Source organism: Arthrobacter sp. AB6 (assembly GCF_031844545.1).
Lineage (GTDB): Bacteria > Actinomycetota > Actinomycetes > Actinomycetales > Micrococcaceae > Arthrobacter.
On record NZ_JAUZVL010000018.1, the window covers coordinates 1 to 83,793 of the forward strand.

73 protein-coding genes are annotated in these 83,793 nt (G+C 60.2%); 20 read left to right on the forward strand and 53 right to left on the reverse strand.

Annotation, left to right across the window (positions count from 1 at the left end; genetic code table 11):
- Window positions 1-605: 605 nt before the first annotated feature.
- The 3 genes from Q9R30_RS13900 to Q9R30_RS13910 form a co-directional block, all read right to left on the reverse strand.
- Window positions 606-2,150: an aldehyde dehydrogenase (NADP(+)) gene (locus tag Q9R30_RS13900; RefSeq protein ID WP_311217901.1), complete on the reverse strand. Its 1,545-nt coding sequence runs from the start codon at window positions 2,148-2,150 to the stop codon at window positions 606-608.
- A gap of 324 nt (window positions 2,151-2,474) precedes the next feature.
- Window positions 2,475-3,911 (reverse strand): amidase, encoded by a 1,437-nt coding sequence (locus Q9R30_RS13905; protein ID WP_311217902.1) that lies wholly within the window; start codon window positions 3,909-3,911, stop codon window positions 2,475-2,477.
- Entirely contained in the window at window positions 3,908-5,254 is a 1,347-nt protein-coding gene (locus Q9R30_RS13910; protein WP_311217903.1) for a cytosine permease, read from the reverse strand. Before Q9R30_RS13910 ends, Q9R30_RS13905 begins: the two co-directional genes overlap by 4 nt.
- A 370-nt stretch (window positions 5,255-5,624) precedes the next feature.
- On the opposite strand from Q9R30_RS13910, the gene Q9R30_RS13915 reads away from it, so the two are divergent.
- Window positions 5,625-6,515, forward strand: coding sequence for an NAD(P)-dependent oxidoreductase (locus Q9R30_RS13915; protein ID WP_311217904.1), 891 nt, complete (start codon window positions 5,625-5,627; stop codon window positions 6,513-6,515).
- Between the two features lie 466 nt (window positions 6,516-6,981).
- On the opposite strand, the gene Q9R30_RS13920 is transcribed toward Q9R30_RS13915, so the two are convergent.
- Genes Q9R30_RS13920 through Q9R30_RS13930 form a run of 3 tightly spaced genes read right to left on the reverse strand, consistent with a single transcriptional unit; the run spans window position 6,982 to window position 10,792 of the window.
- On the reverse strand, window positions 6,982-8,034 hold the full coding sequence (locus Q9R30_RS13920) for an ABC transporter permease (protein ID WP_311217905.1): 1,053 nt from the start codon (window positions 8,032-8,034) through the stop codon (window positions 6,982-6,984).
- On the reverse strand, window positions 8,031-9,638 hold the full coding sequence (locus Q9R30_RS13925) for a sugar ABC transporter ATP-binding protein (protein ID WP_311217906.1): 1,608 nt from the start codon (window positions 9,636-9,638) through the stop codon (window positions 8,031-8,033). Before Q9R30_RS13925 ends, Q9R30_RS13920 begins: the two co-directional genes overlap by 4 nt.
- Window positions 9,638-10,792, reverse strand: coding sequence for a substrate-binding domain-containing protein (locus Q9R30_RS13930; RefSeq protein ID WP_311217907.1), 1,155 nt, complete (start codon window positions 10,790-10,792; stop codon window positions 9,638-9,640). Before Q9R30_RS13930 ends, Q9R30_RS13925 begins: the two co-directional genes overlap by 1 nt.
- A 351-nt stretch (window positions 10,793-11,143) precedes the next feature.
- Between Q9R30_RS13930 and Q9R30_RS13935 the strand changes: the two genes are divergently transcribed.
- From Q9R30_RS13935 to Q9R30_RS13950, 4 genes are all read left to right on the forward strand, one after another.
- Window positions 11,144-12,085, forward strand: coding sequence for a U32 family peptidase (locus tag Q9R30_RS13935; RefSeq protein WP_311217908.1), 942 nt, complete (start codon window positions 11,144-11,146; stop codon window positions 12,083-12,085).
- A gap of 71 nt (window positions 12,086-12,156) precedes the next feature.
- Entirely contained in the window at window positions 12,157-13,278 is a 1,122-nt protein-coding gene (locus Q9R30_RS13940) for a glycoside hydrolase family 88 protein (protein WP_311217909.1), read from the forward strand.
- Window positions 13,275-13,709: a MaoC/PaaZ C-terminal domain-containing protein gene (locus tag Q9R30_RS13945; RefSeq protein WP_311217910.1), complete on the forward strand. Its 435-nt coding sequence runs from the start codon at window positions 13,275-13,277 to the stop codon at window positions 13,707-13,709. Before Q9R30_RS13940 ends, Q9R30_RS13945 begins: the two co-directional genes overlap by 4 nt.
- Window positions 13,702-14,901, forward strand: coding sequence for a CaiB/BaiF CoA-transferase family protein (locus tag Q9R30_RS13950; protein WP_311217911.1), 1,200 nt, complete (start codon window positions 13,702-13,704; stop codon window positions 14,899-14,901). Before Q9R30_RS13945 ends, Q9R30_RS13950 begins: the two co-directional genes overlap by 8 nt.
- A gap of 180 nt (window positions 14,902-15,081) precedes the next feature.
- Here Q9R30_RS13950 and Q9R30_RS13955 read toward each other — a convergent pair whose 3' ends face one another.
- The gene (locus tag Q9R30_RS13955) at window positions 15,082-16,674 is read right to left on the reverse strand and encodes a class I adenylate-forming enzyme family protein (RefSeq protein WP_311217912.1); all 1,593 of its coding nucleotides are present in this window, start codon (window positions 16,672-16,674) and stop codon (window positions 15,082-15,084) included.
- 139 nt (window positions 16,675-16,813) lie between these two features.
- Between Q9R30_RS13955 and Q9R30_RS13960 the strand changes: the two genes are divergently transcribed.
- On the forward strand, window positions 16,814-17,614 hold the full coding sequence (locus Q9R30_RS13960) for an IclR family transcriptional regulator (protein ID WP_311217913.1): 801 nt from the start codon (window positions 16,814-16,816) through the stop codon (window positions 17,612-17,614).
- Window positions 17,615-18,800: 1,186 nt separating this feature from the next.
- On the opposite strand, the gene Q9R30_RS13965 is transcribed toward Q9R30_RS13960, so the two are convergent.
- The 4 genes from Q9R30_RS13965 to Q9R30_RS13980 all read right to left on the reverse strand — a co-directional run bounded on the left by Q9R30_RS13965 (window position 18,801) and on the right by Q9R30_RS13980 (window position 24,131).
- A complete protein-coding gene (locus Q9R30_RS13965) occupies window positions 18,801-20,198 on the reverse strand; it encodes an amidase (protein WP_311217914.1) in 1,398 nt (465 codons plus the stop codon).
- A gap of 21 nt (window positions 20,199-20,219) precedes the next feature.
- Entirely contained in the window at window positions 20,220-21,089 is an 870-nt protein-coding gene (locus tag Q9R30_RS13970) for an ABC transporter permease (RefSeq protein WP_311217915.1), read from the reverse strand.
- Between the two features lie 178 nt (window positions 21,090-21,267).
- Window positions 21,268-22,839, reverse strand: coding sequence for a sugar ABC transporter ATP-binding protein (locus Q9R30_RS13975; RefSeq protein ID WP_311217916.1), 1,572 nt, complete (start codon window positions 22,837-22,839; stop codon window positions 21,268-21,270).
- The gene (locus tag Q9R30_RS13980) at window positions 22,836-24,131 is read right to left on the reverse strand and encodes a sugar ABC transporter substrate-binding protein (RefSeq protein ID WP_311217917.1); all 1,296 of its coding nucleotides are present in this window, start codon (window positions 24,129-24,131) and stop codon (window positions 22,836-22,838) included. The genes Q9R30_RS13975 and Q9R30_RS13980 overlap by 4 nt, the downstream gene beginning before the upstream one ends.
- 1,007 nt (window positions 24,132-25,138) lie before the next feature.
- On the opposite strand from Q9R30_RS13980, the gene Q9R30_RS13985 reads away from it, so the two are divergent.
- Both Q9R30_RS13985 and Q9R30_RS13990 read left to right on the forward strand, forming a co-directional pair.
- The gene (locus tag Q9R30_RS13985) at window positions 25,139-26,485 is read left to right on the forward strand and encodes an MFS transporter (protein WP_311217918.1); all 1,347 of its coding nucleotides are present in this window, start codon (window positions 25,139-25,141) and stop codon (window positions 26,483-26,485) included.
- Between the two features lie 127 nt (window positions 26,486-26,612).
- Entirely contained in the window at window positions 26,613-26,912 is a 300-nt protein-coding gene (locus Q9R30_RS13990; protein WP_311217919.1) for a hypothetical protein, read from the forward strand.
- A gap of 942 nt (window positions 26,913-27,854) precedes the next feature.
- On the opposite strand, the gene Q9R30_RS13995 is transcribed toward Q9R30_RS13990, so the two are convergent.
- The 9 genes from Q9R30_RS13995 to Q9R30_RS14035 form a co-directional block, all read right to left on the reverse strand.
- Window positions 27,855-28,727 carry an arginase family protein gene (locus tag Q9R30_RS13995; protein ID WP_311217920.1) on the reverse strand — a complete coding sequence of 291 codons (873 nt, stop codon included), beginning with the start codon at window positions 28,725-28,727 and terminating at the stop codon, window positions 27,855-27,857.
- A complete protein-coding gene (locus Q9R30_RS14000; RefSeq protein ID WP_311217921.1) occupies window positions 28,724-29,023 on the reverse strand; it encodes a hypothetical protein in 300 nt (99 codons plus the stop codon). The genes Q9R30_RS13995 and Q9R30_RS14000 overlap by 4 nt, the downstream gene beginning before the upstream one ends.
- 138 nt (window positions 29,024-29,161) lie before the next feature.
- On the reverse strand, window positions 29,162-30,643 hold the full coding sequence (locus Q9R30_RS14005) for a cytosine permease (protein WP_311217922.1): 1,482 nt from the start codon (window positions 30,641-30,643) through the stop codon (window positions 29,162-29,164).
- 73 nt (window positions 30,644-30,716) lie between these two features.
- Window positions 30,717-31,979: an amidohydrolase family protein gene (locus tag Q9R30_RS14010; protein ID WP_311217923.1), complete on the reverse strand. Its 1,263-nt coding sequence runs from the start codon at window positions 31,977-31,979 to the stop codon at window positions 30,717-30,719.
- 16 nt (window positions 31,980-31,995) lie between these two features.
- Window positions 31,996-33,375 carry a hypothetical protein gene (locus Q9R30_RS14015; RefSeq protein ID WP_311217924.1) on the reverse strand — a complete coding sequence of 460 codons (1,380 nt, stop codon included), beginning with the start codon at window positions 33,373-33,375 and terminating at the stop codon, window positions 31,996-31,998.
- A gap of 609 nt (window positions 33,376-33,984) precedes the next feature.
- Window positions 33,985-35,148 carry an ABC transporter substrate-binding protein gene (locus tag Q9R30_RS14020; RefSeq protein ID WP_311217925.1) on the reverse strand — a complete coding sequence of 388 codons (1,164 nt, stop codon included), beginning with the start codon at window positions 35,146-35,148 and terminating at the stop codon, window positions 33,985-33,987.
- Entirely contained in the window at window positions 35,148-35,990 is an 843-nt protein-coding gene (locus tag Q9R30_RS14025; RefSeq protein WP_311217926.1) for an ABC transporter permease, read from the reverse strand. The genes Q9R30_RS14020 and Q9R30_RS14025 overlap by 1 nt, the downstream gene beginning before the upstream one ends.
- On the reverse strand, window positions 35,987-36,817 hold the full coding sequence (locus tag Q9R30_RS14030) for an ABC transporter ATP-binding protein (RefSeq protein WP_311217927.1): 831 nt from the start codon (window positions 36,815-36,817) through the stop codon (window positions 35,987-35,989). Before Q9R30_RS14030 ends, Q9R30_RS14025 begins: the two co-directional genes overlap by 4 nt.
- 499 nt (window positions 36,818-37,316) lie before the next feature.
- A complete protein-coding gene (locus Q9R30_RS14035; protein ID WP_311217928.1) occupies window positions 37,317-38,363 on the reverse strand; it encodes a LacI family DNA-binding transcriptional regulator in 1,047 nt (348 codons plus the stop codon).
- 503 nt (window positions 38,364-38,866) lie between these two features.
- Here Q9R30_RS14035 and Q9R30_RS14040 point away from each other — a divergent pair.
- A complete protein-coding gene (locus tag Q9R30_RS14040; RefSeq protein ID WP_311217929.1) occupies window positions 38,867-39,958 on the forward strand; it encodes an IS630 family transposase in 1,092 nt (363 codons plus the stop codon).
- Between the two features lie 760 nt (window positions 39,959-40,718).
- Here the strand turns inward: Q9R30_RS14040 and Q9R30_RS14050 are convergent.
- The 3 genes from Q9R30_RS14050 to Q9R30_RS14060 form a co-directional block, all read right to left on the reverse strand.
- Window positions 40,719-41,150, reverse strand: coding sequence for a universal stress protein (locus Q9R30_RS14050; protein WP_311217931.1), 432 nt, complete (start codon window positions 41,148-41,150; stop codon window positions 40,719-40,721).
- A 62-nt stretch (window positions 41,151-41,212) separates the two neighbouring features.
- Window positions 41,213-42,091 carry a GTP cyclohydrolase II RibA gene (ribA, locus tag Q9R30_RS14055; RefSeq protein WP_311217932.1) on the reverse strand — a complete coding sequence of 293 codons (879 nt, stop codon included), beginning with the start codon at window positions 42,089-42,091 and terminating at the stop codon, window positions 41,213-41,215.
- A complete protein-coding gene (locus Q9R30_RS14060; RefSeq protein ID WP_311217933.1) occupies window positions 42,091-42,405 on the reverse strand; it encodes an SMR family transporter in 315 nt (104 codons plus the stop codon). Before Q9R30_RS14060 ends, ribA begins: the two co-directional genes overlap by 1 nt.
- 91 nt (window positions 42,406-42,496) lie before the next feature.
- Between Q9R30_RS14060 and Q9R30_RS14065 the strand changes: the two genes are divergently transcribed.
- Complete coding sequence (locus Q9R30_RS14065; RefSeq protein WP_311217934.1) at window positions 42,497-43,078, forward strand: TetR family transcriptional regulator C-terminal domain-containing protein; 582 nt, start codon at window positions 42,497-42,499, stop codon at window positions 43,076-43,078.
- 16 nt (window positions 43,079-43,094) lie between these two features.
- Here the strand turns inward: Q9R30_RS14065 and Q9R30_RS14070 are convergent, their stop codons facing one another.
- Window positions 43,095-44,492: a PLP-dependent aminotransferase family protein gene (locus Q9R30_RS14070; RefSeq protein ID WP_311217935.1), complete on the reverse strand. Its 1,398-nt coding sequence runs from the start codon at window positions 44,490-44,492 to the stop codon at window positions 43,095-43,097.
- A 125-nt stretch (window positions 44,493-44,617) separates the two neighbouring features.
- Here Q9R30_RS14070 and Q9R30_RS14075 point away from each other — a divergent pair, with 125 nt between their 5' ends.
- Window positions 44,618-45,517 (forward strand): dihydrodipicolinate synthase family protein, encoded by a 900-nt coding sequence (locus Q9R30_RS14075; RefSeq protein WP_311217936.1) that lies wholly within the window; start codon window positions 44,618-44,620, stop codon window positions 45,515-45,517.
- Window positions 45,518-45,987: 470 nt separating this feature from the next.
- Entirely contained in the window at window positions 45,988-46,932 is a 945-nt protein-coding gene (locus Q9R30_RS14080) for an MFS transporter (RefSeq protein WP_311217937.1), read from the forward strand.
- A gap of 109 nt (window positions 46,933-47,041) precedes the next feature.
- Here Q9R30_RS14080 and Q9R30_RS14085 read toward each other — a convergent pair whose 3' ends face one another.
- The 6 genes from Q9R30_RS14085 to Q9R30_RS14110 form a co-directional block, all read right to left on the reverse strand.
- On the reverse strand, window positions 47,042-47,674 hold the full coding sequence (locus Q9R30_RS14085) for a flavin reductase family protein (RefSeq protein ID WP_311217938.1): 633 nt from the start codon (window positions 47,672-47,674) through the stop codon (window positions 47,042-47,044).
- A gap of 139 nt (window positions 47,675-47,813) precedes the next feature.
- Entirely contained in the window at window positions 47,814-49,031 is a 1,218-nt protein-coding gene (locus Q9R30_RS14090; RefSeq protein WP_311217939.1) for an aminotransferase class I/II-fold pyridoxal phosphate-dependent enzyme, read from the reverse strand.
- A 31-nt stretch (window positions 49,032-49,062) separates the two neighbouring features.
- Window positions 49,063-49,533: an Lrp/AsnC family transcriptional regulator gene (locus Q9R30_RS14095; protein WP_311217940.1), complete on the reverse strand. Its 471-nt coding sequence runs from the start codon at window positions 49,531-49,533 to the stop codon at window positions 49,063-49,065.
- Window positions 49,534-49,561: 28 nt separating this feature from the next.
- Window positions 49,562-50,293 (reverse strand): phenylalanine--tRNA ligase beta subunit-related protein, encoded by a 732-nt coding sequence (locus tag Q9R30_RS14100; RefSeq protein WP_311217941.1) that lies wholly within the window; start codon window positions 50,291-50,293, stop codon window positions 49,562-49,564.
- The gene (locus tag Q9R30_RS14105; protein WP_311217942.1) at window positions 50,286-50,888 is read right to left on the reverse strand and encodes an XRE family transcriptional regulator; all 603 of its coding nucleotides are present in this window, start codon (window positions 50,886-50,888) and stop codon (window positions 50,286-50,288) included. Before Q9R30_RS14105 ends, Q9R30_RS14100 begins: the two co-directional genes overlap by 8 nt.
- Window positions 50,889-51,088: 200 nt before the next feature.
- Window positions 51,089-52,639 (reverse strand): amino acid permease, encoded by a 1,551-nt coding sequence (locus tag Q9R30_RS14110; protein WP_311217943.1) that lies wholly within the window; start codon window positions 52,637-52,639, stop codon window positions 51,089-51,091.
- A gap of 176 nt (window positions 52,640-52,815) precedes the next feature.
- Here Q9R30_RS14110 and Q9R30_RS14115 point away from each other — a divergent pair, with 176 nt between their 5' ends.
- Together Q9R30_RS14115 and Q9R30_RS14120 are read left to right on the forward strand one after the other, a co-directional pair.
- A complete protein-coding gene (locus Q9R30_RS14115) occupies window positions 52,816-53,760 on the forward strand; it encodes a LysR family transcriptional regulator (protein ID WP_311217944.1) in 945 nt (314 codons plus the stop codon).
- Window positions 53,741-54,196, forward strand: coding sequence for an Lrp/AsnC family transcriptional regulator (locus Q9R30_RS14120; protein WP_311217945.1), 456 nt, complete (start codon window positions 53,741-53,743; stop codon window positions 54,194-54,196). Before Q9R30_RS14115 ends, Q9R30_RS14120 begins: the two co-directional genes overlap by 20 nt.
- A gap of 115 nt (window positions 54,197-54,311) precedes the next feature.
- On the opposite strand, the gene Q9R30_RS14125 is transcribed toward Q9R30_RS14120, so the two are convergent.
- The 11 genes from Q9R30_RS14125 to Q9R30_RS14175 form a co-directional block, all read right to left on the reverse strand.
- A complete protein-coding gene (locus Q9R30_RS14125; RefSeq protein WP_311217946.1) occupies window positions 54,312-55,688 on the reverse strand; it encodes an aspartate ammonia-lyase in 1,377 nt (458 codons plus the stop codon).
- Window positions 55,685-57,100: an aldehyde dehydrogenase family protein gene (locus tag Q9R30_RS14130; protein WP_311217947.1), complete on the reverse strand. Its 1,416-nt coding sequence runs from the start codon at window positions 57,098-57,100 to the stop codon at window positions 55,685-55,687. The genes Q9R30_RS14125 and Q9R30_RS14130 overlap by 4 nt, the downstream gene beginning before the upstream one ends.
- Entirely contained in the window at window positions 57,093-58,139 is a 1,047-nt protein-coding gene (locus Q9R30_RS14135; RefSeq protein ID WP_311217948.1) for a homoserine dehydrogenase, read from the reverse strand. The genes Q9R30_RS14130 and Q9R30_RS14135 overlap by 8 nt, the downstream gene beginning before the upstream one ends.
- Before the next feature lie 241 nt (window positions 58,140-58,380).
- Window positions 58,381-59,298: a pyridoxal 5'-phosphate synthase lyase subunit PdxS gene (gene pdxS / locus Q9R30_RS14140; RefSeq protein WP_311217949.1), complete on the reverse strand. Its 918-nt coding sequence runs from the start codon at window positions 59,296-59,298 to the stop codon at window positions 58,381-58,383.
- Complete coding sequence (locus tag Q9R30_RS14145; RefSeq protein WP_311217950.1) at window positions 59,295-59,594, reverse strand: hypothetical protein; 300 nt, start codon at window positions 59,592-59,594, stop codon at window positions 59,295-59,297. Before Q9R30_RS14145 ends, pdxS (Q9R30_RS14140) begins: the two co-directional genes overlap by 4 nt.
- A 43-nt stretch (window positions 59,595-59,637) precedes the next feature.
- The gene (locus Q9R30_RS14150; RefSeq protein ID WP_311217951.1) at window positions 59,638-60,519 is read right to left on the reverse strand and encodes an EamA family transporter; all 882 of its coding nucleotides are present in this window, start codon (window positions 60,517-60,519) and stop codon (window positions 59,638-59,640) included.
- Between the two features lie 51 nt (window positions 60,520-60,570).
- Window positions 60,571-61,302 carry a phenylalanine--tRNA ligase beta subunit-related protein gene (locus Q9R30_RS14155; protein ID WP_311217952.1) on the reverse strand — a complete coding sequence of 244 codons (732 nt, stop codon included), beginning with the start codon at window positions 61,300-61,302 and terminating at the stop codon, window positions 60,571-60,573.
- A 103-nt stretch (window positions 61,303-61,405) separates the two neighbouring features.
- Window positions 61,406-62,278, reverse strand: a complete 873-nt coding sequence (locus tag Q9R30_RS14160) for a LysR family transcriptional regulator ArgP (protein ID WP_311217953.1) — start codon at window positions 62,276-62,278, stop codon at window positions 61,406-61,408.
- A gap of 98 nt (window positions 62,279-62,376) precedes the next feature.
- On the reverse strand, window positions 62,377-63,189 hold the full coding sequence (locus tag Q9R30_RS14165; RefSeq protein WP_311217954.1) for an amino acid ABC transporter ATP-binding protein: 813 nt from the start codon (window positions 63,187-63,189) through the stop codon (window positions 62,377-62,379).
- Entirely contained in the window at window positions 63,186-64,175 is a 990-nt protein-coding gene (locus tag Q9R30_RS14170) for an amino acid ABC transporter permease (RefSeq protein ID WP_311217955.1), read from the reverse strand. The genes Q9R30_RS14165 and Q9R30_RS14170 overlap by 4 nt, the downstream gene beginning before the upstream one ends.
- A complete protein-coding gene (locus Q9R30_RS14175) occupies window positions 64,172-65,365 on the reverse strand; it encodes an ABC transporter substrate-binding protein (protein ID WP_311217956.1) in 1,194 nt (397 codons plus the stop codon). Before Q9R30_RS14175 ends, Q9R30_RS14170 begins: the two co-directional genes overlap by 4 nt.
- A gap of 282 nt (window positions 65,366-65,647) precedes the next feature.
- Here Q9R30_RS14175 and Q9R30_RS14180 point away from each other — a divergent pair, with 282 nt between their 5' ends.
- Together Q9R30_RS14180 and Q9R30_RS14185 are read left to right on the forward strand one after the other, a co-directional pair.
- Complete coding sequence (locus Q9R30_RS14180; protein WP_311217957.1) at window positions 65,648-66,286, forward strand: HD domain-containing protein; 639 nt, start codon at window positions 65,648-65,650, stop codon at window positions 66,284-66,286.
- Between the two features lie 159 nt (window positions 66,287-66,445).
- The gene (locus Q9R30_RS14185; protein ID WP_311217958.1) at window positions 66,446-67,423 is read left to right on the forward strand and encodes a GlxA family transcriptional regulator; all 978 of its coding nucleotides are present in this window, start codon (window positions 66,446-66,448) and stop codon (window positions 67,421-67,423) included.
- A 103-nt stretch (window positions 67,424-67,526) separates the two neighbouring features.
- On the opposite strand, the gene Q9R30_RS14190 is transcribed toward Q9R30_RS14185, so the two are convergent.
- Entirely contained in the window at window positions 67,527-68,432 is a 906-nt protein-coding gene (locus Q9R30_RS14190; protein WP_311217959.1) for an IS982 family transposase, read from the reverse strand.
- 621 nt (window positions 68,433-69,053) lie between these two features.
- Here Q9R30_RS14190 and Q9R30_RS14195 point away from each other — a divergent pair.
- Together Q9R30_RS14195 and Q9R30_RS19365 are read left to right on the forward strand one after the other, a co-directional pair.
- Window positions 69,054-69,269, forward strand: a complete 216-nt coding sequence (locus tag Q9R30_RS14195; RefSeq protein ID WP_311217960.1) for a hypothetical protein — start codon at window positions 69,054-69,056, stop codon at window positions 69,267-69,269.
- Between the two features lie 218 nt (window positions 69,270-69,487).
- A complete protein-coding gene (locus tag Q9R30_RS19365) occupies window positions 69,488-69,823 on the forward strand; it encodes a hypothetical protein (protein ID WP_396136728.1) in 336 nt (111 codons plus the stop codon).
- Window positions 69,824-70,323: 500 nt separating this feature from the next.
- Here Q9R30_RS19365 and Q9R30_RS14200 read toward each other — a convergent pair whose 3' ends face one another.
- From Q9R30_RS14200 to Q9R30_RS14225, 6 genes are all read right to left on the reverse strand, one after another.
- The gene (locus tag Q9R30_RS14200) at window positions 70,324-70,611 is read right to left on the reverse strand and encodes a hypothetical protein (protein ID WP_311217961.1); all 288 of its coding nucleotides are present in this window, start codon (window positions 70,609-70,611) and stop codon (window positions 70,324-70,326) included.
- 4 nt (window positions 70,612-70,615) lie between these two features.
- Window positions 70,616-71,527, reverse strand: a complete 912-nt coding sequence (pdxS, locus tag Q9R30_RS14205; RefSeq protein WP_311217962.1) for a pyridoxal 5'-phosphate synthase lyase subunit PdxS — start codon at window positions 71,525-71,527, stop codon at window positions 70,616-70,618.
- Between the two features lie 334 nt (window positions 71,528-71,861).
- Window positions 71,862-73,079 (reverse strand): aminotransferase class I/II-fold pyridoxal phosphate-dependent enzyme, encoded by a 1,218-nt coding sequence (locus tag Q9R30_RS14210; protein ID WP_311217963.1) that lies wholly within the window; start codon window positions 73,077-73,079, stop codon window positions 71,862-71,864.
- A gap of 30 nt (window positions 73,080-73,109) precedes the next feature.
- The gene (locus Q9R30_RS14215) at window positions 73,110-73,577 is read right to left on the reverse strand and encodes an Lrp/AsnC family transcriptional regulator (protein WP_311217964.1); all 468 of its coding nucleotides are present in this window, start codon (window positions 73,575-73,577) and stop codon (window positions 73,110-73,112) included.
- A gap of 163 nt (window positions 73,578-73,740) precedes the next feature.
- Window positions 73,741-75,126 carry an MFS transporter gene (locus tag Q9R30_RS14220; protein WP_311217965.1) on the reverse strand — a complete coding sequence of 462 codons (1,386 nt, stop codon included), beginning with the start codon at window positions 75,124-75,126 and terminating at the stop codon, window positions 73,741-73,743.
- Window positions 75,127-75,153: 27 nt separating this feature from the next.
- The gene (locus Q9R30_RS14225; protein WP_311217966.1) at window positions 75,154-76,038 is read right to left on the reverse strand and encodes an arginase family protein; all 885 of its coding nucleotides are present in this window, start codon (window positions 76,036-76,038) and stop codon (window positions 75,154-75,156) included.
- Between the two features lie 150 nt (window positions 76,039-76,188).
- On the opposite strand from Q9R30_RS14225, the gene Q9R30_RS14230 reads away from it, so the two are divergent.
- Entirely contained in the window at window positions 76,189-77,667 is a 1,479-nt protein-coding gene (locus Q9R30_RS14230; protein WP_311217967.1) for a PucR family transcriptional regulator, read from the forward strand.
- A 217-nt stretch (window positions 77,668-77,884) separates the two neighbouring features.
- Here Q9R30_RS14230 and Q9R30_RS14235 read toward each other — a convergent pair whose 3' ends face one another.
- From Q9R30_RS14235 to Q9R30_RS14255, 5 genes are all read right to left on the reverse strand, one after another.
- A complete protein-coding gene (locus Q9R30_RS14235; RefSeq protein ID WP_311217968.1) occupies window positions 77,885-78,523 on the reverse strand; it encodes an AmiS/UreI family transporter in 639 nt (212 codons plus the stop codon).
- Window positions 78,524-79,134: 611 nt separating this feature from the next.
- Complete coding sequence (locus Q9R30_RS14240; RefSeq protein WP_311217969.1) at window positions 79,135-80,094, reverse strand: arginase family protein; 960 nt, start codon at window positions 80,092-80,094, stop codon at window positions 79,135-79,137.
- Window positions 80,095-80,129: 35 nt separating this feature from the next.
- Window positions 80,130-80,906 carry an amino acid ABC transporter ATP-binding protein gene (locus Q9R30_RS14245; RefSeq protein ID WP_311217973.1) on the reverse strand — a complete coding sequence of 259 codons (777 nt, stop codon included), beginning with the start codon at window positions 80,904-80,906 and terminating at the stop codon, window positions 80,130-80,132.
- A gap of 11 nt (window positions 80,907-80,917) precedes the next feature.
- On the reverse strand, window positions 80,918-81,799 hold the full coding sequence (locus Q9R30_RS14250) for an amino acid ABC transporter permease (protein ID WP_311217970.1): 882 nt from the start codon (window positions 81,797-81,799) through the stop codon (window positions 80,918-80,920).
- Window positions 81,800-81,805: 6 nt separating this feature from the next.
- Complete coding sequence (locus Q9R30_RS14255; RefSeq protein WP_311217971.1) at window positions 81,806-82,690, reverse strand: ABC transporter substrate-binding protein; 885 nt, start codon at window positions 82,688-82,690, stop codon at window positions 81,806-81,808.
- Between the two features lie 185 nt (window positions 82,691-82,875).
- Between Q9R30_RS14255 and Q9R30_RS14260 the strand changes: the two genes are divergently transcribed.
- Window positions 82,876-83,643 (forward strand): FCD domain-containing protein, encoded by a 768-nt coding sequence (locus Q9R30_RS14260; protein WP_311217972.1) that lies wholly within the window; start codon window positions 82,876-82,878, stop codon window positions 83,641-83,643.
- The last annotated feature ends 150 nt before the right edge of the window (window positions 83,644-83,793 follow it).

The following is an 83,793-nucleotide window of genomic DNA, read 5'->3' on the forward strand; positions in this document are numbered from 1 at the left end:
TTGGCTGCAGTTCGAAAGGTCCGGAGACGGAGAAGAGGCCAGGAGACGATGGGAGCAAAGCCCCTTCTTCAGGCACACCCCACCAGTTTAAAGAGCCGATAGTGGATACTACTGTCAACCTGCCCCGCCCGGGCAAACCCATGCTTGCCGGTCACGCGGCCGGAACTTGGGCGACTCTGTTCCGTCCATGGCTGGGGCCAACTCAGGTTAACCCACGGCTGGGATTGGGAGCCGTTGGGGTAGCTCCCTGGCAGCAGTAGCGGTGGATAATCTAAGAGCATTTTCCCCCGGCTGCGGGCGGCGGATGTCCCTTACATAGGACGCGCAATTCCCACGCCACTTCTGGCGGGAGACGTGTGCTCTCATTCTCACTGACCCTGGGGCCTATTGCCGTGGACCGTCCCCACGTTTGACGCCGCTTGCGGCTTCCCGATGTAAGCGGGTATTGGCTGGCCAGCCCCGCACCGCGGGAAGTCCGGGGCTGGCCTGTCTGTCGCCGTATTGGCACTAATCCGTTTCCGGGCAGGTGCAGAACGGGCAGTCTTGTGGGCAATCCATGGGGACCGTGCCCCGGAGTGCCTTTTGCGGAACCACAGCTTCCTTCGTCATGCACATGGAACAGTGAAGTCTCCGCTGCGCGGCGGCACGATCAGCGTTCCGTTGATGCGCCGTGGAAGGGGCGGCGTTCCATCCCGAAGCTCGATTGGAAGCACGGCCTCAGGAGCATCCTGGAACGTCACTGGACGAAGGAAACGCCGGATGGCGGTCGCTCCGACCGAGGTGTGCAGGGAGTTGGTGGACGGCCAAGGACCTCCGTGGGTCTGGGCCCAGCTGACAGCGACACCGGTTGGATAGCCGTTGTAGATAATCCGTCCGGCCCGACCTCGCCCGATCTCTGTCAGCCGGGCCGTGAGGTCGCCCTCATTCACTCCGGTGTGAAGCGTTAGGGTCAAAGAGTCCTCTACCATGGCCAGCGCCGAGACCAGTTCCGTCTCCGACTTGTAACGAACGATTATGGCGGAGGGGCCGAAGCACTCTTCGATCAGTTCAGGGGTGAGCCGTGCGGCATCGATGCTGTACAGGGTCGGCCTTACGCGGAAACCTCCTCCGACTGGTTCCGCACCCACCGCTACTTGTTCAACGTTCTCGTTCTTCTCGAGGGCACCGGTGATGGCTGCGTAGGATTCGAAGATCCGTTTGTTCAGCAGTGGCGACACGGTGCTGCCGGACAGGTCACTCGTGAGGGCGGCAACGAGCTTGTCCCCGTTGTCCCCGGCCGGGACGAAAACGACGCCGGGCTTGGTGCACAGCTGCCCTGCGGAGGTAGTGATCGAAGCTGCCAGGCCTTGTCCGATCTCGGGGCCTCGTTCGGCGGCCGCCCCTGCTGTGACGATAAGCGGGTTCAGGCTGCTGAGCTCGCCATAGAAGGGGACGGGCTGGTCCCGGCGGCTGATGGCTTCCATAAGTGCGCCTCCGCCTCCAAGAGAGCCGGTAAATCCGACTGCCTGGATCAGCGGATGGCTGACAAGCTCTGTACCGGCTTTCTGGCCGTACACGATTCCCACGATTCCGTCCGGCCCTCCACTGGCATGCGCGGCCGCGGCCATGGTGGCGAAGGAGATCTTGGAGGTGTTCGGATGGGAGCTGTGAGCCTTGAGGATTACAGGGCAACCGCTGGCCAGCGCGGAGGCCGTATCGCCACCCAGAACGGAGAAAGCGAAAGGGAAATTGCTTGAGCCGAAGACAGCGACGGGACCGATAGGCTGGAGAATCCGTCGCAGGTCCGGCCTGGGACCCATCGGAGTATCACCTGCGGTATCGATGGCGGCTTCCAGGTAGCTGCCTTCCCGCAACACCTCGGCGAAGAACCGCATTTGGTAGGACGCTCGTTTGAGTTCGCCCGTGAGGCGGGCGGTGCCGATACCTGTTTCCTCATCGGCGGCGCGGATTAGTTCGTCGGCGTTCAGGTCGATGTTGTCTGCGATGGCTTCTAGAAGTCGGGCCCGACCTTCACGGCCGATGCCCTGCAGGTAGGAGAAAGCCTCGCCGGCGATTTCCACGGTTTTTGCGACGTCGGCAGCCGAGCTTTCTTCGGCCACCGGCTCAAGTGCCTGTCCTGTGTAGGGGCTGCTGCCTGCAATGGTTGTCATAGAAATCCTTGGCTTTGTGGTGGTCGTCAAATGTCTGCAGGAGATCCTGATGCCGAGGGGTGCAGCTAGGGCATTCAGGTTTGTTCGAAATTTCGACCAGTGGTCGGCTCTGTGAACAGTAAAACATGAGGGGCGGAGTGTGTCAACGCTTAGCTCTTGGCGCCGCCCGGCGGCTGCGTTCTGTGCACGGGCGACAAAGAACGGGCGGTGTGGTCGCGTGAACGCAACCACACCGCCCTCTTTTCAACGGCTAGCTGCCGCTGAAAACTCTTCTGTCCCGACTCATTCCTGTATGGATCGCTTCGTTCCGTCGAATGGCGGACTCTAGGAGACTGGAACGGCCGGGGGCCAGTCGTCCTTCCAGGGGCGGGCCGATTCGAATGCTGCCGATGCTGCGAGGACAGAGGCGTCGGCAAGGTGCCTTCCAATGATCTGGAGGCCTACAGGAAGACCGTCTTTCGTGTATCCGGCGGGGCAGCTTGCTGCCGGTTGCCCTGTCAGGTTTACCGGGAAGGCGAACCCTGTCCAGGCGTTGTTGGGGACCATGCGGCCGTCGACAAGCTCAGGCCCTTGCATCCCAACCGGGAAGGGGGGCGTGGTCAGTGTCGGCGTGACCAGCAGGTCGTAGTCTTCCATGAGGCGCCACATCTTGTTGGCAAAGGCCTTTCGGTCCCGCCTGGCGTTGGTGAGTTGCTCTGCTGTCCACGGCTTCTCCAGCAAATCCAGCAGGTGAGGGGACATTTCCTTGCCGTATGTTTCGGCCATCGCCCGCATCCCCGTGAGGTCGCTGTCAGCGGCAACCAACCCCCAAAAGGTTGATTGAGGGTTAGTCCAGTCAGGAGTCACAGTTTCCACTTTGCAGCCGAGATCACGCAGCACTCCGACGGCGTCCTCTGCAATACGCCGCACTTCAGGATCCACGGCAAGGTAACCGAAGTCAGGGCTGTAAGCCACGCGCAGCCCCCGAACGTCCCCTTCGATCGCGGTGAGCCAGTCGACATCGCCGGATGGGATAGACAGCCGGTCTCTCGGGTCTGGCCCTGCGAGAACGGACATTAGCAGTGCCGCGTCCGCGACAGTCCGGGTCATCGGCCCGATGCACTCCAGCGATTCCCAGCTCGACAGCCCGGGGTACCGCTCGTCCCGGCATCCTGGGTAGAGCGGTACGCGGCCCATTGATGCCTTGAAGCCGTATATGCCGCAGAGTGATGCGGGGATGCGGATGGACCCGCCACCGTCGCTTCCCAAGGCAACGGGACTCATCCCTGTCGCGACAGCCACACCCGACCCGGCGCTGGAACCCCCTGGCGTGAGCGCAGGATTCCACGGATTGCGGGCTGCTGGAGAGATGGGGTTGTGGCCCGCGCCTGAGTACCCGAATTCAGGAACGGTGGTCTTTCCCAGGACAACGGCACCGGCGGCGACGACCCGTTCGACGGCGACATCGTCTTCGTCGGGAACAAAATCCCGGTAAGCAGGTGAGCCGGACCGTGTCGGGATTCCCGCTGTTGCGATCAGGTCCTTGACCGCGATCGGCACTCCGGCCAACGGGCCTGGGTCTTCTCCGCGGGCAATCTTGGAGGCAAGCTCTGCTGCTTGGGCCAATGCCCGCTCCGCGGTCAGCTCAACAAAGGCGTGAAGTTTCGGATCAAGCTGGTTGACCCGCTCCAACGCGGCCTCAACGACTTCTACGGGAGATACCTCTTTCGCCCGGACCCGAGCGGAAATTTCAGTTGCAGGCAGCTGGGTTAGGTCGGTCATCGTGCTCCTCCAGCAAATTCGGCAGTCTTGGAATCGTCGTTCTGAGCCTGTAGCGGCTCTACGGAGGACCTGGACCCGATCATTGCGTAGGCAACGCCGCCGACAATAATTCCCACCAGCGCCTGAGAGAACTGCGGTGCGTAGAAATGAACCAGGAAGGCGGCCAGAGAGCCAATGCCCCACGCCACGAACGGCTGGACGCGCCATGCCTGGGCGGAGCGACTGAGAGCCCGGCGCTGAATGACCTGGTCGACGATCAGTACGGCGCCGATTGGTGGTACGAGTACACCCAGGATGTTCAGCCACTCGGCGAAGTAGCTCCATACCCCTGCCAGCGCGGCTGCCACGCCGACCACACCAAGGCCAACAGTGAGGACCCGCATGCGTCCCCCGCTCAGCTGGCTCCAGCCCACGGCGCCGTTGTAGAGGCAGTGGGCGGCGACAGAGCCGAGGTTGATGAAGACGAATACCACCGCAATTGCGGTCAGAATGGGACCATTGTTCGTAAGGGCGGGAAGGAAATCACCGCCATTTGCTGCGGGGTCGATGGCCATGCCGGCCGCAACGATAAAGCCGCCGACCATGAGGGCGATCGTATTGGCAAAGGGGAAGGCTGTAAGGGTCGCGAGCACGGCCTCCCGTCCGGAGCGGGACCAGCGGGTGAAGTCAGCGGTCATGGTTCCGGAATCGGCGAACGACGCGATGACGATCGAGACAGCCGCGCCGAAACTCAGGATTGATCCGCCTGGACCGCCGGCGTAGGCGGCAACTTCTCCTATTCCGCCGGCATTGGCAGCAAAAGCGATGGCTACCACCGTCATGATGGCAAAAAACGGCGCGGCGATGACCCCGATGATCGTGAGGGCGCGAACGCCGACGAAGGTGATGAAAATGAAGAATGCCCCGCCAATGAGGATCATCCAGCTGGGGTTCCAGCCCAGCGCGGATTCAAGCGTGGATCCGGTGAGACCGACCTGGAAGGCGAACCACCCCACTACCACCGTGGCAAGAAGGCCTGCCGGAATTTTGGCGCCAAATCTTCCGAATGTGTCGGCAGCGATGAGCGCGAAATTTTTGCCGGTCTTTCCAGCCATATAGCTCAATGTGCCAACGTAAAGCAGCAGCACAATATTGCCGACCAGGATGGCGCCGAGGCCCTGCCAGAAACCAAGGCTGTAGATGATTGTGCCGCCGAACACCGCTGAGGTCAGGACCATGGGAAAGCCCAGCCAGACGGCGGAAATGGAACGAAGGGAACGCCGGTGTTCCTGCGGCACCGGCTCATGCTCAAACTCTGATTCAAGGACCACATGGTCGTGAGAGTGTTCTGCATTGAGGCTCATGTGTTGATCTTTCTGCCTTAGGCGAGGCACATCTTGCGCAGTGGCGGAGCTGCCGGAAAACGGCGGCTTATGCCTGCTGCGGTCACAGTGTCATCCCTCATCTTGTTCGTAATGGCGAACAATGAACGTTATGTCGATCACAGCCTAGACTCGTCCGGCCTGCACGTCAATGCAGTCGCCGGGGTTGGCCCTGTGGGGTCTTAGCCCGAATCCGAAGTGGACCCCCCGGTGAGAGCCAATTACAGCGGGAAGGGCCAAGCAGCGTTGACCACACCCGCACCCGGACGTACTCTGATCGACATATCGCATAGCGTTCGATGTATCGAACGACTGCCGTTTTACGTGAGAGTCCCAACGATTGGTGTGGAGTATGGGCAGCAGGATTGGTTTTGTCGGTCTTGGAACAATGGGTAGCCCCATGGTGAGGCGTTTGATGGCGTCAGGCTACGACGTAGTGGTGTGGAATCGGTCGCCAGAGGCCGTAGAGGACCTGGTTCGCGCGGGAGCCATTGCTGCGCGCGACCTCGCGGATGCTTTTGACCAGCCTGTGGTCATGAGTGTTCTGGCTGACGATGCGAGTGTCCGCGAACGCATCCTTGAAAGTGGCGTCCTTGCCACAAGTGCTTGTCAGGTACACATCAATCTGGCCACAGTTTCTGTGGGTTTGGCGTTGGAGGCAGCTGGGGTCCACGCAGGCAATGACGTTGGTTATGTTGCGGCCCCTGTGCTGGGGCGAGCGGATGCGGCAGCCGAGGGGGTCTTGCACGTTCTGGCTGCCGGAGAGGCGTCTGCGATGGAACGGGTCCGGCCGATCCTGAACTGCTTGGCAACACGTCTCTGGGACTTGGGGGAGAAGCCGGAGAACGCGAACCTGGTCAAAATTGCGGTGAACTTCATGATCGCAAGTGCAATCGAAACGTGTGCAGAAGCCGTGTCCCTCGTTGAGGCGTACTCGATCGATGCTCGTGCGTTCTTGGAGCTCATCAGTAACTCTCTGTTCACAGGGCCCGTGTACAGCCACTACGGCGGCATGATGGTTTCGGGGATGTATGAGCCGGCAGGGTTCACGGCAAGGTTGGGTCTTAAGGATGTACGACTGGCGCTATCGGCATCTCATGCTCAGCACCTCTCACTTCCCGCTGCCAGTCTTATCCAGGACGCCTTGCTCCAAGCGATGGCGGCCGGATGGGGCGAGCGTGACTGGTCGACCCTGGGCGAGGTAGCGCGGGCGAGAAGCGGCCCGTCGCGCCCTGCGGGCTGACTTTTTCTCTTTGTCTTTGCTGAGCCCGCTGGGCTCAGCCATGGACCTCGCGGGGCCGACCCCCTTCAGCTGTCTACCGTTCTTGAATGCTCCTGCGTTAGCGGTAGCTGGGGGAGGGTGCCAGCGTCTTTCCATGTGGCCCGTCAATCTTCAATGCTGGCAAGGCCATGTCATCGTAGGTGCCGTCATGGCTACGCGCCCGTAGCTGCACTCCTGTCCACGCACCTGCAGAGTGACGGTGCGTTTGGCTGAGACCTTGCTCGTCCGGCGTGAAATTCCTCTGTTTGCCGACGGCGGCTGGGGTCTAAGCAGTGGATGGAAAGCGTCACACTTCCCAGCATTGCGGTTCGGGTGGGGAACCAGCAAGAGCCGAATCCTGGGCGGTTCAGGATTCGGCTCTTGCTTTTCGCCTAGTTATGCAGTTCCACGACCAAATCTGGGCGACGGATGGATCCCGACTCTGACCCTACGACTTGGTACCCAGCCGGACCTGCAAAATGTTCTTCAGTTCGGCAAAACGTCCCTTGGCACTGAGGATGACAGCGATGATGATGATGCCACCCTGGAAGGCGAGCTGCTGGGGAATGCTCAGGCCGAGCAGCACTAGTCCGTTGTTAACAACGCCCAGCAGCAAGACACCAAGAACAGCACCGACAATGCTTCCCCGTCCGCCTGCCAGCACGGTTCCGCCGATGATGACCGCAGCGAGGACCGTTAGAAGGTCGTCAGCTCCCACATCGAATCGCACCGATTGCAAACGGCCAGCGTACAGAAGCCCTGCCAAGCCCCCAGCCAACGAGCTCAGAACTAGAGCGGTGATTTTGATCCTGCCGGTGCGGATGCCCGAGAACCTGGCCGCAGTGGTGTTGCCACCGGTGGCGTGCAAAGCGCGGCCGAAGGCAGTGTGCTTGTAGAGAACATGGGCCAGGACGGAGAGCACCGCGGCCCAGATAACGAGGGAGGAGAGGGGACCTATGCTCCCTCCCCCGAAGATGGCAATGTATGTGGGATCTTTGACCACTTTGGTGACTGTATTGGTTATCCATCGTGCAGCACCGTCAAGTATGCCCATGGTGCCAAGAGTGACAATGAACGACGGAACACCAAGGCCAACTGTAAGCAGCCCATTCACGAGGCCGACCGCAGCGCTGACGGCCAGGGCAACGGCCGCACCGGCTGCCCACCCGTACTCGGGCATGGTGAGCGCGGCAACATATCCGGCGACAGGAACAACTGCTGCGAAGGAAAGATCAATCTCGCCGCAGGTAATGACGAAGACTGTTGCCAGGGCCATGACCAGAATCGGGGCGCTTTGGCTGACGATATTCAGCAGATTGGATGAGGACAGGAAGGCTGTGTCGCTGAGGATCAGCCCCAGAATCACCGTAATCGCCACGAGCGCGAAAAGCAGCGGAATTGGCCCGTTGCCGATGAGGGCCCAGAGGCTTTTCTTGGGCCGGCCTGAGGCCGCGTTTGCACGAGGGTCTGCGGGACGGGACGGGGTTTCTACGGCGGTCATACTACTTCTCCATGATGTGCACGGGCGGTCTTCTCGCTCGTGGCGTGTTGGTTGATTGCATGCATCGCTTGCAGTAGGTCCGATTCGGACGTCTCTTTGGAGTTCGCGAACTCCTGAGTGATTTCGCCATCCACGAATACGACGATGCGGTCGGTCGCCTCGCGTAACTCCCGCAGGTCGTTGGTGAGCCAAAGGCAGGTTGCGCCGTGGTTGACCAGTGCACGTATCTGATTGGCGATTTCTGCAGAGGCATGAATATCGACGCCGAAGGTTGGTTCCTCGAGCAGTAGGACCTTCGCGTTCGTTGCGATCGCCTTGGCCAAAACTACTTTCTGTTGGTTTCCTCCTGACAGTTCGTCAACGAGTTGAGATGCCGAGGTGGCTTTGATGCTGAGGTCTTTCATGAAGTGATCTGCAAGATCGGCTCCCTTCCGGGAGCTCATGAAGGGACCGCGTCTCAACTCCGGCAGCACGGACAGCGCAATGTTGTCTTGTACTGACGCGCCCAGAATGAGCCCTTCGGCCTTCCGATTGCCGGGAATCAGGTAGATGCCCTGCTTCGCAGCTTCCAGCGGGGATTGAGGGACCCGGCGCTGCTTGCCGTCCAGAGTCATGTGTCCGGTGGCGCCGGCGGCAACGCCGGCAAGGGCTCGCAGAAAGTCATTCGAGCCGCTCCCGGAGAGCCCGGCAATTCCCACAATTTCGCCGGGACGGGCTTCGAAGTCGACCTGGCGGACTTGCTGCTTGAAGCTGACTTTGCTCACAGCAAGTGCCGGCTTGGTTCCCTCATGTGACTTACGGCCGGAGGACTCAGCGGCGGAGGGCACGTCGGTGGCGACAATCCCGGAGACGATGTCCGCCATCGTCGTCTCTCGCACCGCGCTGCTGAGTACCGGCTTTCCATCCCTGAGGACAGTTACGTCATCACAAATGTCGAAGACTTCCTGAAGGTGATGCGTGATGAAAACAATGCCCATCCCGGTCTGTTTCAATTGGTAGACAACTTGGAAGAGGCGCTCAACCTCGTGGGCTGACAGTGCGGTCGTTGGCTCATCCAGAATCAGACATGCGGTGGCTGACGTGAGGGCCTTTGCAATCTCGATAACTTGGCGGTCTGCCAGGCCAAGGCTCGCCACTTCGGCTCGCGGGTCAATTGAGATTCCCAGTCTTTCGAACAGGGCGGCTGCTTCGTCAACTTCCGAACCCCGCTTTAGGATCCCAGTCCGGGAGAGCGTATGTGGTCTTCCGAGGAACACGTTGTCAGCCGCCGACAGGGACGGAACGAGGCTCAGATCCTGATAGACCATGCCCAGGCCCGCGGAAGTCGAATCCTGAACAGAACCGGGCTTGACACTCTTTCCGCCGATGGCCAGGTGGCCGGAGTGGGGAAGGACATGTCCCGTTGCGACTTTCATCAGCGTTGATTTGCCCGCGCCGTTGGCCCCAAGAAGGGAATGGACGCTGCCGGCGCGCACCAGCAGATCAGCCTGGTAAAGGATCTGGTTGGTTCCGAAGATCACGTCGATCCCGCGCATTTCCAACGAAGGCGCCGTCATCTCTTGCTCAGGCAAGAGAGGAGCACCGTTCGCTACGACGCTGCTCATCACTCGCTCGGGAACTCGAGATGCGGACCGTATGCGATTTCCCACGCTTCCTGCACGTTGTCTTTCGTGACGGCGAAGGTCGGAACGGTGAGCAGTGGCGGGACTTCGCCCCCGAGCGCGGCAACCACTCCTGCAAGTGCCGAGGTACGCCCCCATTCGTAGACGAGGGACGATGTGACCCCGAATACGGGTCCATCAGTTTGCATGTCCGTCACAGCTTGCGGGTCAAGGTCATAGTGGATGACCTTGACGTCTGTCTTGCCCGCAGCGGCCAGGGCGGCCTTCACGCCTTGGGCGGGGAGGTCCCATGGGGCAAAGATGACGTCGACGTCGGGGTTTCGTGCCAAAAGTCCGGAGGCGACCGGCTCCACAGCGCCCGGATCTGAGATGGGTTCCTGCGCTATGACGTCAAAGTTGCCTACGCTGCGGATCGTGTCAATGAACGCCTTTTCACGCTGGTTAATGCTGGGAGTGTCCTGATCCCAGTAGATGTAGCCCAGTTTGGCGCCGTCCGGGAACTGCTTTGCGACTGCGTTTGCCGTGATCTTTCCGGCCTGCTTCGTGTCGTAGTCAATTTCCGTGACGTACTGATTGCCGGCTGTCCAGCCTTTGGTCGCCTGGATCAGGGTGACCACTTTTACGCCTGCGTCGACGAGCGGCTGGAGCGCCGCCTGTGTGGCGTCCGGGTCGATGACACCGATAACGGCAATGTCCGGCTTCAACGGAAGAACATTGTTGACGTCCGTTGAGAGTTTTGTCAGGTCGAAGTTGCTGACGGTGCGCGACACCACTTCGCCGCCCAGGCAGCCCATGGTGTCTTTGAGTCCGTCGGCGATGGCGTTGTTATAGGGCGCTTCGGCCCAATCGAGAAAGACTGCGCGGAACTTCTTGTCTTTGGCCTGCTGAACTTGCTCATCTGAGATCTGCAGGTCCGAATACCAGGCAGGATCGTTGTCATTTGCTCCGCGGAATCCGGATGTGACCGGATCAGGCTTCTCAATCCAAGCGGGAAGATCGTCAACTGACCGGTTCAGGACGTTTTCGCAGTCCGTTGCCGCAGCCGGGGCCTGCTCTTCTGAGGAGCTGCAAGCTGTGAGAGATGCAACGACCCCTGCAATCGAGAGGCCTATGGCCCATGCGCGGGTTTTGCTCATTTCAACCACCTTTGTTCGAAATATCGGATGCTGTTCGGATTGAACATAGCGCTTGAATGGCGGACTCGTCAATGGTCCAAAAATTCCAAAACCTCAGTACCGACGCCGAAGCTGGCATGGAAGGCTCCATAGACCCCGCTTCATATGTAGCAGCGCCGGGCGAAGTGGTGGTCGGGAGCCCCCCGAATGGCTTGAGCTCGTACGCCGCACCCCTAAGGCAGCTTCCATTGACACGGCCGAGCCGCGATCGCTAGGCTTTCGGTAAGTCGATCAGTGTTCGACATTTCGAATGGAGCGAGTGTGAAGAATACAAGAGATTTTCTAGCGGAACAGCATCTCCCCAGCGGTGACTTGTCTGATCTGCCCACCAGCCACAAGCGTTTTCCGGACGGCGGTCAGTACCGGGTGGAGATCCCCTCCATTGAGCATCCGGAAACACTTGCAGCGGTTCTGCAGGAAGCTGCCCTGCGCAATGTCCCTATACATCGCGTTTCCCAGGGAAGCGGCGGCATGTTGTGCACCGATGCAGAACTTGCCGATTTTGCAGCCCAAGGGCGCGCCGCGGGCGTGGAGGTCAGCCTTTTCGCCCGGCCGACAGCGGCGTGGGACACGGGCGCCGGTAGCGCAGCACCAACGAGTGGTGGCCTGGCCACCCAGGCGCGCGGTGCCGAGCAGCTCGTTTACGGTCTTGAAGACATCCAGCGCATCGCCGCGTCCGGACTGCGCAGTGTTCTGGTTACTGATGCCGGTGTGCTGAGCCTGGCATCGGCAATGCGCGAATCGGGCCTGTTGCCCGCTGATCTTGTTATCAAGGTAAGCGTGCAGATGGGCTTCTCCAACCCTGCCTCCATCCGGATTGCTGAATCGCTCGGGGCAGACACCTACAACGTACCGACGGACCTCTCCCTGGCCCAGCTGGCAGCCATCAGGGCCGCCGTGGACATTCCAATCGACATCTATATCGAGTCCCCGGATGACTTGGGCGGGTTCCTCCGCTACTACGAGATCGCCGAGATTGTCCGTGTTGCTGCTCCGGTCTATGTCAAGTTCGGGCTTCGCAACTCGCCTTTCCTGTACCCCAGCGGCTCCCACCTGAGCGAGTTGGCAATCCGCCTCGGCAAGGAACGCGTCCGCCGTGCCGAAATGGGACTGAACTTCCTGGAGCGCTACTACCCCGAAGCAAAGATGTCCCCGCTGAAGGCGGCGGATCTCGGCATTCCCCAGGAGATCGCCCGGCCTGACTCTTCCGAAAGCACTCTCGCAGGTGTCCTGGCGGAAGGACGGTCGGCATGACGCCCACTCCAGCTCTCAGCACTCTAATGGACCCCGCGATTGGCAATATCCTCAGCCGAATCAGGATGACCATGGCGAGCGTTGGTGACAAGTTTCCACACTGGGCAGACACGACCACGGGCGAGTGGACCCTGACGGACGACGGCGACTGGACCGGCGGCGCCTGGGTCGGTGAACTTTGGCTGGCCGCGCGTGTAACCGGTGACCAGACTTTCGCAACCGCAGCCCATCGCTGGCTGGAACGGATGGAACCGCGCGTACTCCTCGAAACCGCCTTCAAGGGCTTCGGTTTCTACCACGCAGGAGCCTTGGGCTACATGCTGTCCGGGGATACGGACGCCCGCGAGACAGCCATCCGTTGCGCCAAGCATCTTTCGGGGATGTTTGACGAACGGCTGGGTCTCATCCCTCTCGGTCCGAGCGCCGAAGAAGGCCAGAATGTGGGGACAACCGATTCGAGCATTGACAGCCTCCAGGCCAGCCCCCTGCTCATTTGGGCGGCCGGCGAGACGCAGGACGCCGAAATGTTCAAGGTTGCAGTGGCACACACCAGCCGGGTTCTCGACATCCACATCCGGGACGACGGCTCCGTTATTCAGTCCTCAACCCTCAATCCGACCGACGGCACTGTTATCCGGTACCACACGCACAAGGGTTACAGCGATTCAAGTACTTGGACCCGCGCCCAGGCATGGGCGATCCTTTATGCCTCCACCATGGCACTGGCCATCCCCGGCAGCGACGTCTGGATCCGCCAGGCACGCACGACCGCTGACTGGTGGATTGCCAACGTCCCTGAAGACGGTGTCTCCTACTGGGACTTTGACGACCCAGACATCCCTGCTGCACCCAGAGATACCGCAGGAGCGGCCATCGTCGCAGCCGGCCTTCTCCGGCTTGCCCACCTGCTGGGCCCCGGCGAGGGCGACCGGTACCGGGAGGCAGCAGAGCGGTCTCTGGCAACAATGCTGTCAGAGTACCTAACCCCCACGGACGCCGACGATAACAGGCCCGCCGGAATACTGACCGCAGGCTGCTTCACCAAGCGCCCCGACACTCGCCCGCATGACAAGGCCACGAACGTCGAACTGATCTTCGGCGACTACTTCTTGTTTGAAAGCCTGTGCACTCTTGCCGGGCACGTCCATGTGCAAGAGTTGACTCCACGGATCGCTACATCAGGAGTCGCATGATTTCCACGGAATCCATCGGAACGACCGTCACGTTCAGCAAGACCGTCGGTGAGTACGACGTCTACGCCTTCGCCGGTGTCACGGGCGACTTCAGCCCCAACCACGTCAACCATGAGTACATGGCAGACTCGCCCTACGGGCAGCGGATCGTCCACGGCGCGCTGTTGGTCGGCTATATGTCTACCGCTTCAGTGGCGATGATCAACAAGCTGGGCATCGATGCTGTCAGCTACGGCTATGACCGCGTACGGTTTCCCAAGGCAGCCCTGTTCGGCGACACCTTGACCGTTACCTACGAACTTGTCGAAGTAGAAGCCGGCGGAAACAAATCCAAGGGAAGAGTCACAGTGACCCGGCAAAACGGCGACGTCGTCGCTGCCGCCACCCACCTTTTGTACTGCTTCGAAAAAGGAGGAAAAGCAGATGCCTGACAGTCCTACACGTCTACCCCTCGACGGAGTAACCGTTCTCGACTTCACCCAGGTCGAATTCGGTCCTATCGCCACTCAGACTCTGGCGGATTTTGGCGCCAAGGTGATCAAGATCGAAAGGCCAGGTGTTGGAGACATCATCCGGCACATCGATCAGCACGCCACAGACATCGATACAAGTGCGTATTACCTGAGCCTGAATCGGAACAAATCATCCGTGTGCGTCAATCTCAAATCGGAGCAGGGAATCGCGGTTCTCCGGGAGCTGGTGAGCGAAGCTGACGTACTGGTCGAAAATTTCCGACCGGGTGTACTTGAAAAGGCCGGACTGGGATTCGAGGAACTGCATGCCGAGTTCCCCCACCTGATCTACGCATCAGGAACCGGTTTTGGGCCCACTGGGCCGCTGTCGGGCAAGGGGGGACAGGATATGCTCGCCCAGTCGCTGTCGGGTGCAGCCAATCATGCGCGCGATGCTGCCGGACGGCCGCAGCTGCATCCTGTGTCCTTTGCCGATTTCGGGGCCGGGCAGGCGTTGGTGCAGGGGATCCTGCTGGCCCTGATTGAGCGTCAGCAAAGTGGGCTTGGGCAGCACGTTGAGGTTAACCTCTTCGACACGATGCTTTTCGCCCAGCTTCAAGAGCTGACCCAGTGGAAATTGCGGGGCAAGGAAACCAACTTCGTCAAAGACAACTTGGCCGGCGTCTTCAAGACGGAGGATGGGTGGATCACCATCGTCGGTCTTTTCCGTGAGAACCCGCTCCGGGACATCTGCAACGCCTTTGACATGGACGACCTCAGCAAAGAGGAACGGTTCAAGGACCTGAAATCGCAATTGACCAACAGGGGAGAGCTGTGGCCTCTTCTCGACGCAGCGTTGGCCAGCTTCTCCACGGAGGAGTGTTTGAAACGTCTGGACGCCGCGGACATCCTCTGCGCCCCGGTGCTGACACATGATGCGGTGCTTTCCCATGAGCAGGCAACCGCTAACGGCGCTTTCATGACCACCGAACATCCTGTCGCCGGTGAGGTAACGGTGGTCAAATCACCCGTTCGCCTCAGCCGCAACTCAGGAACCCCGATCGTTTCGCCGCCAAAACTCGGGGCAGACACGAACAAAGTGCTGGCCAATGTTTTGGGATACTCCCCGGCGAAGCTTCAGGAACTTCGCGACGCCGGAGCCATCGCATAACCCTGCGCCAGCTACGGTAGCTGCCAGGTACCCGTTACCTTTACATCATGGATTCCGGCCGCCGGGCTCAAATTTTGAGTCCGGCGGCCGCCGTTCGTTGCGGACCGGCCGGTGGCCATTGCAATCCGCCGCACCTTTCTACCCTTGCAGCAGATTTGCCGTCCGGCCCGGGCGGGATCTTCATACATCGCTCGTTCCCCGAGCGGCCTCACTCGCATCTCCGGACGTGCGCAGCTCTGCCAGCAGGGTCTGCGAGAAGCTCTGACGTTGCGCTTTACCCGACCGGGTCCTGGGGATGGACGGTACAAGGGTGATCAGGGACGGACGTTTTGCTTTTTCCAGGACGGTTTCCGCGAACTGGCGCACTTCGGTCTCACTGATGCCCGCATGGGAAACGATGGCCACGCCAATCTCCTCGCCCAGCGCTTCATGGGGAACTCCAAAAACCAAGACCTCATCGATGCGGGGGTGTCCCAGCAGTGCGTCTTCGACCTCGACGGGTGAAATGTTGAGGCCACCACGGATGACAATGTCCTTTAGCCGACCCGTGATGTAAAACCAGGGCAACCCATCAGGCCCGGCAACCCAACAGCCCTGGTCTCCGGTCCGAAACCAGGGCTGGCTCTCCAACCGGCTCGGATCCTGGCCGTGGTACGAATGCATGATCACAGAACCCCGCACCGCGACTTCCCCCGAAATTCCCGGCCCAACCGGTGCGCCTGAGCGGTCGAGAACTGCAACATCCGCATGAGGTACCGCCGGTCCCACGGACACCAGATGGCTAAGTGCGGGATCGGGCTGGAAGTCCAAGGCAGCAGGGAGCGCAGGGGTCATAGTGACGATGCACGTAGTTTCGCTGAGTCCATATATCTGCCGGATAGCCGGGCCTCTGGCAGATACCCTGCCAGCCAGGGAGCGTGAAAGCGGGCCGCTGCCCGAAACGAACTCGCGGAAATCCGGCGCCCAAACCGCATCCTTGTCAGAGTCCAGGTAGGCGAGGACGGTTGGCACCACACTGGAGACCGTAGCGCCCTCTTTTGCCGCAACTTCCCAGAACGCCTGCCGGCTGAAGCGTTCAGAAAGCACCACGGAAGCGCCGCAATACCAAGGGAACAGAGAGCCGATAATGAGGCCATTTCCATGGCTAATCGGCAGGACTGTCATGACGCGGTCGGAGGGAGTCCAGCCGAAAGCGGTCTGCATGGAGTCGAGGTTTACGAGAAGATTCCGATATTGAAGGTTGATTCCCTTCGGAGCTCCTGTCGTGCCACTGCTGTACAGGCAAAGACCGATCACTTCACCACAAGCAGCCGGAACGGGGGGTGGAGAAAGTTCGCTCTCATCGGTGGCGGAAGGCAGAGCGAGGACAACCGAGGGGCACGACGCGGCGGACGCCGGCAGGTCACTTCCGTCATAAAGGCTTTCGCCGAAATGCACCTGGAAGCGGCAATCGGTGGAGTCCAGAGCCCGGTTCCAGCCATCGGGGGAAAGGCCCTCTGTTTCAAGCGGCACGCAGCACGCATGCGCGGTCCAGCAGGCGAACATGGAAAGAAGAGACAAGGCGGAGTTCCGGGCCGGAACTCCTACCCGGTCGCCTGGACGGACGCCGGCCTCGACGAGCTGTCGGCCGCCGCTGATCGCGGCGTTGCGCCACTGCTGCACTGTCCACTCTGTGCGTGTGCCATCTGCGCCGCTTTCGATCAGGAAGACTGCATCATCGTCAGTGCGTGAGAGCAGAAGATCGACGAATGAGCCGTGGGCGAGGGCTTCCATATCAACTGGTGCCCGGCAAGAGTCCGGTTCCGAACTGCGGGTATGATGCAAGGCAGCCCCTCCAAAACAGTCGACGAAATAGCGAACGACGTGCGATACTTCGAATAGTAGTTTTTGCAAGTCTACATTGGAGGGTTCAGTGGCACGACCAGTTCCGGCAGTTGCCCGGGCTTTGGACACACTTGAATTGTTTCTCGAGCATGACACTTTGGCAGCTCCCGACATCACAGCTCGTCTGGGGCTTCCTCGAACGACAGTCCACGAGCTCGTGCACACGCTGGTCCAGCGACAGTATCTGCTGGAGGTGGGCACCGATACCAAGCGCTTCGAGCTGGGTCCCGCCACAGTTGCCTTGGGGCAGCGGTATCAAGACCGGGTGGATTTGAGCCGGCAGGGGCAGCTCGTGAGCCAGTCCGTCTCCGAGCAGTGCAATGAGACAGTTCATGTGGGGATCCTGGACGAGGATTCCGTCATTTACATCGCCAAGGCAGACAGCTCGCATTCAGTCCGCATGGTGTCTGCCGTAGGGCGTCGGCTTCCTGCCCACTGCACCGCAGTGGGTAAAGCTCTGCTTTCCGGTCTCACCCCGGAGGAATTTGATTCGATCTACAGCCAGCACCGGGACCTGCCAAAAATGACCGTGCGGAGCATCGCCACCGTGGATGAGTTGCGCTCGGCAGTCGCCGCCGTCCGCGAGACGGGTTACGCCACGGAGTTTTGCGAATCCAACGAGGATGTTGCGTGCATTGCCGCGCCGGTTCGTGATGTCACAGGCACCGTTGTTGCCGGAATCAGCATTTCCGTGCCGACGAACCGTTGGAATGAGGACATTAGGCATCGACTGGGAAAGATAGTTCTGGACGGCGCCGCTGATCTGACTCGCCGCCTGGGCGGGACTCCTGCTGCACGCACTGCTGCTTCCAAGCGGGAAGCGGTATAACGCCGCAGATAGTCCCCTTCCTGGGGCATGAGCGGCGCCAGGACAATCCTGATCGCCGCCCAAGGCTCGCCAACTTTCCAAACCCGGTAGGCCAAGGAGGACAAGGCAATGCTGTCGTCATGGCTGGTTGCTCATAGGAGACCGGCTACGGTGGCACGATGTCCGGCTTGTGGTCATCGTGCTCCTTCCCGCAGTTTGTTCGAATGGTCATGGCTCGGGTCCATGGTCGGTGCAAGCCCTGGCGCATGGCAGTGCGGAGAACCGTTGAAGGGTGATTCCTCATGTCAATGCATTGACCGCTCCCACCTGGCAGCCGCGCAGCTCTCGACATAGCCCCTGCCGCATCTCCGCCGCCCCCGAGGCGCCTCGCTTCCGGTCGGTCTGTCAGGCGATCGCGGTTCGCGCGGGCGCTTGATGCCCAAGCCGCCCGTGTCGGACGAGAGATGCGGTCACGTCGCCTTGTCTCCGGCGTTGCCGTTCCGGCCTCTGCCTTGCGGTTGGAGCAAGCCGAAGCGTTGCTGGCCGCTGGGCATAGTGATTCCAGGGCGGCCACGGCTTCGGTTTTGGCAGTTCGGAATCTGTGCGCCGAATTTCAATCAGCGCCTGCACATTTCTCCCAGCGACTTCCGTGTTCGTTTCGCGCGACACAGAGAGTGTTTTCCCGCGCGTACGGTGGTCGCCCAGCCCTGTGTTGTTGTACCTGGTGCGCCCCTGGAGCTCTTTCCAGTGAGGACGACTCATCCCGGAACGCGCACGCACGGGTTTGTGCCTGGTGCGTGGGCAGCTTCGAGGCTTGAGGGGTCGGCCGGGGGCGGTAGCCATTCGGGTCAGGGGTGGCCCGCCGGTACGGACGGCAAGGGGTCCAACCAGCGCCGTCGCTGATAGGTAGAAACTGCGGAAATACGGGTGCCCGTACCGCGGATGATGGTCTCGATGATGAGCGGTGCGGTGCCGCCCAGAACCGCTGCTGGGATGTTGTAGGACATGCCCAGGCCCGAGCTGGGTGCTCTATGGGGAACAGCGCGGGAAGAGTTGCTGCCAGGGATCCATGTAGAAGGCCACGGAGATCTTTGTCGTCGTTCACCAGCACGAAGGCCCGGGACGCGGGCAAGTCGTCCCGGGGATCACTGGCATCAGTGACCTCAAAAGCCTATTCGTGTCTGCCGGAACGCTGCATTGAGCAGCCTCAGTCGACCGGCGGGTGAAGAAGGTGCCATCGGGTCGTTTCCTGCAGTGCAATGCCGATTGAGAGGAGCATACGGTCGCCGTTGGGATGACCCAGAAGTTGAACCGCCGGGGGAACAGGTTCCTCGTCCCCTGATGGAAGGGTCAGCGCCGGAAGGGCTGCGAAGGGCGCAATCCCCACGAACTTGTGAAGACGATTGATCGCAGCGGGACCTATCGTTTCAAGGCTCGCGGCCGTTGGGACCCCGTCTGGGAGAACAGGAGTCAGTACGCAATCAACCCCCTCGAACGTCTCTAACACTGCTTGCCTATAACGTTCGCGCCGCTCTTGGGCTTCGAAATACGCAGCGTCTTGGATACGGTAGCCAGCTTCGAGGAACTGGCGTAGGTCACCCTTCGGTGCCATGTCTTCTAAAAGGCCCATCCGGTCGTAGGCCAGTCTGGCCTCGTACGCGGCGATCGTCCACCAATCGTCAGCGATGCTGTGCGCATCCGGCATCACGGTCTCTCTCACGGCGATACCGGTGTTTTCCAGAGCGAGGATGGCATTTTGCATGCCGCTGCGCGCGAACGCCCCTACGTCTTCGAGTGTCCACGCTGTGTCCACTCCCACGACGATCGCTCCGGCAGCCAGTTGTGAACTGCGCGAGTTAGTTCCAATAGTTGTTACATCCAGTGGGTCCCAGCCCGCCACGGTATCAAAGACTGTCTGGACGTCTTGGGCGCTCCGGGCAATGATTCCCGGCTGGTCGAAGGACGGGGCGAGCGGAAATACGCCGTATCTGCTGATCCCGCCATAGCTCGGCCGCAAAGATGTCACTCCATTGCACGCCGCGGGGAAACGGAGAGATCCGCCCGTGTCGGTGCCTATCGCTGCATGAACAAGGCCAGAAGCAACGGCGACTCCCGCCCCGCTTGAGGACGTGCCTGGCCACAGCGCGGGGTCCCAAGGGTTCCGTGGGACAGAACGCTCTGGAAGATGCTCCGTGAAGGCGCCCTCCGGCATGCCCAGCTTCCCCAGAACGGACGCATCAGCGGCCCGCAGTCTTCGGTCGATGGTCGAAACACCTGGCTGGACGGTGGGCGCCCGGCGGAATCCGTTCGAGGTCGAACCTTCACTGCTCGTGATGTTGTCCTTGAGCCCGAGATACACGCCGCGCAACACTCCCGGGGGCTGGTTTTCGTCCCCAAGGCGCGAGGCGGCGAGTACCGACTCATAAAACTCGTCCTCGAAGCAGTTCAGCGTCTCCCTCAACCGGCGGCAGCGGGTGACGAATGCCTCCGCCAGATCGGCGTACGCGACTTTCCCACTGTCGAGAAGGAGTTGTGTTTGTGCTATCGAAAGCAACGGCAAATCACCAGAAGGAATCGGGACCATGCCTTGGTTTTTGAGTGTCATCCGAGGTTCGGCACGGTGGCCTCACTTGACCACTGATAGTCGCGACCGGTCAATCGTCAGTGCTACGGCGCCGACGACCACAGCGCCGGTGATGACTGTCTGCAGGTACGGGTGCACCATGGCAACACTCATTCCGTTAGCCAGCCCTCCCATGATGACAACTCCCAGAAGGGTGCGGTGCGGCCCACCCAAGCCGCCCGTAAGCGGGGTTCCTCCAACCACAATTGCTCCGACCGCGGCGAGAAGGAAGGGGTCGCCGATGCCGGGAGATCCGGACTGCACTCGAAGCATCAGAAGGATTCCGCCGACCGACGCCAACGCGCCCGAGACAACGAACACGAGGAACTTAACTCGACGAACGGGAACACCCGAGAGCGTGGAGACTGATTCTCCGCCACCTATGGCGTAGACGAAACGTCCGAATCGTGTCCATTTCGCGACGGCAGCCACGGCGAGCATGACCATAAGGGCGAACACTGCGATGTTTGGGAAACCAAAGAGGAAGCTGCCGGCAAAGAAGTCGCCAAACCCGCCGAGGTCACCCACCGGGATGGGTGTCCCTTCGGAGACGTATAGGACGACTCCCTGGAACACGAACATCGACCCCAATGTCACCATAAAGCTGGGTAATTTTCCGTAGGCGATGAGTAGCCCGTTTATTGCTCCGGCGCAGGCGCCAAGCAGGGGGACCAGGAGCAGCATCATCGGCGAGTCATAGTCCCGGAGCAGCACGGCTCCCGACACCGCGGCCAGGGACGCGATGGCACCGACTGACAAGTCAATACTTCCCATGATGATTGGGAAGGTTCCTGCCAATGCGATCAGCAGCAGCACCGAGGATTGACGCGTCAGATTCATAAAGTTCGCTGGTGTCCCGAACTGTGTGCTCATGATGCTGAATCCTACGAACAGGATCACAAGTACTAAGAGGGGACCCCCGGTCCGGCGTGTCATCAAATTTCCGATTAGCCTGCTTTTCCGACTCCCGGTCTCAATCTGGATGGGCTCGGTTATGGTTTTGCTCATAGCTATGCTCGCTTTGTTGTTGAACTGGTGCTCGGTGGACGAATCAGATCATGTGAGAGATGAGATCCGACTCCTCAGGCTTGGCAGAAGGGGGGGTCTGCTGCTCGTGGACAACAACCCCGTCTTTCATGAGCAGGATGCGGTCAGAGAGCCCGATGAGCTCCAGGAGGTCATCGCTCACGAGGAGGATGGAGACGCCCTCAAGGGTGAGGTCACGCAAGAGGCGGTAGATTTCGGCCTTGGCCCCTGCATCGACGCCGCGAGTGGGATTATCCAGGAAGAGAATCGAGGATCGTCTGGCCACCCAGCGAGCAATCATGATCTTCTGCTGGTTGCCGCCGCTGAGCTCGACAACCGCCTGCTCCGGTCCTTGGGTCTTGATGCCGAATTTCCCAATCATCGTTACAGCGGACTTTGTTTCCGAGCGGGTTTTGATTGGCCCCCTGTCGAGATCCCCTGGACCCAGGCGGGGGAGTGACAAATTCCAGCTCACGGAATGGTCCAAGAGCATTCCGACATCCCCACGCTCGGGGGGTACGTAGCCCAGTCCGCGGCGCATCATCCCAGCGACAGTAACCTTATCCACTTTTTTACCGTTGACTTCGACGGCGCCTGACGCGAGCGGGGACCCGTAACCGTAGATAGATGCGGCAAGCGCGCTCTTTCCCGACCCGACGACCCCGCCGATCCCGAGGATCTCGCCTTTGTGGAGGTCAAATGAGATCCCGGAGAACTCGCCCTGCGAATCGACAAGGTCACGGCATCGCAGGACGGCCTCGGTCCCGGCCTCCTCGGTTTGCTTATGCTCCTGGTAGAACCCTTCATCTCGCTCTCGGCCGACCATCAACGCGTGGATGGCATGAGGGGTCATGGCGAAATCGGGAGTGCGGGCAACAACCTCACCGTCTTTCATGATGAGGAGTCTGTCGCTCAAATCGATCAGTTCCTCAAGGCGATGCGACACAAAAATGATTCCCGCGTCGTCCCGGATACGGCGAACGAAGTCGGCGAAGAACACCGTTTCATCCAAGGAGAGCGCGGTGGTTGGCTCGTCGAGGAGAATGACCGGGTGTTCGACTCCGTATAGTTCAGAGAGTCCGATGCACTTGATCACTTCGAGGATCTGACGGGTGGGAAAGTCGAGCTCGCCCACGCTGCGGGTAACGTCGACGTGGCTGTGATCGTATTTCTGTAGCAGTGCTTTTGCCCGGGTCTTCATCGCGGCCATCCGTGGAGGCCCGAATCCAGGGAAGCGTTGCTCGTGCGCGAGAAACAGATTCTCATACACGGACATGGTGCTGACGAGTGCAAGCTCTTGAAAGACCCGATAGACCCCGACTTGGCTGGCGTCTCGGTAATTCCGGGGGGAGTACTTCTGACCCCGAAGTCGCATGGTCCCCGACGTCGGATCGGTTGTGCCGGTGATGAGGTTTAGCAGCGTTGATTTGCCGGCACCGTTCTCGCCGATCAAACCGAGCACCTCACCCCGACGAACCTCGAGTGAGACTCCGTTGAGGGCTGTGTACTCTCCGTACTTCTTAGTGAGCCCTTCGGTTTCCAATAGGACGTTGCCGGCCTGTGTCACGGAATCGTCCGTCAGAGTAGCCTCGCTCATTGGCCGGCGCCCACAAAGGCTCCGCCGTAGTTGGTGGCCGCCTTCACCTCGGCGAGCGGATCAATCTTGAATCCGGCGTACTCGCGGGTGACGGCATCCCATTCCCCGGAGTCTTTAGACTTCTGGAACTCTGCAGGAAGCACATACCCGGCAGGCTTCTCGCCCGTTCGCCGCTCCCAGAATGCGTTGGGATCGATCGGAGACATGAGGTTTTGCATGTCCCAGTCATTGGGGTGCAGGGTCCTCGACATCCTCGCCCAGTCGTAAGGAGAACCCTTTTCAAGGATTTTTTTGTACAGTTCGGCGGACTTGGGACTGTCGATGATGAACGTGCCGGGCATCATCATGCGTTCCGGAGTGCGTGGTGTCCAGCCGTTCAACGCATCGAACAGGAGTACTGCCTGGAGGCCTGCTTGGTAGCTGGGATCCTGCACCCAGGTTGCCAGTGCTTCTCCGCTTTGGATCTTGCTCAGCATCTCGGGCATGCCGTCCATGCCTGTTACCAATGCCTTATGACCAACACTTTGAAGCGCTGACATCACCCCCAGCGCGCCGTCATCGTTCTGCACGAATACGCCGGCAACATCGGGGTGTGCGTTCAAGATGTTCTCCATGACACCTTGGGCATCTGCTCGGTTGTAGTTGCCAGGCTGACGTGCCACGAGTTGGACGCCCGGATACTCCTTGAGCATGGAGTCGAGTCCCAGGGTGCGTTCAGTGTCATGCGACAGCCCCCGCACGCCCTCGATATGAACGAGCTTGCCAGAACCGCCCATGGCGTCGAAGAGCACCTTTGCCACCTGACGGGCAGCGAGGTAGTTATCCGGGGCGTGGTAGGCGATGTGGTGGCTGCCGTTATCAAAAGGCGTGTTCCACGGGGCGTTAGTGCCATTGTTCGCCACAAATATGTTGTTTTTGGCAAGCGACTGAATAAGTGAGGGAGTTGCACCCTCGTCCGGGGAGGTCATACCAACCGCCTGAATCCCTTGAACGACCGCATCTTCAAATGCGGAACGCTGTACCGACACGTCGTAGTTCGAGACGGACTTGGCATACGTCAGCCCTAGCGCCTCAGCAGCGGCACGGCCGCCTTTTTCCCAGTTCACATAGAAGTCGATATCCAAAGCGTCGAAGGAGAGAAGGAACTTCCCTCCTTTCTTGCCTTCCACGCCGGTTGACGACTTCTGGTCCAAGATGCCACAACCAGTCGCAAAGGCGGCCGAGAAGGCCAACGCCGCGCTGGCTTGGAGGAAACTGCGTCGCCGCGGTTCAACTTTCCAATCGTTCATCATGCCTTCTCCTTGTTCGAAATGGGGAACACTAGTCGGTGTTTCGAACAGCGTACGCGCGCGCAACTCAACTGGTCAATGGGTAGGCCAAAGTTGGTATGAAGCGAAGAAGGTGCCGCTGGCGTCTGAGTCCTAGAAAGTCCAGCCTGGGGGACTGGTCCTAGAACGTGCAGCGTGGGGGACTGGGGGCTGGAGACGGATGCAGCCGCTGCCCGGCATGGAAGGTTCAGGGACTGAGGGTGGATCGTTTGGCCCTTCGCAAACGGCCTGGCACATCGCTAGCGAACCTTCGTCACTTACCACGCAGAAAAACCTTCGAAAGCCTAGTTCTGAACACGACACTATCCACGACGGCAGTGGTACCGACGTTCGGATCTCCCAGATACTGCCACCACAGTTATTGATGCCTTCAATGTTGCGCCCCCCGCGGCAGGCATCGCATCATTTCCATTTCACTATCCCGTTCCCGCATTCGCAATTTCGAACAATGTACCGAATGTTGCACATGTCAACAAAGTCGCCTTATGCTTGTTCAGCAATTCGACAATCATTCGAAATATCGAACATCAATGGCGATGGAAATGGGAGGCTACCTGCATGCACTCGAATGATTTGGCTCCTGAGGTGGTTCGGCAGCTGCGAAGGCAGATGTCAGAAGTGACCCGGCGCTTCCATGACGGTGGAGCGTACCGAATTGAAATGCCTTCTGTAGAGGGAGTTGAGGCTGGGGCCGCGCTGATCGAAAAGGATGCGGATACTGTTCGTTACGCAGCACCCGTCTATTTCAAGTTCGACACTATGAACGCTCCTGGCACTTACCCTGCTGCAGAGCACCGGCGGCCAGCTGTCCTTGCTACCGCCCATAAACAGGCCCGCCCAGCCCGCCTCTGCCTCGATCTGCACGAAAGAGCGGGCCTGGACGACCGCAGTACTTCCTCGAGCAACCGGGGCCTCGGCCCCTTTACTCGATTTACTCGCCTTGCCGCCCCGATCACTGTTCTGGAGGAATCATGAGAGGAGCGTCAACGGTCGCAGTCGAAACTAAATCCAGCGTACGCCGGACGCTGGTATCGGCCACGGTAGGAACAACCATCGAATGGTATGACTTTTATATTTACGCTACTTGCGCGGCACTGGTATTCCCCACGGTTTTTTTCAAGGATTCAGATCCCCAGCTCGCCGTTCTGGCTTCCTTTGGCACATACACCGTCGGATTTCTCGCCCGTCCACTTGGCGGAGTTATCTTCGGGCATATGGGAGACCGTATCGGCCGAAAGGCCGCTCTGATCAGCACACTCCTAATCATGGGATTTGGCACTCTGGCCATTGGCATGCTGCCGACATACGAACAGATTGGTATCTGGGCCCCTATTCTTCTCGTGGTCCTGCGCATTGTGCAAGGCATCGGGGTTGGTGGGGAATGGGGCGGAGCCGTCCTAATCGCCATGGAAGCCGCGCCTAAGGAAAAGCGGGGATTTTACGCTGCGTGGCCTGGATTCGGTGTGCCGGTGGCCCTGCTAATTTCCACTGGTGTCATTTCGTTCGTTTCTGCTGTTACGGGTGACGATTTCGTCGGCTCCGGCCCCTTCGCTGGATGGCGCTGGCCCTTTTATGTCTCTGTCCTGCTTATTCTGGTGGGTTTCTACATGCGCGCGAAGGTGGATGAATCAGCAGCCTTCAAGAAGACCAAGGCTATGGGCGCTGTTGCTAAGCAACCAGTTATTGAGGTGATCCGCAAAAACTGGCGCGAAATCCTTACCATCATTTTCCTTCGAGCCGGAGAAAATGCGCCCTACTACGTCTTCGCATCATTCGTGCTCGTATACGGCACGACCGTCTTGGGCTTCAGTAGGGAATTCATTCTGAACTGTGTCCTTGGAGCTTCAGCAATCGCAATGTTCACCGTGCCGTTTTTCGGCTGGTTGTCGGACCGGATCGGCCGGCGACGCACCTACGTGATTGGCACGATGCTTCAGCTGCTATTCATCTTCCCGTACTTCGGGCTCCTGAACACCGGCCATCCCGTTGTTGTGGCCGTGACCGTTGTTCTTTCACTCGTTCCCTGGACCATGCAGTACGGCCCCCAGCCGGCGCTCATTGCAGAGTCATTTCCGGCTGGACTGCGGTACAGCGGGGCAAGCCTCGGGTACCAGTTCAGCTCGCCCCTTTGGGGAGGGCTCGCTCCGCTCATCGCCGTAGCGTTGCTGCCGGTCAGTATCTGGTGGATCGCCGCCTATATGGCAGCGTTGTGCATTGTCACTCTCGTTGCATCCCGTACCATCCGCGATAACACCGGGGATGTCGACGAGGTCGTGCTCGCAGACGATATCAAGATGGCTACTCCCACCAGCCGGTGAGTTTTCGGAGGGTCGCCGCAGCGTACAACTGCGGCGACCCTCCCCCGTTCTGCCGAACGAAAAAATTTAAGCAGGCGATCGAACAGACGAACCGGCCCGACAGTATTTGCAGTCGGGCTCAGGATGGATGTGTATCAACGCCACCTATATTCTTCTCACCCAGAGTAGCGCGGATCGTTTCCCCGGAATCGGCGTGCTCTCGCTCACCGTGCCTATCACCGCCACGACGGCAGCAGTTATTGGTGTGCCGCAGGCGGCTGGCCAACTGACCCCCAGGGATTCTAGCCGCTGCGGCCGGCTTGCCACCCTGGTGCCTGTGCTGCCGATTGCGCTCGAACCCGTCCTTGCCATCGTCCACGGACGGCTCATCCTGTACCAGCTGCCCTTCCGTCAACCTGCCTCGGCCGTTCGAAGCCGTGCTTGCTGATCACGCGGCCGGAACTGTTGACGACTCTGATCCCGTCCATGGCTGGGGTCAATTCAGGTTATCCACGGCTGGAAGTGGGAGCCCTTGGGATAGCTCGCTGGCAGCAGTAGCGGATAAATTATGAGAATTGTCCCCGGCTGTGGGCGGGGGACCTAACTCCTTGTTCAAACGCAGACAAGCTCCGGCTGTTCCTAGGACCCAGACAAGGAGCCATGCGTCAGCTTTGGGTGTCGTTCAACATGGCTTAAGACGATCAAAAAACTTGCTTTATCAGGCACCGGCGCCCCAGTCAGAATCTCAACGGCTCGGTCGACTGAGACATTTGATCACGTGGAAGCGGTCCCCGTTGCGGGAGAGGGCCACGTTGTGCCTCGACTGTCCGGGTTCATACGCTGTTGCCGGACCAGTCCGTAGGGGACCGTTGGATGTGCGCGCACGATGTACGTGTCTTGACTGATACGGGTCACTAGGATTCCTGTTTCGTAATGCTCTGCGGATTCGGTAACAACTGCAATTGCCTCTTCGATGGCACTTTCTGCGTCTGCCCCGCTTTGGACATTGACTTCCCGCATTCCTGGTTTCCACCATTGATGGTTGGCTTCGGTTGTGACCGGATGTGGTCCCGGCTCTCTTTGGTTGTTCTTCATCCGAGTGTTTTCTTTTGGAGCCTTTTGCCTGGGAGGTACCTGTTAGGATGCATCAACGAAAGATGCTGGTTGGACGCATCGACTGCCTCCGAGCCCTGGAGAATCCGAGCTGCTGGCGGCCGTGCAGTTATAGGAGGCCGAGTTCTTTTGTGGTGCCGGAAGGTACTTGATAGGTGAGCTCGATGCTGTCGTCACCAGTTTCAGTTCCATCGGTTAGGAGGGACACAGGTTCAGGAGCTTGCTGCGCCTGTCCCTATATCTCTTTTGCCTTGTCTGAAACCTCAGCGGGGCGATGTCAGCAAAGGAGGGGCAAAGACTGCAGAATGCTGCGCAGCTTCATTGCCTCCCGGGGCACGAACTCGGCCACCGTGAGGCCGACCAGGTCGAAGTGTTCCGCGATCGCTGTGATCGTGCCCAGGGCCGTGGCCGCGGTTACGGCATCGGGCTCGTGGGCCATTCCCAGTGCCGCATCGGTGCTGGCAATGACGTCAACATCAAAGTGAACTGCGACGTGGCGGCATCCTGATCTGTGCAGCCACTCCAGTACCGATGAAACGAAGACGCTTTGTTCGGCGGGCTGGATCACGGTCAGGTCCCACTCTTTGACGTTGGTCGCGTCCTGGTCATCCCAGCCGTGAGCTCCTGCCAGGAGTACTTGGGGAGGGGAAACCGTTCCGGGCAGATCGGCGAGCACTGCCTGGTCGCCTTTACCAAGGAGGTGGGTGACGACCATGGTGTTGAGCCCGGCGTTGGGTCCGTGGGGAAGGTTGGAGTCGGCGTGGCTGTCCAGCCATACGACGGCGAAGTCGTCTCCGTATTTGGCGGCAAGGTAGGAAAAGGGGACTAGGCTGACAGCACAGTCACCGCCGATGGTCACGATGCGATCAGGGTTTGCCGCAGCAATTAGCTCCAGTGCGGCGCTGTTCTGTCGGAGAACCTCAGTCTTTGCCTCGATGCCGTCTTCCTTGGGAAGTGCCGGGTCGTAGTCGCTGACGGGAACGGTGGCCGTAGGGCAGGCGGCAGGTGGGGCAAGCAAGGCAGCGATGTTGCCGCCGATCCCGTATGCCAGGCGTCCCTCTTTCTGATTGAGTTCTGGAGTGAGGGCGTCTACAGCGCCGGGTTCGGCACCCTGCCATTGGGGCCAGAGCAGTCTCAATGTTCCTGTCACCGCGCGATCTCCTCTTGTGCGGCGCTGCTGCTTGTCGCCACCGCTTGACGCCGGGTTGCGCGTTGGAGTGAATAATCTGCCGCAGGCCCATCTTTGTGATGCTCCCGAAGAGCATCGACGTCATTCCAGGACAGTCCCCGTCGGGAAAACGGGGTCAGAGTTCCTGTCGCCGCCCTAGAGAACGGCGCGTTGACCATGAAGCAGAGTTGGGTTTGAGATTGATAATTGCCTGTGCGTTCCGACGGTGGAACCCAGTCGAAGGAGCGGTCTTCGACGAAGGCGTCATTGTTTTTCACAATAATCCTTAAGGGGGGAATGAGGCGGAACACCGTGGTCGTCCTGTTGCAGGGCATCTGCGCCCTGCAACAGGAGCGACTTGGGGGCAAATCCGGTGCCTCGAAAAAACTGCTAATCCGGCTGTCTAATCGAGCCGATCAGTTGGCAGGGTTTAACTCTGATGACGGAGCCGTGGATGGCGCATCTATTTTGCGGATCGAGCCGGTGTGCAGGGGCCTGGACTCCACAATGGACAGTTCTGCACGGAGATCGAGTTTGCGGGTGAGCAGGGCATAGGCGACCGAGGCGCCGATAAATCCAGCGACGAAGCTGATGTCGGTGCCGCCGATCAGGGCAGCAAAGGGGCTGGTGTAGAACGGCAGGCTGATGAAGGGGATCATCACGGCCATGCCGATGACGTAGCTGGTCAGTCCACTGGAGTTCCAGCGGCCGTAGAGCCCACCGTCGCGGCTGAGGATGTCGGTGATGGAGTACCGGCCGCGCCGGATCAGGTAGTAGTCGGTGAGGTTGATGGCCGTCCACGGAATGAGAAGGTATCCGAGGATGGTGAGGAAGACCCCGAACTGGCTCAGGATGTCCTCCGGCACGAGCAGGCTTGCCAGGATTACCACCAGCCCGGCAACGCCCAGGGCGATTGAGCGCAGTCTGGCGGTGGGTTTCAGCGGTTTGAACGCCTCAAGCCCGCTGAGTACTGCGATCGAGCCGCTGTACATGCCTTGGGTGAAGGTGGCAAGGGTGACGACGATTGCGATGGTGAGAGTGATGGTCCCCAAGCCGAATCCGAAGGAGTTTCCGATGTGGGCGAGGGCTGCTACTGCGTCTTCGTCCGGGTATGCGGTCACTGCCACGGCGCCGAGCGCCTCGATCCAGGTTGCTGAGACCAGGGTGCCGCAGAAGACGGATGTGACCACCGCCCGGTTACCGATCTTGGCCGGCAGGTATCGGGTCATGTCCGAGATCATGGGCGCAAGCGCGATCTGGTAGGTCGCCGCCGCGGCGATCTGTGCAATGAAGGCGGCGGGGACGAATCCACCGACTGCCATCAGGTCGCCCATGGGCAGTGTGGCGAAGACTGCGATGGTCAGGAACAGCAGGTTTGCCACCATGAAGTAGGACGCGAGCTTTTCGATCGCCATGATGAGCCGGAATCCCACGATGGCGGTGAGAATTGCTGCTGCCCCAAGGACGACCGGGTAGAGGACCGGCTGCGGGGCTGTGATGTTGCCCAGCGACTGGCTTGCGGTCTGCAGGTTGAAGATACCGAAGCCGATCTGGATGATCGCGGCCGCCGCGATGGGAATCAGCGCCCCGCGTGCGCCGAACTGGACGCGGGACTGGATCATCTGCGGCAGTCCCATGTGCGGACCCTGGGTTCCATGGAAGGCCTGGAATGAGACGCCGATAAGGTTGCCGATAACCAAGGCGATGAGAGTCCACTGAAGGGAAAGGCCCGCAAGGGGGCCGACCGTCCCGGCCAGGGCCGTGATGATCGTTGCGTTGATCATGAACCAGAACTGGGTCTGGCCGGTGACGGAGCCGTGCCGGTCGGACTTGGGGACGTAATTGAACGAGTGGGACTCTATGAAAGTCCGGCTGTCGCTGGTTTCGTTGGGGGACATGCGGTTGCCTCTTCTTTGAAGTTCGCAGGGGAAAGTTGGGTGTGCAAGTGAAAAATCATTCCGTCGTAAGTGATCAAATGTAGATGTGGTCCTGGTGGCGGATTTTCCGGCCATGCTGCATCACGAACGTGGGGCGCTGCAGTTCGGTGATGTCCTGAAGCGGGCTGTTGGCTGTTGCGATCAGGTCCGCACGTTTTCCGACTTCGATGGTACCGATCTGGTCGGATTTTCCAAGGGCCTCGGCGCCGCGCATGGTGCCGGCGACGATTGCTTCGGCCGGGTCCATGCCCCATTCCACGGCGTACTGGAACTCGCGTGCTGCGGTGTCCTGGGGGTGGGTCGGATAACCGATGAGGTCGGAGCCGAGCACGAACCGGACGCCTGCGTCCAGGCCCTTTTTGAAATCTGTACGCATCTGAATCGTGTGTCGGTCGAACACGTCCCGCTCCCACTGGGGATAGTGGAATTCATCGTACGCCGCCTGGTGGCTGTAGAGCTGGGAAATCGTTGAGCCAACGAGGATCTGGCGCTCGACAAGCCGGTTGCGGGTCTTGTCGCTGATTCCGTAACCGTGCTCGACGATATCAACACCGCCGTCAAGGGCCAGGTTTACGGCGGTTTCACCGATGCAGTGCGCACTGACCATGACATTGTGAGCGTGTGCCTCGTCGGTTGCTGCCTGCACTTCTTCGAGGGTCATACCTGCCAGCTGCCGAAGCGGGTCATCACCCCAAGCGTGGTACTTGTCGTCAACGAAGCCTTTGGACAGGCCCAGCTTGATGAAGTTGGCCCCGGCGCGGATGCGCCGGCGAACGATTTCGCGCATGGCTACCGGGCCATCGGCGATGATGTCGCGTTGCCGCGCCCATTCCAGGGGCAGGTCTGTGTACTCCCATGTGCCGTTGGTGGTGGTGATGAATTCGCCTGCCGCGGAGAGCCACGGTCCTGCGATGTGGCCTTCGTCGATCGCCCGACGGATGTCGGGTCCGACGGAGGATCCCAGGTCCTTCGATGACGTGATACCCGCCAGCAGCATCTTCCGGGCCTCGCCGGCTCCCCGGAGTGCCCGGTAGGACTCGGTCTCCTTTGGAAGGCGGTGCAGCTGGTGGCTTGGCACACCGAAGAAGTGCATGTGGGCGTCGATGATTCCCGGCAGGAGGGTCTCGCCGGTGAGGTCGATGACGGCAGCGCCGGCGATGTCCACGGTCTCCCGTGTGCCGATCTCGGCGATGATCCCGTCAACGACCTTGACGGCAACATCCCGTACGGGCTTTGCGCCCGTGCCGTCGATGAGTTCCCCGGCGAAGATGACGGTAGTGCCTTGTGTCAGTTCCATCTGATTGTCCTTATGACTACTTGGTCAGCGCGCGTGAGGTGTCGAGGGAGAACGGCGCGTGCCAAAGCGGAGTGTTGCTGAAGAGCAGGACGCTTTCGTCGAGCTCGACACCGATGTTTTTGGTGACGTATTCGCGGCGGGCTGTGATGCGTTCCCACATCTCGGGGTAGAGGTTCTGGATCTGGGTGCGGAGCTCCTGGTCGGCCAGTGCGAGTCCGTCCTCGACGTTTACCCCGACATGCGGTCCCTTGCCGGCGGGGATGATGTCGCCTTGGAGCACCATGCCGGAGCGGAGGCGGGTGCGGTCCCCGGCGGTGAACGGGGAGACACTCCACTCCTCGAAGTCGAGCAGGTGCCCGGGGTTGAGGGCAAAGTCGAACAGGTCGTCGTTCCGGGACTTGTCGGCTGCGGAGAAGACGTCACCGGTCGTGACGCCCAAAGCCAGGGCCTCGTACCAGGTGACGAGGGTGTCAAAGTAGGCCCCGCTCAGCGCCGGGTAGAACTCGCGCACATCCTCGGCAAGGTCATCAACGGTGTTGGCGATGGCGCCGCTGCGGCAAGTCAGGGCACCGCGGATGCCCTGCGCCACCTGGTACGCATCACCAAGCTTTGCCACCTGGTGCATCGGGCTCTTCAACCCCTGTGCAGTCCTGCTGCCGAGGTTGACCATGTCGTGCACGCTGCGCTCAAGACCAAAGCTGAACATGGTGTCGGCTACCTGCCATGAGACGGCTCCAGGGCGCAGGGCGCGGACCGCGCGATGGACGCTGACAGAGCACACAGCACCCGCGTATTCGTACTCAGCCATCTGGTGCACGTCCGCGACCGTGCGAAGTCCGCGGGAGGGGTTGAGGAAGATCTCAACAGCGTTCTGGACATTGGCGTGCCCCGCAAGCTCCCTAACGGTGTCCACCAGGTAGGACGGCACGGTGAAGGAGTTCTGCGGGTCCTTTACAAAACCGGCAGTAAGGTACTTACCGCCCGCGATTCCGACCTTGGTTCCGGCGCTGATTCCGAACCCGGCCAAGACTTCGGCAAGCTGTACCGGATTGTGGCGGAACTGCCCAAGCGGGCTCAGTTCCTGGTACAGCACCTGCTCAACTCCCAAGGACGAGCCAGGGCCGACTGACTGATTTTCGTTACCAAGGAGGATGGACCGCTTGCCGTTGCTGTCCAGCAGGAGGATTGCTTCCTCAAAGCGAGGGTCAACGCCGGTCAGGAAATGCAGATCACCCGACTGCTCGCGGTCTCCGAAAACAACCAGTACATCCAGTCCCTCTTCGCGAATGGCGGAGATAGTCTCCTCGATCCGCCGAGCGTACTCGCTGACCGGGACGCCCGGACGAACAGTGGGGAGAGCGATCTCGGGCATCGGGATGGCTTTAAGAGTTGCCATGATGTTCCTTCCGTTGGGTGTTAGGAGCGCGGTGTTGCAGCTGGCCTCACCGGCCCAGCGTTGCGCAATATTGCGCGAACTGTTGCGAATACTTTACGCTATATCGGCGAGGCATTGCGTAACAAATGTGTAACAGTGGCGTCTACTGGCGTAGGAAAACGCCGCCCGTGCGGAAGGATGAACGGCCTTCGTGTAACTGGCGTCGCTCCTGTGAATTTCCGAATCGGCAGGACGGCGGGGGATCCCCCTGGCCCCGCAGTTTGGGGTCCGGGCTGCTCCTGGGAAACCACTTCGGCCGGTGTCGGACGGACGACGCAACGCGTACCTAATGGCCCCCTGCCGTTGTTTGAAGAATTCGTCGGCCTGATGAGCTACGCGGGTGATGGAGCTGCCGGGATCCCGGCCGATGGAAGAGCGGGGCCCACCGTCGTGCCTTTAGCCGTGTTGATTCCGGGCGCAGCACAACTTAACGAGGGGAAGCCCGCCATTGGGGGCAATGGCGGGCTTTCCGGTTTCATGCTTGGGCAGGATCGTCGCCCAGGGCCTACAGGTGCCCGGCAGGTTCCCCGCCCCCTCTGCTAGGGACGGTCCTGAGGCGCGAGGGCGGCACTACTTCAGGGGCGCCTTGATCCAGTCGACAAGTTCTTGATTTTCGCGAAGCTTTTTGTAGTAGTCCTCCGCGACGTAGTGTGCGTTGACGTCTATGTCTGCTGGCAGGACGCCGTCCTTCACGTTCTGGGCAGCGTAGAAATTAAGTGACTTACGCCAGTAGAGCTCGGAACTCGGATTGAAGGTATCGGCTTCCCATCGTTCCAGGCTCGCGAAACCAATGAAATCGTTGAGAATCTGCTCGATTTCACCATCCTCGAATGAGGATCCGGATCGTTCGTTGACAGACTTCATGATGGTGGGCACGACGGCGTCGGGTTTCTCATTTACGTAGCGGGCAACGCGCGCCCACAGGGCAGTCAGCTTGACCACCGTGTCCTCGTTGTTGCTCAGCCAGCGTTGGTCCACCGCCATTGTGTCGTACCAAAGGCCGCCGGGACCGATGATTTCGGCGCCGCCGACGTTGACAACGCGGTTTGGATATTCTCGTAGCAGTTTGGACTCCTGCGCCAACGAACCGATGTAGAAATCGGCCTCGCCCTGAAGGAATGCCTGGGCTGCGCGAGCATCGTCAGCGACATCGACGACCTTAATGTCGTCTCGAGTCAGTCCGGCGAATTCCAGCATTCCGTTCAGGAGCGCACCGAAAGCGGACTCCCGTAGCACGAACGTTTTCCCCGCGAGATAGGAGTGCACCTCCTTGCGGGCCGCTTCGGGTTCGGCGCCGCCGGCGACGAGGGCTTGATAGCTGGGTGCATCGGAGTGGCCTATGAGAATGAACCCTTTGAACTGGCTGATGATCATGGCATCACGAAGGTTGGGGGATTGCTTCAGATAGGGGAAATTGCATGCTGTGCATGTGCTGACAACGTTGAGGTCTTGGCGGGCCAGTGACTGGACAGCGGTATCGACTTGCGGCAGCCAGGTGAATTCCAGGTTGAGTCCGAGTTCCTCCGCCATGCCAGACTGTTCGGCGAATTCCCATGCGGCGTACTGATGCAGGGGTTGAAGGGCCATTTTGACTGTAGTGACTTCCTCAGCGCCCCCGGCGCTTGGGGAGGCTGAGCACCCGCTGAGGCCAATTACGCCAGCGGTCGCTATTGCCACTGCTGCAGCCATTCGCCGCCGCAGCTTTGACGGCGCGCTATCGCGAATGAATTTCATTATTTTACTCCTAGTACTGAACCGACATGGCTTGACATTTGATCCCGTTCTGTCCACCGCAGGATTCGGCGTTGGACAGAACGGATGAGGAAATCAAAGAGCAGCGCAATGAGGCTGTAGATGACCACGAGATTGAGGATTCCTGCGGTATCGAGGAAGGTTTGGCGGTTCAGCATCAGGTATCCAAGGCCGTCCTGTGCGCCGATAAATTCTGCAGCTACCCCGAGCCCCCATGAGGCTGCGGCGGAGACTCGTACCGCCCCGGCCAGGTGCGGGGTAATCGAGGGGACGACAACGGTGCGGTACAGGAAGCTTCGCGAGGCTCCGAGATTCAACCCGGCCTTAATGTAGATCGGAGAGACGTTGCGGATAGCTTCCAGCGTTGAGACCACCAGGACGACGAAGGTACCGAATGCCACCAGGATGACCTGGGCCGTTGTACCGAGGCCGAACCACAGGATGAAGAGCGGGATGAGGGAGAAGACCGGAACAGGGCGGAGCGCCTCAAACACGCCCCCGAACAAGTTCCTGATCCTCACGCTGTAGGCGAGGAGGAGGCCCACAAGGATCCCTAATCCGGTTCCAATGAGGAACCCGGTTAGTGTCATGCCCACTGTCATAATGATGGCGCTCGGAAGGCGCGGCATGAGGTCAAGGAAGCTGTCAACGAACTGCTCGGGACTGGGGAGATACAACGTATCGATGAAGCCAAATCCGGTGACGATGAACCAGGCTGCTATCAGCACTGCCGGGATGATAAGGCCCTCGCCGATGCGTGAGGTGTTGCCCAGCCAGACGGCGCGCGCAGCCTTGGGCCGGACTTTGTGGCTGGTGGTGGTCATGCTGCCTCCTTGGTATTTGCTGGGTCATCCTCGATGTAAGAGGAAAGTTCCCGACGCAGCGCCTGGAACTCAGGTGATGTTTTGATCGCTGGATCGCGATCAGGGCCAAACGGCACATCTACTAGGGCGAGGAATGGTCCTGGCCCCTTCCGAAGGACTGCGACTTTCGAGCCGACGAACAGCGCTTCCTCAAGATCATGGGTGACAAAAAGGGAGGTAACATCCCGGCCGCGGCAAATTTCTCGGAACTGAATCTGAAGCCGCTCTTTGGTCATCACATCAAGTGCGGCAAATGGCTCATCCATGAGCAGCGCTTCGGGCTCGACGACGATGGCCCTGGCCATATCGCAGCGCTTTCGCATACCCCCCGAGAGCTGACGGGGATAGGCATCGGCATAAGCCGTCAGGCCGACGAGCTCGATCGCTCTGGCCGCCTTGGCCCGGCGCTCCGACGCCGACTCGCCACGTACCCGAAGACCGTACTCAACGTTCTGCCGAACTGTGTACCAAGGGAAAATGGCTTCTTCCTGAAAGACCATTACACGGTCGGCACCGGGGCCAGCTATCGGGGCGCCACCAACGGTGACCTTCCCCTTGCTTGGAACCAGAAAACCGGCTGCGATGTTCAGCAGTGTCGATTTGCCGCAGCCGCTGGCGCCGAGGAGGCACACCACTTCACCGCGGCGGACATCAAGATCAATCCCGCCGAGAATTTCCGGCCCCTGACCGGAGTATCGCAGGCCTACATCGCTAAATTTCATATACAGATCAGCACCTCGGCCCTGATCTCCCTGGAGGGTTGCACCTAAACCCTGTTGTGCTGTCATTTCACGGACCTTTCCAAATACATATGCATCAGTTCGGGGACTTTCTCATCCGGGGGGGAACCGTTCCCTCATTAGCGAGCGACGGAGCCGACCCCCTTACGCGGTGTTCCTCAGCGCGCGTCTCCTCGGGAGCGGCACCCGGAATCAGATCAACCAAGGGGATGTACGCGAAGGGCGCCACGGGTTCGTGAATCTCCTAGATGATCCAAGATTGTGCTGTGACATGAACCATACCTGAGCATGCGAAAAATTGCGCCTATTTTTAAAAATTGTTCTTTTTTTCGTAGCGCGCAGCGCATGTTGTGCTGGTATGAGCAGCCAGCTAGAGCGCATGCCTGATGAACCTGCCGCTCCTTGGCGTGCATGTCATCGCAAGGCGCTACTTCAAGAGCTGTGTCCGCAACAAGAAGGAATCAAGAAAAGTACGAGCGCCAAGGGCCAAGCGTCCCGGTACAGATGCCGGGAACCCGGCGGGTGTGCACCTAGAGAAAGCCTGATATCAGGCTAGGGATACAACGGAGTCCCGCACTACAAGCGTCACGGGAAGTCGAACGTCCGACGCCGGGATGTCAGTACCACCTAGGCGCGAGATTAAGATGTCTACAGCCATGGCGGCCATACGATCCCGGGGAAGCCGAACTGACGTGAGAGCGGGAGTCAAATGCCGGGCAAAGAAAATATCGTCGGATCCTACGATGGAAAGATCCTCGGGAATGCGCACGCCTAGGTCCTTGGCTGCACTGTATATCCCCAAGGCGATCTCGTCTGCGGTGACGAAGACGGCCGAAGGCCGCTTGGGTGACAAGAGGATTTCTGAAAGAGCCGCGGTGCCAAACTCTTTGCTGATCTCGCCAAACAGTTGCAATTGATCCTCGGGATCAACGCCTGACTGGCGAAGTGCTTCGCTGAACCCTTTGCTGCTCTCTTTGTTTGATTCAAGCCATTCCGGTCCCCCGATAAGGGCAATCTTTCGATGGCCCATGCGCGTTAGGTACGCGACAGCCTGATTCGCGCCGGAATAATGATCAACGCGAACGGTGGCTACAGCAACTCCGGGAATTGGCTCGGCGAGGGCCACAACCGGTTTGCCTGCCTCCAGGACTTGTTGGATGCCACTATGAGTACGCTGAAGCCCGGCGTAAATAACACCGCAAACTCCGTCAGAGGCAAGCATTTCAACGATGGCGTCATTGTCCAGAGTGCGGTCCCTCGTCGAGTATACGAAGGACGCGAACCCGTTCCGCTCGGCGGCGTCTCCCACATACTCAGCCAAGTCGGCGAAGTAGCCGTCTCGGATACGAGGCACCACTATTGCTATCACATTCGCTGGAGCGACTCTCTCAGATGTGGCTGAAACAGCAGAAGGTCGATCACGCACTCGCCGATACCCGGTCTCTTGAACAGCCTTCAAAATCCGCTCCTCCGTATCGGAGGCAATCGCTAATTTTCCGTTCAAAAAACGCGACACGGTGGATGGAGCGACGCCGGCGATTGAGGCCACCTGCTGCAAGCTCGGACGCAGTGGTCGAACCATCGCATTCTCCACGTGCTCGCTCCTCCTTCGTGCTGCGAAACGATGATATTCATGTCGCTCCCGTCAGGAAACTTACGATATCAGGATTCCCAACTTTTGCGTAAGTTTTCGTGCCTACGACGGGTGTTACTGGTGGAGGGCCATATTGTTGGCGACGTAGTGAAGTCGGCAGTCGCCTATCAGTTTTGCCCGGCGGGTACATGGTCCTGCCGCTGTTAGTCTTCCTAGCGGTGCCGCCGTTCGTCGCTGCCCGAATGGTGTGACTCTCGCCTTCCCGGAACCGCGCCCTGCTGCCGTCACCAGGCACAAAACCTATTACTGAATTGCGGAAGGCTGCCAACTTGTTGCCGACGGCTACGCAGCAAACGAGCTTATAGCCCTCCCATGCGATCCTCCACCGGAAGGACTGTTCTAGTCTTGACGGAGGTGACGACGCGGGAAATTACTCAGGCATTAGGCCAAGGGATGGCCAGTGTCTTGCGCCTGAAATTCGCTTCCTAATTGTAGAATGGGGTATGGCGAATGTTGGGCGGCCTAAGGCCTTGCTGGAACTGACGGATGAGGAACGGGCGGCCCTGGTGCGGTGGTCCCGCAGGGCGAAGTCGTCCCAGTCGCTGGCGACGCGGTCGAAGATCGTTTTGGCCAGCGCCGAAGGGCTGACGAACGTGGCGGCCGCTGCCCGGTGCGGTGTCGAACCGCACACGGTTGCGAAATGGCGGCGCCGGTTCCTGGAACAGCGTCTGGACGGGTTGGTCGACGAGCCCAGGCCGGGTCGGCCGGCCACTGTCACTGCCGAGGAGGTCGAGGACGTCGTGGTCGCGACCCTGGAATCGACGCCGACGAACGCGACGCACTGGTCCCGGGCCAAGATGGCCGAACGGACCGGCCTTTCGAAGTCCACGATCGGCAGGATCTGGAAGGCGTTTGAACTCAAGCCGCACCGCGCCGACGGGTTCAAGCTCTCCACCGATCCGCAGTTCGTGGACAAGGTCTACGACGTGGTCGGGCTCTACCTGAACCCGCCGGAATCGGCAGTGGTGCTGAGCGTGGATGAGAAATCCCAGGCCCAGGCCCTCGCACGTTCCCAGCCGGCGTTTCCGATGATGCCCGGCATGCCCGAGAAACGGACCCACGACTACGTCCGGCACGGAACCACGACCCTGTTCGCGGCCCTGAACACTGCGGACGGGTCTGTGATCTCCTCCCTGCACCGGAAACACCGCGCGGTGGAGTTCAAGAAATTCCTGACCAAGATCGACGCCCAAGTCCCCGCGGATTTGGACGTGCACCTGATCTGTGATAACTACCAAACCCACAAAACCCCGGCCGTCAAGGCCTGGCTTGAAAACCACCCCCGCTTCCACATGCACTTCACCCCGACCTACTCATCGTGGATTAACCAGGTCGAGCGGTTCTTCGGCTTCGTCACCGACGACCTGCTCCGCCGCAGCGACCACCGCTCAGTCCAGGCACTCGAGGCCGACATCCGGGCCTGGGTGAAGACCTGGAACGAGCACCCCACACCCTTCACCTGGACAAAAACCGCCGAACAAATCCTCGAATCCCTCGGACGACTTCTGAACCGAATTTCAGGCGCAGGACACTAGGTCGGCTCTTCCTATCGACCCCGGACTACGCTTTTTCGCTCGTTGCCTGCGTCTGCATTCTACAAGGCAGAGGACGAGGTCGAGCAAGATTCTCGCCAGGAGCCAATTCATTCGAATGGCACCCGGGGAGAGCAGTTATAACGCCCAAGTCGGCAAAGAGCAGGGCGCTACTCACGAAAGGACACATGGAACTTCTTTGGAAAATCACCGGCTGGGCAGGGGCGGCTGCGATACTCGGCGCTTATTTGGCCGTCTCCATGGGTTGGCTAAAGCCCGGCAGAGCATTTCAGACGGCAAATCTCTTCGGTGCCTGCGGCTTCATCATCAATAGCGGGTTCCACGGAGCGTGGCCCTCCGTAGCCCTCAATGTTGCCTGGTTCATCATTTCTGCCGTCGCGCTTCTTCGCATGCGTTCAGTAAGCCGGCCGGCGGCGCCAGCCGCCGATGTGTCCGAGCTTCAAGCAGCCACCCGCGGCCCTGGCGACGCCTCACGCTGACTCGCCATCGTCAAGGTTCCCATCGGTTGCATTCGAGGCGAAGAAATCGCTACACCTTGTTCAGCCAGGTGTTGAAGTTTAGCAGGCAGGGCGTTACCGGTGGAAGGCGCCGAACACGGATTCACGATGGGCATGTTGTGCCCTGTAACGACTCCATCCGCGCTCCTTTGGGGTACGGCCCAGTAGGAGTTGTTTATCGCGCCGGAGGATGGGCAAATCTAGGCATGCTCTATTGCGAGGCGGTCAATCAACTGGTTAGGGCCTCAGATGTGAAGATTGTCGGTCTTGACGATCAGCACATCGCAGGGGGCATTGTGCGCCACGCTGTTGGCGACGCTTCCCAGGACCCTTCCAAGTCCGCGCATGCGGATGTTGCCCACGACGATCATTTGGGCATGGTGACGCTCCGCCTCTTCAATCAGCACTTCAGCCGGTTTGCCGCGGGCTGCTGAGAATGTGACGGTCAGTTCCGGAGTCTGCAGTTCACTGGCAACACTTTGGGCAATTTGCTGGGCGCTGTAGGCATCGGGGGCGACCCAAGTGTCGCTGTCGCTTCCATAGAACTCGGCGCTCCCGCTATCGAATGCGGTCACGACGTGGAGACGGGCATTGAGCGCGAGGGCTTTCTGCCGTGCAGATTTGGCGGCTTTCATGGCGGTGGGGCTGCCATCTACTCCAACGATTATCACTGGCATGGACATGTTCCTTCTTCTTCGGGGTGGCTCGGGTGGTGGGTTGAAGCTTTTTGAGATGGTGCTTAAACCTCGATGCCCAAGTTGTGCAACTGTTTGGCCTTGTCCGGATTGTTGGTCAGAAGCCGGACCTTGTGGACCCCGACTGCACGAAGGATGTCCACGGCTGTGGAGTATTCTCGTTCGTCTTCTTTGTGGCCTAGTGCGATGTTGGCCTCGAACGTGTCAAGGCCTTTGTCCTGGAGGGCGTAGGCCTCAATTTTGGAATAGAGTCCGATGCCGCGTCCTTCTTGGCGGAGATACAGCAGGAAGCCACCTTCGAGGGCGATCTTTTCGACGGCTTCACGGAGCTGCGGGCCGCAGTCACAGCGTTGGCTGCCGAAGACATCCCCTGTCATGCATTCGCTGTGGAGCCGGACCAGAGGTGGCTTTTCTGACGAGTTGGCGTTGCCAACTGCCTGCTCCCGTCCGCCGAATGACAACAGAAGGTGTTCCTTGCCGTCCTTGAGACCGTCGAAGGTGAAGACGGTCGCAGTGGCTGTGAAGCCATCGGCGAATCGAAGTGGCACATTGATCTTGTCTCGTATCTCGGCGGGTGTTGGCGAGTTGACTGTCGCGCTGTGTGGACTTGCAGGAACGAGCTTTAGGCCTATTACGCAGGCTACGATTCCGGCGAGGAACAGCACGCGCAGGACGGTGGGTGACTCGTCTCCTGTCAGCATCGACCATGTCACAGTCAGGGCTGCTCCAGTGCCGGTCCAGACGGCATATGCGGTGCTCATGGGGATGCGCTTGGCCGCATACCCAAGACCGAGCATGCTGAGGATCATTCCAACTGCGAAAATCGCCGTCGGAACTGGGGCAGTGAAGCCCTGGCTTTGGCCCAGGGCGGTGGCCCACACGGCCTCGAGGACTGCGCTGGCGAGAAGGACGATCCAGTGCATCAGCTGACTACCTTCAATCCGACAACACAGCCGACAAGAGCGGTCAGCAAGGCAGCACGCCCCAGGGACAGGAGTTCCTGTTTGCGGACCACAGCCACTGCCGCGGTCAGCACCGCCCCAATGCCCACCCATACAGCGTATGAGGTGCCGGTAGGGAGTTCAGTCATCGCAAAGGCCAGGCCGGCCATGCTGAGCGCCATCGAGGCCACAAAAATGAACGTGGGTACTTTGCGCTTGAACCCGTCCGAGGCGCCGAGCGCTGTTGCCCAGACTGCTTCCAGCACGCCGGAAAGTACTAGCACTAGCCACGCCATTCCATCTGTCCTTGCCGTTGGTTAATCCGATTCGCACGACTGTACGGATTCATTTTTAGCACAGTTCGTACGACTGTGCGAGAATTTTGTGATGGGCCGGAGTGTGGATGTAGAAGAACGGGACCGCCTTGTCGCCGAGGCGGCCTGGCGCGTGCTGGTGAGGGACGGCCTGGTCGGCCTATCAGTCCGGAACGTTGCCGCGGAGGCCGGCTTACCGCCGAGCTCGCTCCGCTACACCCTTCCCTCCCAGGCCAAGGTTCGTGAACGGGCTGTCGCCCTTGTCATTGAACGCCTCAAAGGCCGGCTTGCGCTCCTACCGGAGGGGCCTGCCAGCCGGGACCGGGCCAGGGCTATGCTTTTGGAGCTCCTGCCCTTGGACCTGGAACGGCGCACTGAGATGGAGGCGTTCCTAGCCCTGGGCACTGCGGCTACGACAGATGTCGTTTTGCGCCCAGGTTATCGGGCGGCGCACAGCTTCCTGCGCAGTGTTTGTACTAAATCTGTGACCATGATGATCAATGATGAACGTGATCGGCAGGGGGTGGAAGCGGCCCGGGTTCATGCCCTTATTGACGGGCTGGCACTGCATATCATTCGCCAGGACGCCGATGACGACTGCGCATGGGCGGTAGAAGTCCTGGACCTGCATCTTGAGCAGATGGCAAACAACTAGGGCTCGCGTTGGGTTTTCAGTGAGCCTCGTCCAGCAGGTCTGCGATGACCTTCAGGGCCTGGGCCAGCTGAAGGTCGGAGACCGCCCCGTACCCTATGACCAAGCCGTTCCCGGGAGGACGGTCAGCGTAGTACCCGGCAAGGGTCACGACGCGGACTCCTTGCTGAAGTGCCTGCGCGGCCACGGTCGCGGCTTCGGGTTGCTGAAAGCGGATGACGGCGTGGAGTCCTCCGTCGAGTGCGCCCAGTTCGAGATCCTCGCGGGACCCTAACCGCTCAATGAGCAGGGCACGCCGGTGCGCGTATTCCCGACGCGCCCGCGCGGTGTGCCGTGAGAGCCCGCCTCCTTGGATGTAGTGGGCGAGTGCTTGCTGCAGGACCCCGGCTACGGGAGTGTCCAGGGCTTCACGTGATGCTTTGAGCCTTTGGCCAGCGTCTCCGCGGACGACGAGGTATCCGCATCGCAGCCAGGGGCTCAAGTTTTTTGAAAACGTCCCCAAAATCACCACCTCGGCGTTTGTAGGAAGGGATGCTACAGCGGGAAGGGGCATTCTGCTGTGGCGGAATTCGCTGTCGTAGTCGTCTTCCAAAACGAGAACACCACGCTGGTCGGCCCATTTGAGAAGACCCAGCCGTTCCTGAACGGCCATTCGTCCGCCCAGCGGGTACTGGTGGCTGGGTGTTATGAGAATCGCGTCAGGAGTGTCCTCGAGCGCGGCCAGCTGGGTACTTCTGACGCCGTTCTCGTCGACCGGAACAGTCTGGAGCAGCGCCCCGGCGGCGGACATGACGCGCCACGCTGTCGGGTATCCCGGGTCTTCAACAAGAATGCGAGGACTTCCCCGACGGCTGCGGAGCATGGCAACTACGAGATGCAGCGCATCACTGGTGCCACCAGTGATAATGACGTCCTCCGGGTCCACGGCGAGCCCCCGGGATAGGGCCAGGTGTTCGGCGACGGCCTCCCTCAGCAGGGCTGTTCCGAGGGCCGGGGGCAGATGGGTTGTTCCTTCCTCCGACAGTGCCTTCTTCCAGGCGTTGCGCCATTCCCGGCCCTTGAACGGGGCCCCCGACGGCCGGCCCGGGGTCAGGTCAATCAGCTCCGGGGCGGTCTTAGCCTTGCCGGTGCGCCTCTTTGCAGAAGACGAGTTTTGAATGTCGGGGCGGACCGCGACCTTCGTCCCACCTGCTCCATTGCTTTCGAGAAACCCCTCGCCGGAGAGCTGTTCAAACGCTCGTACCACAACGCCCCTTGAGATGCCGAGCTCTGAAGCCAGCCGCCGGGTAGCAGGGAGAGTGTGTTCTGGCTTCAAAATTCCGCGGAGGATGGCACTACGCAGTTGATTTGCCAGCTGCGCAGCCAATGACACGGAGCTTTCCCGATCAAGTCCAAGTGGAATTTCAGCTTCGCCCATTGGACCTCCCGGATTGTCAATTCTTGGACCTAGTGTAGGACCAAAGTTCTTGACACCATAAAACCAGTACCGGCCTCAGCGTCGCTCGGCCACTCCGCAGGCACTGCTATGAAAGAAGGACTTTTTTGTTTACCGGACTTAGTGCATTTCCCCTGACGCCCATGAATGGCGAAATGGTCGACCTCAAGGCACTTGCCGCGCTGGTGTCCCGCGCAGCGCAGGCCGGGGTGGACTCCTTGGGAGTCCTCGGCTCTACAGGAAATTATGCTTACCTTTCCCGTGAGGAACGCCGGGCCGTGCTGGAAGCGTCGGTGGACGCCGCTGATGGGGTCCCGGTCCTTGCAGGCGTGGGGGCCGTCCGCACCCGCGACGTGCTGGCCCTGACTGAGGACGCCCACGTTGCGGGCGCTTCTGCCGTACTTCTGGCTCCCGTGTCCTACCAGCGGCTTACTGAAGTGGAGGTGCTTGGGCTGTACGAGGACGTGGCAGCGGCGTCGGCGCTGCCCATTGTTGTGTACGACAACCCGGGCACCACGGGTTTCACCTTCTCCGATGACCTTCATGCCCGTATCGCGCAGATCCATGGAGTCGCTTCGGTGAAGATTCCGCCGCCCGCTGTCGGCGAAGCGTCCACCCGGGTTGGGCAGCTCCGCTCATTACTGCCGGAGCAAACTTCGGTGGGCATCAGCGGGGACTGGGTGGCAGCCGAAGCGCTGCTGGCTGGCGCCGATGTCTGGTATTCCGTGATTGCGGGGGTCCTCCCGCGGCAGGCCAGAACCATTGTTGATCATGCAGTGGCCGGCCGCAGTGACTTGGCTCTGGAAGCCTCTGCAGCGCTGGAGCCGATATGGTCGCTGTTCCGGGCCTACGGAAGCTTGCGGGTCACCGCGGCTCTGGCCGAAGACCTCAGGCTGGTGCCGTCTTCGGCCCTGCCGTTGCCTTTGCGCGGCCTGGACAGCGTTGGCCGCGAAAGGGTCGCAGAGGCTATTCGAGTCTGTGGCTTGGAGGCTTTGGCTGATGGGTGAGGGTGAAGCATGCCTGCCGTCCCGACGCCTGCTGAGAGCGGCAACACGGACTGTGTGCCGATGATGCTTGGTCCGTGTTGTTCCGTTGCAGAGCCCCGAGCGCTGGCGGAGCCGCGGGGGCGGGTTGCTGACAGGCGGACCCCTATAGCGTTCGCTTCCGGACGCATGGCTGGAGCCCGGGGGAGGGCCGCATGAGTCTCCTCGGGGGCAGAAACCATATCCAACCCCATGCTGAAAAGCCGGCTGTCAGGGGAGGTCTGGCCCGTTATGTCCTTGCAGCCACGTTAGCCCGCAGCGCGGATGGTGGCGCCGTCGTCGCGATTGTTCTGCTGGTGACGGGCAGTGGCGCCCCGGGGTGGCTGGCGGGGATTCTGGCTGCATGCATCACTGCACCGCATCTGTTTGGTCCGCTCATTGCCAGGTGTCTTGACACTGCTCGGGATGGGCGAACGGTGATTGCCTTGGCCTGCATGGCCCACGGTGTGACCTTGGCGGGAGCGGTCCTGCTCTATCCGGTGGCGTGGCCCGTTGTCCCTGCCTTGCTGCTCGTGGCGTCGGGCCTGGTGGGTCCGCTCCTGACCGGCGGAATCAGCAGCCGCCTGGCAGGCATTGCCGGCACGGACAAAACCAGCCAGCGACGGGCGCAGGGATGGGATGTGGCCACCTACGGCATCGGCGGGACCATCGGGCCCTCCCTGGTGGCAGCTGTCTCGGCGTGGGCGGACCCTGAGGTCGCGGCGTTGATCCTAGCCGGGTCGACCTTTGTAGCGGCCGCTGTCATCAGGCTTCTGCCGTATGCGCCGCCCGCCGCGGTCCCCGCGGATATACCCCGGCCGGGACGAACCCTGCTGCTGATGATTTCCAGCGGCCCCTTGCGTCGCACCCTTTACATGACGGTTGTCATTGCCCTGTCCGTCGCAGCGCTGCCTATCACTGCGGTGGCGTCGACGGGGGAACTTGGTGTCAGTGCTGCTGCCGCAGGGGTCCTCACAGCAGCGTACGGGCTTGGCGGCCTGGCCGGTTCTGCAGGGGTAATGATCCGGCCGATGCGAGCAGACGCGGACCCGCTGATGTCGTGGCTGGCCGCTGCTGTGGGGGTCGGCCTGTGTGGTGCCGCCTTCGCCGGGATTTTTCCCGTGGCCGTCGCGGCCTACTCTGCCGTTGGCCTGCTCAACTCCTATTTTTTTGCTGCAACCTTGGCAGCCCGGAGCGAGTATGCACCGGCTGAAGCGCGGGGGCAGGTGTTTGTCTGGGTTGGTGCCTTGAAAATCACCGCAGGATCTGCCGGCACAGCGTTCGCTGGCGCGATCGTCGCCGTAACCACCCAGCTGCCCCTGTTCATCGCGGCCGGGCTCATCGTGGTGGCTGTGACCGCGTCAATCATTGATCGCCGCCGTGACCTGAACCGAAGCTGAACCCGCTGCAGGCCACGAATCTACGGCCGATGCCGTAACCGCCCTGCCAAGTTGCCACCGTAAACATCTGCGGGGCAACTTGGCACGGCTTGCTGGCCTAATGCACGGATTAGGCTGACTGCGGCTGCCGTAAGCGGGACGCGGTGTCACTGGTCGGCCGAAACCCATGTTCTGCCCCGAGCCCGAAGTAGTGGCGGAAGCTGTAGATGGTCGGTTCCCAAGATCGAGGATCAATATGGTTTGTCCCGGCAACAACGATGTCGGCGCTGGCATGGATCCGTACCACTTCAGCTTCTATAAGGTAGTAGTCGCCCAGCCCGGGCGTGGCACGGCGAACCTCTGCTTCGAACTGCAGCGCACATTCCTGGATGCGCGGCGGAACCACAATTTCCGATGCCTGAGGGGTCAGCCCCGCCCGGCCGAACTTGTCGTTCTCATGCACGTACCTTGAGGATTTCGCCTCAGGGACAGGATCTGCGCCGGTGGTATCAGCAATGTCTTCAACGTGCCGCCAGAGCTCCGGGCCCGGGAAGTTGACGGTGAGCCCTCGGCGCTCGTGGAGGTTGGCCATGGTTTGGCCGTCGGCGAAGAGCCCAAGGACCAGCATGTGCTCCAACGCCCAGTACGACGATGCCGGCGCGACATTGAATGACCCGTCGGCATTTTCGGTGCATAGAAGCATGACAGGAGTTCCGACGTAGAGGACGTTGGGCTTTATGACGACGTGCTGGGAAGCGGCCATTGAATTCCTTGAGTGCAGTTACCCCGCGAGGGAACCACTGAAGCCTGGCAGCTTGACGGGGGAGTGGGAAACGGGTCTAACGGGATGCGAGGAGCCTGGGACGGACAATGCCCGCCCCAGGCTCCTGGTCAGCTGTTGGTTACTGACCCGGGAACGTCTTGTCCAGGGCGTTGAGGATGTCGTCGATGAGGTCTTCAGGATCCTCCAGGCCGATTGAGAGACGCAGGTGTCCGTACTTGTGGAATAAGGCCGGGTAATTTTCCGATCCGCCTCGGGCGTCCGGGCCGACGTGGACAACCAGGGTTTCATCGTGACCGAGCGAGACTGCGGAGGTGATGACCTGCAGGTTTTTGACGAAGCGGTTCTGGGTGTCTGAGTCTCCATCAACAGCGAACGCGAGCACCCCACCGTATCCGCGACCCCCGAATTGCTTGCCTGCGAGTTCGTGCTGGGGATGGGATGGCAGTCCCGGGTACAGCACGTAGGCGATACGGGGCTCGGCTTCGAGGACTGCTGCTACTTTCTCGGCACTGGCGAACTGCTGCTTGAGGCGCAGCGGCAGGGTGACTGAACCGCGCATGATCATCCAGGCGTTGAAGGGGGAGATGACGCCTCCTGCGTCGACGATGGCGTCGTGTCGGATGTGTTGGACGAGTTCGCGCCGTCCGATGACGACCCCGCCCATGGCGTCGCCGTGGCCGTTGATGTATTTGGTCAGCGAGTGGATGACCAGGTCGGCGCCGTCGTCAAGGGCGCGGTAGAAGGGGGCCGGGGTGAAGGTGGCGTCGATGGTCAGCAGGACGCCGGCCTCCTTTGCGATGCCGGCAAGGGCTGCAACATTGGCGACCTTGGTGGTCGGGTTGGCGATCGTTTCGGCGTGGATCAGCTTGGTGTTGGGGCGCACTGCGCCGCGCACTGCATCGAGATCATCGGCGTCGACGAAGGTGGCCTCGATGCCGTACTTCTCCGGCAGCAGTTCGCCGAACAGGCGGTAGACCGCTTCATAGGTGACGTTGGAAACGACGACGTGGTCCCCGGACTTCAGGAGACTGAAGAAGACCCCGTGCAGTGCTGCGACACCGGTTGCGAAGGCGGCGGCGGCTTCGGCGCCTTCCATCGCAGCAAGTTTGGTTTCCAGCGCCACCTGGTTGGCGCCTGCGTTCCTGGTGTAGACGAGACCATCGTCCACGCTTGACCAGTCCATGTCCGACGGGTCCTCGGGCAGCAGGTAGGAGTTGGCCATGATCAAAGGGGTGCGGAGCGCGCCGGTGCCTTTGTCGATGCTGTTGCCGCCATGGACTGCCCACGTGGCGTCGTGAACAGAGTCCCTGTTGTGCTTGCTTGGGGTCCGCTTCATTGCTGTTGTTCCTTCCGAACGGTGTGACGCGTCAGTGCCCGATGGTTTGAGACGCTGGACGGTGGCTGATCAGTGGTTGGGATGTTGATACCTCAAGGGACAGAACTGCTGACTGCGCCCTGAAAAAGCTGATGATTTTGTTCAGGCGGTCAAGGTCGGGGACCTGGACCCGGAGCAGGATGCTGTGGTCGGCATTCAAGTGCTCGGCTGTGGTGATTTCCGGGAGGGATTCCATGCTGCGCTGCAGGTCGTGCCCACTGCGCCCCGGCTCCTGGGCAATCCTGATCACCGCAGGAATGGGCCTGGTGGCCGGATCCGGGAAGTTGCGGATGATCGTGTACCCGCCGATGTGCCCCTCGAGCTCCAGCCGGTAGATCCGCCCTTCGCACTGGGCTGCGCTGATCCCGGTTCGCTCAGCGATGGTTTTCAAGGGAAGCCTTGCTTCGTCCTGGAGGACGTTCAGGATCTTCAGGTCGGTTGAATCCAGTGCCGGTAGCTTCACAACGATGTCCTAGATCTTGTCGATGTCCTTACCCGAGGCCAGTGCCGGCGCCGACAAGGTGCTGGGCGGCGACGACGTCCGGGCCCAGCAAGAGAAGGTGGCTTGTGAGGTCCTCGCCGGCAGTAAGGAGGGCTTCGGTGGTTATGGGCCCAAGGGCGTCCAGGATGAACAAGGCTGTGGTGGTGCCCTCGTGCAGTTGTGTGCGTCGGCCTTGACGCCAGTTCCAGCGCCTACAGGTCACGCCCTCGTCATCACACCACACCACTTCGCCGGTCTCGGGGTATTCGACCAGCGGTGTTCCACTGGCGACCGTGTCGAAGGGTTCCTGGCCGGTGGCCCGGAGCAGCCTGGGTGGCCCGCTGTAGCGGTCGAGGTCTTCGCCGCCGAGCGGAATCTGGTGCAGAACGGACACGGCGTTGTAAAGGTCGGTGAGCCTGTTGACCCTGGGAAGCCCTGCATCGGCACGACGTACCAGCGCCTCCAGGCTGTTGCGTGTGCGGTTCGGCTTGGCTCCGAAGCTCTGGTACGCCTCTCGCCACGCAGCAACGTGCGGAAGGTGTTCAACCTTCCGCTCCCGCAGTGCAGCCTGGGCTGCAGCCTCTGCCTTTTCCAGAAGGGTGTTGCTGGCTTCGTCGCTGGGCCCGGGCACGAGCCCGTCTACGGCGATCAAAAGGGCCCGGTAGTCTGGCCGCAGCTCGAAAACCGCAGGTTCGACATGGGTTTCGTCGAGGAGCTTCTGAAGGGATGCGGCACTACTCATTGCCGGCCTCCCGATGCCCTGAGCCGACACCACGCTCGAAAACTGCGAGGGAAAACCTCGCCGCCTCCGCGCCGTTGTTTGCATAGGAGTGCGCTATGTCGCCAGGGAAGGTCACCGAGTCGCCGACCTCGAGGATAACCGTTTGGTCTCCGGCGCTAACTGCAACCGTGCCGTGCTGGACCTGCAACAGCTCTTTCGTTCCGGGGCTGTGTGCCTCACTGGCGTGATGGTCACCGGGCCCAAGGGTCCAGTCCCAAAGTTCCACCACTTCCGGGGGCTCCGTGCCGGCCACGAGCACTCCGCGGCCGCCCGATTCGCTGCTCCACAGCACAGCACCCTCACCGCTGCGGGTGACCTTCACGGTTTTCTGCTCCGGCGACTGAACCAGATCGGGAAGCCCCACGCCGAGGGCGTCGCTGAGTCGGAGCAGCGTGCCGACGCTTGGGTTCGTGGTCGCCTGCTCCACGTTAACGAGCATGCGTCGGCTCACCCCGGCGGCTTCGGCAAGCTGATCCAGCGTCCAGCGGCGGGCCTGGCGTTCCTGCTTAACCCGGACACCGATGGCCGATGCCAGCGATGCGATGTTTTCATCCATAAATGCATGATACTGCACTGCAAGTGCACTTTGCAATGCTTCGAGCGTACAAACAAGCTATGCCGTGGGGAAATAAGCAGAACCAGAGGAAAGGAAAGGAGTGCCCCGCTTCAGCGTTGCACTCCTTTGCCTCGCACTCTTTGTACCGGGCGGTCCGAGACGCGGCCTGGGACCCCATCCCTCGATCAGGTGTCCACCCGTTATGAAACGAGCGCCGGTTCTTCGACCCGCTTTTGTAGCTTCGAGTGGCGGATGGAATAGGTGAAATAGAACCCGGCGGCCAGCAGCATCCACAGGACGAAGGCGATCAGGGTGGCAGGACGCAGGTCCTTGATGAGCCAAACGCAGCCCAGGATGGAAAGCACCGGCACGACAGGATAGAGCGGGACCTTGAACGGCGCGGGCTGCTCTGGTGACTGGGTGCGCCTGATGATGACCGCCAAGGACACGACGATGAAGGCGACGAGCGTTCCGATGCTGGTCATCTCGGCAAGAAAGTTGATCGGCAGCAGCCCGGCCAATACGGCCACGGCCGTACCGGTAATCAGTGTTCCAGCGATGGGAGTGCGGGTCCGCGGATTGATTCGGGAGAATACCGGGGGCACCAGTCCGTCGGCACTCATAGCAAAAAAGATGCGGGTTTGGCCGTACAGGATGACCAGGGTCACGCTGAAGATGGACACGATGGCGGCCAGCGCGAGTACCGTTCCGGGCCAGCTTGCGCCCGTCACGCTCTGCAGGATGGCAGCCAGTCCGGCTTCTTGTCCTTCGAATGACTGTGTGTCCTGCGCGCCGATAGCCACGACCGCGACAGCCATGTACAGGACTGTGACCACGCTGAGCGTGATGAGGATTGCCATGGGCATCGTGCGGGCCGGGTTTTTCGCCTCGTTACCCGCCGTGGAAACGGCATCAATGCCGATATAGGAGAAGAAAATGATGCCAGCGGCGCCCGTGATGCCGGCGATGCCCATGGGGGCAAAGTTGGAAAAATGATCCTGGTTCCAGCCGGTCACGCCGACGACGATAAACATCACCAGCACAGCCAGCTTGATTAGGACCATTGCTGCGTTGGCTTTTGCTGATTCACTGACCCCGCGGATCAGAAGAAGCGTGCACATACCCACAAGGATGATGGCAGGAAGATTCACGGCGCCACCGGCCTCAGGTGCGCTGGACAGGGCATCAGGGATGCGGATCCCGAAGAGATTGTCCAGAGCCTGATTCAGGTACTCGGACCATCCCACGGCCACAGCTGCTGCCGAGACTCCGTATTCCAGCAGAAGGCAGGCCCCCACGCCGAGGGCCGGCAATTCGCCCAGCGTTGCGTACGCATACGAGTATGAGGAGCCGGAGGCGGGGATGGCACTTGCCATTTCGGCGTAGCAGAGGGCGGTAAGACCGGCCACTACGGCTGCGATGACAAATGACCAGATCACCGCTGGTCCGGCCACCGGGACGGCCTGTGAAAGAACGATGAAAATCCCTGTTCCGACGGTGGCCCCGATGCCCAGCATGGAAAGTTGGAAGGTTCCCATACTGCGGGTGAGAGCGGGTTGCTCCGGGGAGGGCTGCATTCCCGGGGTTGTCCTGCGAAAAAGGACGTGGCGAACTGTAGACATCTGAGAAACTTCCTTGCTGTTGCCTGGCCTGATGCCAGGTGGCACTGCCTCCACGGCATCCGCGGCGTAAGGCAGTGAGGGCCAGGGCACGGGAACATCCCATGCTCGCCCAAAAGATCCGTTGGACATGCTTTCGATATGAATCGGTATTGGCGCGATCCGGGACTTGTCGATCCGTGGATCCCTGCCAAAGAACCTCCGGCCTCACGATTTTGGGAGCGGCGGCTGTGATTCGTGTCAATGGTAGGTAGGAAAAACCGGCATGCCAATGGGCTATATTAGAAGCGACGATTAAGGTGTGACTTATGGATCCATATCAGCTGAGTGTTTTGCGCGAACTCGGGGATCACGGCAGTGTTGCCGCTACTGCTCAGGCCCTTGGGGTAAGTCCATCAGCAGTTTCGCAGTCTCTGGCTGTTCTCCAGCGAAAGTTCAAAGCCCCGTTGACGCAGAAGCGTGGGCGGTCGGTGGAGCTGACGGATGCGGGCAAGGCCTTGGCGGTGGCTGCCATTGCAGTGTCGGAAGCGATATCCCGGGCAGAGGCTACTGTTGATGACTTCGTTGGAGGTATCGATAGGACTGTTCACGTAAGTGCTTTTCACAGTGCAGCTGTGACGTTTTTCCCTGGCCTTGCGGCTTTGGAGCACTCTGAAGGGTTCCCGGAGGTTGAATGCTTCGATGAAGACGTGGACCGGGTTTCGTTTCCGGCGCTGACAGCGAGGTACGACATTGTCATCGGCCACAGGATGAGCCATACACCGCCTTGGCCCAGAGACCGGTTGGCCGTGTTGTCGCTTTTGCGTGAACCTATGGACATTGCCATGCACGCATCCCATGATCTTGCCCTAAAGCGTGTACTAACGCCCTCGGATCTCGTCGGAAACACGTGGATCTCAACCCAGGCAGGTTTCTCGCCGGCTGACATGCTTGATGCGGTGGCTGCTGCTGCCGGTCATCCCATGCGGGTTATGCACCGGATCAATGACTTCAGCACAGCCGCGGCGATGGTGTCTGAGGGCGGGCATCTGGCATTGCTGCCAAGGCACACAGTCCACATCCCGGATTCCTGGAATGTTGTCCTGCGTCCGTTGGAAGGGTTGCAGACCGTTCGGCACGTGGACATGCTGATCAGGCCTGAGCGTGTCGTGCACAGGGCTGTTGCTGTTGTTGTTGACGCATTGCGCTCAATCGCTCAATCGCATATTAAAGCCTCTGAAGACAGGAATAACCGTGCCCAAGAGTCCCCGTGACGAGATTGACGCGCAGATTTTGGCTGAACTGCGGCGTAATGCCCGGATCAGCCTTGCCCAGCTGGGGGAGCGGGTCCTGCTTTCCCGTAACGCCGTCCGGCAACGGGTTGAGCGGCTGGAACGCGACGGCTACATCCATGGCTACACCATCAAGGAGTCCGCCGGGGAAGGGACCCCTACCGTTAACGCTGTCCTCCTCGTTCAGCGTCATGACCGTATGCGGGGCAGTGACGTTATTGCAGGTCTCCGGGCCATCCCGGAGGTGACAACGTGTGATGTGGTCAGCGGTGAGCTGGATCTCGTCGTCAGGATAGAGGCTCCTGACGCGGCAAGGATCCAGCAGATCTGGCATCAGGTTTCTGAATTTCCCGGCGTCAGGGACATCACCACCGCCTTGTCGTTGTCTACCGTCATAGACAGGCAACTGCCCCGCTGATTACACCGGCTTTTCCTGCCGCCCCGTTCGGGATGAGGCAGGGTTAAAAGGGTCCGGCGTTGCGGGCCCTTGTGGCTTCGCAACGCCGGATTGTCGCAGGCTGGTCGGGCCTGGGCTATGCGCTTATGAGCGCATCGACTTGTTCTTGTCCGATCAGTCCCTCACTGAGGGCGATGTCCAGGACAGTCTGCCCGGAGACGAGGGCCCGGTGGGCAATGTCCGCTGCCACGGCGTAGCCCAGCACGGGCAGCAACGCGGTGGCCTGCGCCGTTGACGCCCGTGCACGGGAACGCAGCAATTCTTCGTTTGCCTCGATTCCGTCAACACACAGTTCGCGCAGCACATCGCACCCATTAGTCAGCCAGGATAGCGACTGGAGCAGTGCGTGTGCGATGGCAGGTTCGAAGGCGTTCAACTGCAGCTGCCCGTTCTCGGCGGCCATTGTGACCGTCACGTCTGCGCCGGCAACGAAGAACGCTATCTGATTGACAACCTCTGGCATGACCGGATTGACCTTGCCGGGCATGATTGAGGAGCCCGCCTGCCGCGGGGGCAGTCGGATCTCTCCCAGCCCGGTTTGCGGGCCGCTGGAAAGCAGGCGCAGGTCGCTGCAGATTTTTGATAGTTTCACTGCTGTGCGCTTCAGTGCTCCGGAGAACGTCATGAATGCGCCGGTGTCCCAGGTGGCTTCTACGAAGTCATGCGCGCGGGACAATTTGACCCCGCTCACGGTGGAGAGCTTGTCGATAACCCGGTCCAGATACAGGGGATCAGCCGTGATCCCCGTGCCGATCGCCGTGGCACCAAGACTGCATTCGAGCAGTAAGTCAGCGGCCTCACGCAGCCGCCGCTGGTCCTCATCCAGCGTGACCGAAAACGCGGTGAACTCCTGTCCGAGGGTCATCGGGACAGCGTCCTGCAACTGGGTGCGGCCGATCTTGGGAATGGATGCAAAGACCTGTCCACGGCCGGCAAAGGAGGCCGAAAGGAGCGCCAGACGCTCCAGGAGATCCTCCAGGGCGAAGACAAGTGCCAGCCGTACAGCGGTTGGGTAAACGTCATTGGTGGACTGGCACTTATTGACGTGGCCGATGGGATCCACGACGTCATAGGAACCCGGCTGCTGGCCCAATACCCGGAGGGCAAGGTTGGCGATCACTTCGTTGGCGTTCATGTTCGTCGAAGTCCCCGCCCCGCCTTGGATAACGTCGACCCGGAAAGCGTCGTCGACGTCACCTGCCGCGACCTTGTCGCAGGCTTCGGCAATGGCGTGGCCGACCTCGGCAGGGATCAGTCCCAGCTCGGTGTTGGTCAAAGCAGCAGCTTTCTTCACGTAGGCAAGGGCGCGCACGAGGTGCCGGTGGGTGCCCAGTTGAATGCCGCTGATGGGAAAGTTCAGGATCGCCCGTTCGGTGTGGATGCCCCACAGGGCTGACTTAGGGACCGCCAGTGCCCCTAGGCTGTCCCGCTCGATTCTCACGCCAGTGCTCATGAGGCGATCGCGATGACTTTGGGCTGGGTCATCTCCTCGTACGCGAACCGGACACCTTCCCGGCCCATGCTGCCGTATTTGGACCCTCCGAACGGCATGGCATCGAGACGGTAGTCGGATGAATCATTGATCATCACTCCGCCGGCGTCGATCGCTTTGGCAGTGTCCAGGGCGCGGGTCAGGTCCTTGGTGAATACCCCTGCCTGCAGGGCGTACTCGCTGTCGTTAGCCAGCTCTATGGCTTCCTGGGGCGAGTCAAAGGGCTCGAGGAGTACTACGGGGGCAAACAGTTCCTCACTCCAGGCTTCACAGCTGCGGGGGACCCCGGTAAGAACAGCCGGAGTCAGGACTGATCCTTCCAAGGCGCCACCTGTCAGCAGCTGCGCTCCGGCGGTGATCGCGTCATCGATTTTTCGCTTGGCCTCGGCTGCCGATGCGTCGCTGATCATCGGCCCCACGTCAGTTTGTTCGTTGCGGGGATCACCCGTTTTCAAGGCTGCTGTTTGGCTTACGAACGCATCGAGGAACACATCGAAAACAGGCCGCTGGACCAAAATCCGCTGGGCGCCGATGCAGTTTTGTCCCGCTGCCCAGAAAGAACCGGACACGCTGGCCTCGACGGCGGCCGGAATGTCGGCGTCGTCAAAGACGATGACGGGTGCGTTGCCGCCGAGCTCCATGGACAGGCGCTTGATACCAGCGTTGGCGGCAATGGCCCGGCCGGTGGAGAAACCGCCCGTGAATGACACCATGCGGACAAGGCGGGACGAAATGATGGTCTGGGCGACCGTGCGGTCGCCCAGTACGACGGTGAGGAAATCGGCGGGGAGTCCGGCTTCCCGCAGGAGGTCCACGAGGAAGATAGCCGTCAGCGGTGTCAGCTGGGACGGCTTGAGGATGACGGTGTTGCCACCGGCAATCGCCGGCCCGATTTTGTGGGTTACGAGGTTCAGGGCGTCGTTGTAGGGGGTTATCGCCGCAATGAGCCCCAGCGGCTCCCGGGTAAACCAGCCTTGGCGGTTTTCGGATCCCGCGAAGGAGTCAAATGGCACAACTTCCCCAACGTTGCGGCGTGTCTCTGCCGCTGAAAGCTTGAGAGTATTGACCGCCCTGGAGACCTCTTTGCGTGCCTGCCTGATGGTTTTGCCGGCCTCGGACACGATCAGGCCTGCGGCCTGCTCCGCGCGCTGCTGAAGCAGCTCAGCGGCGGTGTCCAGGATCCTGCCGCGTTCGTGGCGCGGCGTTGCTGCCGCCGCCGGTGCGGCCGAAGCGGCACGAATGAGCTCCACCTGGACGTCGGATTCTGTGCACTGGGGCAGGGTCGCCAGGACCGTGCCATCGTACTTGTTGCGCACCACTAGATAAGTAGTAGTCGTAGTGGCCGCTTTCGTGGCGGTTGCTGTTTCAGGCACGGACGGCTCCCTTGGTGAACTCGTGGACGGCGGTGATATCGGAAATAAGGGCGTAAGCGGTTTCGACGCGGCCGGCGCCGGGACCCGACACGGTGACAGCTCCCAGGAGGTCCGTGCTGAAGGAAACGGCGTTGGTCGCGCCGGAGATGCCTGCCAGCGGGTGGTCAGCGGGAAGGGCGATGGGTTGGACTGTTGCCACAACTCGGCCGTCCTCGCCGCGGCGGGCCTCACCGATAAGCTTCCAGCGTGATCCGTTCGCCAAGGCCTGGGCCACGTCGTCGCTGGTGATGTCCTGAATTCCGGTGGTCTCCACCTCGTTGGGGTGCAGGTTCGCACCCAGCAGTTCATTGGCCAGGATGGCAACTTTCAGGCGTACGTCGGAGCCGCCGATGTCGGCAGTGGGATCCGCTTCGGCGTACCCGCGGTCCTGGGCTTCGGCAATAGCCTCGTCCAGGCGAAGCCCGGCTTCCATCCTGCCAAGGACGTAGTTGCTTGTTCCGTTGAGGATTCCTTGGACGCTGTTCAGTTCCAGGCCTCCGAGCATTTTGTGTGCCAGGCGGATAACGGGGGTGCCGCTCATGACGGACCCTTCATACTCGAAGCGCACACCGTTGCTGGCGGCCAGTTGGGTCAAGGTCTGGCCATAGAGCGCCACTGGCCCCTTATTGGTGGTGACGACGTGCTTGCCCGATTCGATGGCCCACTTCACATGTGAAACGGCAGGTTCCCCGTCGACCGGGCTGGTAAAGGTTGCTTCGACGACGATGTCGGCCGGGCTGTTCTTGATGATTTCCTCGTTGCGGGGATCGCTGCTGCCGCCCGGCAATCCCTCGAAGGACAACCCGCGAGGCATCGCCAGGACGGCAGCAAGGTCAATGCCGTCGCCCTGCACGAGCGAGCCAAACGCAAGGTCAGTGATGGCCACGACACGAAGCTCGAAACCGAGAGCAGCAAAGCGCTGCGGTTCATCTCGAACCAGTTCGGCCAGTGCGCGGTTGACGCCTCCGAAGCCGATCAGGGCCAAGTTGTACGTAGTCATTGAATCTCCTTGGTTGGGGCTAAATTTCCTGTCCCTTAAGCCTTGAGCCGCGGAGTGTCAGTTATGTAGAAGCAAAGCGCTTGCTTGGGCTGACAAATCGACCAAAAGTGCGGTGAGGAGGCCCCGATCGTCATTCCTGGCGCAACCAGGGGCGAATGACTGCCGAACTTACAAAAAACGACGGCGTCTGCCACCTACGGAAGGTGGCAGACGCCGTCGTTGGGTTCTGCTCCTGGGCTGGTTACCAGCCGCGTTGGGCGAGGCGGTGGGGCTGGGGGATTTCGTCGACGTTGATGCCGACCATGGCTTCGCCCAGGCCGCGGGAGGCCTTGGCGATGACGTCCGGGTCGTCAAAGAAGGTGGTGGCCTTAACGACGGCGGCCGCGCGCTGGGCCGGGTTGCCGGACTTGAAGATGCCGGAGCCGACGAACACGCCGTCAGCGCCGAGCTGCATCATCATGGCGGCATCCGCCGGGGTGGCGATGCCGCCGGCGGTGAACAGCACCACCGGGAGCTTGCCGGCAGCGGCAACTTCCTTGACCAGTTCGTACGGGGCCTGCAGTTCCTTGGCCGCGACGTACAGCTCGTCCTCGGGCAGGGCTGCAAGCTTGGCGATCTCCGAGCGGATCTGGCGCATGTGCCCGGTGGCGTTGGACACGTCACCGGTGCCGGCCTCGCCCTTGGAACGGATCATCGCAGCACCCTCGTTGATACGGCGCAGCGCCTCACCGACGTTGGTGGCACCGCAGACGAACGGAACGGTGAAGTTCCACTTGTCAATGTGGTTGACGTAGTCAGCCGGGGTCAGGACCTCGGACTCGTCAATGTAGTCCACGCCCAGGGACTGCAGGACCTGGGCCTCCACGAAATGGCCGATCCGGGCCTTGGCCATGACCGGAATGGACACGGCGTCGATGATCTTCTCGATCATGTCCGGATCCGACATCCGGGACACGCCGCCCTGGGCACGGATATCAGCCGGAACGCGCTCCAGCGCCATCACAGCAACAGCACCGGCGTCTTCGGCGATGCGAGCCTGTTCGACATTGACGACGTCCATGATGACGCCGCCCTTGAGCATCTCAGCCATGCCCCGCTTCACCCGGCTGCTGCCCGTGTTCACGGTCTGGGTTGGTGTTGTCGGCGATGGGATGCTCATGGGTTGTCCTCCAAATCCAGGGTGCCATCCGTGTCCAGGAGGGCAATGATCGTATATTCGTGCGTTTCAATGATTCTGCGGGTTCGTGATTGTTCGTCGAAGATCCACACGAGGCCCAGCTCCGGCAGGAGGTCTGTCACGGGCCCCGTGTGGCAAACCGTTGCGCCCTGGAGGGCCCGGATTTGGGTTCCCGGGGTCAGGTCGGAGAGTCGCGCTGGCCGGATGAAGCCGTCCTTCTTGTGTGACGCCAGGTGGGATGGGGTCAGGCTGAAGCCCTGAGGCTGTTGGGGTGTCATTTCTGCGCTTCTTCAAAGATCTTGGCAAGGATGCCGGCGGATGCTATTTGATGAGGGTGAAATCTGGGTGCGGAGCAGGGTGTCGGCGTCCGCCGCGTTGTGCCGCTGCCCCTGCGACGACGACGAGCAGTAGCCCAAGGATTTGCATGGCCGATGGAAGCTGGTGCAGGACGACCATGCCGAGGGTTAGAGCTATGGCAGGTTCGAGTGCCATGAGCGTTCCGAAGGCCGTGTGTGTCATCTGGCGCAAAGCCAGCATTTCACAGATGTAGGGCAGGACAGGTACCAGGACGGCCAGTCCTGCGGCAACGGCTATTACTTCCCAAGTGATGTGCCCGAAAGCCTGCGGTATGCCAAAGGGTGCCGTGACGATGGCAGCGACGGGGATTGTCAGGCCGAGGGCCCCGATTCCGCTGAACCGATCCCCGACCCGTTGGGTGAGCAGTATGTAGGCAGCCCATCCCAGGGCGCCGAGGACGGCAAAGCCCACACCAATCAGGTCGACGGTTCCTGCCCACGGTTCGGTGAGGAGAAGAATACCGGCCAATGCTGTTGCCGGCAGGATCAATGAGCGCACGCCATGCCCCCGCAGTGCGGCAACGCTCAGGGGACCCAGGAATTCGATTGCAACTGCTATGCCCAGTGGGAGGCGTTCCATGGCTGCGAGGAATGTCACTGACATTAACCCGGTTGCGACTCCCAGCCCGATCACGGCCGGCGCGTCGCGAAGTCGCAGGGACTTCAATGGGGGACGGGCCAGCACGAGCAGGATGAGGGCCGCCATGCTAAGTCTCAGCCAAGCTGTCCCGACCGGCCCCAAGGCCGGGATCAGGCCTGCTGAGAGGGCGGAACCCAGCTGCATGATGAACATGGCGGCCACGGTCAACGCCCAGGGTGGGATCGAGGTTTTTGTAGAGTTCGTCATAACGGGTGCCCTTTTCCTTGGCCGCCACTGCGTGCGTCACCGCAAGAGGGTTCACGTCGAAGTGGTGTTGTCGAGGAGGTGTTTGGTGATGCTGATGTCCGGGCCGAGCCTGGTGAGGTGGGCGGAGAGCTCATCGGTTGCGGCGTGGAGGGCGTCGGTGCTGACAGGATCCAATGCATCCAAAATGAACAACGCGGTGGTGGTTTTATCCCGAAGTTGTGTCCGGCGCCCTTGGCGCCAGTTCCACCGTCGACAGGTCACCCCGTCCTCGTCACACCAGATCACTTCGCCTTGGTCGGGGTACTCGATGACGGTTTCGCCGTTGGCGGCGGTGTCGAAGGGTTCCTGGCCTGTGGCACGGATAAGGCGCGGCGGGCCGCTGTAGCGGGCAAGGTCTTCGCCGCCGAGCGGAATCTGGTGAAGGACGGAGATTGCGTTGTAGATGTCGGTCAAACGGTTCACTCTCGGCAAACCGGTAGCGGCGCGGCGAAGTAATGCTTCCAGGCTGTTGCGGGTGCGGTTCGGTTTGGCTCCGAACGCCAAATAGGCCGCACGCCAGGCAGCAACATGAGGCAAGGCTTCGACCTTATGATGTTCATTCAAAGCGAGCCGGGCGGATGCTTCAGCCTGCTCCAGCAAAGCGTCACTGGCCGCATCGCTCGGCCCGGGAAGGAGCCCATCAACGGCGAGCAGCATGGCGCGGTAGTCGGGCCGCAGATCACTGACACCCGCATCCACGCAACTGCCTTGAAGGATTTCCTGAAGGTGGCTTGTCTTGGGCATGGTCTCTCTTCCGCTGGCTTGGTGCGCGGCCCCATCGCGTACCGGTTAACACATCACTAATGCATCATACTGCACTTTTAGTGCAGTATGGAAGTTGCCGGTCTCAGATCTGCAGGAGCCTGCTGCTGGCGTGACGGACTGCATGGGTGATCCGTTCGAGGCGCACGGAGGACAGCGACCAGCATTGCCAATAGAGCAGCACGTCATGATGCAACTGCGGTTCAAGGGAAACAAGGACGCCCTGACGTGGGTCTTCCTGAAGTTGTATCTGCGGAAGCATGCCCCATCCAAGCCCGGCATGGACGGCTTCCAGAAAACCCTCTGAGGACGGGATCGTGTGCATTGGAGGGAACTGCCCGACACCCCGTGAGCGGAGGAGTTGATGCTGCATATCGTCGTCTGGGCCGAACCGGAGCATGGGCATCTTGGACCAGTTGATGCCCTCGTCGGTGTCAAAGCGTTGAAGCAAGTCAGGGGAGGCTGCGGGGGTGTACCGTATGACGCCCAGAGGTTCTGCACGGCATCCACCGATTGGCCTGGGATCAGCGGTCACTGCGCCGACGACAACACCCTGGCGGAGCAGGTGGCTGCTGTGGTCATGGTCCTGGACCTGCAAGTCCAATTCCGTGTCGCCCCAGCCTGCCGCTTCGTACAGGACCGGGGTAAACCACGTCGCCAGGGAATCTGCGTTAAGGGCTACGGACACGACGCCGCGGTTTGCGGCGCCCCCGCCCAGGTCCTCCATAACGTCTGCTTCGAGGGTCTGCACCTGCCGTGCCATGCGCAGCACCACCGCACCGGCATCGGTTGGGCTGCTCGGCAGGGTACGGCGCACAAGAACCTGTCCTACGGACTTTTCCAGAGCCTTGATCCTCTGGCTGACTGCCGAAGGGGTAACGCCGAGGAGGTCGGCGGCTGCCTCGAACAACCCCGTATCGACGATGGCACTTAGTGCCCGTAAGTGTTCGAAGTTCATGATGTAAACGTTAATGACCTGCTCCTCTGCCGGTTCGGTGGTGGCGCGGACTGCCCTTCCCTTACCGTCCGCGCCACGCTGCGACGCGCATCAACTGGCTACAGGACCTTGCTCAAAAAGCCTTTCGTGCGCTGGTGCTGCGGATCGGCGATGACGTCGCGCGGGTTGCCGGATTCGATGACGACGCCGCCATCCATAAAGGTGAGGGTGTCCCCGACTTCCCTGGCGAAGCCAATTTCATGGGTCACGACAATCATGGTCATGCCTGTTGTGGCGAGGTCCTTCATTACATCCAGCACGTCGCCAACCAGTTCGGGATCGAGCGCTGAGGTCGGTTCGTCGAAAAGCATCAGGTCGGGGTCCATGGCAAGTGCCCTGGCGATGGCGACCCGCTGTTGTTGGCCGCCGGAGAGTTGGGCCGGATAGTAGCTGGCACGATGGGCAAGTCCTACCCGCTCCAGCAGTTCCTGGGCACGTTGCTCGGCACGCTTTTTCGGCTGTCCCTTCACCTGGACCGGTGCCTCGACGATGTTCTCAAGGACGGTCTTGTGGCCAAAGAGGTTGAACCGCTGAAACACCATGCCGATGTTCCGGCGCTGCCGGGCTATCCCCCTGGGGTTCAAGTCATGAAGCTTGCCGTCTTTTTCTGTGTAGCCGATAAGTTCATCGTTAACCCAAATGCGGCCGGCGCTGATGGTTTCAAGATGGTTGATGCACCGCAGCAGTGTGGACTTTCCCGACCCTGAAGGGCCGATGAGCACCGCGACTTCGCCTTGTTTGACGGTCATGTCAACACCGCCCAGAACATGGTGGTTACCAAAATACTTGTGGACGCCTTCGATCCGCACAAGGTCATTTGTGCCCGGCCTGCCAGCGGCGGCAGGGGGCTGGGAGTGGGTTGCAGTGCTCATCGGCCGCTCTCCTCAATCGTCGGGCTTGTGCCGGTTGCCTTGGCGGTCACCGGTTCGGCGCTTGCCCCAGCCTGGTTCAGGGCTGCAGGTATGGCCGCCAATCGGGTTGTTCCGTCGATGCCCTTTCCGTAGTGCTGTTCGATGAAATGCTGCCCGACCATGAGGATGCTTGTGACAACGAGGTACCAGAACGCCGCCACGATGAGCAGGGGAATCGGGAGGTAGCTTCGGTTGGCCAGGGTGTTCGTGACAAAGGTCAGGTCGAGGGTGAACGGTACGGCAAGGACCAGAGATGTGGTCTTGAGCATGCCAATGGTTTCGTTGCCAGTGGGGGGAACAATGACGCGCATGGCTTGCGGAAGGATAATGCGCCACATGATTCTCGTGCCGCGCATGCCCAGGGCCTCTGCTGCTTCGATCTGGCCCTTGTCCACGGATTTCAGTCCTGCGCGGAAGATTTCGGCGAGGTAGGCTGATTCGTTCAACGCAAGGCCCAGGACCGCCGCCCAAAAGGCGCTAAGCAGGTCCTGGGTGGTCAGGGTCAGAACCTCTGGTCCGAACGGGATCCCGACGACAATTTTCGGGTAGAGGACGGCGACCAGTCCCCAAAAGATCAGCTGGGTGTAGACCGGGGTCCCGCGGAAAAACCAGACCCAGAACCAGCTTGACCAGCGGAAGATGGGGTTTTCCGACTGGCGCATGAAGGCCAGCAGCACGGCAAGGGTGACCGCGATCGCCATGGAGAGCACGGTGAGCAGGAGGGTCCAGCCGACCCCGCGGACGACGTTTACGTCCAGAACGTAGAGGGCGAATGTTTCCCAGTGGAAATTGGGATTGGTGGCCAGGCTTTGGAGTGCGAGGGCACCGATGACGAGGATGGCGCCTGCTCCCACCCAGCGTCCCGGATGCCGCACCGGTACCGCTTTGATGAGCTCAGGGGACTCCGTCGTCATTGTATTTTCCGGGTTGCTGGTGATGACGCTCATGATGTGACGGCGGGATTGACTTCGGGGTTTGTGATGGCCCCGTCAGAGTTGTTCCAGGATTCAAGGATGGTCTTGTACGTTCCGTCTGCGATCAGTTTCGTGACCACTTTCTGGACGAGTTCGGCCAGTGCCGGGTCGTTCTTCGGTACAGCGATACCCACGGGTGAGGTGTTGTATACCTCGCCGGCTTTCTCTACAGCGCCATTGGTCTGCTGGATGGCGTATCCGACCAGAGTTGATTCGGCCACCATCGCGTCGATGCTTCCGTTGACCAGGCGTGTCGTGACATCGGTCTGGTTCTTCAGGGTGACAACGTTGACCGGTTGTTTGCCTGCTTTTACGCATTCGTCATTGCGTTCTTTGAGGTCCGGGTCTTCTTGGGTTGTTCCAGTTTGGACTCCGACGGATTTGCCGCATACGTCATCGGGTGAGAAGTTTTTTGGATTGCCCTTTTGAACTGCCCAGGTCGTGCCGGCTTGGAGGTAGCTGACAAAATTCACTGCCTCGAGGCGCTCATTGGTGATGCTGAAGGAGCTGATGCCAAGATCGTATTTGGGGCCCAAGGCGGGCAGGATTCCGGTGAACTCCGCCGTCTGAACCTCTACTTTCAGGCCAAGGGTGGCGCCGATTGCCTTTGCCAGATCTATCCCGTAGCCCATCGGGGTCCGGTTGTCTGAGCCGCCGAGGAACTCGGCGGGAGCGTACGTAGTGTCGGATCCGATGACAAGGGTGCCCTTAGATTTGATGGCTGCCGGCAGTTGAGAGGCGAGGGACTCATCTGTCTTGACGCTGGCGGGATCAAAGCTTGCTGTAGGGGATCCAGCGGAGGAAGGCCCGCTCACGGCCGTCCCGGCCGCGCCGGTGCAGGCCGACAGTGCCAGCACGCAGGCAGTCAGGATTGCCGCTCCTTTTGCCAGGGATTTGGTTCGATGCCTTTCAGGGGCTGGGGGAGCAGCGCTAAAACGGGCCTGCTTCCGGTTGGTTGGCTGGGTCACGGATAGGTTGGTCGATTCCGACATTGTGCCTCCTGATTTGTGCTGCCGATGATTGTCGCGAAAGGATCTGCTGCACGGATATCTGATCCCGCTAAGCGGCAGGGTTTGAGAGGGCCCGCCGACCTGTTCTTCCCAGGCCGTGTCCAGGGCCAAGGATTCGACGTTGTTGCCTGCCGGGCCCGGCAGGTAACACATCTATAGGGGCTGGATGCAGAAAGAGGATCGACTCTTTGCCCAGGGTCAGCCACATGCTCCACCTGGTCAGGCTGAGCGATGGAGATAATGCTATGGATCACAAAAACAAAGACCAACGACCCATTTCCAAAACGAGGATTAAGGATGGCCTAATGGGAGCGCTGGCCCTTCCCGACTCAGATGTCTGAATCTGTGGGCAAGTCGTCCTTCTGGACAGTTCCGATGCGGTTTGGGAGAGGACACGATGAAAACTGACCTCTATAGAGCCCCAGGAGAAAACACATGACGGAAAAAATTGCAGGCATCACAATCCCGGACACCGAATTGGTACGGGAAGCTACAGCGTTGGCAGCTGAAGCAGCTGACGAGGCCATCTTCAGCCATTCCCGGCGGGTCTTTTTATGGGGAACATTGCAGATTCAGGCTTTGGGCCGTGACGTAGATCCCGAACTTGCCTATGTGGGCGGGTTATTTCACGACCTTGGTCTCACAAACAAATACCGGACCAGCAACCAACGTTTTGAAGTCGACGGCGCGGACGTGGCTTACAACTTCCTCCGGGAACACGGCCGCTCCGACCAGGACGCCCGCGCTGTGTGGCTGGGCATCGCCTTGCACACAACACCCGAAATTCCTCTCCACCTTGCACCGGAAACCGCTGTTGTCACTCTTGGTGTCGAGACAGACGTTCTAGGCCTGAATCTGGACCGCATCACCGCCCGGGCCCGTGAAGAAGTGGTAGCAGCCCATCCCCGGCCAAATTTCAAACAAACAATCCTGCAGGCGTTCTATGAGGGCATGCGTGACCGCCCCGAGACAACATTCGGGACCATGAACGACGACGTTCTCGCGCATTTCGATGCGTCATTTCCGCGCGAAAACTTCGTCGACATCATCCAGAACAACGCCTGGCCGGAGTAACGACATCCTGACCAAGGACTTAGCCCATTTAGCCGACATCACCGCTGCCTGACGCAGCGGCGCTGTCGGTGGCCGGTCAACCACCAAAGTATTATTGATTACCGTGCCTTGACGCGACCCGAGCACAGGCAAGCTTCAAGCACCCTCGGAAGGAGCGCTGTGGACCGTCCCCTAACAGTCGCCTTCCTGGTGTATGACGGCGTCAAATTGCTGGATGTTTGCGGACCGGCAGAAGTGTTCGCGGAGGCTAACAAGTTCGGAGGCAACTACTCGCTGCGGTATTTTTCTCCCTCCGGCGGGCCGGTCAGGACCTCCATCGGACTCCCGCTGCAAGCGGAGGGTGATATCGATGAGTTGGTTGAACTGGACACCCTCATAGTGCCAGGGAGCGACGATCTTCCGACCAGGCCTATACCCGGGGAACTTGTCCAGGCTGTCCAACTCCTTCACAGCGGGGTCCGGCGGTTGGTGGCCATCTGCACCGGCGCCTTTGTGCTCGCAGCGGCGGGCCTGCTGGAACAGCGTCAGGCAACTACTCATTGGCAGCATGCCCCGCTGTTGGCCAAATCCCACCCTGATGTCCACGTGAAAGCTGATGCCCTATTTATAACCGACGGCAGGGTATACACATCCGCCGGTGTCTCAGCAGGCATCGATCTGGCCCTTGCACTAGTTGAAGGAGATCAGGGAGGCGATGTCGCCAGGGAAGTCGCCCGGAATCTCGTCCTTTTTATGCAACGGCCAGGAGGGCAATCCCAGTTCTCGGCGCCTCTGTCCATCAAGGCACCTAACCATCAGCCACTGCGAAAAGTCGTCGAGCTTATCTGCGCCAGGCCCGACCTGGACTATGACGCCCAAGCGTTGGAAACTTTAGTCGGGCTCAGCTCACGACAGATAGCAAGACTCTTTGCCTCCGAACTCAACACAACCCCCAGTAAGTTCGTCGAACAAATACGCATCGACCATGCAAAGGCCCTCCTTGCAGCAGGTCACAGCATCACCAGGACCGCAAAAGCGTCCGGCTTCGGCAGCTCTGAGTCCATGCGTCGGATCTTTCACCAGCGCATGCGCATCTCACCAAGCGACTACCGAGCCCGGTTTCACTCAACCGTGAACAGCACAGAAGTTTCCTCGTAGTCCACCCCGAGCAACGGAAACCACTGCGCCTGCAGAAACCGCAGGGGCCCGTATTACCTTGAGTTGGCCACTAGATGATTAATTCCCAATGGTTTTGGGGGTTTTAGTGGTCGTAGGCGGTTAGGGAGCGTTTGCGTCTGGTGTTGGTGTGCCAGTTGTGCCAGATCCCCGCCGCGAGTGCGAGGAGTTTTGAAGCGACTCGTGCGTAGACGCCCTCGAGGGTCCGTCCGCCGTGGTGTTCAAGGCCAAGCTGGCCTTTGAGGGTGTCGAAGACGGACTCTATCCATTGACGGATTCCGCCGAATCGGCCGAACCGGGGTTTTTCGTCTTTGCGGTCAGGACGGATCAGCGTGGCACCGAGGTCTTCGGTGACGAACCGTTCGAAATCGCGGCCGGCAAAGCCTTTGTCGCCGAGGATGACTTGCCCGGCATGGATCAGCCGGTGCTCGCGTTCTAGCAGCGCCTGGGTGACTTCGCGTTCCCCGAGTTTGGGGTTTGCCAGTCCCCAGATCACTGGCATGCCTTCCGGGGTGCTGATCAGGTAAAGCCGGAATCCCCAGAAGAAGCGCGAGTGCGAGGCACAGTACCCGTAGCCGGCGTGGCCGGACAAGTCGGAGCGTTTGACCGTTTCCCGCGACATGCCGCAAGGCAGCGGAGTGGAGTCGAGAAGGCGCAGGATCTCGTGCCAGGACTCGGTGTCCCGGGCCAGGGCGGTGATGACCGCGGAGATCAGCGGTCCTGCCGCCCGGCCGCGCTTGTTGTAGCCGGACTGGTGCGGAATCTGCGGGAAGTGACCGCGCAGATGCGCTCTGGCATAGCGAATCCAGCGGGTTTCTGAGGATGATCCGTGCAGCAGGTGCTGGGCCACGACAAGGCACAGCAGTTCGGCATCATCGAGCTGGACCTTTCGGCCTGGGCGGCGGTCCCGGTTATGACCCAAGTCGGGCAGGACACGGTCGGTCAGGAAGACATAGAGTGTGGTCAGGAGGGTGTTGAGTTCATTGTTCACACCAAGGGTTTAACACCCTCCGCCAGCAATTAACAGACCCCCGGCGCAAGCGGCACCGGGGGTCTGCTCTGCAACAAGCCCGATTAGGACTTACTCATCTAGAGGGTCACTCGGCCCGCCCGCCACCACGTCAACCTCAGCAAGAGCCCGCGAACGGCGACGCAGTGGATCAACCCCACGTCCTTGGCACACGCCTGATTACCTTCCTGGCCAGCAGCAGCACCGGAAAGCAGGCACCCGATCCTGGGATCGCTACGCGGCAGACAGCGGGAAGTAACCAAGCCACAGGGGCGCCACAGCTACTTGCCGCGGAAAGAGTCGAGGCGCTGATGGTTAAGAAAAACGTGGCATCGCCACGGAGTGCATGTGAGCGTCTTTGGTCGTTTCGCCATCAAGGATGGCCAAATTAGCCATAGGAGACTGACAGGGCTGGGCAGGAAAGTAGTAGTCGTACCCGGGACCAAGCACAGGCGCCACAGCCGCCATTGTTATCGGTGGGCTACGGCGTGTTATCCGCGGCACCGCCGGAAGCGTGATGCCCGGGTGCGCCTATCCGCGCACCCGCATGAACTAGTCACCCGTCCCTACATTGGCGACAATAAAACAGTAAGGAAGAAGACCATGAGCGACGACCCCTATGAGGCGGTAACCGTCACCGCTGGGACCCGGTCCCTGCTGGAAGGCGAGTTAGACCGTGTTGTCACCATGTACCGGGAACAAGCTGTTGCTGAGGGGCTTCATGGCATCCTGGTTACCCATGTAGCACCAGGACGCTCCCGCGTCTCCATCAGCCAGACTGTGCCATTCGGTCTCACCAGGGAGGTACATGCATGGTGACTTCACCAGTACGGAGCCGACTGCTCATGGATTGTGGATGACAACCCTGGAGAAAGGGCTTAGGTCTTCCGGCGCAGTGGAAGCGACAGTGGCTGGAGAGAACTCGGGGAGGAATGCCTTTGAGCGGCGAAGCCTGCCTCTGAGAGCCAGAGCTTATTGCACGAGGCTGGCACATCGACCAGCAGAACGGGTGTAGCTCATTGACTAGTCACATAACTTTGGCCGAGCTGATCCGCAGGCACAGGGAAAGCACCGGCGAGGGTTACACCTTGATCGCCCAGCGGGCCGGGCTCTCCGAGGCAACAGTCCGGCGCATGGCAGCGGCCACGCCTCCACGGGCATCAAAACCCGAAATACTGGATAATCTCGCGACTGCACTGGGTCTGTCCCCCATGATTGTCCGATTAGCTGCCCTTGCCTCTGCTGACAGCTCGGAAGGACACCGTGGCGGGCGGACGGGGGAAGTTTTAGGCGCAGCCCTGAAAGGACTTCCCCCCCAAGACCTCGCAGCCGCCGCGGTGGTCATGGAGTCATTGAGGAACCAGCGCAGTTAGTGCCCGATCGAGACCCAGTACGCCTACCGGCCAATATCAGGAGATTGACCAGTTTCCTTCAACGGAGGGTTAGCAAAGTGCGGGTTGCATAACTAGCCATCATTCCCTTCCACCGGGCTCGTTGATCATTCCTGACAATTTTTGCAATTGCGCCTTCGAGATAAGCGTTCCAGATCTTGGACGACGGTCTCAATGGCTTCCGCACGCGTCCTTGGCTTGCCCCTGGATAAATTTCGGGGCAGCGTTTTCTTCTCCGCAGCGATCTTGCTACCTTTCGGAAGGCGTTGTCGCGTTAGCCCAGCGTTGACTTGGGATGAAATCGGGTCGTAAAAGATGACGTCTGCCCGCTGCCGATCAGGGCGGTTTTCGCCCAAGTATTGCCGTCTGTGTTGGGGAAGGGGTTCCATGTGTTCCTAAAAACTTGTGGTTGTCCTGGCCCGCCACTCGACATGGTCTTGAATGTAGCGGCTGGGCATCAGTACTGCTGTTCGAGCCCGTCCTCAGCCGGGCTCTCCTGTAGCTGATTCGGGTTTCCCTGAGGGCACCCAGACGGTGGTGCCCTCCTGCGCGTAAATTGCGACGCGGCCTCGGCCTCCATCAAGCCAAACCCAGAAGACGGAGGCATCGTGGGTTCGGTCATCCACTACCCCTGTTAGCAGGGTTCCGCCGTCCCGCTGGACGATGACGTTGTGGCCTTCTTCAAGCTGTCCCCACTGATGGAAGGGGAGCTCGTCGCCCTTGTCATGGAACGAGGGGACGATGGGTTCATGCCTTTTCCGCTGTGTCACGTGTTTACCAGCCGCGTTGGGCGAGGCGGTGGGGCTGGGGGATTTCGTCGACGTTGATGCCGACCATGGCTTCGCCGAGGCCGCGGGAGGCCTTGGCGATGACGTCCGGGTCGTCGTAGAAGGTGGTGGCCTTAACGACGGCGGCCGCGCGCTGGGCGGGGTTGCCGGACTTGAAGATGCCGGAGCCGACGAATACGCCGTCGGCGCCGAGCTGCATCATCATGGCGGCGTCGGCCGGGGTGGCGATGCCGCCGGCGGTGAACAGCACCACCGGAAGCTTGCCGGCAGCGGCGACTTCCTTGACCAGTTCGTACGGGGCCTGCAGTTCCTTGGCCGCGACGTAGAGTTCGTCCTCGGGCAGGGCGGCGAGCTTGGCGATTTCAGAGCGGATCTGGCGCATGTGCCCGGTGGCGTTGGACACGTCACCGGTGCCGGCCTCGCCCTTGGAGCGGATCATGGCCGCACCCTCGTTGATACGGCGCAGCGCCTCACCGACGTTGGTGGCACCGCAGACGAACGGAACGGTGAAGTTCCACTTGTCAATGTGGTTGACGTAGTCAGCCGGGGTCAGGACCTCGGACTCGTCAATGTAGTCCACGCCCAGGGACTGCAGGATTTGGGCCTCAACGAAATGGCCGATCCTGGCCTTGGCCATGACCGGAATGGACACGGCGTCGATGATCTTCTCGATCATGTCCGGATCGGACATGCGGGACACGCCGCCCTGGGCACGGATATCGGCCGGAACGCGTTCCAGCGCCATCACAGCAACAGCACCGGCGTCTTCGGCGATGCGGGCCTGTTCGACATTGACGACGTCCATGATGACGCCGCCCTTGAGCATCTCAGCCATGCCCCGCTTCACCCGGTTGGAACCCGTCTCTTTTGCAGGGACTGTGGTTTTCATTATGGGCATGAAGCGATTCCTATCCGGGAGTTGAAATATGAATTGGGTAGAGGGCGGGTACGCGCATTTTCCCCTCATTCCACCGCCAAGAAGGGGTGAAGTGTTGGATGGCCCGTTTTCTCTGTGCAGAATCATGACCAGTGCAGCGGCAGCTATAGGATTAAAGGCGGATACCGGAAGGCCATCTGGGGTTTTCCTGGTGTTGGCCATGCCCAGCGCTTCCCCGTGGCGTGGCTGTGTCGATGGGGCGGGGACCAAATTCCGGCGCGCCAAGCGTCGTCTGGAGTCAGCCTGGGATGGGCGCTAGAAGCGACCATCCCAGGGTTCAGAATCCTTGTGCTGATTACTGTTGGCCGAATGTCGCGTCCAGAGCATTGAGGATGTCGTCGATGAGGTCTTCCGCATCCTCAAGGCCTATCGACAGGCGCAAGTGACCATACTTGTTGAACGAGGCTGGATAGCTCTCTGAACCTAGTCGCGCCCCAGGGCCGACGTGTACGATCAGGGTTTCGTCGTGGCCGAGCGAGACTGCGGAGGTAATGACCTGCAGGTTTTTGACGAAGCGGTTCTGGGTGTCTGAGTCTCCTTCGACGGCGAACGCGAGCACACCGCCGTATCCGCGGCCCCCGAACTGTTTAGTGGCGAGCTCGTGCTGGGGGTGCGATGGCAGTCCCGGGTACAGCACGTAGGCGATGCGGGGCTCGGATGCGAGGACTGCTGCGACTTTCTCGGCGCCTGAGAACTGCTGCTTAAGGCGCAGCGGCAAGGTAACGGACCCGCGCATGATCATCCAGGCGTTGAAGGGGGAGATGACTCCGCCAGCATCGACAACAGCCTCATGTTTGATGTGCTGGACGAGTTCACTTCGTCCGACGACGACCCCGCCCATGGCGTCGCCGTGGCCGTTGATGTACTTGGTGAGGGAGTGGATGACCAGATCGGCACCGTCTTCGAGCGGTCGGTAGAAGGGTGCCGGGGTGAACGTGGCGTCGATGGTCAGCAGGACGCCGGTATCCTGGGCGATGCCGGCAAGGGCTGCAACATTGGCGACCTTGGTGGTCGGGTTGGCGATGGTTTCGGCGTGGATCAGCTTCGTGGTTGGGCGCACGGCAGCCCGTACTGCGTCAAGGTCGTCGGCATCGACGAAGGTAGCTTCGATGCCGTACTTTTCGGGGAGGAGTTCGCCGAACAGGCGGTACACGGCTTCGTAGGTGACGTTGGAAACGACGACGTGGTCCCCGGACTTCAGGAGGCTGAAGAAGACGCCGTGCAACGCTGCCACGCCCGTGGCGAAGGCTGCCGCTTCTTCGGCGCCTTCCATGGCGGCGAGCTTGTTTTCCAGCGCCACCTGGTTGGCGCCGGCGTTTCGCGTGTAGACAAGTCCCCTGTCCACGCTTGACCAGTCCATGGCGGAGGGGTCTTCCGGCAGCAGGTAGGAGTTGGCCATGATCAAGGGGGTTCGGAGGGCGCCGGTGCCTTTGTCAATATTGTTCCCACCGTGGACTGCCCAGGTTGAGTCGTGAACAGTGGCCCGGTTGTGTTTGTTGGGGTTTCGCTTCATTGTTGGAGTTCCTTTCGGGCGACGCCTCCGTCAGTGACCGATGATTTGGGGTACAGGACGGTGGCTGAAGAGTGGTTGGGTTGTTGCTACTTCGAAGGACACCACTGAGGACTGCGCCTGGAAGAAGGCAGTTATTTTCTCCAGGCGGTCAAGATCAGGGACCTGTAGCCGTACCAGGATGCTACGGTCCTTCACGACGGCCTCGGCAGTTGTTATTTCCGGAATGGACTCCATGCTGCGCTGCAGATCATGACCGGTGCGCCCGGCGGTTTGAAGAATCCTGAGAACCGCCGAGAGAGGACGGGCTTCTGCATCCGGGTAATTGCGGATGATGGTGTAGCCGCCGATGTGGCCCTCCAGTTCCAGTTTGAAGATCCGTTCTTCGCACTGCGTTTGGTCCACCCCTGTTCGTGCAGCCAGAATTTCGGTTGAAATCCTTCCTTCATCCTCGAGAATCCTTAGAATTTGCAGGTCTACCAGATCTAATTTGCGAGCCATGCGGCACCACCCCTGTCCTGTTAGTGCTTTTGCCGACCGCTGTGTTGGTCTGGCGGTTTGTTGTGTCCGGAGCAGTTCGGCGCCCCGGCCGGGAGGTGCCTTTTCAGGTCCTCGCGGCCAGGGGGCGCTTTCGTAGCCAGGGCTCGAGGGCGTCGAAGCCTGTTTACAACTGAGTCGTGGCCCGGTTGGGGACCGTCGTTCCCTGGGCCGGCAGTATGGGGGCGTCGTGGCTCTGCAGTAGCGGCTTGCCCGCAGACTCCTTGATGCCTTTGACTGCGATGATGCCGAGGAGGGCCATGACGGCGAGGTAGAACCCTGCGGCAAGGTGGCTTCCGGTGCTGCGAATAATCGACTCGATGATGATGGGGGCGGTACCGCCGAAGACGGCCACCGATACGTTGTAGGACATGCCAAGAGCTGAGTTCCGTTGATCAGTGGGAAAGAGTGCTGGGAGGGTTGCCGCCAAGGCACCCATGTAGAGGGCCACGGGGATGCCGATCAGGACGAGGCCGCAAACAACGAGCGGGATGTTTCCTGAGCTCAACAGCATGAATGCCGGTACGCTGCAGAGCACTGTCCAGATCGAGCCCACCCACAAGACGGGCTTCCTGCCCACCCGGTCCGAGAGCATGCCGATAAACGGCATCGACAGGGCCATGAGGATCAGGACGGGCACGCCGAGAAGGTTGCTGGAGATGGCGTCCAAATTGCCGAGCCCGGCCAGGTAGGTCGGCATGTAAGACGTGAACGCGTAGCCAGCGGTGTTCGCCGCTGCTACCAGAATCACGGTCTGGAGCATAGGCAGCCAGTTGGCGCGCAGAGTCGATAGGGGGTTCGATGGTTTGCGGAGGCCTGCTACGCGCTGTTCGTGGAGTTCTGCAAAGAGCGGCGATTCCTCGACTTTGAGGCGCATGTAGATGGCGGCCAGACCGATGGGCCCGGCGATAAGGAACGGGATTCGCCAGAGTCCGTCCTGCATTGCCTGCTGGCCAAAGCCGAGCTGCATCAGGGTGACGACTGTTGCTCCGGCAGAGAAGCCGAGGAAACTGCCGGCGTCCAGGAAAGCGCAGAAGAAGCCACGGCGTTTGTCCGGCGCGTGTTCGGCGATGAATGTCAGGGCACCGGTCAATTCTCCACCGGCGGAGAACCCCTGAAGGACCTTGAGCAGGACCAGTAGTACGACGGCGGTCATCCCGATCGTGGCGTATCCCGGGAGAAGCCCGATGGTGAAAGTAGCGAGTACGACCATGCTCAAGGTGATGAAGAGGACTCTTTGGCGTCCGATACGGTCACCGAGCCAGCCGAAGAAGATGCCACCCAGCGGGCGGAACACATAGGTGCTGGCGAAAGCGCCCAGCATGAACAGGACTTGAGCCGCTGGTGAGGCGTCCGGGAGGAATACCGGGCCCATGGTGACGATCAGGTAGCCGAAGACGCCTACGTCGTACCATTCCATGAGATTGCCAACGAAGGTGCCGCGGACGGCCCGCTTCATGACCTGGGGATCAATGGGCCGGGCAGATGCCGCGGCTGAGGGGGAGGTTGTCATTGGTTTGTCACTTCTCTGAGTTGGGGCTTAGAGCGTTTCGGCGCCGAAGGTGGCGAAGTAGTAGACCAGGTATGCGGCGAGGTTGGATGTCATGTCGCGATGGTCGGTGAGGGGATTGACTTCTGTGACGGCCAGAGCGTCGCAGTGCGGAGCGAGGGCCCTGATGGTGTCGATGGCATGGCGGGATGTCAGCCCGCCGGGCTCGTGGGCCCCTGCACCAGGTGCGTGGGCGGGATCCACTGCGTCGATATCAAAGCTGAGAAAGACGGTGTCCGCACCGGAGATGCGCTGGAGGATCGTTTCAACCGCTGCGTCGGTTCCCAGTGAGTCAAATTCGTAGGCGGTGATTTGGGCCGGGCCGGCGGTGCTGACATATGCCTGGGAACTAGGGAAATTAAAGTGCCTTAGGCCGACTTGAATGGAATGGTCGGCCGAGGCCCGGGGAAGTTCCAGGCTGCGCCGCATCCCGCTGGACTGGCTATGGGTGCCCTGGGCTTCGTTTTCATCCATAACGTCCAAGTGGGCGTCAAAGTGGATGATGGCCATGGTTCCGTTAGTCGCGTCGTGCACTCCCTTGCTCCCTGAGAACAGGGTGCTGTCGTCTCCGCCGAGAATGATCGGCGCCTTGTTGTTTCGGATAATATCTGCGATAGCTTCCGATGTGTTGGTGAGTGTTGCCTCGAGATCGTGTGGGATTACGTTGGCATCGCCGCCATCGACGATGGTCGGGGCGGTGTGGAGTTGACCCGTTTCGAGCGAGTACACCAGACCTTTCTCTGTCCTCATAGTGATCCACCCAAGAGCCTCGCGAATTTTCGCTGGCGCGTACCGGGCACCGGGCCAACCGAGGGTAGCCGCCCCGTCGAAGGGCACTCCCAGGATCTCGAATGTCCGGGTTGATCTTGCTGCCATGGGGAACTCCTTAACTCAACTTCTCTTGGGCGTGTTGCCTAGAAAAAGTCTGGATGGACCCGCAGAAAACAACCATCGACGAAATGGTGAAAAGATGTGTGAAAGATCACCGTGCTGTCGATGGTGATCTGAGCCATAAGGAGGCATTGGATGGCCGTCACCGTTGCTGATTTGCTAAACCAGAAAGGACTGTCGCTTCGTTGCGTCGCAGGACATAAGGCTCTGGCTAATGTTGTCAGGTGGGTTCATGTCTCGGAGGTCGATGACCCTACCCCGTGGCTGCTCGGTGGCGAGATGCTCATTACGACCAATCTCTATGGGCGTGAGGAGTCAACACTGGTCGGCTACTTTGATTCACTGAAGAAAAGCGGTGTGGCCGCTGTCGGCTACGGAACCGGTTGGCCGGGTAAAGAGGTGCCCGCGGCGTGGCGCACTGCTGCAGCGGCGGCAGGCCTGCCGCTGCTGGAAGTCCCTTTTGAAACCCCGTACATTGCACTCTCTGAATTTGTTGCTGCGCGGCTGGCGGAGGAACGAGCGAGGGATTTTGAAACCACCCTTGCTGGACAGGCTGACCTGGCCGCTTCGCTGTTGAAAGGGGTCGGCGAGTCGGACATTCTGGATCGGCTCGCTGGACAGCTCCATGGCTGGGCAGGAATTCTGGACGCCCGCGGGCGGGTCATCAAGGAGACGGTCCAGGCCCCTGCTGGCATGTCGGCTATTTTGGATGCAATGCCAGGACGGGTGGGTCTTTCGCCACTGTCGGCGTCAACGGTGGCAGTTCCGGGGGTGGAAGCGATGCTCATTCCGTTGGGAGAGGGGCCCTCGCCTCGTCTCTTGGTCATGGGACGGGCAAAACGGTTTGATCCTCTGGAGCGCATTTTTATCTCCACGGCGGCGTCCCTTCTAGCTCTTTCCGCTTCCCAGAGAACCCAGGTCAGTGTGGCGGAGAGAAAGGCCCGGACCTTGATCGCGCAAACGCACGGCTATGGTGGGCTGCTGGATCTATACGAGTTCCCTGCTGATGCATCGATTGACGTCGCCTTGTTATTAGCAACGAACCCGCTCTCGCATTCGGAACGACTGGCACTGGAACAGCATGTTGCAGCCTACGCGGAGAGATACACGTCCGTGTCCACGCAATTGGATGAACTGCTGATCTTCGCTCAGCCGCTGGCCACAGAATCGGCCGACGCCATTCCATGGGCGCGTCTGCACCAAGTAACTCCCTCTGCTACTTTGGGTGTCTGTCGTGACGTGCGTACCGGAGATGTTGAGGCCGGTGTCTGGAACGCCACGACCGCTGCCCATCGGGCCAAGACGTCGGGAAGCGGCGTCATGGAATACGCCATGCTGGGTAGCCAGGACAGACTGGTTTCGATGTTCGGTGCAGAAACGAGAACCGAATTTTCAGCGTTCACCCAGCAAATCCGGACCCAACTCGATCCGGAAACATTGGAGGCCGTTACCCGCTTCCTCGCGCACAACGGCAGCCTCGAGGCCGCAGCGTCAGACCTGGGTATCCACCGTCAAACCCTGCGTACGCGCCTGCAGCGGGCCGAGAGACGCGCAGGATTCAGCCTCGCATCCCCGGATGACAGATCCGTCTTGTGGTTGGCGCTGAGGGACTAGGCAGTCCGAGCAGAGAACGCCTCTGGAAGCGAGGTCACCGGATGCCTTCCTGGCCTCTACGGAGAAAGCTACCGGCCGCCTCCCGGAGGATAGGTCGCGACCGGGGCAAGTCTTAGGCAGGAACGCTTAGTCGTCATTGCTTAGGCGGCTTGGAGACCTGTCACCGTAAGTTGTCACGTCTTCTGCCGGGACATCGGTCAGGGCCACCCTCCGATGGTTACAGGTAGTGACGTGCCTGCAGAGGCTGCGTGGCTACTTGGGGTTTCTGGGTCAAGGAGGCGGCACACTTGGAGAGGGCGCGAATAGCGAATGGAGTTATTGCGGTCGCTACGATAACCGGCCACACTGGCAGGTCATCCCAAAGGCCAATCATCGTAAGGATGGCGGGAACGGTACATGTCCAGACGGACATCACAATTGCTGCTCCGCCAGTTGCCAGGCGATGACCGGTCCGGCCACAGGCCAGAACGCTCCAGAAGAGCCCCCAGAGGACACCCCAGTTGAGCCAGATAACGGCCTGCTTAGGGTCGTTGAAGTGAAAAAGGGCTACGGCAGAAAAGACGACGGTTATGGCGGCAACCCATATGCAGAACCAGCCAAGGGCCGTTCCATCATTTCGGGTGAGGTTCGTGATGCCCGTCCACAGATAGGTAAGGCCAAATAGGAACAAGGGTGTCGCTTCAAGCAGATCATCAGACCCGTGGGCGGTTACCAGAAGGTGGAACGGAATGACCGTTTGCACTAGGCCAACAAAGATGTTGATCACAGCTGCATTTCGAGGCTCGGCGTGGCGTAGGAAGACCACCCCGTTGACAAAGAGTACAGCGCCGACAAGCAGGAGGCCTGCGGTTTCCATCTAATAATGTCCCTTCGGTTTGTCGACCTGTCCCGAAGCTACATCTAGGGCATGGGAAAGGCGTACACGGCGGCAGCAAGTCATGCGCCGACCTGCACTTCTTGCTGGTTCAGAGCCGGATAGGCGAAGCCGGTGTTCAGTTGGTGGTTGCCGAGCGAGGGTGCCGCTCGACCTTCAAGGTAGGGACAACCAGGAACTCCGAGTACAGAGCTTAGTTATACACCCGGCATCCGTCGGCCTGTCCTCCTAGTATGAAGCGCAGAAGTGTCAGTCTCATAGACGCAAATCGCTTGCTTAGGATGACAAAACGACCAAAAGGCGCCAGAGGAGATGGCCATTACGGTTCATTTTGGAAATACAGCAGTCCGTCCCAATCAAAAGCAGCCTCTGGTCTCCTCTGAGGGGTGACCAAAGGCCGCAGTTGCATTGCTTGGCTTGACAAGTAGGCGGTGTTACGGCGTTGCGACTACAGGATCTCGCCCACATTACTTCCGCCATGATTGCTGCCCCGGAGTGGGTTTGGGCATGTCGTCTCGACTGCGCTTATCGCCGCTGTTTGATACGCAAGCGCTCCTCCCTCCCGGGGTGAGGGCCTCAACGGGCAGGCAACTCTATGCCACGAAGGCGACTTCGGGCTTTGGTGACCGTTGCGCTCCAATCACATTCAACATAAGGCGAGTTATGGTGTGCGCAGTAATTGCCTGTATGTCTTTCGCCGTCTGATACTCGGTGAACACCAGCGCGGCGACCTTGTTTTGGTTTGCAAGGCCGGCCACGAGTGTTCGGATTTCGTGGAATGTCAGGCCGCCTGGTTCCCTCGCCCCGATCGCTGGAGCAATGGATGTGTCAAGGCCGTCACAGTCAATAGTGATGACCCAGCGTCCTTTCGCGCTAAGTGCATCCAAGATGGCTTCGGGTCCCCTGTTGTGTATGTCCCAGGCAGTGAACAGTTTGTTGCCTGACTCGAGGGCATCTGCGACGTCCTCAGGTCTGGCGCTGCCCGCTCCGCGTAGTCCTACTTGAACGATGTCCTGCACCCAAGGGAACTCACGGATACGGCGGATGGGGCTGGAGTACCCGCGGGTGACTCCGTAGCGCTCGTGGCGGAAGTCCAGGTGTGAGTCAACGTGGAGGATGTTGATGACCTCGGACTCGAATGCCCCTGCGATAATGGGCGGAATTGAATCGAAGCCTCCTACGACAAGCGGTACCGTTCCTTTTTGGACTAGTTTGCGAATGTGATCCGTTCCTTGTTCCCAGATGGCGTCGGGATCACGGACGTCGCCTTGGAGGTCTCCGCAGTCGGTTACGGTTGGCAGTCCATCAGGGAACAGGGCGTCGCCGTAGTCGAAGTCGTAATGGGACCAGTTCAGAGCGTAGTTTTGGCGATGTGATTCCCACCGCACCTCGGTCGGGCCCAAGGCGCATGCGGTGAGGTCAGTGAAGTGATAGGGCGGACCGTAGGGGATACCGATGAAGGCATAGGGTGTGTCGACCTTGCTCGGGTCCTGTTCGAACGGTGCGTTGAGGAATGTTTTGTCTGGGATGATCTGGTCTAGTTGGAGTTTCATGGCTGGCCTTTCGGTCGGACTGTTGTCGGTTTGAGTCAGTTCTTGAGGACACGGGAAAGGAACGATTTGGTTCGATCTTCGCGGGGGTTTACCAGCACCTCGTCCGGTGCTCCTTGTTCTACGATCACGCCGCCATCGATGAAGATGACGCGGTCGGCAACTTCCTTCGCGAACTGCATCTCGTGGGTCACAATGACCATGGACATGTTGCCCTCGTCAGCAAGATCTTTCATGACAGCAAGCACTTCGCCTACCAATTCAGGGTCGAGTGCAGAAGTTGGTTCATCGAAGAGCATGACTTTTGGGCGCATTGCAAGGGCGCGGGCGATAGCCACTCGTTGCTGCTGACCACCTGAGAGCTGTTCGGGGTAGTAGTGGCTTTTCTTTTCCAGCCCTACGCGCTTCAGCAACCGGATTGCGTCAGCCTTGGCCGTGGTTGCGGAGATTCCGAGTACCTTGATCGGTGAGAGGCAGATGTTTTCCTCGACGGTCAGATGGGGGAAGAGGTTGAAGCGCTGGAAAACCATTCCAACCTCTTTTCGCCGTTCACAGATTTGCTTGTCTGTCAGCTCACGAAGCCCGTGGGTCTCTTGTCTGTACGCGAATAGTTCTCCGTCAACTTCGATGCGGCCCCCTGAGGGCTTCTCGAGGTGGTTGATGCATCGGAGTAAGGTGCTTTTGCCTGAGCCTGATGGACCAAGGATGCATACAACCTCTCCCTGAGCTACTTCCAGGTCGATGCCGCTTAGAACTTCAGTGCTATGGAACGACTTTCGCAGTGCGCTTATGCGGATGGCGGGGGTGCTGTTCATGGTGGTGCTGTTCACTGGACAGGGACCTTCCGAGCAGTGTTCGTGTGTGTTCTTACGGCGAACTTCTTTTCGAGTCTGCTCTGGATCAGGGTCAGAATTGATGTGATGACCAGATACCAGATTGTTGCTACCAGCAGCAATGGGATTACCTGGAAGTTCTGCGAGGCAATGATCTGGGCTGAGTACAGCAATTCCGGCAGGGCGATCACGCTAACGAGTGCTGAGTTCTTTAACATGTTGATCGTCTCGTTGCCCGTCGGCGGAACGATGATCCTCATTGCTTGGGGCAGTGCGATCTTCCGGAACAAGAGTGACTTGTGCATGCCGAGCGCCTGCGCGGCTTCATGTTGCCCTCGGTCGACCGACGTGAGTCCGGCACGGACAATTTCCGCCATGTAGGCCGCCTCATTCAGAGCCAAGCCGAGGATGGCCGCCGAGAATGGCGTGATGAGGTCGTTCGTGGACCATTTGCCCAAGGTTGCGCCAAAGGGAAGCCCGAGCACCAGCGTTGGGTACAGAGCGGCGAGGTTGAACCACACAAGAATCTGGACCAGGACCGGGGTTCCTCGGAAGATCCATATGTAAGCTTTGGAGATCGAGTTCAGCAGGAGGTTATTAGCACCCGCCATGACCGCCAGCACTATGCCCAGTACCACTGCGATGCTCATGCTTACGGCCGTGAGCAAAAGGGTCCTACCCAGGCCTGCGAGGATGTCAGGATCAAACAGGTAGGAGATCACGACGCCCCAGCGGAATCTCTCGTTCGTGAACATCGAGAATAGGACTGGCACAACGACGGCGGCAACAGCAACCGTTGCAAGCCAAACTAGTGGACGCCGCCGTTTCAGAAGCTTCTGTTCAGCACCAGGCACTTGGGAGATAGTTTGTGTCACGTCCGGCTACTTTCCGCCGTTGAGTGTTGCCTTTTCAAGCATCGTCTGGTCATCGAAGCCGTATTCAGTAAGCACCTTGCGGTAGCTTCCGTCTTGCATGAACTTTTCAAGGACCTCTTGAATTGCCGGCCCCAGCGAGCTGTCTTTGGGGACTGCGATGCCGACAAGCCCGGCATTGAAAATGGTTCCGACGGTCTTGTACTTGTCCGGGTTCTGTTTGACGAGGTATCCCAAAACGCCAGGGTCATTTAGGACGAGCTCGATGCGCCCGCTGTCCAGTGCCGCGGTTATCGAACTTACGTCAGGAAATAGTTGAAGATCGATGGGCTGCTTTCCCGCAGCGACGCACTCCTTGGACTGTGCCTCCGCTGACACCTGTTCAGCTGAGCCCTTGAGCGCCCCCGTGGTGATCCCACACGCATCAGCGAGCGTTGAGATGTTGGCTTGCGAACCTGCCAATACCAGCATTCCGGAGCCTGCCTTCACGTAATCCACGAAATCCACGGCCTGCTGCCGCTGCGGCGTGTCAAGCATCCCGGACATTATGATGTCTACGCGGCCGGCCTGCAGGCTCGGTATAAGGCTGTCCCAGCCAAGATTGACGACCTCAACCTTCAAGCCGAAATCATCGGCTATTGCTGCCGCTAGGGACGGGTCAAGTCCTTGGGCATTCCCACTGGCGTCCTTTGATGACCAGGGTAGCCCCATCAATTGAGACGTTCCGACCCGCAACGTACCGGAAGAAACCACCTCAGCAGGCAACTTCTCCTGAACCGCGGTCGCTTCGGTCGTGTTCCCAGAGCCACAGCCCGTAAGTAGGAGTGCGCTTGCAACAGCCAGCGCTGGTAGCCATTTGGCTAGGTTGGCGGTCTTCATGAATTTCTTGCTCATTTAGCGTCCTGTTCATCAGAAAGGTTGCAGCTGTGATGTCCAAATCTTTGGTGCCTTGCCCGTCCGCCGTTATTAGCCGGACCGCGAAGGTGGATGTAACGCGGAACACAATTGGTTCCTGATAGACAGTGTCGGCTCCTTGGGCGAGGCTTGTCAATAGTGACAGACGTCTGTATTGTTTGGGGATGGTTAAGTCGCCGTTAGTAGAACCGGCTCTGAAGTTGCTGTTGGTTATCCGGGAATCAACCGGGCCTGTGGGTACACGGGTGGCCCGACGGGAACTTCTGGATCAGGGCCTCGATCTTTCAGAATCAACGATCAGCCGTCAGTTGCGGGACCTAGACGAACTGGGCCTAACCGTCTCAGTTGGAACTAAGGGTCGGGTGCTTACGCCGGCTGGAGAGGCATATGCGGCTGACGTCGCAACGGCAGGGGAGTGGCAGGAACTACTGCGTGCAACCACCGCTGTCAAGACCACCCATGACGTTCTCAATCTCCTCAAAGCAAGACGTGCGGTCGAACCCGAGGCGGCACGCGAAGCAGCAGGGACAGCCACGGAAGAAGACGTCGCCCGGCTGCGATCCCTGATAAGACGGCATGCCGCCAAAGTGCCCAATAAATCGATGGCCCCCTGGCAAGCGGCGCTGGAATTCCATCGAACAGTGGCGTCACTCGCAATGAATCCGTTGCTCAAAGTCATGCTCGGAGTAGTGCTCAGCAAGTCCTTTGAACCTGTAGAAGCCGCGCTGGACGTCATCATGGAAAGCCACGGGGACCATACTCGCGACGTGGACGACCACTCCGCAGTTGTTGACGCAATCGCCGAAGGAAACAGTGAACTAGCCGCGAAACTAATGCAGGATCACCTTGAACAGGTGACGCTGCGGGTGAGCTCGTTTTCAAACAACGGAGGGGATGCAATCCTAGCCCGCCTGCTCACCGTCATGGCCTGAACTCCCATTGGTTGTCGACTTTCTGTTGGTTGTTCGAGACGGGTACGACCTGCGCCTCATACCAACAGAGAACCCCTGTTCGTTGCCCTGAGCGGTGTCAATGCCAGAGGGCACCAGCCAGTCGCTTAGTGAAGGCGTCGATCGAGGAAG

Bases quoted from the DNA above. Each gene is read 5' to 3' on its own strand.
- Q9R30_RS14175 (WP_311217956.1), bottom strand. From the start codon at position 65,365: ATGTGTTACCTGCCGGGCCCGGCAGGCAACAACGTCGAATCCTTGGCC.
- Q9R30_RS14235 (WP_311217968.1), bottom strand. From the start codon at position 78,523: ATGGAAACCGCAGGCCTCCTGCTTGTCGGCGCTGTACTCTTTGTCAAC.
- Q9R30_RS14050 (WP_311217931.1), bottom strand. From the start codon at position 41,150: ATGCCAGTGATAATCGTTGGAGTAGATGGCAGCCCCACCGCCATGAAA.
- Q9R30_RS14240 (WP_311217969.1), bottom strand. From the start codon at position 80,094: ATGAAACTCCAACTAGACCAGATCATCCCAGACAAAACATTCCTCAAC.
- Q9R30_RS14005 (WP_311217922.1), bottom strand. From the start codon at position 30,643: ATGTCCCCCAACGAAACCAGCGACAGCCGGACTTTCATAGAGTCCCAC.
- Q9R30_RS14010 (WP_311217923.1), bottom strand. From the start codon at position 31,979: ATGGAACTGACACAAGGCACTACCGTCATCTTCGCCGGGGAACTCATC.
- Q9R30_RS14100 (WP_311217941.1), bottom strand. From the start codon at position 50,293: ATGAGTAGTGCCGCATCCCTTCAGAAGCTCCTCGACGAAACCCATGTC.
- Q9R30_RS14115 (WP_311217944.1), top strand. From the start codon at position 52,816: ATGGATCCATATCAGCTGAGTGTTTTGCGCGAACTCGGGGATCACGGC.
- Q9R30_RS14015 (WP_311217924.1), bottom strand. From the start codon at position 33,375: ATGGCAACTCTTAAAGCCATCCCGATGCCCGAGATCGCTCTCCCCACT.
- Q9R30_RS13910 (WP_311217903.1), bottom strand. From the start codon at position 5,254: ATGAGCCTCAATGCAGAACACTCTCACGACCATGTGGTCCTTGAATCA.
- Q9R30_RS14210 (WP_311217963.1), bottom strand. From the start codon at position 73,079: ATGAAGCGAAACCCCAACAAACACAACCGGGCCACTGTTCACGACTCA.
- Q9R30_RS13975 (WP_311217916.1), bottom strand. From the start codon at position 22,839: ATGAGCGAGGCTACTCTGACGGACGATTCCGTGACACAGGCCGGCAAC.
- Q9R30_RS13955 (WP_311217912.1), bottom strand. From the start codon at position 16,674: ATGGAAGCCCTCGCCCACGGCTCATTCGTCGATCTTCTGCTCTCACGC.
- Q9R30_RS14070 (WP_311217935.1), bottom strand. From the start codon at position 44,492: ATGGGCGAAGCTGAAATTCCACTTGGACTTGATCGGGAAAGCTCCGTG.
- Q9R30_RS13940 (WP_311217909.1), top strand. From the start codon at position 12,157: ATGGCGAGCGTTGGTGACAAGTTTCCACACTGGGCAGACACGACCACG.
- Q9R30_RS14020 (WP_311217925.1), bottom strand. From the start codon at position 35,148: ATGAAATTCATTCGCGATAGCGCGCCGTCAAAGCTGCGGCGGCGAATG.
- Q9R30_RS14155 (WP_311217952.1), bottom strand. From the start codon at position 61,302: ATGCCCAAGACAAGCCACCTTCAGGAAATCCTTCAAGGCAGTTGCGTG.
- pdxS (WP_311217949.1), bottom strand. From the start codon at position 59,298: ATGAGCATCCCATCGCCGACAACACCAACCCAGACCGTGAACACGGGC.
- Q9R30_RS14225 (WP_311217966.1), bottom strand. From the start codon at position 76,038: ATGGCAGCAAGATCAACCCGGACATTCGAGATCCTGGGAGTGCCCTTC.
- Q9R30_RS13980 (WP_311217917.1), bottom strand. From the start codon at position 24,131: ATGATGAACGATTGGAAAGTTGAACCGCGGCGACGCAGTTTCCTCCAA.
- Q9R30_RS13930 (WP_311217907.1), bottom strand. From the start codon at position 10,792: ATGAGCAAAACCCGCGCATGGGCCATAGGCCTCTCGATTGCAGGGGTC.
- ribA (WP_311217932.1), bottom strand. From the start codon at position 42,091: ATGCACTGGATCGTCCTTCTCGCCAGCGCAGTCCTCGAGGCCGTGTGG.
- Q9R30_RS13965 (WP_311217914.1), bottom strand. From the start codon at position 20,198: ATGACACTCAAAAACCAAGGCATGGTCCCGATTCCTTCTGGTGATTTG.
- Q9R30_RS14090 (WP_311217939.1), bottom strand. From the start codon at position 49,031: ATGAAGCGGACCCCAAGCAAGCACAACAGGGACTCTGTTCACGACGCC.
- Q9R30_RS14245 (WP_311217973.1), bottom strand. From the start codon at position 80,906: ATGAACAGCACCCCCGCCATCCGCATAAGCGCACTGCGAAAGTCGTTC.
- Q9R30_RS14125 (WP_311217946.1), bottom strand. From the start codon at position 55,688: ATGAGCACTGGCGTGAGAATCGAGCGGGACAGCCTAGGGGCACTGGCG.
- Q9R30_RS14150 (WP_311217951.1), bottom strand. From the start codon at position 60,519: ATGACGAACTCTACAAAAACCTCGATCCCACCCTGGGCGTTGACCGTG.
- Q9R30_RS14180 (WP_311217957.1), top strand. From the start codon at position 65,648: ATGACGGAAAAAATTGCAGGCATCACAATCCCGGACACCGAATTGGTA.
- Q9R30_RS14165 (WP_311217954.1), bottom strand. From the start codon at position 63,189: ATGAGCACTGCAACCCACTCCCAGCCCCCTGCCGCCGCTGGCAGGCCG.
- Q9R30_RS14145 (WP_311217950.1), bottom strand. From the start codon at position 59,594: ATGACACCCCAACAGCCTCAGGGCTTCAGCCTGACCCCATCCCACCTG.
- Q9R30_RS13950 (WP_311217911.1), top strand. From the start codon at position 13,702: ATGCCTGACAGTCCTACACGTCTACCCCTCGACGGAGTAACCGTTCTC.
- Q9R30_RS13970 (WP_311217915.1), bottom strand. From the start codon at position 21,089: ATGAGCACACAGTTCGGGACACCAGCGAACTTTATGAATCTGACGCGT.
- Q9R30_RS14025 (WP_311217926.1), bottom strand. From the start codon at position 35,990: ATGACCACCACCAGCCACAAAGTCCGGCCCAAGGCTGCGCGCGCCGTC.
- Q9R30_RS13945 (WP_311217910.1), top strand. From the start codon at position 13,275: ATGATTTCCACGGAATCCATCGGAACGACCGTCACGTTCAGCAAGACC.
- Q9R30_RS13990 (WP_311217919.1), top strand. From the start codon at position 26,613: ATGTGTATCAACGCCACCTATATTCTTCTCACCCAGAGTAGCGCGGAT.
- Q9R30_RS14215 (WP_311217964.1), bottom strand. From the start codon at position 73,577: ATGGCTCGCAAATTAGATCTGGTAGACCTGCAAATTCTAAGGATTCTC.
- Q9R30_RS14195 (WP_311217960.1), top strand. From the start codon at position 69,054: ATGAGCGACGACCCCTATGAGGCGGTAACCGTCACCGCTGGGACCCGG.
- Q9R30_RS13920 (WP_311217905.1), bottom strand. From the start codon at position 8,034: ATGACCGCCGTAGAAACCCCGTCCCGTCCCGCAGACCCTCGTGCAAAC.
- Q9R30_RS14080 (WP_311217937.1), top strand. From the start codon at position 45,988: ATGGCCCACGGTGTGACCTTGGCGGGAGCGGTCCTGCTCTATCCGGTG.
- Q9R30_RS14260 (WP_311217972.1), top strand. From the start codon at position 82,876: ATGGTTAAGTCGCCGTTAGTAGAACCGGCTCTGAAGTTGCTGTTGGTT.
- Q9R30_RS14040 (WP_311217929.1), top strand. From the start codon at position 38,867: ATGGCGAATGTTGGGCGGCCTAAGGCCTTGCTGGAACTGACGGATGAG.
- Q9R30_RS14160 (WP_311217953.1), bottom strand. From the start codon at position 62,278: ATGAACTTCGAACACTTACGGGCACTAAGTGCCATCGTCGATACGGGG.
- Q9R30_RS14220 (WP_311217965.1), bottom strand. From the start codon at position 75,126: ATGACAACCTCCCCCTCAGCCGCGGCATCTGCCCGGCCCATTGATCCC.
- Q9R30_RS14030 (WP_311217927.1), bottom strand. From the start codon at position 36,817: ATGACAGCACAACAGGGTTTAGGTGCAACCCTCCAGGGAGATCAGGGC.
- Q9R30_RS14255 (WP_311217971.1), bottom strand. From the start codon at position 82,690: ATGAGCAAGAAATTCATGAAGACCGCCAACCTAGCCAAATGGCTACCA.
- Q9R30_RS13915 (WP_311217904.1), top strand. From the start codon at position 5,625: ATGGGCAGCAGGATTGGTTTTGTCGGTCTTGGAACAATGGGTAGCCCC.
- Q9R30_RS14105 (WP_311217942.1), bottom strand. From the start codon at position 50,888: ATGGATGAAAACATCGCATCGCTGGCATCGGCCATCGGTGTCCGGGTT.
- Q9R30_RS13900 (WP_311217901.1), bottom strand. From the start codon at position 2,150: ATGACAACCATTGCAGGCAGCAGCCCCTACACAGGACAGGCACTTGAG.
- Q9R30_RS14085 (WP_311217938.1), bottom strand. From the start codon at position 47,674: ATGGCCGCTTCCCAGCACGTCGTCATAAAGCCCAACGTCCTCTACGTC.
- Q9R30_RS14065 (WP_311217934.1), top strand. From the start codon at position 42,497: ATGGGCCGGAGTGTGGATGTAGAAGAACGGGACCGCCTTGTCGCCGAG.
- Q9R30_RS14135 (WP_311217948.1), bottom strand. From the start codon at position 58,139: ATGACTACGTACAACTTGGCCCTGATCGGCTTCGGAGGCGTCAACCGC.
- Q9R30_RS14060 (WP_311217933.1), bottom strand. From the start codon at position 42,405: ATGGCGTGGCTAGTGCTAGTACTTTCCGGCGTGCTGGAAGCAGTCTGG.
- pdxS (WP_311217962.1), bottom strand. From the start codon at position 71,527: ATGCCCATAATGAAAACCACAGTCCCTGCAAAAGAGACGGGTTCCAAC.
- Q9R30_RS13985 (WP_311217918.1), top strand. From the start codon at position 25,139: ATGAGAGGAGCGTCAACGGTCGCAGTCGAAACTAAATCCAGCGTACGC.
- Q9R30_RS13925 (WP_311217906.1), bottom strand. From the start codon at position 9,638: ATGAGCAGCGTCGTAGCGAACGGTGCTCCTCTCTTGCCTGAGCAAGAG.
- Q9R30_RS14170 (WP_311217955.1), bottom strand. From the start codon at position 64,175: ATGAGCGTCATCACCAGCAACCCGGAAAATACAATGACGACGGAGTCC.
- Q9R30_RS14110 (WP_311217943.1), bottom strand. From the start codon at position 52,639: ATGTCCAACGGATCTTTTGGGCGAGCATGGGATGTTCCCGTGCCCTGG.
- Q9R30_RS13905 (WP_311217902.1), bottom strand. From the start codon at position 3,911: ATGACCGACCTAACCCAGCTGCCTGCAACTGAAATTTCCGCTCGGGTC.
- Q9R30_RS14230 (WP_311217967.1), top strand. From the start codon at position 76,189: ATGGCCGTCACCGTTGCTGATTTGCTAAACCAGAAAGGACTGTCGCTT.